Below are 113,567 nucleotides of genomic sequence, written 5' to 3'. Positions count from 1 at the left end.
CTGAGGCAGTGATGACGACGCTCTCCCCGGCCAGCTGCTGGCCCAATCCGTTCGATCTCTCTTTCGTTCATGGCGAGGTACGTACCGATGGCCGCACGCTTGAGCGCCTCACGGTGCGTGCCGTGGTGCCCCGTGGCGACGAGCTGCTGCTGGTCCACTCCCGGGTCAACGGCGATCTGATGTTCCCTGGCGGCGGCGTTGAAGCGGGGGAGAGCCACCATGTGGCGCTCGCTCGCGAGCTGCTGGAGGAGTGCGGTGCCGAGCTGCGGGAAGTGGGGGGCCTGCTTGGCGAGACCCGTGAATATCGCGCCGCCCGCGAGCCGGGGTTTGATGCCTACTGCATCCGCTCGCTCTACTACTTGTGCCGGATTGGCGATCAGCTGGTGGCCCCGCAGCCGCAGCCCTACGAGATCCGCCTTGGCTTCGTGCCCGGCTGGTTTGCCCTCGACGAGGCGCTGCAGACCAACAAGACCCAGCTGGCGGGGCCCTGTCCCCAGTGGACGGCGCGAGAGACCCGGGTGCTGGCCCAGCTGCAACGCTGGCATCAGCAGGGGATCTTCGACCATGGCTGATGAGTACATCAAGCCGCAACGGTCAGTGATACCAACAAAAAGAGCGCCAATGGGCGCTCTTTTTAATTGAGATGGAGGCGGTTATTTGGCCACTCTGTCGTGCGAGATCATTTGACCTCTTCGCCCTTGGCTTGCAGATCAGCATGGTAGGAGGAGCGCACGAAAGGACCGCAGGCGGCGTGGGTAAAGCCCAGCTCCATGGCGACGTCTTTCAGCTCGTCAAACTCTGCTGGCGGCACGTAGCGCTTGACCGGCAGGTGGTGGCGGCTCGGCTGCAGATACTGACCCAAGGTCAGCATGTTGACGCCGTGGGCGCGCAGATCCTTGAGTACCTCGACGATCTCTTCGTTGGTCTCGCCAAGGCCCATCATCAGGCCGGATTTGGTCGGCACGTGGGGGTGCATCTCCTTGATGCGGCGCAGCAGCTCCAGCGACCACTTGTAGTCGGCACCCGGGCGGGCGACGCGATACATGCGCGGTGCGGTTTCCAGGTTGTGGTTGAAGACGTCCGGCGGGGTCTCGCGGAACACCTCAAGGGCCTGCTCCATCCGGCCACGGAAGTCCGGGGTCAGGATCTCGATGCGGGTCTGCGGGCTGTGCTCGCGGATCTCGCGGATGCAGTCGGCGAAGTGCTGGGCACCGCCGTCGCGCAGATCGTCGCGGTCCACCGAGGTGATCACCACATACTTGAGGTTCATCTCCTTGATGGTCAGCGCCAGCTTCTTCGGCTCTTCCGGATCGAGTGCCAGCGGTCGGCCGTGGGCCACGTCGCAGAAGGGGCAGCGACGGGTGCAGATGGCGCCCATTATCATAAAGGTGGCGGTGCCGTGGTTGAAGCACTCCGCCAGGTTGGGGCAGGAGGCCTCTTCACAGACCGAGTGCAGCTTGTTCTTGCGCAAGGTGCTCTTGATGTGTTCGATCTTCTGGCTGGAGGGGGGCAGCTTGATCCGCATCCAGTCCGGCTTGCGAAGGAGTTCTTCGTTGGGATCCGGCATGAATTTCACCGGGATCAGGGCCATCTTGTCGCCATCGCGCAGCTTGACGCCCGGCTCCATACGAACGGGTTTGCTCATGATTCACTCTCGGTGTTTGTTATTGTTTGGTAGCCAATCAGGCGGGCCAGTTCGGCCACCAGAATGGATTGCGCCTCGGCCACGCTTTGCGGGCCGCCCAGGGCGCTGGTCTGGGTCATGGCCATGCCCGCATAGCCGCACGGATTGATGTGCAGGAAGGGGGTCATGTCCATGTTGATGTTGAGGGCCAGCCCGTGGAATGAGCACCCCTTGCGGATGCGCAGACCCAGCGAGGCCAGTTTTGCCTCCATGCCAAGGTCATTTTTCACATAGACCCCGGGGGCATCGGCCTTGGCATAAGCCTGGATATCGCTTTTGGCGAGGGTATTGATGATGGCTGTCTCCAGCGCGGTCACCAGCTCGCGAACCGAGAATTTGCAGCGGCGGACATCCACCAGTACGTAGAGCACCAGCTGGCCCGGGCCGTGATAGGTCACCTGACCGCCGCGATCGCTCTGCACCACCGGGATATTGCCCGGATTGAGCAGGTGTTCGGCCTTGCCGGCCTGACCCTGGGTGTAGACGGGATCGTGCTCGACCACCCAGAACTCGTCCGGGGTATCGCTGGTGCGGTTGTCGGTGAAGGCTTTCATGGCGTCCCATACCGGCTGGTAGGGGCGGCGACCCAGCTGCCTGACAATCAGGCTGGACTGGGCGGGGATCTGGGATGACATGGCGTCCTCGCGGCGTGCTGCGGCCAAAAACAGTCGCCCCGCAGAACGGGGCGAGAGAGAAATTACAGTACGTATTTCACCAGCTCGATCTTGCCAAGGGCGTGGTACATCGCTTCGATGTGCTCCTTGCTCTGGGCAGTCACGGTCACGCGGACCGAGTGGTAGTTGCCCTTGGAGCTGGGCTGGACTGTCGGGCTGTAGGTGCCGGGGGCGTGCTGCTGCAGCACTTCAACCACCATCTCCGGCAGTGCCGGGTCGGCAACGCCGAGTACCTTGAACGGGAATTTGCAGGGAAACTCCAGCAGTTCATCAAACTTGGTATTCATTTACTCACCTTTTGCGTCATCACCGGGATGACTTCATCTTGGATGGCTAGTGGCCGATGGCCCATGGAGGCCGCCATTTCAAGTCTATATGGGCACGGCTCATAACTATATGGGCGCAGCCCGGACCGGGATCAAGGCCAGGATCGGTCAGACAAGGATGGAAGTGCTGCTTTTTACCACAAATCAGGGTAAGGCGGAACCTGCAGTTTACAGGGTTATTCACTGCCTTTGTCCGTCACAGACAGCAGCGGCGCCTGTTGGCGCCGCTGTTTGGTGAGGATTGTGCGTTGGATTACTTGAACCAGCTGGTGACCAGCAGTACCAGGTAGTCCCACAGACGGCTCATCAAGCCACCTTCCTGCACCTCTTCCAGGGCGACCAGCGGCACCTGCTTGATCTCTTTGTCGCCCTGCTTCAGGAACACGGTACCGACGCGCTGACCCTTGGCCAGCGGCGCTTTCAGCTCGCTGTCGAGCTGGAAGTCAGCCTTCAGGTTGTTGCCCTGGCCGCGGGTGACCAGCACGGAGACATCTTTGTCGACGCCCAGTTTCACTTCCGGTTTGTCGCCCATCCAGATCTTCTGGGTGACCAGCTCGGTGCCCGCCTTGTACGGGGTCAGGCTCTGGAAGAAGCGGAAGCCATAGGTGAGCAGTTTTTTGCTCTCGGCGGCGCGGGAGGCTTCGCTGCTGGCGCCCAGTACCACGGCGATCAGGCGCATGCCTTCGTTGTTGGTGGCAGAGGAGACCAGGTTATAGCCGACCTGGCTGACGTGGCCGGTCTTGATGCCATCCACCTGCAGGGATTGATCCCACAGCAGGCGGTTGCGGTTGTGCTGGGTGATGCCGTTGAAGACGAAGGATTTCTGGGAGTAGATCTTGTACTCCTCCGGCAGGTCGCGGATCAGCGCCTGACCCAGACGGGCCATGTCGTGAGCGGTACTGTAGTGACCTTCCGCATCCAGGCCGTGCGGGTTCATGAAGTGGCTGTCGTTCATGCCAAGCTTGGCGGCCCAGCTGTTCATCAGGCTGGCGAAGGAGTCGGTGCTGCCCGCCAGGAACTCGGCCATGGCGACGCAGGCGTCGTTGCCGGACTGGATGATGATGCCCTTGTTGAGATCATCGACGGAGACCTGCTTGCCCACCTCGATAAACATCTTGGAAGAGTCGGAGTAGTTCTTGGACCAGGCGTTCTGGCTGATGGTCACCATGTCGGTGCGCTTGATGTTCCCCTTCAGCAGCTCCTGGCCGATGATGTAGGAGGTCATCATCTTGGTCAGACTGGCGGGCGGCAGACGCTCTTCGGCGTTCTGCTCGGCCAGCACCTGACCTGAGTAGTAGTCGATCAGAATATGGGCCTTGGCGGAGATCTCCGGCGCGGCGGGAACCACCATGGGCATGGCATTCGGGGTCGGTGTCGGCACCGGCGTATTGGCCTGGGCGGTTACGCTGATCAGTGAGGCCAGAAGAACTGAACGGGCAAATTTGGACATCTTGAAATTCCTGCGAGCCAGATGGGGATAAAATGCGGGCCTAACTATACCAGATGCGCCCGCAGGTTATAGCCCGAGATGGCGATCAGAACTGGTTTTTTATCCATCACTCCCTGTCATCACGCCATAAAACGACGTGATGACAGTGAGTAAGCGGTTAGTCACATCCGCGGCAAAGTGGGGCGATCAGGGCACGATAAAGGCCTGTTCCAGCCCGCCCTGACGTACTTTTTCCAGCACACTTGCCTGCTGGTCGGCGGCGACCGGGCCAATCAGCACCCGGAAAATGGCGCCATGGGCATCGATCCGGTAGGGCACGCCGTAACGCTGGGTCATCACCTTGCCCATCGCCTCGGCCCGATCCCGGGAGCCGCTGGCCAGTACCTGGATCATCTTGCCATCACCACTGCTGGCGGGCGCTGCGGCCTTGGCAGGCGCTGGCTTGACAGGTGCCGCTTTGGCGGCCTTGGCGGCGGGTGCCTTGACAGGAGCTGGTTCGGCGGCGGGAGTGGCCATCGCCAGCGCGGTCGGTTCACCCAGGAAGCCATCTTGCGACAGCGTGTTGGAGGCCGCAGCCGGAGTGGTCGGAGTCATTTCGATGGGCTTCATCGGCTCCATGATCACCATCTGATCCGGGGTGTCGCTGATCAGTTCCAGCCGTACTCGGGCCTCACCGCTATCGACCATCTCCAGCTGCTTGGCCGCTGCGTAGGAGAGGTCGATCAGGCGCGGGCTGTTGAAGGGACCGCGATCGTTGACCCGCACTATGGTCTCCAGCCCGTTGTCCAGATTGGTGACCCGCACATAGCTCGGGATGGGCAGGTTGCGGTGGGCGGCACTGAACAGCTTGCTGTCCAGCACATCGCCGTTGGCGGTCTTCTGGCCGTCCAGATCCGGCGACAACCAGCTGGCGGTGCCCTCTTCGCTGTAGTGTTTGATGTCGCGCCACACCTCGTGCTTCTGCTTGCCGATCCAGTAGTCCCGGTTGCCGCTGGCACTCAGGGGCTCGGGGCGCGGAATGGCGCCGGTGGCTTGCGGGATCTCGATAACGGGTGGCTTGCTGACCGGTGCTTGCGGCTCGACGGGGGCGCTCTGTTCCGGCTGGCTGCTACAGGCGGCCAGCAACAAGCTCAGGCTGAGCGGGAGGAGTTTGTGACGAAGATGCATACGCTTCCTGAATGGCTTGGCTAAGTTGATACACCGCCATCGCATAGAGTGGGCTGCGATTGTAACGGGTGATCACATAAAAGTTATGCCGTGCGACCCAGTATTCCGGTCCATCGGCTTGGGCAAACGCCAGCAACTTGACCGGCGTCTGTGGGGCCAGCGGCGTGGCGAGCTCAATCCCTGCCGCCGCCAGTTCTGACCACTGTTGTGTTAACTCGGGCTCAGGCCTGAGTAGAGGTTCGACTGCCATCAACCCGATCTGGGCCGGTTCCACCACGGATTCGCCCCAGCGCCACTGGTGGCTGGCAAAATAGTTGGCCACGCTGCCGATGGCATCGACCGGGTTGGCAAACAGATCCCGCTTGCCATCCCCGTCAAAGTCGACGGCGTAGTGGCGGTAGCTGGAGGGCATGAACTGCCCCATCCCCATGGCGCCGGCATAGGAGCCCTTGAGGGCATCGAGTTGCCACCCTTCCTCTTTGGCCAGCACCACCAGCTGAGCAAACTCCTTGGCAAAGAAGTCCGCCCGCTCCGGGTAGTGAAATCCCAGGGTGTAGAGGCTATCGAGCACCGGATGACGGCCCATCTGGCGACCGTAGAAGGTCTCGACTCCTATGATGGCCACGATGAGCGAGGCGGGCACCCGATAGGTCTGCTCCGCGCGGGCCAGCGTCTCGGCATGTTGTTGCCAGAACTGCTGGCCATCACGGATGCGATCCGGGGTAACAAACAGCGGCCGGTAGCGATGCCAGGGCTTGGCCTCCCACGGCTTGCTGATGGTGTCGAGCACCTCCTGCCGTAACTGGGCGCGGGCGACCGCCGCCTGCAGCTCCGCCAGCGGCACCTGCTGCTGTTCGGCGAGCAGGGCCAACCGATCCGGCGCCACGGCGGCGGTCGCCATCGTGGTGGCGAGCGAGAGCAGCAATCCGACCCGTCTCATCAGGCGAGTAGTCTTCTATGAGTCTGGATGGACATCAGTATGCCAAAGCCAGCCATCAGGGTCACCATGGAGGTACCGCCATAGCTCACCAGCGGCAGGGGCACCCCCACCACCGGCAGGATGCCGCTCACCATGCCCATGTTGACGAACACATAGACGAAGAAGGTGAGGGTGATGGCGCCGCCCAGCAGTCGCTCGAAGCTGTTCTGGGCCTGCATCGAGATAAACAGGCAACGGCTGATGACGTAGAGGTAGAGCACCAGCAGCAGGGCAACCCCTACCAGACCGAACTCCTCGCTGAATACCGCGAAGATAAAGTCGGTATGCCGTTCTGGTAAAAACTCCAGCTGGGACTGGGTCCCTTGCAGCCACCCCTTGCCAAAGACGCCGCCGGAGCCGATGGCAATTTTGGACTGGATGATGTGATAACCGCGGCCGAGCGGGTCTTTCTCCGGGTCGAGCAGCATCAGCACCCGCTGACGCTGGTAGTCGTGCATCAGGAAGAACCAGAGCACCGGCATAAAGGCCAGCATCAGCAGGACCGCCAAGCCGATCAGCCACCAGCTGAGCCCCGCCAGGAAGATGACGAAGAAGCCGGAGGCGGCCACCAGAATGGAGGTGCCAAGGTCAGGCTGGGCGGCGATCAGCAGGGTGGGCAGCAGCACCATGATGAGGGCGATCACCACATGGCTGAACTTGGGGGGCAGCGAGTGGCGACTGAGCCAGGCGGCCACCATGATCGGCATGGAGAGCTTCATCACCTCGGAGGGCTGGAACTTCATAAAGCCCAGATCGAGCCAGCGCTGGGCCCCCTTGCCGATGTGGCCGAACACGTCCACCGCAATCAGCATCAGCACCACCACGGCGAACAGCGGCACCGACCAGCGGGCGTAGAGGGAGGGGGGCAGCTGGGCCAGGCCGATCATCAGGGCAAAGGCGAGACCGCCGCGCACCAGCTGGCGCACGATGGAGTCCATATCCTGACCGGAGGCGGAGTAGAGCACCACCATGGAGAGGGTCATCACGGCCAGCAGACCGAGCAGCAGGGGCAAGTCGATATGCAGCTTGTACCAGATGCTCTGCTGGCGGGCAGAATTACTCATTGGGAGCGACCTCACTCGGTTGGGACGGCTTTTCCGGTGCCGGTGGCAGTTGCGGATCAGGGGGCAGCAGATAGGCATCCAGCATCTGGCGAGCAACGGGGGCCGCATTGGTACTGCCACCACCGGCGTTCTCCAGCACCAGTGCCACGACTGCCTTGGGTGTTTCATAGGGGGCAAAGGCGACAAACAGGGCATTGTCGCGGTGCTCCACTTTCATGGTTTTGGCGTTGTAGACCTGATTCTCTTTCATGTTGACCACCTGGGCGGTGCCGGACTTGCCTGCCGCCACATAGGGGGTGTTGGCAAAAGCGCGACGGCCGGTACCTTCGTGGCCGTTGATCACTCGCCACATCCCCTCCCGAGCCACCTGCCAGTAGCTGTCGCTCTTGGTTTTGAGTGCCATGTTCGGGTTGATCGGTGCATCGACCACTCCCGCCTGGGAGGCGGTGCTCTTGAGCAGGTGCGGGGTCACATCGTGGCCATTCTGGGTCAGGATGCTGATCGCCTTGGCCAGCTGGATTGGCGTGGCGCTCCAGTAACCCTGACCGATACCGATGGAGATGGTGTCCCCCTGATACCAGGGCTGGCGCCAACGGGCCATTTTCCAGTCACGGGACGGCATGACCCCCTTGGTCTCTTCATAGAGGTCGACGCCACTGTACTGACCGAAGCCGAACTTGGTCATGTAGCTGTGGATCTTGTCGATGCCGACCCGATAGGCGAGATCGTAGAAGTAGGTATCTGCCGAGACCTCGATGGCGCGATAGACATCGAGCCAGCCGTGTCCCCAGCGACGCCAGTCGCGAAACTTCTTGGTGGTGCCGGGAATGGAGAAGCTCGGGCCGCCGAAATAGCGGTAGCCCGGGGTAATGGCTCCCTCGTTGAGCCCCATCACCGACATCATGGGTTTGACGGTGGAGGCGGGGGCATAGATGCCCTGAGTGGTGCGGTTCACCAGAGGCCGCGCCGGATCATTGAGCAGCGCCGAGTAGTTGGCGCTGGAGATGCCGGTCACGAACAGGTTGGGGTCGTAGCTCGGGCTCGACTCCATGGCGATGATGGCGCCGGTTCTCGGATCCATCATCACGATGGCGCCGCGCTGGCCGGCCAGCAGTTGCTGGGCCTTGAGCTGCATCCGGACGTCGATATTGAGGTAGATATCCTTGCCCGGAATAGGCGGCTGGAACTTGAGGGTGCGGACAATCCGGCCGCGGTTGTTCACCTCGACCTCCTGATAGCCCGCCACACCGTGCAGCTCATCCTCGTAATACTTCTCCACCCCCTGCTTGCCGATATCCTTGGTGGCCGCATAGTTGGCGAGTTTTTCTTCCTTCTCGAGGCGCTCCACGTCACGGGTATTGATCTTGGCCACATAGCCCAAAGCGTGGGTGAGAGTGTCACCAAACGGGTAGTAGCGCTTGAGGTAGGCCTCGATGCTGGCGCCCGGGTAGTTATGCTGATTGACCGAGAAGAGGGCTACCTGATATTCGGTCAGTTTCTCGTAGAGGGGGACCGGCTTGAAGCGGCGCTGGCGCTTCACTTCGGCGAGGAACTTCTCCTTGGTGCCCTCCGGCAGACCCAGCAGGGTGATCAGCTGGTCGGCGGTTTTTTCGAGATCTTTTGTCTCTTCCGGCACAATTTCCAGACTGTAGACCGGGCGGTTTTCCGCCAGCAGCACGCCGTTGGCGTCATAGATGAGGCCCCGTGGCGGCGCCACCGGCACCACGCGGATGCGGTTGGAGTTGGAGCGAGTCTGGTAGGTGTCGTAGGACTCGACCTGCAGATAATAGAGATTGCCCAGCAGCACCAGCATCAGCACGACGATGCCGATGTAGGCTACCAGGGTGCGCCGGAAGAACAGATTGCCCTCGGCACTGTGATCGCGCATTTCGATGCGTTGTTTCAGCATGCCTTTACCTCAAGACCCTTGGGGGCAATAAGAGCAGGAACTGCATTGTTCACTCTCTGTGATAGGGGTGAATATGAGAGGTGAGACTCCAGAGACGCATGGCTCACTCTCTATGATACGGATGATTGGTGGTGATGCTCCAGGCCCGATAGAGGCTCTCGGCCACCAGTACCCGCACCAGCGGATGGGGCAGGGTGAGCGGTGACAGTGACCAGCTCTGTTCGGCGGCAGCCTTGCACTCGGGGGACAAGCCTTCCGGCCCGCCTACCAGCAGGGCTACATCGCGGCCATCGAGTTTCCACGCCTCCAGCTGGGTAGCCAGCTGCTCCGTGGTCCAGGGCTTGCCCGGAATGTCGAGGGTGACGATGCGCGAGCGCCCCGCAGCCGTCAGCATGGCTTCCCCTTCCTTCTGCAGGATGCGGGGAATGTCGGCATTTTTGCCCCGCTTGCCTGCGCCAATCTCGACGAGTTCAAACGGCATGTCTTTGGGGAAGCGGCGACGATACTCTTCGAAGCCATGCTCTACCCAGGCGGGCATCTTGGTGCCCACCGCAATCAACTGGATCTTCATGGTCGTTACACTTGTGCTCTTATTGCGTATTCATTTGAGCGGCACCGCTCCACAGCTTTTCCAGTTGGTAGAAGTCACGATGTTCATCCTGCATCACATGCACGATCACCGAGCCCATATCTACCAGCACCCATTCACCGCTCAGTTGTCCTTCCACGCTCAGCAGATCCAGACCCGCGTGGCGGGCCTCGCTGGCCAGATGGTGGGCAATGGCGCTGACGTGACGACTGGAGTTGCCGGAACAGATGATCATGGTGTCAGTAATGCTGGATTTGCCGCGTACATCGAGGGTGATGATGTCGCGGCCTTTCATGTCATCGATCTTGTCGATGATAAAGGCATGCAATTCTTGGCCTTGCAATGAGTCTCTCCTGTATTCCGGCGCGCAGCGTTTGCGTCAGGGCGGCGGATTATATCATGGTCACTCCCGTTTCCCATCGGGCGGGGCGGGATTACGACAGGGGCTAGCGGCGGTTGGCTCGGTAGAGCCCCTGTTGATCAATATAGTGCGCAACCGACTCGGGCAAGAGGTAGCGGGTGTCTTGCCCCTCATCCAGCAAGGCTCGCAGTCGGGTGGCTGACAGCTCGATGGGCTGGTTGTCCGCCAGCCAGATATGACCGGCCAGACGCAGATGCAGCGCGTTGGCATCCGTGGTGTGATGGCGCGCCAGCAGCTGCGCTACTTCGGCCGGATACTCCGGTTGCCAGCCCGGCCGCACGCTCACTACCAGATGGGCATGGTCGAGCAGCTCCTGCCAGCGGTGCCAGCTTGGCAGGCTCAGCAGGGAATCCATCCCCATCAGAAAACAGAGCGGCGTATCGGGCAGTTCACGACGCAGCGCGATCAGGGTATCGATGGTGTAAGAGGGCTTGTCCCGTTGCAGCTCCCGCTCATCCACCACAAAGTCCCGGTTCTCTGCCGCCGCCAGCCTGACCATGGCCAGACGCTGCTCGCTGGAGCAGTGCGGGTTGGCGCGGTGGGGCGGGATATGGTTCGGGATCAGCCGCATCTCGGCCAGCCCGAGGGCATCGCGCGCCTCGATGGCCGGGCGCAGATGGCCGATATGGATAGGATCGAACGTGCCTCCCAGCAGGCCAATGGGCGCCTTCAGCACGGGCTGCTCTCCATCACCAGCGGCAGCGGGGTGCCATCACGAAAGCCGAGGGCAATGGTCTGCAGCATCAGCCACGCCTGTTCGGTATCGAAGCGGCGCTGGGCGTCGTCCAGCTGGGCCATCAGTTGCCACAGTTGCTGCAACTTGGCAAATGGCAGTCGGGTCAGTGCTTGCTGAATGAGCTGCTGGCGGCTCTGCCAGATGCGCAGGCGGCTGAAGTGCTCACCCAGCGGCTGGCCGTTGCGCATCGCCAACGACAGCTCGGTCAGCAGCTCCAGCTCGCGGCAGAGGGTCCAGGCCAGCATCCCCGGCTCGGTGCCTTCGGCCCGCAGGGCGGCCAGAATGCGCTGGGCCCGGTTCACCTTGCCTTCCAGCAGGGTATCGACCAGCTGGAACGGGGTGAAGTGGGCGTGGCGGATAATGGTCTCTTGCAGATAGGTGACGCTGATGGGCTGGGGCGGCGAGAGCAGGGTCAGCTTCTCGATCTCCTGGCTGGCGGCCAGCAGGTTGCCCTCGTAGGAGTGGCACATGAAGTTGATGGCATCCGGCAGCGCCTTGAGGCCAAAACGCGCAAAACGTGCGCTCATCCAGCGCGGGAAGAACTTGGGCTCAGGATGGTTGACCGGCACATAGGTGCCAATCTGGTAGAGCTTGTCGAACCAGGCTGCCTTCATCTGGGTCTGGTTGAGGCGACCGCCACTCAGCACCAGCAGCAGGTCGGGATGAAGCTGCTTGCCGATTTCGCTGATGCGGGCAGCGAGATCCTTGTCCACCTTGGCGGGCAGCTCCAGCTCGATGATCTGACGGGCGGAGAAGAGGCTCATGGCCTGACAGGCATCGTAGACCTGATTCCAGTCCAGTCCCTGCTCCACCACGAAGGTGTGGCGCTCATCGAAACCCTGCTTGCGGGCGATCTGACGGATGGCATCGATGGCCTCCAGTCGCAACAGGGGCTCGTCGCCAAAAACGAGATAGCAGGGCCGAAGCCCTGCTTTGAGGTGGTCACCAAATTGTTCCGGGTAGATCCGCATCAGAAGCTGACCTGACTCAACTGCCGGATCACCTGATTGGCCGCCTGCTCCTGCATTTCGCGGTTAAGCTGCTCCTGCTCACGGGAGGAGGCGAGCGCTGCATCCGGCTTGTTGAGGAAGCTGCGGTTGAAGTTGATCGGGAAGACCTGAGTCGGCTTGCCCGGTACCGAGATGGTGAACTGGGTACCAAAGCCCAGCACATATTCGGTGTCCGTCCCCAGCGCGTTGACCGAGGCGACCTGACTGGTGCTGCCTACGCCGCCCAGAGTGAGCACCGGAATGCCCTCCTTGTCGGCCAGGGTCACGCCAGAGGCCTTCAGACGGGTGGTAACCATCCGGTAGAAGTCGCTCTTGTTGTCGCCCACGACCTTCATGGTCATCAGCTCGCTCGGAATGCCGTTGCCGCGCATGTGAAAGCCGCAGCCTTGCAACAGCAGACCAGCCAGCACGATGGCCATCCAGCGGGTGAAGATGGTGCCCATAGAAAATCCTCTTTGCATTAAGGGAAAGCGGCGGGCGCAGGGCCCGCCGTTATCATCCGTTTGCTGTCACAGATTGGCAATGATCAGTTGGCAACCGATCAGTTAGCAACGATGTTGAGCAGCTTGCCCGGTACATAGATCACCTTGCGCACGGTCAGGCCGTCGGTGAACTTCTGCACGGAGGCATCGGCCATCGCCAGCTTCTCGACATCGGCCTGGCTGATCTCGGCCGGCACGGTCAGTTTGCCGCGCATCTTGCCGTTGATCTGCACCACCACCAGCTTCTCGGTCTCGACCATGGCCGCTTCATCGGCCACCGGCCAGGCTGCGTGATCGATGTCGTCGCCCTTGCCCAGCATCTTCCACAGCTCGAAGCCGATGTGAGGGGTGATGGGGTAGAGCATGACCACCACGGCTTCCAGCGCTTCCTGCATCAGGGCGCGGTCCTGCTCGTCGTTGCCCAGCTTGGAGAGATTGTTCATCAGCTCCATGATGGCGGCGATGGCGGTGTTGAAGGTCTGACGGCGACCCACGTCATCACTCACCTTGGCGATGGTCTTGTGCAGTTCACGGCGTACCGCTTTCTGCTCGTTGGTGAGAGCCGCTACATCCAGTGCGGCAACGGCGCCACCGGAGACGTGTTCGAAGGTGACGCGCCACAGGCGACGCAGGAAGCGCTGGGCACCCTCTACGCCGGAGTCGGACCACTCCAGGGTCATCTCGGCCGGAGAGGCGAACATCATGAACAGACGGACGGTATCGGCGCCGTAACGCTCGACCATCAGCTGCGGGTCGATGCCGTTGTTCTTGGACTTGGACATCTTGGTCATGCCGGAGTGCATTACCTCACGGCCTTCGTTGTCGATGGCCTTGGTGATGCGACCCTTCTCGTCACGCTCTACCTTGACGTCAGTCGGGCTGACCCAGACGTTGCCGCCCTTCTCGTCTTTGTAGTAGAAGGCGTCGGCCAGCACCATGCCCTGGCAGAGCAGGCGCTTGAACGGCTCATCGCTGTTGACCAGACCGGCGTCACGCAGCAGCTTGTGGAAGAAGCGGGCATAGAGCAGGTGCATACAGGCGTGCTCGATACCGCCGATGTACTGATCCACCGGCAGCCAGTGGTTGGCAGCAGCCGGATCCAGCATGCCCTTGTCGTAGTCCGGGGAGCAGTAGCGCGCGTAGTACCAGGAGGACTCCATAAAGGTGTCGAAGGTATCGGTCTCGCGGAACGCTTCCTGACCGTTGTAGGTGGTCTTGGCCCACTCGGCGTCGGCCTTGATCGGGCTCTGGATACCGTCCATCACCACATCTTCCGGCAGCAGCACCGGCAGCTGGTCTTCCGGCGTCGGCACCACGGAGCCGTCAGCCAGGGTCAGCATCGGGATGGGGGCACCCCAGTAGCGCTGACGGGAGACACCCCAGTCGCGCAGACGGAAGTTGACGGTGCGCTTGCCTTTGCCCAGCCCTTCCAGCTTGCTGGCGATGGCATCGAAGGCGCCCTGGAAGTCGAGACCGTCGAACTCGCCGGAGTTGAACAGAACGCCCTTATCGGTGTAAGCCGCTTCGCTCACGTTGACGTCGCCATCAACCGGCTTGATCACCGCCTTGATGTCGAGGCCATATTTGGTGGCGAACTCGAAGTCACGCTGGTCGTGAGCCGGAACTGCCATCACGGCGCCGGTGCCGTAGTTCATCAGCACGAAGTTGGCGACCCAGACCGGTACCTTGCGGCCATCCAGCGGGTGAATGGCATAGAGGCCGGTGGCCATGCCCTTCTTCTCCATGGTGGCCAGTTCCGCTTCGGCTACCTTGGTGTTCTTGCACTCTTCGATGAAGGCAGCCAGCTCAGGATTGTTCTGGGCTGCTTGCAGCGCCAGCGGGTGACCGGCAGCGATACCGACATAGGTGACGCCCATGAAGGTGTCCGGACGGGTGGTATAGACCTCCAGCTGCTCAGCCTGACCCTCGATGGCGAAGCTGATGTTGACCCCTTCGGAGCGGCCAATCCAGTTGCGCTGCATGGTCTTGACCATCTCCGGCCAGCCTTCCAGATTGTCGATGTCGTTGAGCAGCTCTTCGGCGTAGTCGGTGATCTTGATGAACCACTGGGGGATCTCTTTCTGCTCCACCGGGGTGTCACAGCGCCAGCAGCAGTTGTCGACCACCTGCTCGTTGGCCAGTACGGTCATGTCGTTCGGGCACCAGTTGACGGAGGAGGTCTTCTTGTAGACCAGACCCTTCTCGTAGAGCTTGGTGAAGAACCACTGCTCCCAACGGTAGTAATCCGGTTTGCAGGTGGCGATTTCACGATCCCAGTCATAACCCAGACCCAGCATCTTCAGCTGGTTCTTCATGTATTCGATGTTTTCGTAGGTCCAGGGCGCCGGCGCGGTATTGTTTTTGATCGCGGCGTTCTCGGCCGGCAGACCGAATGCATCCCAACCTATGGGTTGCAGCACGTTCTTGCCATTGAGGCGTTGATAACGGGAGATCACATCACCTATGGTGTAGTTACGAACGTGCCCCATGTGTAGTCGACCAGACGGATAGGGGAACATGGACAGGCAGTAGAACTTCTCCTTGTCTACCTTCTCCACGGCCTTGAAGGTTTTCTTGGCATCCCAGTGCTTTTGCACTGCTGGTTCGATTGATTGGGGAACGTATTGCTCTTGCATTGGTGACATCCGGATCTGTGAAATGAATAGATAAATCAGCTGGGAAATCGCAATAGAATACCCATATCCTGCGGCGGCAACAACCGCCAGCGTCCCTTGGGCCTTAAGCCGGGCCAGATCAGGGTTTAGTAGAGGAGTTAGAGCCATGGACAAACGTCAAAAAGGGTACGAAGCCTTCATTGCCGAGCTGCAAAAACAGTGGCAAGAGACTGAAGAGTTCCAGGGGGAGCGCCTCAACCGGATGATTGCCAAGGTGCAGGCCTATCTGGAGGCTGCCAGCGACCTGACCCAGGACGAACTGGCGCTCATTGCCGAGTACGTGAAGCGGGATCTGGGCAACTATGACGAGGGGCGCCATGACGATAGTGCACAGGTGGAAGAGTCTGCCTTTATGCTGGCCCTCAAAGACACCGCCTGGTCCTGGCTGGCGGATGTGACCGACCGCGCCCAAGTGGAGTGGCGCGAGCTGGCCGACGAGCTGGAGCACAAGGGTGTTTACGAAGCGGGTGATTGGGTAGGGCTCGGGGTCATGGTGTGCGACCAGTGTGGCTGGCGCCATACCGTGCTGCATCCCCAGCAGCTCGATACTTGCCCCGAGTGCGGCTGCGCCGAGTATCATCGCGAGCCGCTCTCGCCCTGAGTCATGCCATCAATGTGGACGAGATAACGAGCAAATAGGCGCCATCAGGCGCCTTTTTCTTACTTGCAGGTTTCGTCGGGGCGTTTACTTGCCCGCGACGGAGAGGCCGCCAAAACGGATCTGCGGGGCGTAGAAGCCCTTGCCGTCGTTGTGGTGCAGGGTATCGCCGACCGCTTCCAGCTCGCCCAGCAGGCGGTAGAAGTTGCCTGCTACCGTGATGCCGCGCACCGGCCGCAGGCGAACTCCATCGCGACAGAGGAACCCTGACGCGCCAAAGGAAAAGTCACCGCTCACCGCATCGGCACCGGAATGCAGGCCGTCCAGCTTGACCAGCTCCAGATAGTCACCGCTCTGCACTTCCGCTTCGCAGTGGGGGCCCGCGCCAAACACCAGATGGCGAGCGGTCACATCGAGGGCGCTGCGGGCACCGCGAGCGGCAGAGCCGTTGCTGGCGACGCCAAAGTGGCGGGCGGTGGCGCTGTTGTGGAGCAGGGTTTTCAGCTCCCCTTCGCCAATCAGCAGCAGATCCGAGCTGGCCGCCCCCTCGCCATCAAACGCCTTGATGTTCATGCCGCCCGGCATATAGACCCGGCTCTCCAGAGTAAGCCAGCGTGACGCTACGCTCTGGCCGACCTTGCTGCGCCAGGGGTTGATCCCCTGCTGGGCCCACTTGCCCGACAGCACACCCTGAAAGCAGCCAAACAGGCTGGCGAAGCAGTTGGTGCTAAAGATGACGCTGTAGTGACCGCTCGGCACCGCTTCACCGGGCAGCAGACCATCGGCGATGGCGTAGATCTGCTCGATCAGGGCCTGACTGTCCAGCTCGTCGAAGCGGCGGCCATACTGCCCCTGCGAGTGCATCGACTGGCGGCCATCCCGTTCCACCAGCGCCGAGGTGTAGCAGCCGACGCTGAACTCGCCGTGCTGGCAGAGGGTGCCCTGACTGTTGGCGAGCCAGAGCTGGCTCTCCCCTTCGAAGAAGCTGTTGTAGGGGGCGCCGCTCACATCGGGCATGGCCAGCATGTCAGATTCCAGACGCAGGGCCAGAGCGATCTTCTCCTCAACCGGCGTGGTATCGGGCTGGTTGATCTCGGCGCAATCTGTGGTGATCCGGCTATTGGCCACCGAGATGCGCTGATCTGCATCCACCTTGGCAAAGCGGCTGGCATCGAGCGCATCCTGCAGCATGGCATCCAGCGCCAGCTCATCGAGGGATTCCGAGTAGGCGATGCCGACCCGACCCTCTTTTATCAGGCGAATACCGAGTTGCTGGCTGCTGGTGACCTTGTATTCACCCAGCTCGCCCTTGTCTGCCTTGAGGGAGAAGGCCTTCTCCTGATTGGCGATGATGTCTGCCTCGGCGCCGAGGTCGGCCACTTTATCCAGCAGGCGGGTGAGCAGTTGGTTCATGTCGATGGTGCTCATCAGGCGTTTCCTCCCACCAGAATATTGTCCACTTTTAGCGCCGGCTGGCCCACCGAGGTGGGGACCGAGCCCGAGACCGAGCCGCACATACCGGCGGCCAGTGCCAGGTTGCGGCCCACCATGGAGATCTCTTTGAGCACCTGCGGGCCGGTGCCGATCAGGGTGGCCGACTTGAGCGGCTTGGTGATTTTGCCGTGCTCGATGAGGTAGGCCTCCTGCACATTGAAGTTGAATTCACCGGTGCCGGGCTGTACCGAGCCGCCCCCCATCTTCTTGGCGTAGATGCCGTGCTCTACCGTGGCCAGCATATCGTCGAGGCTGTGGTTGCCCGGCTCGATATAGGTGTTGCGCATGCGCGAGGTGGGGGCGTACTTGTAGGATTCGCGCCGACCCGATCCGGTGCGGGAATAACCGGTCTTGAGGGCGCCCATTCTGTCCACCAGAAAACCGGTCAGGATGCCGTCCTTGATGAGCTGGGTATGCTGGGTCGCCATCCCCTCGTCATCGACGTTGATGGAGCCCCAGGCGTTGCCTTGCAGTCCCTCGTCCACCGCATTGACTACCGGATTGGCGATAAGCTGGCCCATCTTGTCGTGGAACACCGACGCCTTCTTGGCCACCGAGGTGGTCTCCAGCAGATGACCACACGCCTCGTGGAAGATGACGCCGCCAAAGCCGTTCTCCATGATGACCGGCAGGGCGCCGCTCGGGCAGGGAGCCGCGCCCAGCTTCACCAGTGCCTGACGGGTGGCGGTGAGGGCCAGCTCGCACGGATCGATGCGATCGGCATGCTCCCACCCCATCAGGGCGCCGGGGGCCTCGTAACCGACGCTCTGCTCGCTCCCTTCCATGGCGATGGTCTGGGCCATGATGCGGTTGTAGTGGCGGCGATCGGCGACTTGCACTCCTTCGCTGTTGAAGATTTCCACTTCCTGCTCCCAGCCCAGCACGTTGCCGGAGAACTGGCTCACCTTGTCGCTCTCGGCGCGGGCCGCCGCATCCATGGCGTGCAGATAGGCGATCTTCTGCTCCAGCAGCTTGTCTGCCGAGAGCGGCAGCGCGACCGGGTTGCGATCGCTCAGGCGGGTGAAATCGAAGGCGGTGGCGGTCACCACAGGGTCGCGGCGGTCTTTGGCCGCCAGCAGGGTGACGATGCGCAGCAGCTCGTCGCGGCTGGCTTGGTTGGTGTAGCCGTAGAGCACCTTGTGGCCGTAACAGAGGCGCACACCGATGCCGAAATCGAGGCCACCGCTGATGTTCTCTATCTGGCTGGAGAGCAGGCTGAGCTGGCTGCGGCGCTTGCGCTCGACAAACAGCTCGGCGAAATCGGCACCCAGTGCCAGCGCGTGATCGAGCACGTCACGGGCGATGGCGGGGGCCAACAGGGAGAATGGAGTCATAGAATATCCTTTTCTGGTCTGTCCGTTTGCTTCCGACATCCGGCTCTGATTGTTATGGGATGTCGAGTCCATTGTTGCAGACCAGCACAAAAAAGTCGCTATAGCGTCATGCGATGATACCGATTGAGAAAATCGGTACGATAACTGCGCCCGGGCGGCCACATCCACAGGGAGTGGCCGCCTTGAGATGAGTGAAAAAGATCAGAGCAGGGCGTGGATTTCGCTCAGGATCTGCTCGACCCACTGCTCGATGCGCGGATCGGTCTGGTCATATTGGTTGGCATCATCGAGGGCCAGCCCGACGAAGTGACGGCCATCGTCGATCAGTGCCTTGGAGGCATCGAACTCATACCCTTCGTTGGGCCAGTAGCCCACCAGCTTGACCCCTTTTGGCACCAGCTGATCGTGCAGCATGCCGAGGGCGTCCTGGAACCATTCGCCATAACCGAGCTGATCGCCGAGGCCAAACAGGGCCACGATGCGTCCCTCCAGATGGAGATCAACGATATCTTCCCAACGGGACTCCCAGTCCTCCTGCAGCTCGCCGAAATCCCAGGTGGAGATGCCGAGGATCAGGATCTCGTAATCCTCCATCCGGCGCAGGGAGACATCCTTGATATTGTGAATATCCACCAGCTCGGGGCCGATGAGGGCGCGGATCTTCTCGGCAGCCATCTCGGTGTAGCAGGTGGTGGAACCGTAAAACAGACCAATCTTCATCGCTCTACTCTCTGTTGGCGCTTTCTCGCTTGCTTTTGGCGCGTTCTCGCATGCTCGTGTGGGCTGCGCCATGTTGGCAACACGATGGGTAACGTAAGGGGAGGGCGCCAGTCTAGCAGATTGCCATTCGACCTTCACCGCCCGGCAAGGGGCGTGGCAAACGTGCCTTATCTTTCCAATGAAAGTGCCTTGTCTTTCCAAGGAGTTGGCGCGTTACAATGGGCCATCGATCCCCTGATTGCAGCGCACCATGAGCAAACCCGCCCCCCATCCCCTGATTGAACCCTTCCTCGACGCCCTCTGGCTGGAGCGGGGATTGTCTGACAACACGGTCAGTTCCTATCGCAGCGATCTGGAGAAGTTCTCCATCTGGCTCGACGAGCAGGGGAGCTCGCTGCTGCTGGCGGGGATGGACGAGATCCAGCACTACCTCGCCTGGCGGGTCGATCACCAGTTTGCGGCGAGCAGCACCGCCCGCTTCCTGTCGGCCCTGCGCCGTTTTTACCAGTATCTCAACCGTGAGAAGCTGCGCATCGACGATCCGACCGTGCTGCTGGAGGGGCCCAAGCTGCCGAAAAAACTCCCCTCCGATTTAAGCGAAACGGAGGTGGAGGCACTCTTGAGTGCGCCGCTGGTGGATGACCCGCTGGAGTTGCGGGACAAGGCGATGCTGGAGCTGCTCTACGCCACCGGCTTGCGGGTTTCCGAGCTGGTGGGGCTCACCGCCGAGCATGTCAGTTTGCGTCAGGGCTTGGTGCGCGTAGTGGGCAAGGGTAACAAGGAGCGGCTGGTGCCGATGGGCGAGGAGGCGATGCACTGGCTGGAGCGTTACTACCGGGAGGCCCGCACCCTGCTGCTGGGGGGCTCCAGCTCGGATGTGGTATTTCCCTCCAAGCAGGCCCGTATGATGACCCGCCAGACCTTCTGGCATCGCATCAAGCTCTATGCCCTGCGGGCCGGGATTAACGGCGAGCTATCCCCCCATACCTTGCGCCACGCCTTCGCCACCCATCTGCTCAACCACGGCGCCGATCTGCGGGTGGTACAGATGCTGCTGGGCCATGCGGATCTCTCCACTACTCAGATCTACACCCATGTGGCCAACGAGCGACTCAAGGCGCTGCACGGGGAGCACCACCCCAGAGCTTGAGTGGCTGGCCTCCCAAAAACAAAAAACCGCCAGCAGGCGGTTTTTTTATCTCTACACGACAGGAGATGGCGCTTATTTCCCTTGCTGGGATTTCAGCAGATCACGGATCTCGGTCAGCAGCTCCTGATCCTTGGTCGGGCCTGCCGGGGCGGCGGCTTCTTCTTCCTGCTTCTTCTTCAGGGTGTTGATGGCCTTCAGTCCCATGAAGATGGCGAAGGAGATGATCAGAAAGTCGATGATGGTCTGGATGAACTTGCCATAGGCGATGACCACGGCGGGTGTTGCACCTTCTGCGGCCTTCAGGGTGACCGCCAGGTCGCTGAAGTCCACGCCGCCCAGGATCAGGCCGATGGGCGGCATGATCACGTCACCGACAAAAGAGGAGACAATTTTGCCGAAGGCGGCACCAATGATGATACCGACCGCCATATCGATGACGTTGCCGCGAGCGGCAAAGGCTTTGAACTCTTGAATCAGACTCATTATTTCCTCCGAAATTAAACAAGATAGCGCGTTGATTACCCTTGCCAAAGGGCGAACTCTTGTCAGGAAAAACAGAGGCTAAGCCGCGTTGTTCCTGTCGTCCTGACTAGCTTGCGGGCGTTATGAGTCCTTGGCAATCGGGGGGAACCATTTTTTTGGTACAAAGTGATATTAATTTTTTGGTAAGTAGCTGGTTGAATGATGAGCTGTGCTGCTGTAGTTTGCTGGGTCGATTCATTCATACCACGTGAGTAAACAAGTGAAGTATTTACTACTGGGAATGATGCTTTTGTGCACATTTGCTGCCGGAGCGGGGATGGATACCCAAGCCTTGAAACAGACCATCACGGCCCGGCTGGGGGTCCCCGTCTATCTGGTTGAACCGACCCCGATCGCAGGGTTGTATATGCTGGGCACCTCGCAGGGGGTGCTCTACAGCGATGCCAAAGGGGATTATGTGGTGCAGGGGGTCATGCTGGATATGACCCGCGACATGAAGAACCTGACCATCTCGGGTATGCGCGAGCAGCGCCGACTTGGCTTGGCACAGGTGGCCCATGCCCCCATCGTGCTCAAGGCCCGGAATGAGCGTCACCGGGTCGCACTGTTTCTCGGCGAGCAGGACGCCAAGCGCCGTCAGCTCTCCGGCACCTTGCAACACCTGCAGGCATCCGGGGTGAGCGTGGCACTATATCCGGTGATTGATCACGCCGAACGGGCTACAGACTGGTGCAGCGATCCCCTGCTGCAAAATGATCCGTTAAAAGCCTATTTGCCTCAAACAGCATGTAGTGAGACCCTTATCCAAAATATTGGCCTGAGCCAATGGTTGGGGGTCAAGGTACTGCCGGCCTGGGTCTCCTCCGACGGGGATCTGGTGCGCGGGTATCAGAGCCCCGAACAGCTGCTCAAGATACTGGATAATTTTGATGCCTCTGCACATTCGTCGTCGTCCGCGAGTTGATGATTCCCATCTGCCTGCCACCCTGCACCCCCTGCTTCGCCAAATCTTCGCCAGCCGTGGCGTAGAGGATCCCGCCCTGCTGGAGCGCAGCGCCAGCCAGCTGTTGCCGCCCCAGCGCCTCTATGGCATGGAGCAGGCGGTGCCGCTGCTGGCGGATGCCCTGACCGCCCAGAAACGGATCCTGATTGTCGGTGACTTCGACTGCGATGGTGCCACCAGTTCGGCCCTGTGTGTGCTGGCCCTGCGCGCCATGGGCGGTCGCCACATCGATTTTCTGGTGCCCAACCGCTTCGAGTTTGGCTACGGCCTCACCCCCGAAATTGTCGAGCTGGCGGTGGCGCGCGGCGCCGAGTTCCTGATCACGGTGGATAACGGCATCTCCAGCATCGCCGGGGTGGCGGCTGCCAAGGCGGCCGGCATGCAGGTACTGGTTACCGATCACCATTTACCGGGTCAGGAGCTGCCTGACGCCGATGCCATCGTCAACCCGAACCAGCATGGTTGCGATTTCCCCTCCAAGTCGCTGGCCGGGGTGGGGGTAGCCTTCTACCTGATGGCGGCCCTCAACACCCATCTGCGTCAGCTCGGCTGGTACGAACGGCAAGGGTTGCGAGCCCCCAATGTGGCGGATTACCTCGATCTGGTGGCCCTCGGCACGGTCGCCGACGTGGTGGCGCTCGATGGCAACAACCGCATTTTGGTCCATCAGGGCTTGCAGCGGATCCGGGCCGGCCGCTGCCGCCCCGGCATTCAGGCGCTGGTGGATGTGTCGGGCCGCGATGGTCGCCGTCTCACCGCCGCCGATCTCGGTTTCGCGCTGGGGCCGCGCCTCAATGCGGTGGGCCGTCTCGATGACATGTCCCTCGGGGTTGCCTGTCTGCTCTGCGATGATCTCAATCTGGCGCGCCAGCTTGCGGCCGAGATGGACAGCCTCAATCAGGAGCGCAAGGAGATCGAGCAGGGGATGCAGCAGGAGGCCCTCACTACCCTGGAGCAGATCCGTTTTCGCGATGGCGAGGTGCCGTCGGGCATAGTGCTGCACCGCAACGAGTGGCATCAGGGGGTGGTGGGGCTGGTGGCTTCCAAGGTGAAGGAGAAGTACTACCGCCCGGTCATTGCCTTTGCCGAGAGCAGCGAGAGCGAGCTCAAGGGCTCCGGCCGCTCCATCCCCGGCGTGCACTTGCGCGATGCGCTGGAACTGCTCGATACCCGCCACCCGGGCCTGATGGGCAAGTTTGGTGGCCATGCCATGGCGGCGGGGTTGACCCTGCCCAAGGCCAACATTGAGGCGTTTGGTCGGGCCTTTGAGGCGGTCATCAGCGAGCTGGTGACGCCGGAGCTCTTGACCGGGGTGCTGCTCACCGATGGCGAGTTGTTGCCGGATGAGCTCAATATCGAACTGGCGGAGCTGATTCGCGCCTCCGGCCCCTGGGGTCAGGCCTTCCCCGAGCCGCTGTTTGACGGCGAGTTCGTGCTGGTGCAGCAGCGGCTGGTGGGGGAGAAACACCTCAAAATGATGCTGACCACCGATTCCGGTCACGCGGTGGATGCCATCGCCTTTGGCGTCGATCTCAAGCGCTGGCCCGATGCCACGGTCAAGCGGGTGCGGCTGGTCTACCGGCTTGACGTCAACGAGTGGCGCGGCAACCGCAGCGTGCAGCTGCTGGTGGAGCATCTGGAGGCAGCCGGTCTCTGAGTCAAGAGCATCGCAGCCCTATCGCTGACAACGGCCACCCTCGGGTGGCCGTTTTTGTTGGCGGATCTCTGGAAAAGGGCGTTGACCTGTCTATAGCTTTACAGTTTAAGCTCGTCTCTATCGGGTCACCTGAGGGCCCGCACCGTGAGTGATTGCCATGAAAATATCCGAACTGGCCCGCCGCTGCGGCCTCGCCCGCTCCACCCTGCTCTATTACGAGAAGCTGGGGGTGATTGCCGGCACCCGGGCCGCCAACGGCTATCGCCACTATGACGAGGGGGATCTGCAGCGACTGCAGATGGTGCAGGCTCTGCAGGCAGGTGGCCTCAGCCTCAAGCAGTGCCTCGCCTGTCTGGCTGGCGAGATAGATCAGGCGGCATTGCAGGCCCGGGTCAGGGAGCTGGATGAGGAGCTGGCGCGGATGCAGCGCGCCCGGGATCTGTTGGCGGATCTGGCAGGGCTGCGCCCGCGCTCCGGTGAGGAGTTCAAGGCCTGGCAGCTGCAACTGCAGCGCGAGGCACCGGAGGCCTACTTCGCTTGGGTGATGAAACAGGGTTTTAGCGAGAAAGATCGCTACCACTTGCAATGGTTGAGCAAAGACATGAATGAACATGAGCGTTACATCAAAGACTTTATCCAGCTGCTGGATGGCATGAGTTACTGGGGGCCGGGGGATCGCGCCTTCACTCAGCTGCAGTTTGCCGCCTTGCCCATCCGGCCGCGCCGGATCCTCGACATGGGCTGCGGGCGCGGTGCCTCGACCATGGCGCTGGCTCAGGTGACCGATGCCGCCATTGTGGCCATCGATCTGGAAGAGGAGGCACTGGCCGCCGTGGCGCACTCCGCCCGTGCTGCGGGCTTTGAGCATGTCTCCACCCTCTGCGCCAACATGGCGGCACTGCCGGACGATCTGGCCCCGGCCGACCTCATCTGGGCAGAGGGGAGCGCTTACGTGATGGGGGTTGCCAATGCGCTGAAGGCGTGGCGCCCGCTGCTCGCGAGCCCGCAGGCTTGCATCGTGCTGAGTGATGCGGTCTGGCTGACCGATAACCCGCCCGAGGAGGCATTGGCATTCTGGCAGCAGGATTATCCCGCCATGCAGACGCTGGCGGGCCTGCTTGAGACGATACAAGCGGCAGGCTACCGCTGCCTGTCACATACTCCCTTGCCGATGAGCGCCTGGAACAACTATCTGGATCCCATCGAGGTCAATCTGGTGCGCTATCGTGACGAGCTGGGGGAGAGTTCCGCATGGCAGGACTTGAGCCGGGAAGTAGCCATCCACCGCCAATATCTGGGCAGTTACGGCTATGTGATCTGCTGCCTGCAAAAAGATGCGTGATTAGCTGTCGTAAAAAAACGAGGCGCCTGCGGGCGCCTCGTTGTTTATCGGGGATTGCGGATGGCCATTACAGCTCGCGGGCCCAGGGGTGAGCCTTGGGGCGCAGCGCCAGCGCCAGACCCAGCAGCAGCACGGTCAGACCGTAGAGGGGCCAGCTGCCAAAGCGCATGTAGGGGGTCTCGCCGTGGGCGGGACGCACTTCGCTGCGCAGCACGCCCGCTTCAAACTGCGGGATCTGGCCGATGATGCTGCCGTCGATTTCGGTAACGATAGTGATGCCGGTGTTGGTGTCCCGCAGCAGCGGACGAGCCAGCTCCAGCGCGCGCATCCGGGCGATCTCCATATGCTGCCAGGGGCCGATACTGGTGCCGAACCAGGCATCGTTGGAGACGGTCAGCAGGAAGTCGGTATCGGCATTGACGTTACGGCGCACCTCTTCCGGGAAGATGATCTCGTAGCAGATGGCGGCGGCGAACTTGAGCCCCTTGGCGATCAGATTTGGCTGCACTGCGTCGCCTCGGCTGAAGGAGGACATCGGCAGGTTGAAGAAGGGGGCGATGGGGCGCAGCAGATCTTCAAACGGCACGAACTCGCCGATGGGCAGCAGGTGGTACTTGTTGTAGCGGTTGGAGTGGTTGTAGAAGTAGGACTCCTTGCCATCCGCATCCTGCACCCCCATGCCGAGCACGGTATTGTAGAAGCGCTGTTGCTGCTCGTCGTAGTGGATGATCCCCGCCAGCAGGCCGGTATCGTTCACCTTCATCGCCTTGTCCAGATTCTCCAGATAGGGGCCCATCGCCTTCTCTATGGCCGGGATCGCCGACTCCGGCCAGACGATGATGTCGGCATCCTGATTCTCGCGGCTCAAGTCCTGATAGGTGCGTACCGTGGGGGCCAGCGCCTCCGGATCCCACTTGAGGGACTGGGCAATATTACCCTGCACCAGTGCCACCTTGACCGGCTCGCCACGGGTCACCCAGTTGAGTTGCATCAGGCCGTGAGCACCGGCAACCAGCAGGGCAGGCACCGCCAGCCAGAGCGGGGAGCGGGATTTCCACACCAGCCAGATAGCGGAAGCGGAGAACAGCAGAGCAAGGGTGATGCCTTGCACCCCGAGAATGGGGGCAAAGCCCTTGAGGGGACCGTCGATCTGGCTGTAGCCAAACCAGAGCCAGGGGAAGCCGGTCATCACCCAGCCGCGCAGCCAGTCAGCCACCAACCAGAGGGCCGGGAAGGCGAGCTGCCAGCGGCTCCAGTGACGGCCGCCAAAGAAGCGGGCAAAGACCCAGCAGGCGAGCGTCGGGTAGAGTGCCAGATAGGCGGAGAGCCCGGCCAGCAGCACAAAGGCGACCGGCAGCGGGATGCCGCCAAACTCGGTCATGCTGACGTGGATCCACCACAGCCCCGGCAAAAAGAGTCCCATGGCGTAGCCAAAACCGCGCCAGGCGGCCTGTTTCGGCGTTGCTTTGTCCAGCAGGGCGTAGAGGCCAAGCAGGGAGGGGATCACCAGCGGCCAGTAGCCGAAGGGGGAGAAGGCCAGCACGGCGATGGCACCAGAGGCCAATGCACTTAGGCTTAACAGAATTTTGGAAGTAACAGGGGATAATCTCACGGGCGATGGTGCTCGTCTTGGTGTGCAACTGGGGTCGAATGGCCGGTATCTTAACCTGTAAGCGGGGCAACGGCGAGCCTCGATGCCGGTGGCAGAGAGCACAACGCCCCGAGGTCGGGGCGTTGTTTCACACATCGAGCGGATCTGCCTATTGCGGCTCGGATTGCGCCGCCGCGTGGTGCTCGGGGATCTTCACCTGCAACTGCTGCAGACGACGCCGGTCGGCATGCATCACCTTGAACAGGTAGCCATCCAGCTCGATCTCCTCGCCCTTCTTGGGCAGGTGGCTGAATGCGTGCATCACCAGACCGCCTACCGTATCCACCTCTTCATCGCTGAATTTGGTGCCGAAGAAGTCGTTGAAATCCTCGATCTCGGTCAGGGCACTGATGGAGAAGACCCGCTTGCTGAGGCGGCGGATTTCGTCCGGCTCATCCTCGATGTCGTCAAACTCGTCGTCGATCTCACCAACGATCAGTTCCAGTATGTCTTCGATGGTCACCAGACCGGAGACGCCACCAAATTCGTCGACCACGATGGCCATGTGGTAGCGCTCTTCACGGAACTCCTTGAGCAGACGGTCAACCCGTTTGCTTTCCGGCACGATCACCGTGGGGCGCAAGATTTTCTCGAGATGCAGCGGCTCGCTGGCGTGATGGCCGCCAAACCCGAAGGGGAGCAGGTCCTTGGCGAGCAGAATGCCCTCCACATGATCCTTGTCCTCGTTGATCACCGGGAAGCGGGAGTGGCCGGACTCGATGATCACCGGCAGGATTGCATCCACCGGCTGGGACTTCTCGATGGTCACCATCTGGGAGCGGGGGATCATGATATCGCGCACGCGAAGATCAGCGATCTCCAGCACCCCCTCGATCATGTCCTTGGTGTCCTGATCGATGAGGTCGCGCTCTTCGGCATCGGCTATCACGTCTACCAAATCATTGCGGTCTTTTGGCTCGCCCTGGAAGAGTTGGCTGAGTTTGTCGAGCCAGGTTTTCTTCGGCGAGCCGGTACTAGGGTGATCGTCGGTCATTTTCTCTCTTGGTTACTCGTATGAACACACTTGAAATAGTTCGGGTTATATAAGGATGGCCATCTGCTGTTTCAAGACGATGACCATCCGGTTCTTTACTCTTCGTCGTTCAGATAAGGATCGGCAAAACCGAGCTCCTGCATGATGTCGCGCTCAAGCGCTTCCATCTCTTCGGCTTCCTCATCCTCGATATGGTCATAACCTAGCAGATGCAGACTGCCGTGCACAACCATGTGGGCCCAGTGGGCCATCAGGGGCTTGTTCTGCTCCTCGGCCTCGCGCTCTACCACCTGACGGCAGATCACCAGATCGCCGAGCAGCGGCAGCTCCAGACCGGGCGGCGCCTCGAACGGGAAGGAGAGCACGTTGGTGGGCTTGTCCTTGCCGCGATAGGTGAGGTTGAGCTCGTTGCTCTCCGCCTCATCGACGATACGCACCGTCACTTCAGCCTCCTGCTGGAAGCCGAGAATGGTGCCGTCGAGCCAGCCTTGCAACTGGGCTTCGGTGGGCAGGCCATCAGTGCTGGCACTGGCCAGCTGCAGATCCAGGGTTACGCTCATTGCTCGCTCTCTTTGCTGGAGTTTGTTTGGCCGGCCACCTTCTCGGCTGCCTGTTTGGCGTCGAACGCCTCATAGGCCTGCACGATACGGGCCACCACCGGGTGGCGAACCACGTCTTTGGACTCGAAGAAGTTGAATGACAGACCATCGACCCCTTGCAGCACTTCCAGCGCGTGGCGCAGGCCGGATTTGGCGTTGCGCGGCAGGTCTACCTGGGTGATGTCGCCGGTGACCACTGCCTTGGAGTTGAAGCCGATCCGGGTCAGGAACATCTTCATCTGCTCTGTGGTGGTGTTCTGGGCCTCATCGAGAATGATAAAGGCGTCATTGAGGGTTCTTCCGCGCATATAGGCGAGCGGCGCCACTTCGATGATGTTGCGCTCCATCAGCTTCTCGACCCGCTCAAAGCCCAGCATCTCGAACAGGGCGTCGTAGAGCGGGCGCAGGTACGGATCCACCTTCTGGGAGAGATCGCCGGGCAGGAAGCCCAGCTTCTCCCCCGCTTCCACCGCCGGACGGGTCAGCAGAATGCGGCGAATTTCCTGACGCTCCAGCGCATCCACTGCCGCTGCGACCGCCAGATAGGTCTTGCCGGTACCGGCTGGGCCTATGCCGAAGCAGATATCGTGGCGCACGATATTGGCGATGTACTGGGCCTGATTTGGGCTGCGTGGTTTGATGAGACCGCGCTTGGTCTTGACCGTCACCTCCTTGCCATAGGGGATGCTCGGCGCGGGTTCATCATCCTGCTCCAGCACCCGTGACTCCTGAATGGCCAGATGGACCATGTCGGGGGTGATGTCGGTCACCTTGCCACCCTTGAGGGGCTGGGTTTCCACATAGAGGTGTTTGAGGATGACGGCGGCGGCATCCAGCTGGGCCGGTTTGCCCACCAACTGGAAGTGGCTGTCACGGTAGCTGATCTCGACGCCGAGGCGGCGCTCCAGCTGCTTGATGTTGTCATCGAAGGGGCCGCACAGGCTGGCAAGGCGCTGGTTGTCGGCGGGCTCCAGATGCAGATTCAGGGTCGAGATGTGTCGGCTCAAAATATCCTCGTCTCAAGGCGCTCCCCATCCGCCGGGCGAATGGGGAGGAGGGGATTAATGGGGAGTGAAGGCGGCAACGCCCAGCTCGTCCGGTACGTTATCCGGGCGACGGGCCAGGATTTCGCTCGGGGCGGTGGCGATCCGCAGGTTCATCTCGCTCTCGCCGCGGATGAACTTGCCGCGCAGGGAGTTGGGACGCACCTCGGTGATCTCCACGTCGGCAAAGCCGCCGATCAGGGTGTGCTGGCCTTCGAAGTTGACCACCCGGTTGTTCTCGGTGCGGCCACACAGCTGCATCGGGTCGAGCTTGGAGGGCCCTTCCACCAGGATGCGCTGGGTGGTGCCCAGCATGGCACGGCCAATCTGCATCGCCTGGTTGTTGATGACGTGCTGCAGGCGGGCCAGACGGGCTTTTTTCACTTCCATGTCGACATCGTCGGGCATGTCGGCGGCCGGGGTGCCCGGGCGCGGGCTGAAGATGAAGCTGAAGCTCATGTCGAAACCCACATCCTCGATCAGCTTCATGGTCGCTTCAAAGTCTTCGTCCGTCTCGTTCGGGAAGCCAACGATGAAGTCGGAGCTGATGGTGATGTCGGGACGGGCGGCACGCAGGCGACGGATCTTGGATTTGTACTCCAGGATGGTGTGCGGGCGCTTCATCATGGTCAGGATGCGATCAGAGCCGCTCTGCACCGGCAGGTGCAGGAAGCTGACCACTTCCGGGGTGTCTTTGTAGACTTCGATGATGTCGTCGGTGAACTCGATCGGGTGGCTGGTGGTGTAGCGAATGCGATCGATACCGTCGATAGCGGCCACCAGACGCAGCAACTCGGCGAAGGTGCAGATGCCGCCATCAAAGGTCGGACCGCGGTAGGCGTTGACGTTCTGGCCGAGCAGGTTCACTTCGCGCACGCCCTGCTGGGCGAGTTGGGCGATTTCGTAAAGCACGTCGTCCAGCGGACGGCTCACCTCTTCACCGCGGGTGTAGGGCACCACGCAGTAAGTACAGTATTTGGAGCAGCCTTCCATGATGGAGACGAACGCGGTGGCCCCTTCGGCGCGCGGTTCGGGCAGGCTGTCGAATTTTTCGATCTCGGGGAAGGCGATATCAACCTGGGCACCACGGCCCTCCTGCACTTCCTTGATCATGGCGGGCAGGCGATGCAGGGTCTGCGGGCCGAACACGATATCCACATAGGGAGCGCGCTGGCGGATGGCATCGCCCTCCTGAGAGGCAACGCAGCCACCCACGCCGATCACCAGACCGGGCTTGTTGGCCTTGAGCTTTTTCCAGCGTCCCAGCTGGTGGAACACCTTCTCCTGCGCCTTTTCGCGGATGGAGCAGGTATTCAGCAGCAAGACATCTGCCTCTTCGGGCTCTTCGGTAAGGGTGTAGCCATTGCTGGCATCCAACAGGTCGGCCATTTTGGACGAGTCATACTCGTTCATCTGGCAACCCCATGTTTTAATGTGAAGTTTCTTGCTCATTGCTTCTCTTGACTTGTTTTGAAATCGGCATGGTCAAAGGACCGCGCATTTTACTCCGCAATCTGGATACTGCCTAGCTAATATCCAGCTGGCAATGGTGCTCACCCGATACCTGTTGCCAGCAAGCTCAATAGGCTTTCTCCTTGATTTGACCCAGCAATTCCCCGTTTGTCTCACTGTTTATCAGCCGCCCTTGCGCTATCATGCAGCCATCCGGTTCACGTCCGGGCGCTGTCGCCGGACGCACCCTTTCAGGAATAAATGTATGGAACAGTGTGATATCGCCGTCGTCGGCGCCGGCATGGTGGGCGCCGCCACCGCCTGCCTGCTGGCAGCTCAGGGCCTCTCGGTGCGGGTCATCGAGACCCAACTGCCGGAGCATTACGCGCCGGAGCAGCCGCTGGATCTGCGGGTCTCCGCCATCAGTCAGGCCTCGGTGGCGCTGCTGGAGCAGGCCGGTGCCTGGCACCATCTGCAGCAGATGCGGCTCTGCCCCTACCGCCGACTGGAGACCTGGGAGCTGGACGGTTTTGCCACCCGCTTCAATTCCGCCGATCTCGGTCTGCCCCAGCTCGGCTACATCATCGAAAACCGGCTGGTGCAGCTCGCCCTGCTCAAACGGATGGAGGATTTCCCCACCATCCAGACCCACACCCCGGCGGCGGTGACCAGCCTGCGCCAGAGTGCAGATGAAGCTGTGCTGACTCTGGACGACGGCACCGAGCTGGCGGCCCGCTGGGTGCTGGCTTGCGATGGTGCCGAATCCCACACCCGCAAGCTGGCGGGTATCGGCGTATCGCGCTTCGAGTACCGCCAGCACTGCATGTTGATCAATATCGACACCGACTTTGCGCAGGAAGATATCACCTGGCAGCAGTTCACCCCGAGCGGCCCGCGCGCCTTCCTGCCACTACCAGGCCAGCACGGCTCTCTGGTGTGGTATGACAGCCCGGCTCGGATCCGGGCGCTGGCAGCCATGAGCAACGAGGCGCTCGCCGCCGAAGTGCGCCGCCACTTCCCGAGTCGGCTCGGCGGGTTCACCGTCACCGGCAAGGGGAGCTTCCCGCTGGTGCGCCGCCACGCCAACGACTATCACGTCGGTCGGGTGGTGCTGCTTGGCGATGCTGCCCACACCATCAACCCGCTGGCGGGGCAGGGGGTCAACCTCGGCTTCAAGGATGTGGCCTGCTGGACTGATCTGCTGCAAGGAGCTGGCGCTGACTGGCATCAACTGGCGTTGGCCGAGCGTTACGAGCGGCGCCGTCGTCCCGACAACCTGCTGATGCAGTCGGGGATGGATCTCTTCTACGGGGTATTCAGCAACGAGATTGGCCCCCTCAAGCTGGCCCGCAATCTTGCTCTCAATCTGGCGGACAAGGCGGGCCCGCTCAAGGAGATGGCGCTGCGCTATGCACTGGGGCTGGTTTGACAGGTAGAAACCAGGTAATACGGGCTGAATGCGCGAAGGAGCAAAGGTGATGAACAAGGCACTGCTGGTGATCGATTTTATCAACGATATTGCCCATCCCGACGGGCGCATTGCCGCCTCCGCAGCCCACGTGGTGGAGCAGGATGCCATTGCGCATGCCAATCAGGCGCTGGCCCATGCCCGCGCCAACGGCTGGCTGGTAGTGCTGATCAAGGTGGGCTTTGACGGCGGCTATCAGCTGCAACCCAAGGGGTCTCCCATGTTTGGTCGCGCTCACCAGTTGGGGGCGCTCTCTTTGGCTGACAGCGGCACCGACTTTCATCCTGATCTGGATGTGCAACTCGGTGATCTGGTGCTGACCAAGCCCAGAGTGAGCCCCTTCTATGGCACGGCGCTGGAGCCTGCGCTGCGGGCCAACCACATCGACCACCTCTATCTGTGCGGGGTGAGCACTAGCTGGGCCATTCAGGCGGCAGCGCGGGATGGTCACGATCGCGACTACGCCATCACCATTCTGGAGGATGCCTGCGCCGCCGCAGATGCCACCGAGCATCACACCTCGCTGCGGATGCTGGGTCGCATCGCCGAGATCATCAAGGTGTCCCAGCTGGCTTGATCCTTAACGCAGGCAGCACCCGAGCACCGTGTTGAGATTGATTCTGCGGCCCCCTGTCGGGCCGCTGCGCTTTTGGGCAACATGATTGTCGGGCAATATAGTGCTCACATGGATAACAACAAGGATGGACAGATGCGTTATCAGGGACGGATCGCGAGCTGGAACGAGGCGCGCGGCTTTGGATTTATTACGCCGGAGCAAGATGGCGCCGAGCAGGCAGCCAATGGATCACGCAGTGCAGGGCTGTTTGTGCATGTTACGGCGCTGCAATCAGATGGCCGGGTGCCAGAGCCGGGGGAGCGTGTTACCTATCTGATCGGCAGTGGCCAGGATGGCAAGCCAAGGGCGTTACAGGTCTTTTTCCCCGATCGCCCGCTCACGTTGGCGGATGCCGTGCCGTCGGCCGCATCATCGGCGGCGCCATCGTTTCGGGCGGCAAGTCAGCCGCCACGACCCATCTCGACCAGAGAGCGAAGTAACCCCTATCGACGTCGCAAGAGCAGCTGGAGTGGCAAACTGATCCCCCTGCTGGTGCTCGTCGGCCTCTTTTCCATCTATTCCCGTTTCTCGGCCGAGTCGATGGCGCCATTGCCGGTCTCCTCTTTCAATCAGGAGGAGGTCAGCACGCCACAGGCAACGACCTTTATTCGCCAGTGTGATGGTCGGCAGCATTGTTCCCAGATGACTTCCTGCGAGGAGGCAACCTGGTTTTTGCAACATTGCCCGAACACCAAAATGGACGGAGAGGGCGATGGCATCCCCTGCGAAAATCAGTGGTGTGGTCATTAAATGTGACTTATCAGATACATATGCTCATGATGTGCTCTTGTTATCCGGAACAGGGAAACTGGCCTGAAACCTTGCCGGATAGTGTTCGATGGTGAAATTTGGTCTCAGTTGGCTAAGTGGGAATGGGGTGCTTTACTCTATCTGATGACTTAATTGTTAATAGATGGCGGTATGCCACTTTTGCCACAGGATGGCCACCATGGCGGATGATATACAGAAGCGGCAGAGTCGCTTTGCCGAGCGAGCCCATCATCTGGCTGCGCTGCTGGATTCGCTGGAAGACCAGATATCGGTGATAGATCGGGATGGCGTGATCCATTACACCAATCTCGCCTGGGATCTGTTTGCCGAGCAAAACGGCATGCCCAAGGGATATAACTGGATTGGGGTCAATTACATGGGGGCTTGTGACGCTGAATCCGAGCCCTCTGGATTGGCTGCCGTGGAGGGGATCCTCCGGGTTATCCGTCATCAGCAGGAGAAGTTCTATCTGGAATACCCCTGCCACAGCCCCGACACCCAGCGCTGGTTTATGATGCGAGTCGCGCCGGTCCCCGGTCTTGATGCCGAATATTTTTCCATCGCCCATATCAATATCACCGAGCGCAAGCTGCTGGAGCTGGAAGTGGAAAGCCTCTCCCTCCACGATCCTTTGACCGGACTGGCTAATCGGCGGCTGTTCAACAGTTTTTTGCATAACGAGTGGCGGCGCAGCATGCGGGAACATACCCCGCTCTCCCTCATCATGCTGGATCTGGATAACTTCAAGGCGTGCAATGACCATCTTGGTCATCAGATGGGAGATGGCTCCCTCCAGCTGGTGGGCCATCTTCTGCAATCCTTCTGCCAGCGTCCGGCGGATCTGCCCTGCCGTTTTGGTGGTGATGAGTTTGCCCTGATCCTCGGCAATACCGATCGAGATGCGGCCCAGCGGATTGGAGAGGAGATCCGCCAGGCCATCAACGATCTCGACATCGTGGTGGCAAATAATATTCAGCTTAGCGCCAGCATTGGCATTGCAACCTACACGGCAGAGCAACCGCTGGAGGGGGAAGGGGCGTTGCTGGCTGCGGCCGATGCGGCACTTTATTGCGCCAAGGGAGCGGGTAAAAACCGTAGCCACTGCGCCAGCTGTTGAGCCGCATTGCCGCTTTTGTCCTGCATGCGCCCCCTTGATGGGGCGCACTGTTTTTTGGCTGGTCACGGTGTTAGCCACCAGCGAGCGTTGGTTTCAGCGCTCGGGTGTGGCCGACACCGGCAGGGGATGGCTGGCGATCACCTGCCTGACGAAGTGATCCCGGATGGGGTCGGCAAAGTCCGGATTCCATACCATGCTGACCTCCCACTCGGAGCTGGGGCCTGAGAGGGGATAGAGGGTGACATCGGGGCCTGCGATAAAGCTGACGCTGCGTGGCAGGATGGCATTGCCGATGCCCGCCGCAACCAGTGCCACCAGTGTCTGGATATCTTCGGCCTCCTGGACCATGCCGGTTAGCCGATTGGCGCCGAGAAAACCGGCGATCTGCTGGCTGAGACCGGGGCAGCGGTGGCCCACCATCTGCAACAGGGGTTGACTGGTCAGTGCCTGCTGGACGTCGAATACGGCCGGGTCTGGTTCGGTCATTCGTGTCGGCACCGCCAGCACCAGCCGGTCGATCAGCAGTCTGTGCTCCTGTAACTGCGGCACCTGAGGTCTGCGCATAAAGCCAAGCTGCAACTGGCCGGAGAGCAACTGCTCCTGCTGGATGGCGGAGGGCATATCCTGCAGATGGACCATCACGTCCGTGACCTGCTGTTTGAAGCGGGCTACCAGCGCAGGGGCCAGTGCGAAACTCGACAGACCGAAGCCAATCTTGAGCCGACCGGCTACCCCGCTCGCCACCGCCAGCGCATGGCTTTCGAACTCCCGACCGTGCTCGACCAGCGCACTCGCCTGAGTGAGCAGCTGGGCACCGAGCGCTGTCAGCTCTGCGCCGTGGCGGCCCCGTTTGAACAGGGTGCAGCCCAGCGCCTGCTCCAGCCCCTGGATCTGCTTGGTGAGGGCCGGTTGGGTGATAAAGAGGCGGCTGGCCGCTTCCCGGTAGTTGGCGGTGTCGGCCAGCGTCACAAACGCCTGCAGTTGCCTCAAGTCGAATTTCATTCCAATTGGTTATCCAAAGTGGTGATTTATTGATTATAAATTATCTAATCGCCTTGTTCTAATGGCTCGGCAAGGGGGGGATCGCCCTCCTCTGAATCGGAACAAGGAGCCATATCATGTCCACTCAACGTTATCTTTTTTTGATCAAGGGCAAGCTGGTGCTGGCCCAGCCATTGGTGGCCCCGGAGACGGGGGAGCTGCTCGCCAGCCTGTTGCAACAGGGGTTTGTGGTCGGCCCCTTGCAAGTGTGGGCTGGCAGTGCCGAGCAGGCGCTGGCCTGTTATGAGCGTGCCGCCCAGCAGCAGGCCTTTGCCGATGCGCTCTCTGGCTCTCTGCCCGAGCTGGCCGGGGTGTCTGTATGAATGCCTGTATGAGTGGTGGCATGAACACGATCACCCTGTCGATATCTGCCCTGCTGCTCGATATGGATGGCACTCTGGTCTGCTCGACCGGCGATGTGGAGAAAGTGTGGCGGCTCTGGTGCCAGTATCATCAGCTTGCCCCAGAGCCGGTACTGGCTATGTGCCACGGTATGCGCTCACGTGAGGTGATCCGGGCGTTGGCCCCGCAGCTGGATGTAGAGCGGGAAGCGGCGCGGCTCGACGAGCTGGAGATGCTGTATACCGGCGGCAATGCCATCGCCGGGGCTGGCGAGTTGCTGGGCCGCTTGCCGCAAGAGCGCTGGGCCATCGTGACTTCCGCCAGTGAGCGGGTTGCCCGTCACCGCCTGCATTGTGCCGGTCTGCCGCTGCCCAACCTGCTGGTGGGGGCCGAAGCTGTGGTCAATGGCAAACCCGATCCCGAGCCCTATCTGCTGGGAGCTGAACGGCTTGGCGTGTCGCCCGATTGTTGTCTGGTATTTGAGGATGCCCCGGCCGGTATTGAGAGCGCCCTGCGTGCAGGTTGCGCCGTGGTACAGGTGGGGGGCGAGGCACCGCTCAACCCTGCGGTGGTGGCGGTGATCCATGACTGGTGCGAGGTGAGAGTGGTGTCAGGGAAAGGCGAGCCCTTGCAGGTGACGCTGCCCGCCTTAGCGGTGGTGCGAGTGCGTGACGACCGCAGATTGCGGTATGGGCCATCGCCATCAACACTGTATGCCGCAATAAAAACGCCCCCGAGATGTGGGGGCGTTTTGCCATCTGACCGTTATTTGAAAACGCGGAAACGGGTGGCGTCGTCGATAAAGGTCTTGTCGCCGGCCGGTTGCTTGATACTGCCAAAGGGCATCTGGGCACGCAGCAGCCAGCTGGCGGGCAAGTTCCACTCCTTGCGTACCGCCTCGTCGATCAGCGGATTGTAGTGCTGCAGTGATGCTCCGACTTTTTCCTGCGCCAGCGTTGTCCAGACCGCAAACTGGGCGATGCCGGTGGCATGTTCCGACCAGATGGGGAAGTTGTCGGCATAGAGGGCGAATTTTTGCTGCAGATCCTTGATGACGTCGGTGTCCTCAAAGAACAGCACTGTGCCGAAGCCTGCGCGGAAGCTGCCATCCACCTTGGCCTCACTCTGGGCGTAGGCATCCGGCGGCACGATCTTTTTCAGCTCGGCTTTGACGATATCCCACAGCTTGTGGTGCTGGGCGCCAAACAGGATGACGGCACGGGAGCTCTGGGAGTTGAAGGAGGAGGGGCTGTGCCTGATGGCATCCTGGATCAGGGCCGTCAGTTGTTCCGGTGTATGGGATACCTGGTCACCCAGGGCATAGATGGTACGACGTGCTTTGATCTGTTCGATAAACGGACTGCTCATAACATCTCCTTTGCTTGATAGTCACCGGGCGCCAGCCTTGTGGCCAGCCATCCCCTGTAGTTCAAGCTATAGACTATACCACCCGATTATCTTCCGGGCGTTTACATGCAGTGGTGACACTTTCAACTGAGGGTTAACACCCCGCACATAGGCGATCCTGTTGCTCCCCAGTGAACGGGGTTGAGGTGCGCTGAACTGCCAGCCCAGCTGAGATTGCGCCACCCAACCCTGCGCAGGTGACAGGAGCTGTCCGATCGCCAGTAGTTGTGGTGGGGCTGCGACAGCCTCCCGCCCCTGCCGAGGGACACGCCATACCTGTGAAATAAAAATTTTCTTGTGGTTATTCAAGAGATTGAATTCGGGCTTGCTGGTCACGCCTATTGTCGGGTTTCAAGTGAGGATCTGCTTGCCGCTAGTCACCCACTGGTTTGCTGCCTGCCGGTTTGTATAGTGCAGAGGAAATTAATCAGATTGGACAGGAGTACCCATGGAGATGAATTCGCGTGCTCTTCGCGCACTGGCACTGCTGGGCGCCTTGCTGGCTGGCAGCACGACCGTACACGCCTCCGAGACCCTCAATACCATTTTGGGTGGCGGTGCAGGCGGGGTGGCGGGCACCATGATCGGCAAGGAGTTGGGGGGCGATACCGGTGCGCTGGTTGGTGCGGCCATTGGCGGCGCAGCTGGTGGTGCGGCGACGGCCAACAAGGGCAACAAGAATGAAGCGGCCCTTGGCGGCGCGGTGGGGGCGCTGGGTGGTGCCGCCATCGGCAAGAGTGTCGGTGGCGATACCGGCCAGCTGATCGGCGCCGGCGTTGGCGGGGCGAGCGGCTCAGCCATCGGTGCCAAGACCGGCGATGGCCACCAGAGTCAGGATCGCTATTACGATGATGATGACCACCATCACAAGCACCACAAAAAGCACAAGAAGCATAAAAAACACAGATGGCATGACGACGATTGATCGCCATCTGTCGTGAATGGTGGGAATGAAACAACGGGGCCAGTGGGCCCCGTTTTGCATGTTTGATCAGACCAGCCGGTGCTGGCGGCGACCGGCGGCAAAGGCGTTGATGTTGTCGATCAGCTGGTCGGCCAGCCGCTGCATCGACTCCTCGCTGGCCCACGCTACATGCGGGGTGAGGATGAAGTGGGGGTATTGCAGCGCCTTCATCAGGGGATGGTCGGGGGGCGGGGGTTCGACGCTCGCCACATCGAAACCGGCGCCGCCGAGACTGCCGTTGGCCAGCGCCCGCAGCAGCGCCTCCTCATCCACCAGACCGCCACGGCCGACGTTGATCAGCAGGGCGCCCGGTTTCATCAAGCCCAGCTCCCGCTCGCCAATCAGGTTGCGGGTATAGGGGGTGAGCGGGCAGTGCAGGCTGATCACATCCGAGCTTTGCAGCAGCTCGTCGAGGGGCAGGCGATCCTCGTCGTGGCTGCCACCGATCTGGCTCTGGGCGTAACGCACTGTCATCCCCATCCCCTTGGCCCGTTCGCCGAGCGCCTGACCCAGAGTTCCCTTGCCGATGATGCCAAGCTGCTTGCCGTGCAGATCCATGATGTTGTGATCGAAGAAGCAGAACTGGCCGCTCTGTTGCCAGCGCCCCTCCAGCAGCGACTGGCGCCAGCAGAAGAGGTTGCGCGACAGGGCCAGCATCAGTGCCATGGCATGTTCCGGCACCGAGGGGCCCGAGTAGTTGCGGATGTTGCATACCCCGACGTTGGCCGCGCGGCACGCCTCCAGATCCACGTTATCGCTGCCGGTGGCGGCGAGCGCGATGAGTTTGAGCTCCGGCAACTGGGCCAGCTCGGCGGCGCCGATGCGCACCTTGTTGATGATGGCGATGCTGGCATCTTTCAGCCGCTCGACCACCTGTTCCGGGGCCGTGCTGGGATAACTCTGCCAGTGGTGGGGAAAGTCGGGATGATGCAGGGTGATGCCCGCATCCAGGGTATCGCTGTCGAGAAACACAATCTGCTGCATGGGCCTTCCTGCCATTGTTCAGGTTCGAGAGGCCATGATGCCAAAGAGGATGCAGTCAGGGCCAGCCTGCCGCTGTGTCATGGCTGGGCTTTATCCGGCAGATGTGAGCTGGCGCGTGCTTTATTGCGCCACGGTGGCGGCCGGTTTAGAGCCAGCCCAGATGGTTGAGCCAGCCCTGAATGCGGGTGGGGGTCTCCTCCAGCTCCATCAGGGCGTAGGGGCGATAGTTGAGCTTGTTGCTGCGCCGGCTCTCGCTTTTGCGGGCCTCGGCGGCCAGCAGGGGCCAGCGACCGCCATCCTCCTGATAGAGATCGAGTGTGGGGATGGCTCCTTGAGCCACCTGTTTGGCCAGTGTCTGGTTGCTCTGCTGATTGGGGAAGAAACCATCGAGCAGCACCAGTGCATCGGGGGCGGGCAACTGTTCGCTGGCGATGAGGTTGGTGGTCCAGGCGGCGCCGGTACCTTGCGCCAGGATCAGCTTGAAGCCCCCCTCCTGCAGCTTGGCATCGGCCAGCTTGCTGATCCGCTCGGCAAACTGCTTGCGAAACTCATCGCTGTTTTTCGCTTTTTTCTCGGCGGCTGGGTCCAGTTCGGTCTGTTGGGGGGAGGGCAGCAGCAGCAGGGTATCAAAGCCCAGTCGGCCGAGGGCGCGAGTCAGTTGCCACAGCTGGCCGCTGCGCTGCCAGTCGGGTAGTAAAATGGCGAGCCCCAGATAGTTTTCACTGTCGTGTTTGGCGAACAGCACCGTCTGCTTGTCGATCCGGGTGGCTTCGGGTTGCCCTTTCCAGTCGCTTGCTTGCCAGTGATCGAGGGGGAGTGGCTCCGCGATGGGCGGTGCAACGTCGCTCGCCTGCGCGACATGGCCAGCCAGCATGGTCAATAACAGCAGTGATAAGGATAATCTGGCCATAGTGTGCTCCCCCGGTTAATCGGGTTAGCGGCGGCGGTGGGATTTTCTGAAGGGGGAGGCGGTGTTGTGGCCGTGAACAGGCAATAAAAAAGCGAGCCGGAGGCTCGCTTTTTTGCAATCAATTCAAAGCGGTCAATTAGTTGACGCGACGCTTGAATTCACCGGTGCGGGTATCGATTTCGATCTTGTCACCGATCTCTACGAAAGCGGCAACAGCCAGCTCGTAGGTAGTGCCTTTCAGACGGGCAGGCTTGGTCACTTTACCGGAGGTGTCGCCACGGGCAGCCGGTTCGGTGTACTCAACTTCGCGCACGATGGTGGTCGGCAGTTCTACGGAGATGGCTTTCTCGTTGTAGAAAGTCACTTCACACAGATCTTCCATGCCGTCTACCAGGTAGTTCAGCACGTCACCCAGGTTGTCTTTCTCTACGTCGTACTGGTTGTACTCGGTGTCCATAAAGACATACAGGGGGTCGGAGAAGTAGGAGTAGGTGCACTCTTTACGCTCCAGCTGAACAACGTCCAGCTTGTCGTCGGCTTTGAAGACAGTCTCGGTGGCGCTGCCGTTCAGCAGGCCTTTCAGCTTCATTTTGACCACGGCGGAGTTACGGCCGGATTTGTTGAATTCAGCCTTCTGGACCACCATCGGCTCGGTGCCGATCATGACTACGTTACCAGCGCGGATTTCCTGAGCGGTTTTCATGTAAAAAATTCCTGTTCGTGAAACGGACGGATAAAAACTGCCAGATTATATACGGCTTTCCAGAAATTTCACCAACCTCGTGACGAGATCCCCATCCCGGAGCAACTTCTGTGACCAGCTTCGCCCATGTTGCTGCCAAATGGCGCTATATCGGGGCCATTGGGCCCAAAGTTCGCCGCAATCTTCGCCACGGTTGAGAGCCAGATTAAAGCGGCGCAGCCATTGAGCGCACTCGGCGGGCAGACCGGATAAGTAGTGGTCAAGGAACTGCTCCAGCTTGACCAGATGGGCCTCCTCCTCCTGCTGGTAGATGTGCCAGAGGAAAGGACGAGCCGCCCACTGGGCCCGCACGAAGGAGTCCTCCCCACGCACCAGATTGAGATCGCAGCTCCACAGCAGCCGATCGTAACCGGCCTGATCGGTCATCGGCAGCAGCTTGATGGTGAGGTTACCCGAGTGGAGCAGATCCCCCGCTTTGGCTGCAGGGATGGCATCTTCAAGGCTCGCGCCGCGCAGCACATCTTGCAGCGAGCGCCCCAGCGGTAGCAGCAGGGTGACGGGCGTAGCGCTCTGGCACCAGCTCTCGACCAGACTCTTCAGCGCATTGCTCTCGTAGGTAAAGAGGCTGACCCGCAGCTCGTGCTCTTGTCTGGGCGGCAAACCGAGACTGGCCCAGTAGGCGGTAAGTCCCGCATCATCTTGCTGCCACTGCTCCCGTTCGGCGATGAGGTCGCGTTCGCACAAAAGGCCGCCGGTTTTAGCGGTAAAGCCTGGGAAGAAGAAGTATTTGTTGAGGCTTTTATTGCCAACCCGCTGGGGCGAGGCGAGGCCGTGGCAATCCTCTACCCAGCTCTCCGCCGAGAGGTACTCCAGATTGATCCAGCATGGGGGGCTGGGTTGGCTCGCCATCAGCTCTATGAAGGGGGCGGGCAGCTCGCAGGCAAAGGCCTCGATCACTACCCTGGCCGGGGTCATGTCGGTCGGCAGGGTCTCATGCCAGTGTTGGATATAGATCCCATCGACCCACTGGCCATCCTGTGCCGGGTCGAGCCCCGGACAGATGCGGGCAAAGCTTGCCAAATCGTCCACCCAGAGGCGCACCTGAACCTCATTGCTAGGTTCCGCAATATTCCCCTCCCGTTTTAGCTGGCGGGCGAGTCGCCAGGTGACGCCGATGTCACCGAAGTTGTCGACGACGCAGCAGAAGATGTCCCAGTCAAACGGGGGTAGGGGAGTAGTCATGGCTCAGGATCCCAGATGCAAAAAAACCGGTGCGCAGGGTAGCACACCGGTTGACAGGCTTCTAACCGTCAGCGCGTGACGGCGGTCTGTGGCAGGTTACTCCTTGCCGTAGACGTTGTTCTCTTGTTCGCGTACCCGGATAAAGGTGGTGCGCTTGGTGAGTTCTTTCAGCTGGCTGGCACCGACGTAGGTACAGGTGGAGCGCACGCCGCCAAGAATGTCGCGCACTGCGTTCTCGACCGGGCCGCGGTAGGGCAGCAGTACGGTTTTTCCCTCGGAGGCGCGGTATTCCGCGACGCCGCCGGCATGTTTGTCCATGGCGCTGGAGGAGCTCATGCCGTAGAACTTCATGAAGGGTTCACCGTCTACATCGACGATCTCGCCACCGCACTCCTCGTGGGCTGCCAGCATGCCGCCCAGCATCACGAAGTCGGCGCCGCCGCCGAATGCTTTGGCGACGTCGCCCGGGCAGGTGCAGCCGCCGTCACCGACGATCTGGCCGCCGAGGCCGTGAGCCGCATCGGCACACTCGATGATGGCGGAGAGTTGCGGATAACCGACACCGGTCTTGACGCGAGTGGTGCAGACCGAGCCCGGGCCGATGCCGACCTTGACGATGTCGGCGCCGGAGAGGATCAGTTCTTCGACCATCTCGCCGGTCACCACGTTGCCCGCCAGAATGACGTGGTTGGGGCAGGCTTCACGAATTTTGCGCACGAACTCGACGAAGTGTTCGGAGTAGCCGTTGGCCACGTCGACACAGATGAAACGCAGCGCTTCGGACATGGCGAGGATTTGGCGGGTCTTGGCGAAATCTTCAGCCGAGGTGCCGGTGGAGACCATCACATGGCCCAGCAGCGCCGGGTCGGTCTCGTTGACGAAAGCTTGCCACTGCTCAAGGCTGTAGTGTTTGTGTACCGCGGTCATCATCTCGAAACCGGCCAGCGTGCGTGCCATGGCGAAGCTGCCGACGGTATCCATGTTGGCGGCGATAACGGGTACGCCTTGCCATTGGGTCTGAGTGTGTTTGAAGGTGAACTGACGGGTCAGGCTTACTTGGGAACGGCTCTTGAGAGTAGAGCGCTTGGGGCGGAACAGGACATCCTTGAAACCGAGCTTCAAGTCTTCTTCGATACGCATTACAAATTCCTTATTGAGCCTTGTTGAAAGTCACTTTTGCAGTGGCAAATTTTCGGCAGGCGCAAAAAAACCGGTGGTTTTCAGGCCCTCCGGTTTACAACAGTGTAGGCAAAAATCCCTTCAGAACAAGACTGATAATTTGTAAATCCTTGTGGTAGCCTTTGGCGTCACAACCTGAGGTTAACCACCAGTTTCATCCAGCACCGTTCGGTGCCTTGCTCTCCTACGATATTCCTGCCCGCTTGGGCCGCCGTTCGGCCACTCTTTGTCCTCTCTCTCCTGACCCGCCAGATATTATCCAAGTAGCTGAAATAAATCGGATTGACCCACAATGGGACTGTGGTAGATCTGGGCGCAGGATTGACAAGGCAGGGCAGTAAAATGGGCAAGATGATGGTGGGGATCACCCTGATGCTGGCACTGTGTGGCAGTGCGCTGGCTGAGACCCCGGCCAGCTATGGCTGGATCGAGAAGGGGCTTATTTTGCCTACCGGCGTGGCGGTGAAGATGAAACTCGACACCGGGGCGCTCACCTCTTCCCTCGATGCACGCTCCATCACCAGATTCAAACGGGATGGCAAGCCCTGGGTGCGCTTCATGCTGGTGGTAACTGATGCCGACAGCGGCAAGCTGGTCAAACAGCAGTTCGAGCGGCGGGTCGAGCGCAGCGTGACGGTGCGCGGGGCGGGCGGCATGGAGCAGCGGCCAACGGTGACCATGTCCATCTGTCTGGGGGACAAGGTGTATGAGGAGTGGTTTACCCTGCGGGATCGCAGCAAGATGATCTATCCGGTGCTGCTGGGCCGACGTCTGCTGGCGGAGCTGGGCCCGGTGGATGCCAGTCGAACCTTTACCGTGCAGCCAGATTGTCATTGAAAGTAAAGAGCCCGCATCGCGGGCTCTTTACTTATCGCTTATCTTGCCGGCGGGAGCGGGAGTAACACGCTCACCTCCAGCCCCCCTTCCGGCCGGTTGTGGACATCGAGGTCGGCGCCGTGCAGTTGGGCGATGCGTGAGACGATGGCCATGCCGAGCCCCACGCCATCCCCCTGCTGGGGATTGACCCGAAAGAAGCGTTCATACAGCCGGGGCAAGGCACTGGCGGGAATGCCGGGGCCGTTGTCGCTCACATCCACCCTCACCCGGTTGCCCTCTCGCTGAACCCGCACCCTGATCTCGCCCTCCGGCTGGGTGTAGCGCAGCGCATTGTCGATGAGATTGCTGAACAGCAGTTCGAGCAGGGTGGCCTGCCCCATCACCAGTTGCGGCACTTCACACTCCAGCGACAGCTGCTGATCCTTCTTGAGGGCAATGGGAGCCAGGGTCGCGAGGGTGCCTTGCAGCAGGTGGCCTATCTCCAGCTCGGTCAGCACCAGTCCCTGCTGGTTGTCGATACGGGCCTGGGTCAGCAGTTGGCGGATCAGCCGATCGCTGCGGTCGAGGGCCTGCAGCATCTTGTGCAGGGATTGCTGGCGGCTGGCGTCATCATCGGCAGCCAGGGCATTTTCACTGTGGATCCGCAGCACCGCCAGCGGGGTGCGTAGCTCGTGGGCCGCCTCGTTGGTAAACTGTTTCTCCCGCTCTATGGTCTCCGCCAGCGCCTGCATCAGCCGGTTGATCTCGTTGGTGAGGGGCGTCAGCTCCTGCGCGCTTATCTTGAGGCTGAGCGGGCTCAGGTTGGCGGGGTGACGTTCACTGATGGCCTGGGCCAGCTGACGCAGGGGGGCCAGCCCGCGGGTGATGAGCCACCAGAGCAGGGCCAGCAGGAAGGGCAGGGTGATCAGCAGCGGCAGCATGGTGAGGGTGGCCATCTTGCTGGCCAGTTCGCTGCGCTCGTCGTCCCGCTCCGCCACCACCAGCCAGGTCTGCTCCTGCTGGTTGTAGAGGGTGAAGGTGCGCCACTGGTGATTATCTTTTTCGACCGTGTCAAAGCCGATGGCCAGGGTGACCAGCGGCTGCTCCGGAGCGCTGGGGGCGCGAAGCAGCAAGCCGCCCTTTTCATCGAGCAGCTGGAAGTAGAGATTGCGTTCGAACTCGTGGCCGTAGGGGGTGATCTCCCGATCCTCGCCAGTCAGGTTGAGGCTGGGGTCTTTTTGCCACTCATCGGGATTTTGCGCCTCCCACTCCTGATAGACGGTACCGTTGGCGGGCAGTTGCCCCTGCTGGGCCATGTAGCGGGCCAGCAGTTGGTTGGTGATGCGGGCCGACTGGGCTAGGCGGGCATCAAACAGCTCCTCCATTTCGTGGCTCGCCTCCATGTAGCCGATAAAGGCGCTGATGGTGAGACTCAGGCTCACCAGCGTCAGGATACCGGTGAGCAGAAAGCGGCGAATGGAGCGGGGGCGTTTCATCGTGCGGGTGTCCGGCTTGGCTGTTCGAGCTGGGGAATGATGTAACCGACCCCGCGAATATTGCGGATGAGGTCGCTGTAGAACTTCTTGCGCAGATGGTGGATATGCACCTCTACCGCGTTGCTCTCGGCCCCTTCATCCCAGCCGTAGAGGCTCTGTTGCAGCTGATCCTTGCTCAGCACCCGGCCGCTCTGGCTGATCAGCTCCTGCAGCAACTTGTATTCGTGGGGGGTGAGTTTGACCGCCTCCCCCTGATAGGTGACCTGCTGGGATTCGGGATAGATAAGGATATCGCCATACTCCAGCACCGCCTGAGCCTGCCCCTTGCTGCGGCGAACGAGGGCGCGCAGACGGGCGTTGAGCTCCTGCAGGGCGAAGGGCTTGACCATGTAGTCGTCGGAGCCGGCATCGAGACCGACCACCCGATCGTCCAGCGCATCGCGGGCGGTGAGGATCAGCACCGGCAGCTGGTGGCCCTCTCGCCGCAACTTGCGCAGCAGGCTGAGGCCATCGATGTCGGGCAGGTTGAGATCGAGGATCAGGGCGGCAAACTCGTCGCTCTTGAGGGCTGCCAGAGCGGGCAACCCCTGTTGCAGCCAGTCCACCGTGTAGCCGCTATGGCGCAGGGCATCCTGCATACCATCCCCCAGCATCACATCATCTTCTACCAGCAGGATCCGCATTCTTTTCTCCCTGTTTGTTGGGTGTGGCGATCTGGCTTAGCGCCAGGGTGTGCCGTGGCATAAACAACTCTGCCCACCAGTATGCAAGCTGGTGGGCAGAGTTTAAATAGTTCTTTGATCCATCAGGGTTTTATAGCTTGGCCAGCCGATCGCGGATCTCCATTCTGCGCCCTTCGTCGGCCACTTCGCGACCCGGGCGGGCCGGGGCAGCCAGCGCCTTGTCGAGGTAGGTTTTGGCCTCGGCCTTGCGACCCTGATCCAGCAGGAAGTCGCCATAGAAGAAGTTGGGGTCGATGCCATCCGGATTGATGGCCAGCGCCTGCTTGAGCAGTTGCTCTGCCTTTTCGTCATCGCCAAAGCCGACCGGCCACCCGGGCACCTGATAGTAGAGGGAGCCCAGACTGGTGTAGGCGGAGCCGTCCAGCGCCTTGGGATCCTGCTTGAGTGCCAGCTCCAGCTTGGCCTTGGCCTCTTTCACCAGACCCAGTGCCCCCAGCCCCCCTTTGGCCCCCGCCCAGGTGCTCTTGACGATGGCCGACCAGATCAGCAGATCGGCGCGAAAGGGCTCCTTGGCGCTGGCCGCTTCGGCCCGGGTGCTCAGGGTTTCGAGGCAGCTCTCTTTCGCCTTGCCGGTCTGTTGATACTGGCAGACGGCCCACTGTTGCTGGATGGGGACGAGGGCATCACCCGCGGCCATGACCGAGGAGGACCCCAGCAGGATGGCGATGGCACAAGAGGTCACTGATTGACGGAAAAAGTTCATATTAATGCTCCTTCTTGGTCGGGATCGGGCGGGACAAGTCTGGTTGTGGCGCACTGTTGGCGCCGGCATCAGTCGTCCCTGGCTGAAGATGACGGGCATAACGTTTGATGATCGGTAGCTGTCTGGCCAGCGCCTTGTCGACGATGCCGGGCAGCAGGGCATTGAGCCGCACGAACAGTTTTTCCGGCCAGCCGAGCCAGCTGCGGCGGGTTTCGTTGCACAGGGCGATGACCGCCTCTTCGGCCACCTCCTGCGGGCTGTCGGTCTGGGTGCCGAGCGCTGCATTCATCTCGTAAGCCGCTTCGGAATTGAGTTTGGTGCGGGTGGCGCGGGGGGCAAAATGCAGCACCTTGATGCCACTCCCCTCCAGCTCTCGTCCCAGCGCTTCGCTAAAGCCGCGCAGGGCAAATTTGCTGGCGCAGTAGACGCTGTAACCGGGGTAGCCGATGCTGCCCAGGCTCGACCCCATGTTCATGATGATCCCCGGCTTGCGCATGGTTGGCAGCAGGGCACGGGTGAGCTGGATGGGCGCCTCGATATTGAGCAGCAGTTGGCGCTCCACCTGCTCGAAGCTCTGATCTTCCAGCCAGGCAAACTGGTTGCAGCCAGCGTTGTTGATCAGGATGTCGATCCCGTCCTCCAGCGCAGGGTGTTGCAACAGCTTGGCCCGTTCCTGCGCAGAGCCGAGGTCGGCGAGCACCACCTGATGGCGCTCGGGATGGGGCAGTGACTTGCACAGCCGCTCCAGTGCCGGGCCGCGACGTCCGTGCAGTAGCAGGTGTGCCCCCTGGGCCGCCAGCTCCTGTGCCAGCTCCTCACCTATGCCACCGCTGGCGCCAGTGAGCAGCACGAGTTTCCCTTCAAGGTTCATGGTGTGGGCTCCCTTTTTGCTGTCTGCTTATCCGCTGCCAACTTACGGTGTGGCGGTGAGGTTGTAGAGCATCTCGCCGTAGAGGCGATAGACCACCTTGGTGGCGTGGATGATGGCGGCCTGATCCGCCGGACTTTCGACCCGATCCATCAAGGATTCAAAGAACTTGAGGTGCTCCTGATCCAGGGCGCCGTGGGAACTCAGGTAGCTCATCGCCTGGGGGGGCAGGCCGAGGCCCTTTTTCAGTTGGTCGGCGACGGTGAGGGCGATGGCCACGCTGGTGCCTTCCAGTACCTGCACCATGCCGAAGAAGCCCATGGGGTTGCCGCGCTGGATCTGGTCGTAGAGGAAGGCCACCATCAGCTCGATGGGCAGCCCGGGCTGGCCGTGGCGCACCGCCTCGGCATCACCGCCACAAGCGCGGATATCGTTGAGAATCCACTCCTGATGGCCATACTCCTCGTCGATGTACTCGGCAATGGCGCCGCGCACCCACTCGTACTCCTGACCCAGCTTGCCGCCGGTGGCCATCAGGAGTGGAACTGTGTGGCGCACGTGGTAGTAAGCCTGCGCCAGAAAGGCGAGATAGGTGTCACGGCTGATATCGCCACGGCGGCAGGCTTCGATAATGGGGGCGTTGAACAGATGCTCACGCTCACTGGCAGTGGCTTGTTGCAGAGTCTGGTAGAAGCTCATGACGATTCTCCTGTAAGGCATTGGCTGATTTGCCGGGAAAAGTGTTGGTAAATCTCGTTGCGACGGGGACGCCCGTTGGCGGTCAGCAGGCCGGGATGCTGGTCGAGTGCCACCGGCAACCAGTGGTGCAGCCGGGCATAATCGGGCAGCCGCTGGTTCAGACCGGCGATCTGGTGGGGCAGATCCGCCTCTTTGCCCGGCAGGGGCTGGATCAGCGCCACGTTGGCAGGCTGACCATCGCCAAACACCACGATGCGGGCGATGGCGGGGCAGAGCTGGGCCTCGGCTTCCACCCACTCGGGGGAGAAATTGCGGCCAAAGGCGGTGATCTGGACATTCTTCTTGCGCCCTGTGATATGGAGGTAGCCTTCTTCATCGAGGTGGCCCAGATCGCCGGTGGCGATCTGCATGGCAGAAGGTTCGCCGGTGGCGATCTGTTCGGGAGTCGGTTCGTTGCTGCCGAGATACCCCAGCATGGCGCTGCCGCTCACCATAATTTCGCCGTCGCTGGCGATGGTGACCTGACAGTGGGGCAGGGGGCGGCCGACGCTGCCGGGCTTGTCAGCATCCGGGCTGTTGAGCGCCACCACGGAGCCGCACTCCGAGAGGCCATACCCTTCGTATACCGGCAGGCCGAGCTGGCGGGCATGTTTGATCAGGTCGGGTGCTACCTTGCCGCCACCGACGGCAATAAAGCGCAGGCTCTTGAGCTGCTGGGCCAGCGTCGGGGTGCTGGTGCAGAGCGCCAGCAGCAGGCGCAGCAGTTCGGGCACCAGCACCAGACTGTGGGTCGGCCAGCGCAGCAGGGCTTCCCTCAGCATGGCTGGATTGAGCGAACTGGATCCGGTGAAACCGAGCTCCCCGAGGGACGGAATGCGGCTGCAGGCGCCGGTCAGCAGCGGCACATAGAGGCCGGTGATGTTCTCAAGCAGGGTGGCCAGCGGTAGCAGGGTGAGGTGTTTTTCCACCTTGGCTGGCGCGACCCGCTCGGCCAGCGCATGGCTCACTGCCATCATCTGGGTCAGTGACAGGCTGACGCCCTTGGGCTGGCCCGTGGTGCCGGAGGTGTAGGTGATCTTGGCAGTGCCCTTGGGCAGCGCCGGTCGATTGGCCGGGATATAGCGCCAGAGCGGCAGCTCGCCGGTGATCAGCGAGAGCGGCTCGGCGGCATGCCACCCCTGATGATATGGGCCCACCAGCGCATCGGCGCCGCTGCTCTCCAGCAACCAGGCCTGCTGGGCCTGACTGAAGAAGTGGGGCACAGGGATCACCACGATACCGGCGCGGGTGCAGGCGAGATCCAGCAGCGCCCAGGGCAGGCCGTTGTCCAGTTGCAGCGCCAGACGGCTGATGTCGAGCTGTTGCAGCTGGCTGGCCAGACGCTGGATCTGTTGCCACAGGGTCTGGTAATCGAGACGCTGCTGGCTGCTCAGCAGCGCAGGGGATTGCGGATCCTCGTGGGCATGTTTGGCGATGGCGTCGAACAGGCTCATTGGGCGCACCTTTTTTGATGGGTCTGGTTATCACTGCTCTCGCCGGCATCGTCAAACAGGGTCGGCATGGGGGCCAGCAGATTGAGCAGCAGGCTGCGCTGGGCCAGCACCTCGCGCCCCTGATTGATGTCGCCCACCATCACCTTGGGTTGGCAACGGTAGTACTCACCCCAGGCGTCGGCGTCGGCCCCCACCTGATGGGCCTGTGCGGGGGCCAGCTCCACCGGATTGAGTTGCAGGCGGGCAAAGCTGTTGCGCAGCTTGGCGGTGCCGGTAAAGACCACGTAGTCGAGGGCGTTTTCACACAGCAGACGACACAGGGCCGCGAACATCAGGCGGGCATTGCCCGGTTCGCTGCAGGCCAGATTGCCCACTTCGATAATGCGGTTGCGTACCGGATAGACCCCGAGGCGGGTATTGATGGCGGCCTCGATGGGTTGCTCCAGATACTGTTCCAGATAGAGAGGCCCCTCACTGGCATGATTGAGACCACAGGCACCGACCAGCGTCCCGTCCGCCCGATATAGCCCCAGCAGGCAGGGGAGAAAATGGGGGATGCGGGCGTTGAACTCGAGGGTGTAGGCGGCCTGGATATAGGCTTGCAGCGCCATGACCTGCTGCGGGGACTTGGCTAGCAGCAATCGGTAGGGGGCCTGGATCTCGATGGTCATGGGTGACTCCTTCTCTTGCGATGGTTTGAGAGTAAAAGGGCAAACTTAAGAAACCCTTAAGGAGCAAAAAAAGTTGTCAGCGAGGCAGCGGGCAGGCAATCTGCGCCGCTGTTATCCAACAGGAAGCCCCCAAGAGGAACCGCCATGTCATCCACCGTCCGCTGCCCCCTGTGTGCCAGCCATCGCAGTTATCCCCTGCCGGTGGCGGGCAAGCGCTATCATCGCTGCTTCGCGTGCGAGCTAGTCTGGCTGGATGAGGCGGATCATCTGGATGAGGCGGCGGAGAAGGCGGTCTATGACGGTCACGACAATCGGGTGGATGATCCCCGTTATCGCACTTTTTTGATGCGGGCTTTTGGCGAAGTGCTGGCGCGGGTGCCGCTACCTGCCAGTGGTCTCGATTTTGGCTGTGGCCCGGGCCCGGCGCTGGTGGCGATGGGGCGTGAGGCGGGTTACCAGATGGTGGGGTATGACAAGTTCTACGCCGATTTTCCAGAGTTGCTGATGTGTCAGTATGACTTCATCACCAGTACCGAGGTGATCGAGCATATCGCCGAGCCGCGCGCGGTGCTGGCCCAGTTGTGGGATTGCCTCAAGCCAGGCGGCCTGCTGGTGCTGCAGACCCAGCGGGTGCTCAGTGACGAGCGGTTTAAAAACTGGCGCTATCGCCACGACCCGACCCACATCGTCTTCTTTGCCGAGGCATCGTTTCAGGTGTTGGCCGCCAGCTGGCAGGCCGAGCTCAGCTTCCCCCACGCCGATGTGGCGGTATTGCAAAAAGGCACGCCCTGAGGCGTGCCTTCGTCTGTTACTCGTCGGGTTCGCCCGGCGCTACTCCTTGTAGCCCTTGTCCTGCCACTGGTAGTACATCAGGGCAGATTTGACGCCGATTGACTTGAACGGCTCTGGTGGCAGCCACATCGGCAGACTCTGCTCCGCGTGGTTGAACCAGGGGTGCTCCTTGCCTTGATAGAGGCTGGCCACGATGTCGCCAAACAGGAAGGAGAGGTTGATGCCGTGGCCGTTGTAGCCGAGGGCGTAGTAGATGTTCTTGTGATCCCCCATTACCCCCACTGCTTCGGTGCTGTCACCGGTCATGCCGAGTACCCCGTCCCACACCTGCTCAAATTTGATCCCCTTGAGGGCCGGATAGAGGGTCACCAGCTCGGTCATCATCATCTCGCTGACCCGGTTAAGATCGCCTTTGTAGTTGAGGCCGTCGTTGAAGACGTACTCGGCATTGCCGCCACCGATGACGATGCGGTTATCCGGGGTCAACACCAGATGGAACAGGATGTTGCGGGTGTCGTAGTAGGGCACCCGGCTCTGCCACTGGATGGCGTTAAGCTGATCCCGTGTGAGCGGCTCGGTAACTGCGCTCTGGGCGTGTACCGGGAAAACCCGCCCGCTGAAGTAGCCAAGCTTGGAGGTGTAGCCGTTGGTCGCCAGCACTATGCTGTCGGCGATCACCTTGTACTTGTCGGCTACATTGAGCTCGATCTGCTTGCCCTCCTTGATCCCCATTACCGGGCTCTGCTCGTAGATGGTGACGCCCGCCTGCTCCACCGCCTTGCGCAGGGCATTGACCAGCTTCATGGCGTGTACCTGACCGCCATTGGGGTCGTAGACCGCCCCCACATAGCGGTCGGTGCCCAGTTTCTCTTCGGTGGTATCGGCGTTCCAGTACTGGAGCGGGATGCCGAGGCGATTGGCGGTTTTCACATAGTCGCGGTACTCGGCGATATCCTCCTCATCGAGGATCGCCTCCACATAGCCATCGAGCTTGAGGTCGGCCTCGACGCCGGTTGAGGCCACCAGCGCCTGCAGCTTGTGCATGCTGGCGACCGTCAGATCATAGTGGCGCTTGCTCGCTTCCCCCTCTTCATAGAGGTCCATCACCTCGGAGCCCGGCAGCACCATGCCGCCGTTGCGGCCCGAGGCGCCGCTGCCGACCTGTTTGGCCTCGAAGATGGCAATCTTGAGCGACGGATTGGCCTTGGCCAGATGCCAGGCGCTGGAAAGACCGCTGTAGCCGCCACCTATGACGGCGATATCTACCTTCAGGTCTTGTGCCAGCGGGGCACTCTCCTCTGCCGGTTTCTCCTTGAACCAGTAGCTGGTGTTGGGCTCAAAGTCGCTCATTTTGGGGCCGCAGGCGGCGAGGAAAAAACAGCTGATACACATGGGCAACGCTCGTAGGCAGAGGGTGGTCGGGTTCATGGTTTGCTCCAGGTTCAGATTGCTTGTTCGGTGTTGCTGGCTGGTTGCACCGTATTGACACGGCGTCCGATATCCCGCAGCCGGGCAAGCTGGTCGGCAAGACCGGGCCCTTCATCCAGGCTGGTGACAAAATTCCAGAGGTAGGTCATCACAGCATAGACATGGCCTGCCGAGACCTGGGGCTGGACCATCAGCATGGTGATGGCCAGCAGAAACAGCAGGGAGGCGCTGATGCCGACCGCCAGAAAAGCGAGTGCCTCCCGATCCGAAATCCGGATGCGGATCCAGGCCAGCGCGCGGTAGTGGCGGGCGAGGTTGGCTGACTGGGCATGGGTGACCAGCTTGACCTCGTGTTCCAGTCGATCGTTGAGCCGCTCGTGCAGCAGCTGGTTCTTGCGCGAAAAGCCGGGCAGCAGCAGGCCGAACAGCAGCAATACCCCCATGCAAGCGATGCCGACCCAGAACTCGATCACCATCAGCATCACGGCCGCCCCGACGATGGAGATCAGGCTGGTGGCCAGGATCGGGATATGTTTCTCGAAGAAGTCGACAAACTCCCGCGCCAGAGTGACCCGAGCCACTATGGTAGATTGCCCCTCCTGCTGCTGGCGTTGGGTCAGGATCACCGGCACCGCCAGTGCCGCATAGATATGGGTAAAGGTGCGGGTATCGACCGCCCGGCGCAGGGCGCCGATGAGCCAGAACAGCAGCACGATGAGGGCGTAGCTTGAAGCCTGCCACCACTGGCCCTTGACGATGGCGTCGATGGCAAAGCCGGCGAACAGGGGATAGACCACCAGCAGGATATTTTCGAGGGCCACCAGCGAGAAGGTACCCGCCAGCTTGAGGGGATTGGCCCGTGCAATCGCCCCCAGCGAACGACCGGCCGAGTGTGGCAACGGCGTGGCCTGCTCGTCGCAACTGGCTGCCGAAGTGGTTGGTGTTGTCATGGGTTATCTCCTAAGATGTCGGAAACGCTAAGTTTGAGCGAGTGCTCAAAGTTTGTTTGAGCGACTGCTCAAAGTCAAGCAGAACGATGGATATCGCAGGAGGTCAGATGGCACGCCCATCAGCAGAACAGCGCAAAGAGATGATCATCGAGGCCGTACTGGCCCTGTTTCGAGAGAAGGGGATGGCGGCATCGTCAACCCGTGATATTGCCGAGCGCACCGGTCTGGCGCGCAGCCACGTCTACCACTACTTCAAGGATTGGAAGGAGCTCTGCCTCTGCGCCGTGGAGCGTTTCACCTATCAGGAGATCGCCGAGCAGCGGGAGTGGCTATTGCCGCTGCCGGCCCGCGAAGCGTTGCCGCTCTTTGTGCGGGACAACCTGCCGACCAGTCAGGATGCCTCCTGGGCCATCTATCTGGATGCCTGGAACGAGTCACTGCGCGACCCTGTGTTTGCCGAGAGCTACCGCAAAATCATTCTGGCGTGGCGCGAGGTGCTGGAGCTGATCCTGCAAAAGGGGATCGACAGTGGCGAGTTTGTGGCGGGCGATGCCCGGCGACTGGCGCGCCAGATCACCTCCCTCATCAACGGCTATGCCGATGACCTTATTCTGGAGCCGACCCCCGAGACGGTCGAGGCCACGTACCAAGAGATCATGCTGGTGGTCAATCAGCTGGTCTTGCCCCCGACTCACTCATAGCGGCGCAGGCACACAAGGGCGGGGAGGCATGCCAGCGTGGTGCCTCCTCCGGTTTTGTTGGCCATCCGCCGGGCGCGCGATGGTCAGATACCAGGGAGCGGTTGTTGATGTCGATTACCCATTTATCACTGCAAGATGCCCGTCATCTGCAACTGGCGGCGCAGGGGCTGCTGGCCCCCCGTCGCAGCAAGGCGACCCCGGCCGATCTGCTGGCCACCATTCGCCGCATGGCGCTGCTGCAGATCGATACCATCTCGGTGGTAGCGCGCAGCCCCTATCTGGTGTTGTTCAGCCGGCTTGGCCAGTATGAACCGCGTTGGTTGGAGCAGCTGCTGGCCGACGGCGAGATCTTCGAGTATTGGGCCCACGAGGCCTGCTTTGTGCCCAGCGAGGATTACCGGCTGCTGCGCCACCGGATGCTCGACCCCGTCGCCATGGGCTGGAAGTTTTCAGCCAACTGGCTCGCTACCCATCAGCAGGAGATTGGCCAGCTTATCGAGCGTATTCGCCAGCATGGCCCGGTACGGGCGGCTGACTTTGAACGCACAACCGGCAAGGGGAACGGCTGGTGGGACTGGAAGCCGGAGAAACGTCATCTGGAGGTGCTCTTTACCACAGGTCAGCTGATGGTGCGGGAGCGGCGCAACTTTCAGCGGGTCTATGATCTTGCCGAGCGGGTCATCCCCGAGTGGAACGACCAGCGGGATCTGCCGAGCGTCGAGCTGGCGCAGCGGGATATGGTGCGCGCCAGCTGTCGGGCGTTGGGGCTGGTCAAAACAGGCTGGGTTGCGGACTACTACCGGCTGCGGCGCGGCAAATATGACGCCTTGCTCCATCAACTGGCGGACGAGGGGGAGCTGTTGCCGGTACGGGTGGAGGGATGGCGGCACGGCGCTTTTGTGCACGCCTCGCTGGCCGATGAGCTGGTGCAAGCCAAGGAGGGCCGTCTCAAGGCAACCCATACCACCGTCTTGTCGCCGTTCGATCCGCTGGTGTGGGATCGCAAACGGGCCAGTGAACTGTTCAACTTCGACTATCGCATCGAATGCTATACCCCGGCCCCCAAGCGCCAGTATGGCTACTTCGTGTTGCCCTTGCTCCATCGTGGCAAGCTGGTGGGCAGGATGGATGCCAAGGCCCATCGCCAGCAGGGGATCTTCGAGATCAAGAGCCTCTATCTGGAAGCTGGTGTGAGAGTGACCCGCACGCTTGCACAGGATCTGGCGAAAGCCCTGCAAAAGCTGGCTGACTGGCACCAGACGCCGCAGCTTCGTTATGGTGCCATTCCGGCCAATTTGCTGACGTTGTGGCATGAAAGCGCCCCTGCAAAGTGAGCACTATCTCTTCTGGGCTAAGCTGCAAGAGGGATAAACAGTTCGGGAGCGGGAGATGAGACGAGCGGCAACATGGTGGGCGGGATTGGCGATGGCTATCTTGTCCCCCGCGCTATGGGGGCAAGAGCCACCAGTGAAGATCTGTCTGGGGGAGGGCAACGAGTGGGCCCCCTTTACCTACTGGGAGCGCAAGGACGGTGTGCCCGATACCAGCCGCCTGACCGGTTCGGCGACGACGCTGGTGCTCGATGCATTGCAACAGAGCGGGCTCTCGCACCAGATCCGCTATCTGCCCTGGGCGCGGGTGCAGCAGGAGCTGGCGGATTATCGCCAGAATGGTCTGTGCGAGCTGACCTGGGATGCCAGCTACAAGCCGGAGCGGGCCGAGTTTGCCTTCTACAGCGTTCCCCTCTATTACACCCACCTCGGTTTCTTCTATCTCAAGCGCCGCTACCCCGAACCGCCGGATCTGCAGACGGTCAATCGTTCCCGGGTGTGCGGGGTGATTGGCTACAACTACACACCCTACGGGCTTGCGCAGGAGCCACGCCGGGTCAAGCAGTTGCAGCAGGCGCTCGATATGCTGGAGCGGGATCGCTGCGACTTTCTGCCGAGCGAAATCGAACCTCTGGTGGCAGGCATCAGCCTTGGCATTTACCGCAGCGAGAGTGGGTTGCTCAATCTCGCCCTGCCCAGCCGCAAGGGCTTCTATCTGCTGGTGAGCAAGGGCTCCCCCCGCGGTCACCAGCTGGTGAACATCCTCAATCAGTCGCTGGTGGCATTTCAGGAAGGGGGGCATACGGATGAGGTGATGCGCCGCTTCTTGCCACCGATGGAGTAATAGCGAAGGGTTGCTGTCATTCAGGGGGAGCAGATAAACAGAGGGCCAGCCGGTGCAAACCGGCTGGCCCTTTTTTACGTGAGAGCTTGTCAGTCTGCCAGGCGGGTCAGTACCTTCACCAGCAGCTCGATGCGCGGGGCAATGCTGGCCAGATCCAGATACTCCTCGTCACTGTGGAAACCGGCACCGATGGGGCCCAGACCATCCAGAGTGGGAATGCCGAGGGCGGCGGTCAGGTTGGCATCGGAGCCGCCCCCCACCTCTTGCCAGCTGATTGGCAGTCCCAGTTCGACGCCACACTCCTCCACCAGCTGCATCAGTGCCTGGGTGCCCTCTGACGGCACCATGGCCGGTTTGTGGGCCTCGCGGGTCAGCTGGATGGTGACGCCGTTCAGATGCGGCCGCTCGGCCAGGGTCAGCAGATGATCGTTGATCTGGTGGTACTCCTGATTGTCCCAGAAACGGACATCCACCACGGCGCTGGCATGGGCTGGCACTATGTTGGCGCCGTTGCCCCCCTCGACAATGCCGATGTTGAGGGTGGTGCCGCTATCGAAGTTGGTCAGGGCGTTGATGGACAGGATCCAGTGGCCCAGCTCGGTGATGGCGCTGCGCCCCTTCTGCGGTTCGTTGCCTGCGTGAGCCGCCTTGCCGGTGAAATCGATCCGATAACGGGCCATCCCCTTGCGCGCCTTGACCAGCGAGCCATCTGCGCGGGCCGCTTCGGCCACCAGCACCTGTTTTGCCTGTTTGGCCATCGTTGCCAGCCAGTCGCTGGAGTGCAGGGAGCCGATCTCCTCATCCGGGTTCATGCAGACGCAGATGCTCAGGCGATCGCGCACCTCGCGGGGCAGTTCACGCAGGGCATAGACGATGTTGAGCAGGCCGGATTTCATGTCGGAGACACCGGGACCGTAAGCGCGCTCGCCATCGATGCTCATCGGGCGGGCGGCGGCGGTGCCGAGGGGGAAGACGGTATCCATGTGGCCGATCAGCATTACATCGATCTGCGCCGCATCAGGCTGGTTGCGGATCTCCAGTCCCACCCCGGCTGCGCCGCAGTCGACCCGCTTGATCTGCCAGCCGCCCATCGCCTCATATTTGGCGGCCATCAGGTCGGCCACTGCCGCAATGCCCGGCTGGTGCAGGGATCCGCAATCCAGATTGATCAGCGGGGCCAGTTCGGTCAGGTATTGATCCAGAGAAAAAGTCATTGCTTGCTCCACTATCAGGTTCGGGTCAGAGAAGGATGTTCATCACCAACATGGCGCCGAAGGCGTTGAGTACCGAGATGGCGACCATGATGGGGATATAACGCCCTTCGGTGCCGATACAGCCGAGGATGCGGCCCATGTACTGCACCTGGGAGCCCATCAGGTAGATGGCTGGCGCCAGAATGGCGATGTGAGTGCCGTTGAGGATCCCCTGATCGAACAGGGTGATGACCACACCGACTGCACCGCCCATCGACATCCAGGCGCCGATCAGCACGGCTGCCGCCTCACCGGGCAACCCGAAGATGGCCATGACAGGGGAGAAGATGGCGCCCATGGCATCCAGCGCGCCGGTGATCTGCAGCGCCTTGATGATGACGAAGGCCATCAGTACGTTGGGTACGGTGGAGGTGGTGGCGATGACCCAGCCCTTCTTGGCCCCTTCGACGAAGATATCGGTGACGATGGGTTTCTTGATGTTGGCCTGGCTCATTTGGCTTGCTCCTGAGTGTTGAGGGTCTGCTGGGTGTTGTTATCGGTCTGCTTGCCTTCGCTCATATTGAGGTAGACCCGGAACAGGTTGGCCCCGACAAATTTGAAGGCGAACATCACGATGACAGCCAGACCGATGGAGGAGCTGACCGCCGGGCTGCCATCCGCCAGCGTCAGGGTGAACAGCACGGCGCCGGAGGAGAAGAAGTTGACGATGGTGGCACCAGCGGAGAACTGGAACATGGTGAACACGTCGGTTTCACGCTTGGTGATGAGCCCTTCATCCTTGAGCTGACGAGTCATGGCGGCACCGGCATCGGTACTCTGCAGGGAGGCGATCAGCGCCAGACCTGTGTTTCCCGGGATCCCCATCAGTGGGCGCAGCAGCGGGGTCAGCAACTTGCGGGCCGCTTCCAGCGCGCCGTAGTGTTCCAGCACATTGATCATGCCGAGGGCAAACATCACGGTGGGGATCAGGGTCAGGGCAAACAAAAAGCCATCGCGAGCGCCGTTGCCCCCCTTGCCGCGCATGTCGGTCATGGCGGTCTTGATGCCGTCACCATTCTCGCTGACGCTCTGGACCATGGTACCGAACGAACCGTTCAGCGTGGTGAAATCGAATACCCCGTACCACTCGCCGGATTGCAACAGTCCGGAGAAGAAGACCACGGCGAAGGCCAGTGCCAGGTAACTGCCTATGCTCACCGAGCGTGTTTTGTCTGTCATTAGCTAGCTCCATATGAATAATTATTTAATCTGAATAATTATAATTGATATAGATGTCACTAAATTGATGGTGGTCAAAATGGTTTGCTACAAATGACGAATGTATTGGGGTTATGTGACTATGATCGCCATATGCTTGGACGATAATCTGGTTTTTATCGAATTGTTTGAGTGAATAAAAAGCAGGGGCGGGATAGCGGGGCAATAAAAAACCGGGCACGAGGCCCGGTTTGGTCAATCAGTCAGATGTGATTACTGGAGTACCAGTACCATCAGCAGGCCGACACTAATGGCAGATACCAGGAAGGCAAAGCCATAGAACACATAGTGGTGCAGCTTGGTGGTGTGGATCCCCAGATCGTGCAGACCGTGGTAGATACGGTGCATGCCGTGCCAGACTGGCAGGGCGATGATCACCAGCAGGATGCAGGCACCCCACCAGGAGCTGGCGAACGCGTGCACGCGGTCATAGCTCATGGTTTCCACGTCCATGATGCCCATGGGCACCAGCAGACCGGTGATGAGGACAATGACCGGCAGCAGCATGGCAACGACCATGCCACCCGCACCAAACAGACCCCAGTAAATTGGTTCGTCAGAACGTCTCATTGTTTTCTCCTCAGGCCACGATGATCAGGACAAGCAGGGACACCACCGCCAGCGCCACATACTGGGCGAGAACGATCGGCTTCTCCGGTACCAGGTCTTCACCACGGAAGATACGCATGGCTTTCGGCGCCAGGGCGAACCAGGTTTTGGCATGGAACAGGCACGCCGCCAGAGCGACGACATGGAACAGGATGGCGATCGGGCTTTGCAGAGATTCCAGCCAGCCGTTGAACGCTTCCTGACCCTGAACCAGGCGCATCAGGCCCCACATCAGCACAACGGCGTAGATGGAGACGAAGATACTGGTGCCTTCACGGATCATGTAACCGGTGTAGAAGGCGTTCTTCAGCCACCAGTCTTTCTTCATTTCGCGGACGTAAGGTTTACGTTTGCTATCAGTGTTGTTCATGGTCTCAATCCTGCTCTCAATCTGGCTTGAACATGGCGATCATGTAGTCCTTGGCGCTTTCGACCTTGCCAAGCTGGATGGCCGCCGCCGGATCGACGCCCTTCGGGCACACTTCGGAGCAGTAGCCCACGAAGGTACAGCCCCAGACGCCTTCGTCCTGGCTGATGATGCGCATACGCTCTTTGGCGCCGGCATCACGGTTGTCGACGTTGTAGCGATAGGCCAGAGCCAGTGCCGCCGGACCGGTGAACTTCTTGTTGATGCCGTACTGCGGGCAGGCCGCGTAGCAGAGACCACAGTTGATGCACTGGGAGAACTGCTTGTACTGCGCCATCTGGGCCGGAGTCTGGATGTACTCGCCATCACACAGGCTGCGCGGCTCGCTCGGGATGATGTAGGGCTTGATGCTCTCCAGCTTCTCGATGAAGTCGGACATGTCGACCACCAGATCGCGCTCGATCGGGAAGTTGTTGAGCGGCTCGACGGTCATCTTGCCCGGCAGATAGTCGCGCAGGAACGCCTTGCAACCCAGCTTGGGCACACCGTTGACCATCATGCCGCAAGAGCCGCAGATCGCCATCCGGCAGGACCAGCGGAAGCTCAGGGTAGAGTCCAGGTGATCCTTGATGTACTGCAGGGCGTCCAGCAGAGACATCTCTCTCTGGTATGGCACCTGGAAGGTTTGCATCCAGGGCTCGTTATCCTGTTCCGGACGGTAGCGCAGGATCTCAATTTCAATCATCTCAGCCATTCTTCTTAGCCTCGTCTTGTTTCTCACCCTCGGAGCCGTACACGCGTTTTGCCGGCTGGGACTTAGTGATCTTCACATCGGAGTAATCGATGGAGGGCGTTTCGCCATTTTTGTAGAACGAGAGCGTGTGCTTGAGGAAGTTCACGTCATCGCGCTCTTCGTAACCATCCAGACGCTGGTGGGAACCGCGGGACTCTTTACGATTGATGGCGGAGTGCGCCATGGCTTCAGCCACGTCCAGCATGTAACCCAGTTCGATGGCGTACAGCAGATCGGTGTTGAAGACAGAGGACTTGTCGTTGATCTTGACCTTTTTGTAACGGGCTTTCAGCTCGTTGATCTTGTCGATGGTGCCCTGCATCAGCTCTTCGGTACGGTAGATACCGACGCCGGCTTCCATGGACATGCCCAGCTCGTTGCGGATATCGGCCGGGTTTTCGGTACCGTCTACGTCCATCAGGGAGAGGTGCTGCTTGATGAGCGCCTCGGCCTTGGCGGCCAGGGCTTCGGTATTGCCATGCTTCTGAGTCTTGGCAAATTCACCGGCCTGTTCACCAGCCAGCTTGCCGAATACCACGATCTCGGACAGGGAGTTGGAACCCAGACGGTTGGCACCGTGCAGACCGACGGAGGCACATTCGCCCGCGGCGTAGAGGCCGGGCAGACGGGTGGCACACTTGTTGTCTGTCTCGATACCACCCATGGTGTAGTGGGCAGTTGGACGTACCGGGATAGGCTCTTTGGCCGGATCCACGTTGACGTAGGCTTTGGCCAGTTCGCAGATGAACGGCAGACGCTCTTTCAGGTACTTCTCGCCAAGGTGACGCAGGTCGAGGTGAACCACATCGCCCATCGGGCCCTGAATGACGCGGCCTTTCTGCTGCTCTTGCCAGAATGCCTGGGAAACGCGGTCGCGCGGACCCAGCTCCATGTATTTGCTCTTCGGCTGGCCGATCGGCGTTTCCGGGCCCAAGCCGTAGTCTTGCAGGTAGCGGTAGCCATCCTTGTTCAGCAGGACGCCACCCTCACCACGACAACCTTCGGTCATCAGGATGCCGGTGCCCGGCAGACCGGTCGGGTGATACTGGACGAACTCCATATCACGCAGCGGTACGCCGTGACGGTAGGCCAGTGCCATGCCGTCGCCGGTGACGATGCCACCGTTGGTGTTGTAGCGATAGACACGGCCAGCGCCGCCGGTTGCCACGATCACGGATTTGGCCTGGATGAAGCGGGTGATACCGTTCTGGATGTCGAAGGTCAGTACGCCCTGGACACGGCCGTCGTCCACGATCAGATCAAGGCAGAAATGCTCGTCGAAGCGCTTGATGCTCGGGTATTTGACGGAGGTCTGGAACAGGGTGTGCAGAATATGGAAACCGGACTTGTCTGCGGCGAACCAGGTACGCGGAACCTTCATGCCACCAAACGGACGCACGTTGGCTTTACCATCCGGCTTGCGGCTCCATGGGCAACCCCAGTGCTCCAGCTGGATCATCTCTTTGGTTGCGTTGTTGACGAAGTATTCCACTACGTCCTGCTCGCACAGCCAGTCACCACCGGAGACGGTGTCGTTGAAGTGGTTTTCGAGGGAGTCGTCATCACGGACGACACCGGCGGCGCCGCCTTCGGCAGCAACCGTGTGGCTGCGCATCGGGTAAACCTTGGAAATCAGGGCGATGTCCAGGTCTGGCTGTGATTCGGCTATAGCGATAGCGGCGCGTAAGCCGGTACCGCCAGCACCGATGATGGCCACATCGGTCTTGATAATATCCACATCTGCCTCCTTAGGGATAGATTTGCTGGGCACGATTTTGCTCTATGAAAAAAATTCAGGCTTGATGCAAGTCAAACTGCTAGGTTTTATTCCCTTTTTATTGGTTATTTTTCTATAAAACACCCAAATCCCTGGATGAAAATGTCGTTATTATCGTCATTTTTTGGTGTTACTGAGCAGTTGAACACCTAGCTACGAGTACTTTAACTTCTGGATTGTACGTAGTTTTCTTTCAATAAAATGCGAATCACCTCTCTTTTTAGGTACTCGCGAAAAAAATTTTAAGTTTTTTATTGTAATTTTTTAATGAGAATTATTGGCATTCATTCATTCGGATAGAAATAAGTAATCCGAAGTGCGGAGGTGACCACGGCGGTGATCTGATGATTCCAGACGAATTACAAGGATTTCAAGGCGGGGTATTTGGCGGGTAATGTGAGATTACTCACTGAAAATTAAGCGCTATTTAGAAAAATAAAAGGGGCCTGTACGGCCCCTTTTGCTCATGCTCAAATGCGGAACATGCCGACCTGATTGCTCAGTTCACCCGAAATATTTTTAAGTTGTTCAGAGAGATGGCGTGAGCTGTCTGCATCCACTGCCAGTTCGTCCGAGACATCTTTCACTGCCTGAATGTTGCGACTTACTTCGTCGGTGACGGCCCGCTGCTCTTCAGCCGCGCTGGAGATCTGGGTCGCCATGTCGGAGATCTGGTTGATCGAGGTGGTGATCTGCTCCAGCGCATGGGTGGCGTTGTTGGCGTCATCCACGCTGTTCTGGGCCAGCAGCTGGCCTTCGTGCATGGTGCTTACTGCCCCCTGGGTATTGCGTTGCAGGGTTTCGATCATATTGCGGATCTCGACGGTGGAGCTGTGGGTACGCTGTGACAGGACGCGCACCTCGTCGGCTACCACTGCAAAGCCGCGGCCCTGTTCACCGGCACGTGCCGCTTCGATGGCGGCGTTGAGTGCCAGCAGGTTGGTCTGCTCGGCGATGCCCTGAATGGTGGAGAGGATGGTGTTGATCTCCTGAGCGTTTTTCTCCAGTTCCTGAATGATGTTGGAGGCCTGTTCCACCTGGGTGGCCAGATCGGTGATGGAGCGCTGGTTGCGGGCGATCACCTGCTTGCCATGCTCGCAGCTGCTGGAGGAGCTGCGGGCCGCCTCGGCGGTCTGCTCGGCGTTGCTGGCGACCTCGACTGCGGTGGCCGACATCTCGTGTACCGCAGTGGCGATCTGGGAGATCTCGTTTTGCTGGCGTGCCAGCCCCTGATTGGCCTTCTCCGCCATGCTGTGGGAGGACTTGGCCTGCTGATTGAGTTGGCCGGAGGAGTTGGAGATATCCTGCACCATCACATGTATCCGCTCGATAAAGGTGTTGACGTGTTTGGCAACCGCGCCTACTTCATCCTCACGTTCAATCTTGATGCGGCGAGTCAGATCGCCGTTGCCACGGGAGAGATCGGCAATCGCTTCGCCCAGGGTTTTCAGAGGGGCCAGCGAGCCGTTGATGGCGACATAGGAGAAGCCTGCCACGATCAGTATGGTGATAAGCCCCTGAATGAGGGAGGAGGTAACCATGCGGCGTACCGACTGGTAGGCGATCTCTTCATCCACCATCATGCCGTAATACCAGTTGGTATTGGGAATGGCATTAAAGTCGTAGACCTCTTTCTTGCCGCTGATCACCAGCTCGTTGATCATGCCGTCATGGGCGACCTGATTGATGTAGGCGGCAGTCAGTTCCGGTGCCAGAGCGGTAGCGGATTTCAGGCTCAGGGAGGCATCGGGGTGCGCGATGATGGTGCCATTGCTGTCCACCAGCATGGCGTAGGTGCCCTCGGTGGTGACCGCCAGAATATCCGAAATCAGTGAGCTGATGGAGACGTCACCGGCGATGACCCCCTGGGTATTGCCGCGCTGGAACGGCTCGGCAATGGTGACAATCAGCTGGCCGGTGGAGATGTCGGCATAGGGGGCTGTAATGACCAGCTTGCCTGCGGCGGCCGCGTCCTTGTACCAGGGGCGTTGACGTGGGTCATAACCGGCGGGCAAATCGGTTGGTTTGCTCTGGATCATCTTGCCGTCTGCGGTACCGGCATAGACCAGGTCGAAGCCACCGGCATTCATGGACTGGGCCAGATGACTGATGGGCTCATCTTCTTTGGCGAATGCTTCCTTGGTGGTGCTAACCATGCTGATCCGGGAGTCGACCCAGCGGGAGATCCCCTTGACGTTGGCCATGGAGCTTTCGTCGATGATGTTCCAGACCAGTCGCTGGGTCTCGCTGCGCAGTTGCGAGGTGTTGTACCAGACCTGCAGGCAGGTGATCACCAGGATGATGACCCCGATAGCCAGGACAAGCTTGTTTTTAATGGATAAGTTCATAGTTACATCCTTGTGAGCGTCAGTCTGAAGTGTGTGTGGAATCTAGTTATTGTTATGAGCCTCTGTTTATCGGCTGAAGTTGAACTCTTTGTATCCCGGTCAGCTATTTAAAGTTAGTGCCTAAATCAGTGGTTATCCATGCGCGTATCCCCCCCTTACTGCGTCAGAAAACGATCTGGTCGATTGGTGAAGATTCCATCGACCCCCATGCTAGAAAGCGTTTGATAATCTTCTGGATAATCAACGGTATAAACCAGAACTTTGAGCCCCCTGCGATGTGCATCATCGACCAGCGCGGCGTCGATGAAATCAACATCGCAATTGATGGACCAGGCCCCCAGCTCGTCGGCAAACTGCGCCAGGTTGAGCGGCAGGTTGGCGATCAGGGCTCCGAGCCGGATATCGGGCCGCGAGGCGGCAAATCGGGCCAGCTCCGGGTGATGGAAGGAAGAAACCACCCACTGGCCGGGAGTAAAGCCCAGCTCGGCCTCTGCCCGTCGGGTCAGGGCTGCCACCGCATCGGCGGTATGGGTGCCTTTGAGCTCGATGTGCAGCTCGCAGCGTCCGGCGATGATCTCCATCACCTGCCACAGGGTCGGGAGCACCTCTCCCTCACCGGCATCGAGCTGCTCCAGATAGGAGCGGGATTGCTCGGTCAGCACCCCCTTGCCATTGGTGCAGCGCTCCAGCCGCCGGTCGTGGAAGACCCACAACTCGCCATCGGCCGCCTGCACGTCGATCTCGATGGCTGATGCCCCCAGCTCCAGCGCTTTGGCCATCGCCTTGAGAGTGTTTTCGGGGGCCAGGCCGCTGGCGCCACGGTGGGCAATAATTTGCATGTTCTGCTCCTTTTACCTCGCGGATCAGCCGCGGCTCAGGTGAATGTCGATCTGTTGATGGGGCAGGGTAAGTCCCTGCTGCTGCATCTTCTCCAGCACCAGCGAGTGAACCTCGTGGGTGATGGGCATCCGGTGATCCATGTTGTTGACGTAGAGGCGGATCTCGTAGATCAGTGCCGAGTCGGTGAATTCGATCAGGAAGACCTCGGGCGTCGGCGTCTCCAATACCAGGGTCGATGCCTGGATGGACTCCTCCAGAATGCGCTGCACCAGTTTCGGATCCCGGGTCAGGCCGATCCGGATCCGCAGTTTGACCCGGGTGATGGCATCGGAGAGCGACCAGTTGATGAACTGCTCGGTGATGAAGGCCTTGTTGGGCACGATGATCTCCTTGCGATCCCAATCCACTATGGTGGTGGCCCGGGTCTTGATCTTGGTGACGGTGCCGGTGAGATCGCGGATGGTGACGGTGTCACCGAGCCGGATCGGCTTCTCAAACAGGATGATGAGGCCGGAGACAAAGTTGGCGAAGATCTCCTGCAGACCGAAACCCAACCCCACCGAGAGGGCGGCGACCAGCCACTGGGTCTTCGACCAGTCGATGCCGAGCATGGAGAAGCCGGTGAGGGCGCCGATCAGGATCACCAGATACTTGCTGGTGGTCGTGAGGGCAAAGCCGGTACCCGGGGAGAGGCTGAGGTGTTGCAGAAGGGTCAGCTCCATCAGCCCCGGCAGGTTGCGTGCTGTCACCACGGTCAGAATGAAGACGAAGGCGGTCAGCATCAGATCCTGCAAGGTGATGGCCGAGAGCTGCTCGATGCCGCCAATCTTGCTGCTCACCTGCCACACCTCGATATTGCTGAGGAAGCTGAAGGCGGAGTTGAGATCCGACCATTGCACCACCACCAGCATGGTAAAGCCCAGCATCAGCAGGGTGCGCACCAGTCCCAGCGACTGGGCGCTGATGGTATCGAGATCCAGCTCAGTCTCTTCCACCACGTCCGGGGTCTCGGAGCTGAGCTCGTCATGCCCCTCTTCCCGGCCGCGCTGGGCCAGGATCTCGGCCCGCTTGCTCTTGGCACGCTCGAAGGCGAGGCGGCGGCGCTGGATCAGCATCCAGCGTCTGGCCAGATAGTAGACCAGCAGGCAACCCAGCCCCATCAGCAGGCTAAGCTCCAGCTGGCGCAGCAGGGTGCGCGAGGTATAGAAGTAGCCAAACAGGGCGCCAATCACCGCCAGCAGCGGCGCCAGCATCAGGCTGTTCCAGATGAAGTGGTGCAGCAGATGGGGCTTGGTCATGTCGGTCTGGCCCCAGGTGAGTGGCAGCCGCTCCCGGTTGAGGCGGGCAAAGAATAGCAGCAGCCAGAGTGCACCGATCATGAAGGCCATCCGGCCGAGGGAGTCGTAGAAGGCGTGCTCCTGATAGCTGTTGGCCATCCCCTGCACAAAGAAACTCGGGATCAGCACCAGCAGCAGGGTGCGAAACTGCCCCCACACCTTTTGCACCTGTTCCCGGGGCCAGCGGAAGTGGTGGATCAAAATCCCCCGCTCCAGTGTCAGATGGCGGGCCATCACCAGCGCCAGCAGCAGGAACCAGATCTCGCCAAGACCGCGCGCCACCGCCACCGCAAACGGGTATTGCCAGGCCCCTTCGAGCAGGCCGCGCACCATCAGCACCATGGCGGGCAAGGGGAGGGCGGCAAGCAGGGAGCGCAGCAGCAAGCGGCTGGTGAGGCTGAATTTGTCCTGAGTTACCTTGCCGATCCGCGGCGCAATACGGTCGCAATAGAGGCTCAGGTGACGGGCCAGCTTGAACCAGCTCCAGGCCAGCACCAGCAGCCCAATACCGGCCAGCGTGAGGCTCAGCGGGCTATTTTCGGCGATGGCGTAGGGCAGTTGCAGCCAGTTATCCGGGTTGAAGGCCAGGGTTAGCGCGGCGGGAATGCCGAGCATCACCTGTGGGGTAAAGGGGCGCACATCGGGCATCCAGAATAGGTGGCTGGCGCTTATTTCGCGGATCTCGTCGATCTTGCTGTTCTGGCGGCTGTAGAGCAGTTTGAGGCGGGTCTGCTCCTGAATGAGGGTGTCTGAGGCGTCGTTGAGCCGGGTCAGCAGTTGGCGCCGGGCCTTGAGCAGGTTGTCGAGCACCGCTTGCTGCGGCCGATCCAGCGTCACCTCCTCTTCGGCCATCAGCTTGTCGCGCAGCTGGCGGGTATCCTTGAGCCCATCCTGCTCGCTCTCGTACTGGTACTTGGCCATGCGGGCGCTGACGATGGCGGATTCCAGCTTGTCGAGGGGGAACTGGGGAGGCAGATCGGAGAGTTTGCTGCGCAGGTTCTCGCCGTAGGCATTACTGATCTGCAACCACTCCAGCTGTTCGCGTACCGAGTTGACCAGCTCATTCAGTTCAAACAGATTCTTGTCGACAGTGCGCTGCTCATCCTGCACCCGCTCAATCTGATCTTCCAGTGTGCCGAGCTGGATGGAGAGCGCCTGATTCTGCTGTTGCTGCTCCAGCAGCAGCGGCATGTCGGTGGTGAGTTGTTTGCGCAGCCGTTCGCTCTCCTCCAGCGCCTGCTCGGTCTTCTCCCTACGCAGCTGGTTCTGCTGGGTCAGCAGGCTGGCTTGCCACTCATCCTCGTCGGCGATGGCCAGATTGAGCTCCTGCAGCTTCAGCTTGCCGAGATCGTTGCGCTGCTGGGCCGAGAGTTGCTCCAGCTCCAGCATCTGGATCCGGTCGGAGAGGCTCTGCTCCTTCATTCTGGTCAGCAGCAGTTGTGCCTCCTGCTGGCGATCCGATTCGCTGCTGAAGCTCAGTCGCTCCAGCTGGCTGCGGGTCAGTTGCAGCTGTTTGCGCAGCTCGTCCACCCGCAGGTGATACTCCTGACCGGTGCTCTCCAGCTGGTTGAGGCTGTCCATCACCCCCTGCCGCTCCTTGCGCAGGTTGAGCTGGCGGTTGCTGCTAAGGCCAATGGCCTGGCGCAGCGCCTCCTCCTTGAGGCTCGCCAGCGGCGGGCGAGCAGCGGGCTGATAGTTGTGCAGACTCTCCTTGAGGCGCGCCGACTCCTTGGGGTAATCGATGAGGATCTGCTGATAGGCTTTGCTCTGCTCCCGGTAGCGCTCGGCCTCTCTGGCAAATTGCAGCGCCTGCTGGTAGCTCTCCCGCAGCTTCTGGTTTTCCGGGGTATCGCTCTTGGGCACGCTCTGCAACAGGGATTCGGCCTGGGCAATGGCATCGTCGGCGCGCACGGCTGGCGGCAACAAGATAAGGGAGAGCAGCAAGAGGGTGAGCAGGCGTTGCAACATGAGGCTCGTTTCCGTTCAGAAGAGGTGGCCCTAGCCTAAAACAGGGCAGGGAGGCGGGTAAAGCAGTCTATATTAATGATTCATAACACAAATAACAGGAAGTCGTGCTGCCGTTTCGCTATGATCCCGGCCGCTTTCTCTCCACCGAGTCGAATATGTCAGCTGTTGATCTGGGCACAGCCCCGCTATCTCGCCTTTTCTGGCGTTACGTAACCCCGACCGTGGCGGCCATGCTGATCACTGGCATCTATGTCACCATCGATGGCATCTTCGTTGGCCATGTGCTGGGTCAGGATGGCATGGCCGGTTTGATGCTGGCTTATCCCATCTGCGCCGTGCTCTATGCGGTGGGGGCGCTGATCGGCATGGGGGCCTCATCGCTGGTCTCCTTCTATCTGGGGCAGGGCAACCCGGCCAAAGCCCGCCATATCGTCGGCAATGCCCTGGTGATGGTGTTGTTAGCCTCGGCACTGCTCAGTTTTATCGGGATCCGTTATGGCGAGCCCATGCTGGCCTGGATGGGGGCGGAGGGGGAGATCTTCACCGCCGGGCTCTCCTACCTGCAGGCCTACGCCTGGCTCGGCGTCTTTGCGGTGCTGTCGATGGCGTTCAGCTCGCTGCTGCGCAACGATGGCCGCCCTGGCTTTGTCACCCTCATCATGGTAGTCGGGGGGCTGCTCAACGTGCTGCTCGACTATCTGCTGATGGTGGTGTTTCCGTTCGGACTGGCCGGGGTGGCGACGGCCACCATGCTCTCCCAGGCAGTGACGGGCCTTGCCTGCCTGTGGCACTTCTTCACGCCGCGCAGCCAGCTGCGGATAAGCTGGGACACCTTGCGCCCCGATCTGCGGCTGATGGGCGAAACGGTGCGCCTCGGGGTCTCCAGTTTTCTGATGTACCTCTATCTCTCGGTAGTGCTGGCGCTGCACAACAAGGCGTTGCTGGCGGTCGGCACTTCGCTGCATGTGGCGGCCTACGGGGTGATCAGTTACACCGAGGCCTTCTTCTATCTGGTGTTTGAGGGGATCGCCATGGGTATCCAGCCCATCGCCAGCTTTAATGCGGGTGCCGGTCACTGGCGGAGGGTGCTGCGGATCCGCAATCTGGCACTCGGAGTGACGCTGGGGATCGCCCTGTGCGCCATGTTCCCGCTCTATCTGTGGCCGGAGGCGGCGGTCTATCTGTTTGCCGGCGACAACGCCACCTTGCTGCCGGTGGCGAGTCTCGGGATCTGGCTCTACTTCTGGGGGCTGCCGATGGAGGGCTTGCTGCTGGTGGGGGCCACCTACTTCCAGGCCATCAATCGGGCTCGCATCGCCTCCCTGCTCACCGGCGGCAAGCTGGTGCTGATCGGCGGTTTCTTGTGGGGATTCTCGACCCTGTGGGGCGTGCCCGGCGTCTGGCTGGCATTGCCAACGTGCAGCTCATTGCTGGTGTTGGTGATGTGGCGGGCGATGCGTCGGGAGTCTGGCGCCCACGCGCTGGCCGGATAGGTAATCAGGTTCGACGTGCAGATAGCAGACAGGCAGCCATGGGCTGCCTGTCTTGTTAGAGGATGTTTTGTTAACGGGCTCTGCCGATTCAGGGCTTGAAGGCGCCGATAAAGATGGCGGGATCGACCCGGGTGTCGTTGAGGCTGACGTTCCAGTGCATATGGGGGCCGGTAGCGCGGCCGGTCGAACCGACTCGCCCGACGATGCCGCCACGCGGCAGGCTCTGACCGAGCTTCACATCGATCTTCGACATATGGCAGAACATGCTGATGAGCCCCTGACCGTGGTCGACAAAGACGGTATTGCCATTGAAGAAGTAGTTGCCGATCAGGATCACCTTGCCGGCGGCGGGGGACTTGATCGGGGTGCCGGCGCCGACGGCGAAGTCGAGGCCGGAGTGGGGATTGCGCTCCTCGCCATTGAAGAAACGACGCAGGCCAAACGGGCTGGAGAGGGGGCCGTTGACCGGCTTGTCGAACATCAGGTTGCTCGGCTGGTTGGGGCTGAAGGTCTGCTAAGCCCGGGTCTGCTCCGCCAGCTCGCGGTTGATGCGGGTCATATCCTCGGCGAGCGGATTGACCTGACGGCTGTTCTTAAGCTTGATGTGCTGCTCGCGGTAGTGCTTGGGGGTCACGGTGAAGCCGAGAGTACGGCCATCACCTGTGCTCAGTTGCTGGGCGCCGGGCGTGCTTTTCAGAGAGATGCCGACGATGGCGATCCACTGGTTGTCTTCGCGCACTACCAGCACGGGTTTGTCATGATAGCGTGCCGTGGGGGCAGTGGGTGACGCGCCAAGAGGGATCACCGCAACGCCACCCGGCACCGGATGGTTGAGCAGGCGACTGATAAAACCCTCGGCCAGGGCTGACTGGCTGGCCAGTAACAACAACAGACAACAAACAACTCTCATGACGATACCACTCGATGTTAAAGCGCCCGGGATGGCGGGATGACAACCTCCTGTCCGGCATTCGTCGATCACTAAAGGGTGACCACGGCACGCTGGCCACGACAGGTGCGGCTGGGGGAGGGAGCAGATTGTGCCTCGTTATGGTCGAGGCAGCCAGAGGCGGGGCGTGGCTGACGCCCATTTTGTGCATAGCTGCGTCAGGTTTTATGTCGTGGTCGGGCCGCTTCGCCATTGAGTCGCCCCCGCCCTGGCTCTAGAATCGGCTTCCGGCACTGATGCCACCGACACTCCGAGGAGACGATATGAACGGATTACCCCCTTTGCGCACCACTCCGGCCCGGTACACGACAGGTCGTGGCTGGCTCTGGGTTCGCAGCGGGTTCGATATCTTCAACAAGGGGATGGGGATCAGCGTGGCCATGGTGCTGGTCTGGTTTATGGTGGGTATGCTGCTGGAGCAACTGCCGGCGGGTGGCCTTATCTCCCAGCTGCTCTACATGGTGTGGGGCGCGGGTTGGGTGGCGGTCGCCGCTCGGGGTTATCGGGGGGAGCCGCTGCAGTTTGCCGATCTCTTCGCCGGTTTTCGCCACAAGCTGACCCCGCTGATGCTAGGCGGTCTGCTGGTGTTGCTGCTGTTCAGCCTGGTGGGCCTCGTCTGTCTCGGTCTGCTCTCCATGTGGGGGCTGCTCCCGCTGCTGACGCAGGATCCCGAGAGCATGGTGGTCTCAGCCAGCCAGTTGCAACAACTGCTGCTGGTATTGCTGGTGGGGATGCTGCTCATCATTCCCGTGCTGATGGGGGTCACCTTTGCTCCGGCGCTGATCTACCACCACGATATCGGCATCATCCAGGCGGTACGGCTGAGCTTCTTCGGCTGCTGGCGCAATATGTGGCCCTTCTTCTGGTGGGGACTGCTCTCAGCCATGTTGTTGCTGTTTGGCGCTGTGCTGTTACTGGTAGGTCTGCTGGTGGTGATCCCGGCGCTCAACTACTCCATCTATGTGGCTTATCGGGATATTTTCCTGGACGAGAGTGCGCAGCCGGAAGCGCCGCACTCAGAACCATTCGGATTTGAAGCCTGATCAACTGATGAAGATGAAGAAGGGGCCCACAGCGGCCCCTTCGTTATGTTTGGGTGTGCGGAGTGCTTACTCCTGCCAGATGGGATCCGCCGCCATGCGGGCCAGCAGAAAATCGAGGAAGCTGCGCAGCAGTGGCGACATCTGCTTGCGGGTGGCATACACCCCGTAGACGCCGAGGCGCTTGGGCTGCCAGTCGGTCAGCAGGGGCACCAGTTCCCCGCGCTCCAGATAGGGTTGTGCCGAGTAGCGGGGTTGCAGGCTGATCCCGGCACCTTCAAGCGTTGCTTCCAGCAGCAGGTTGGAGATATTGGCGCTCAGGTTACCGCTGACCGGCACTGACTCGGGACCGTCCGGTCCATTGAACTCCCACAGGCTCTTGCCAAAGTAGGTGTAGGTGAGGCAGTTGTGCAGCGCCAAATCCTGCACCTTGTGTGGCATTGGATGACGGGCCAGATAGGCCGGGCTGGCACAGACTACCGAGTGGCAGGTGCCGAGACGACGCGCCACCAGATTGGGGTCGAGGTCGTTGGTGATGCGCACCGCCAGATCGATCCGCTCCTCCACCAGATTGACGGTTCTGTCGAGCAGCAGAATGTCGATGGCCGTCCCCGGGTATTGCGCCAGATAGTCGTTAGCAGCCCCGACCAGCAAGGCTTCCGACAGGGAGTAGCTGCTGGTGATCCGCAGTTGTCCCTTGGGGGCGTCATCCCCCTTCACGGCGATCTGCTCCATCTCTTCGCCGAGCGCCAGCATGGCGCGGGCCCGGTTCAGCGCCTCCTCTCCCGGTCCGGTCAGACTCAGACGACGGGTGGTGCGGTGCAGCAGGCGGGCGCCCATCCAGCTCTCCAGCTCGGCCAGATAGCGCGACACCATGGCGCGCGACATATCCAGTTTCTCTCCGGCGCCGCTCAGGCTCCCTTGTTCGACTACGCTGACAAAGACCCGCAAGGCGGTCAGTCGATCCATGTATGGCTCTCTATATGTTCGATATGTGCAACAGTGATGCGCTTTTTATGCTGTATTTGCACCTTAAGTGATCCAATACACTGTGTCCATCAAATGAACCCCCGAATACTTAATGAGGAATAGATGATGAACAACACCCTGATCCGCAACCTGACTCTGGCTACCACCCTGTTGAGTGGCGCCGTACTGGCCGCCCCCCTGAGTGTGACCGTCTACAACCCTGGCGAGAAGGCGATCTTCCCGGTCTCCTCCTCACTGGTGACCGGTGACAAAGAGGCCATCCTGATCGATGCCCAATTCGATGTGCAAAATGGTCAGGCGCTGGTCGACATGATCAAGAAGAGCGGCAAGAAGCTGACCACTGTCTATATCAGTGCCGGTGACCCCGACTTCTACTTCGGTCTGGAGCCAGTCATGGCGGCGTTCCCGGATGTCAAAGTGCTGGCCGATCAGCATGTGGTTGACCATATCAACCAGACCAAGGATGCCAAGCTGAGCTACTGGAGCCCGATCCTCGGCAAGGGCGCACCGAAGAGCCTGACCGTGCCGCAAGTGATGACCGCCAGTCACCTGACGCTGGATGGTGAGAAGATTGAAATCAAAGAGATGAACACCCCGAATGCCTACCTCTGGGCCCCTTCCATCAAGACTGCTTTTGGCGGTGTGCCGGTTTACCACGGGGTGCATGTCTGGATGGCCGACAGCCAGACCAAGGCGGCTCGCAGCAACTGGGTCAAGGCGCTGGATAATCTGCTGGCCCTGAAACCCGAGCGTGTGGTACCGGGCCACTTCTTGGGCACGGCTCCCAAAGGCACTGCTGCTGTGAGCTTTACCCGTGACTATGTAGAGCGTTTCGAACAGGAGCTGGCCAAGGCGAAAAACTCCGGTGAGCTGATTGAGGCTCTGAAGAAGGCCTATCCGGCACTGCCGGTTGACGATGGTCTGTCCATCGGTGCCAAGGTCAATACCGGCGAGATGAAGTGGTAAGCCACTGAGCCTGCTTTCCCTGTGTTTTTTACCGGGCCTAAGGGCCCGGTTTTTTATCCGAGATTGAAGTGAGAATGAAGATGAGCGAACAACAAACCACCCTCCATTATGTCTATGACCCGCTCTGTGGCTGGTGCTACGGTGCCGCCCCCCTGTTGCAGGCGGCAGCCACCATTGCCGGACTCAAGATCGAGCTGCATGCGGGCGGTCTCTGGATGGGTAGTCGCCGTCAGCCTATGGGCGAGGCATTGCGTGATTATGTGCGCCCCCATGATCAGCGGATCGAAGCGCTGACCGGCCAGCATTTTGGCGAACGCTACTTTAACGAACTGCTGCTGCGCGAAGGGTGTCTGCTGGACTCCGAGCCGCCGATCCGTGCGGTTTTGGCCGTCACGGCGTTGGGGGGCGATGGGCTGGTCATGTTGCACCGGATCCAGCAATCCCACTATCGGGACGGTATCTGGATTGGTGAGCCAGCGTTTCTTGCCACGCTGGCGGCAGAGCAGGGGATTGCAGCCGAGGCGTTCCAGCAAGCTTATCTGCAGGCGCCCTTGCTGCAACATCTGGCAGATAGCCAGGGCTGGATGAAACGGCTGGGCGGTCAGGGTTATCCCACCCTTGGGTTGATGCACAACGGTAAGGTGAGTGCTGTTCGAGTGGCTGACTTTTTGGGCGATCCTGCCGGGTTGCGTCAGCATCTTCTTGAGTTGATGGAATAGTTATTAGAATGTGAACGGACAAGGTCTCTTTAGAAGTGGAGTGAACGGGCCGATATTCCTGTATGCAGAAGCGATATGAAAGCCTTCGACTTTCTGCTTGCAGACTATGCTCTATGTGACCATTCCCGGCGGATGTTGCGGGAGTGCAGACCCATTTAAAGGAAGCCCCCATATGTTCAAAAACATGTCTATCGGCCAGAAACTGAGTGCCGGATTCGCCATCCTGGCGCTGCTGGTGCTGGGCTTGGCCTGGTTTTCAAGTAGCCAGCTGGCACGCCTTTTCCATGATTCAGAGACCATTACCGACAACCTGCTGCCGTCAACCCGCTATGCTAGCCAGATGCATGTCGCCATTCTGGATGCGCGCCGCTCAGAGTTGGCCCAGGTGATCGGAGGCCTGAACAAAGATGCCCAAGAAGTAAGCGAGCGTACGCAGACTTTTAACAAGGCCAAGCAGGAATTCGAGCAAGCTGCACAGAAATATGGTGCATTGGAATTTAGTACTGCCGAGGACAAGCAGGTTTATGAGCAGGTAGTTGCGGCGGGGGCCAAGTATTTTGCGGTACATGAAGAGCTGCTGAGCGCCTTGGCTGCTGGCGATCTGGAACGTGTCAAAAGTCTGCGCAAAAACGAAACTAGGGCTGCACTGGAGGAGGTGGGAGCAAAATCCTACCGCTTGCGGGAAATCAATAACGAGGTTGCGGCCCAGATGACCAAGGATGTCGAGGCTCTTTATAACAACGCCAGAACCATGAGCATCATCGTCAGTCTGGTGACGCTGGGTTTTGTTGTGGCCATTGCCTGGCTGCTGACCGGTCAGATCCGCAATCCGGTGATGGCGTTGCTGGAACAGACCCGTCGGGTCTCCTCTGGTGATCTCACCTCCCGTATCGATATGCAGCAGTTCAACAATGATGAACTGGGGACTCTTGCCAAAGGGTTTGGTGAAATGCAGACCAATCTGCGCACTCTGGTGAGTGAAGTCTCGGGCTCTGTGGTGCAACTGAGTTCCGCCGCAGAGGAGATAAGCTCGGTGGCTCGCCAGTCAGCCAACAATATGAATGCGCAGCAACATGAGCTGAACCAGCTGGCAACGGCGATGAACGAGATGCAGGCTACGGTGCAGGAGGTCTCGCGCAATACCAGCGATGCGGCCAGTGCCGCTACCTCGGCCAGTGAAACGGCAGAAATTGGGGCCAAGACAGTAAACGATTCCATCCAGCGTATCGAGCGGGTTGCCGGTGCTATCGAGAGCACCGCCGAGGTGATCCGCCAACTGGGCGATGACAGCCGCAATATCGGCATGGTGCTGGAGGTGATCCGCGGCATTGCCGAACAGACCAACCTGCTGGCATTGAACGCGGCGATTGAAGCGGCCCGTGCCGGTGAGCAGGGGCGGGGGTTTGCGGTGGTGGCCGATGAGGTGCGCACTCTGGCCAAGCGCACCCAGGACTCCACTTCCCAGATCAACACCATCATTGCCGAGTTGCAGCAGCGTGCCGAGCAGGCGGGCACGACCATGCAACAGAGTCAGGAGCTGATGAACACCACAGTTGCTACCGCGCGGGAAGCGGGCGAGTCTATCTCCCAGATCAGTGGCTCGGTCAGCAGCATCTCCCACATGAACATTCAGATTGCGACCGCCACCGAAGAGCAGGGGGCGGTGAGCGAGGAGCTCAACCGTAACGTGGTCAATATCAGCCATGCTTCCGAAGAGGTCGCTTCTGGTGCCACCCAGATGGCTCAGGCGTGCAACGAGCTGAACCATCTGGCTACCCAGCTGCAGGATATGGTGCGCCGTTTCAGGGTGTAATCCATCAACGAGTCAAACAGCCCGATTACCGCAAGGTGATCGGGCTTTTCTGTTTTGGAGGGGCAGCCGGAGAGGTTCACTGCGAGCGGATGACTTGTCCCGCCGGACGATATTGTGCATGCTGATGGCCCATTTTCCAGGCAGGACTCTTGCTGTATGAATCTTCGCGATCTCGAATATCTGGTGGCGCTGGATGAGGAAAAACATTTTCGCAAAGCCGCTGAACGCTGCTTTGTCAGTCAACCCACCCTGAGCGGCCAGCTGCGCAAGCTGGAGGATGAACTCGGGGTCATTCTGATCGAACGTACCTCGCGCAAGGTGCTGTTTACTCCTGCTGGCGATGCCATGGCCCATCAGGCGCGTCGGGTGCTCAAGGAGGTGCGCGAGCTCAAGAGCATCGGTCAGCACTTCTCCGAACCGATGTCCGGGGAGATCCATATCGGTTTTATTCCGACCGTAGGCCCCTACCTGTTGCCCCGCATTATCCAGACCCTGCGTGAGCGTTTTCCCCAGCTGGAGTTCTACCTCTATGAGGAGCAGACCCAGACCCTGCTCAAGCGGCTGGAAGAGGGGGAGCTGGATTGCGTCATTCTGGCCGAGATGCCGGGGATGGAGGGGTTTGGTTCAATCCAGCTCTACCACGAGCCGATGTGGTTGGCGGTGCCTTGCCATCACCCCGAAGCACAGGCCAGACAGGTGCCGCTTGGCAATCTCAAGGGCAAGAAATTACTGATGCTGGCCGATGGTCACTGTTTGCGGGATCAGGCGATGGGCTTCTGTTTCGCCGGCGGGATAGGTGAGGATCAACGCTTCAAGGGGACCAGTCTGGAGACCCTGCGCAACATGGTGGCCGCCGGTAGCGGCATGACTTTGGTGCCAAAGTTGGCCGTACCTGCCGATCATGATGAGGGCGGGGTGAGCTATCGGCCGGTGGTTGACCCTGTGCCGGGGCGTACCATCTCGCTGCTCTATCGCCACTACTCGGTGCGTCGCCCCTGCTTCAATGAGTTAGCCGCCTCGATCGCCACACTGATGAGCAAGCAGTTGGCCCAATAAAAAAACCGGCAGCCAAGGCTGCCGGTTTTGCTTCTGCCGCAAGAGCAGCTTAGAAGATATCGTCGGTTGAGACAGGCCCTTCCACATCGGGGTTGTCACCGCCGTAGACCTGATTGCCATCCGAGCTCGGTGCTGCGTAGCGGGTCGGTTCGGTCCCTTCCTTGAAGTATTCGTCGGTGCCGCCACTGGTCGCCAGCAGGCCGGTTTCGCTATCAATCTTCACCGTCATGATCCCCTCGGGAACCGGCATCTTGTGCTCAGGCAGCTTTTTGAGGGCGACTTTCATGAAGTCGATCCAGATAGGCTGCGCGGCGCCGCCACCAAACTCGGCACGGCCAAGGCCACGCTGGTGGTTGTCAAAACCGATCCATGAGGTAGCAACGATCTCCGGGGTGTAGCCGGAGAACCAGGCATCTCGCGATTCGTTGGTGGTACCGGTTTTACCGGAGATGTCGTGACGTTTCAGGTCGCGGGCTGCACGCCAGCCGGTACCACGCCAGCCGTTGCCACCCCAGATGGCTGTGCTCAGGGTGTCGGTGATCAGGAACGCACTCTGGGCACTGATGGTATGCGGGGCGATGGTTGGCGCGAGAGGGGTCTGCGTGCCATCTTGTGCGGCTCCATCAACAGTTGGCTCCGGCAGTGTGCTCTGCTCGGGTGCAGCCTGCTGTTCGCAGGTGGTGCAAGCAATAGCAGGGTTGGCCTGATAGAGTGTGTTCTCCAGACTGTCGGTCACTTTGTCGATGAAGTATGGGGTCACCAGGAAGCCACCGTTGGCCAGAACCGAGTAACCACGCACTACCTCGAGGGGGGTGAATTCGGCAGCACCCAGCGCCAGCGACTCATGGGGAGAGATGAAGTCGCGGGGGAAGCCAAAGCGGGTCAGACCGTCGATATAGGTATCCAGACCGATGGCGCGCATCAGTCGAACCGACATCACGTTCTTGGACTTGGCCAGTCCCAGACGCAGCGGGGTGGGGCCATCATAAACGGCCGGGGAGTTCTTGGGTTGCCACATGGGCCCTTTTGACGGATCCCACTGGTTGATCGGCGCATCGTTGATGAGCGATGCCAGGGTATAGCCATGCTCCAGCGCGGTCGCATAGAGGAAAGGCTTGATATTGGAACCGATCTGGCGACGCGCCTGATCGACCCGGTTGAATTTGGAGAGTTCGAAGCTGAAACCACCGACCAGCGCTTCCAGTGCCCCATTTTTCGGGTTCATGGCAACCAGCGCGGCGTTGACGTCCGGGATTTGGGCCAGCAGCAACTCTTCGCCCTCTTCCCGTACCCAGATCTGGGCGCCGACTTTCAGCACATCGCGCGCCGATTTCGGGGCATAGCTCTGACGGTCGTCGGTAATAAAGGAGCGGGCCCATTTAATGCCGTTCCAGCCGAGCTCTGCTTCCTTGCCATTTTTCAGTACCAGCGTGGCGCTGCGATCACCGAGCTTGGTCACGACCGCCGCCATTAGCGGATCGTAAGTGGGCTGTTTGCCAAGGTGAGCGACAATCTGCTCGTAATCCCAGGCTGGCTCGCCAGCCTTCCACAACTGAGCCGTCGGGCCGCGATAGCCATGGCGCATGTCATAGGCAAAAACGCCATCCAGCAGCGCCTGTCTGGCTGCCCGTTGACGTTCGGCAGAGACGGTAGTGTAGACGTGCAGGCCCATGGTGTAAGCATCTTCACCGAACTGCTCGACCATCTTCTGGCGCACCATCTCACCGAGATAAGGGGCGTGCAGAGTCACTTCGGCGCCGTGAAAACGGGCCTTGATCGGCATTTTGGACGCTTCGTCAAACTGGGCCTGGGTGATCTTGCCGGTTTCCAGCATCCGGCCCAGCACAACGTTGCGGCGCGCAAAGGCCCGCTCGGGGGAGCGGATGGGGTTGAGCATGGAGGGAGCTTTCGGCAGACCGGCAATGATGGCGATCTCGTCCAGTCCCAGATCCTTGACCTCTTTACCAAAGTAAACCTGTGCCGCAGCACCGATCCCGAAGGAGCGATAACCGAGGGGGATCTTGTTGAGGTAGAGTTCGAGGATCTCGTCTTTTGAGAGATTCTGCTCGATCCGCCAGGCCAGGAAGACCTCCTTGATCTTGCGGATGATGGTCTTCTCATTGCTCAGGAAGAAGTTGCGGGCAACCTGCTGGGTGATGGTACTGGCCCCCTGACGGGCATGGCCGGAAACAGCCCAGACGGATGCGGCTCGAATGATACCTATCGGGTCAATGCCCGGGTGCTCATAGAAACGTGCATCTTCGGTCGCCAGTACGGCATCGATCATGGGTTGCGGAATTTCGTCCAGACGCAGCGGAATGCGACGAATTTCGCCATATTGGGCGATCAACTCCCCATCCCGGCTGTAAACCCGCATCGGGGTTGCCAGCTTGACGTCACGCAGTGCGGTGACATCGGGCAGTTGGGGTTTGATATAGAAGTAGATACCGATGAGGCTGGCAACACCCAGCACAGCACCCAGCATCATGACAATAAACAGGCGAACGAGCCATTTCAGCATGGAAGAACTACCAATCGTCTTAAAATTAGCCAACGGGCGCAGAGTATAGCCCTTTTGCCATCGGGAATTCGAGGTTTTCCTGTGGCGAGCCACCCACCTCAAAAGGATGCGAGAGGTTAGCACTACAGGGAGCAATAACCAAGGAGGGCCACTTGCCATGAAGAAAGCGAGATGGGTCACTTTTCGGCATAAACTTTATGACATTGATAGTTAGAGCATTTAGGATGAGTGAAGCACTCCTCTGATCGGGTGTCCTACACTCTGTTCAGGAATAAAACCAAATAACGCATGGATGTGTATATGTTTGGGCTTTTTAACAAGGGATCCCTCCTCCCTCTGGTGGGCATTGATTTTGGCAGCCAGACCATCAAGGCCGTTACCCTCAGTGGCCGACCTGGCAAGCTTCATCTCGAATCTGTCGCCGATATTGCCACCCCGAAAGGGACGCTGGTTGACTATCAATTGCAGGATATCGAGCGCGTCAGCCAATCTCTCAAGACTCTCAAGCGCCTGATCCCAGCTCACAGCGACTATGCCGCCACTGCGGTGACCGGCTCCAACGTGATAACCAAGGTGATCCAGATTGATGCCCGCCTCAGCGACAAGGAGCTGGAGAATCAGGTGCAACTGGAGGCCGAGCAGATCATTCCCTTCCCCCTCGATGAAGTGAGTCTCGATTTTGAGGTACTGAGCACCAACAATAGCGAAGATCGTCAAGATGTGCTGCTGAGCGCAGCCCGCACCGAGAGTGTCAACGGCCGGGTCAGCGCCCTTGCCGAAGCCGGTATTGCCGTCAAGGTGGTGGATGTGGGCTCCCATGCGCTGGGCCGTGCCGTGGTGGCTTGTCTGCCCGAATTGCAGGAGAGTGAACGGCCGATCGGGGTGATCGACATTGGCGCCAGTGCCATGACCTTTGCGGCGCTGGTCAAGGGGGAGGTGATCTACTCCCGCTTGCAGAACTTCGGTGGCGATCAATACAGCCAGGCGCTCTCCTCCTTTTATGGCATGACGCTGGATGAAGCTGAGCAGGCTAAAACCAAAGGTACCTTGCCTGTTGACCATGAGCTGGATGTGCTGATGCCCCACATCAACTCGCTGTTGCAGCAAGTGCGGCGCAATATCCAGCTGTTTTGCAGTTCATCCGGTTATCGCGACATCGCAAAACTGGTGCTGACGGGGGGAGGCAGTCTGCTACCCGGTTTGTTGGTGCAGGTAAAAGAAGAGGTCAATTGCGAGGTGTTGCACCCGGATCTGTTCGCCCTGTTTGGCAAACCGAAAGGGGAGGCCGAGCTGGTACATGGTGCTAAATATATGACGGCATTCGGGTTGGCTCTGAGGAGTTTCACACCATGTCAAATATAAACCTTCTACCCTGGCGTGAAGCCCGGGCCCAGCGCCAAAAGAAACAGTTCGGGGCCTTGCTGGGGATTTTTGTGCTGGCCACGGTCGCGTTGGGATTTTTTGCCAACTGGCTGGTTGATCGCCAGATCGTCGCCCAGCAGCAGCGCAACCAGAGGCTGGTTCAGGAGATGACTATTCTGGATGCCCAGCTGGGGGAGATCCGTCTGCTCAAAGAGCGTCGCAAGGAACTGATCGATCGGATGCAGCTCATCGAGCAGTTGCAGATGCGCCGCAATGTGCCCGTCCGCCTCTTCAATCAGCTGCCTTCATTGGTGCCCAACGGGGTTTACCTCAACACCCTCTCGATGCAGAACAATATTATTGATGTAAATGGCAAGACCGAAGCCTATGGTCGGGTGGCCAGCATGATGCGGCGGATTGATGGTTCCGGCTGGCTGGGTCAGGCAAAGATAAGCACTATTTTTGCGGCTGATGTTGCGCCAGTGTCATTGAGCCAGTTTTCCATGATGTTCCTGATCGCCAACAATGCTGCGGCTGCAGGGAATGTGGCCAAGGAGCAACAATGAACCTTCAGCAACTCAACGAGTTGGATATCAATGACATAGCAAGCTGGCCAAAATGGGCAAAAGGGGTCTTCATCTTTTTCTGCTGCGTGTTGACCGGCGGCGCCATCTACTACTACGTGATTGCCAACTCACTGACCAGTTTGACTCAGGAAGCGGGGAAAGAGACCGAACTGAAAGCCCAGTTTGAAAGCAAGGCGATGCTGGCTGCCAACCTGGGGGCATACAAGGCACAAATGGTTCAACTTGAACAACTGGTCGATACCCAGCTCAAGCAGTTGCCCAATACCCATGAGGTCGCCGGTCTGCTGGACGATATCAGCTTTATTGCTACCGACAACGGCTTGAAATTGAACCGGATCAACTGGGAGCCAGAGGTAAAGCACGAGTTTTCAACCGAGCTACCAATGCGTATCGACGTCGTGGGCACTTACCATGAAATTGGAAAGTTCACCGCTGACATGGCCGCCTTGCCCCGTATCGTCATCCTTGACTCCTTCACTCTGGGTCAGAGCAAGGATGAAGGGGAGCTGATTTCGATGTCGATGTTGGCCAAGACCTACAAGTACAACGGTAAAACAGTGGAGCCGAAACAATGAGACGCATCTGCTGGTTGTTACCTGCCCTCTTACTGGCGGCCTGTGGTGGTCAGGAGGACATGGATAGCTATGTCGCCCAGACCAAAGCAAGGCCACCCATACCTATCGAGCCCTTGCCCGAGCTGAAGCCTTTTGCCCCTATGCACTACCAGCAACTCGAGTTGCGCAGCCCCTTCATGGTTCCCCAGCCTGAGGCGACGGTCGGAAGTACAAGCACTGCCAAGGCCCAGCCGGATTGTGCTCAGACCCTGATGGATCGTGAGAAAGAGGTGCTGGAAAATTATTCGCTGGCCAGTCTGTCGATGCATGGTTCTTTGGGTAAGGCAGGCCAGTTGTGGGCCTTGATCAGCACCCCGGATGGCAAATCGATGCGCGTCGGACTCAACCAGTATATGGGGCTTGATCAGGGCCGGGTCATCAAGATCACTGACACTGCCGTGGATTTGCTGGAAACCATTCCGGACGGGAAGGGGTGCTGGGTAACAAGAGAAACCCAGTTGGCGATGGCCAATGTGCAAGAAAAACAATAATCAGGGACGAACAGCAATGAGAACAACAATAGAGAGTTTATCCAAAGTGGCTTTGCTGTTTTGCGCCAGCGCCCTCAGTCAGGCGTGGGCAGTGGCAACCCTGCAGGAGATCAAGGTCAATCCGCTGCTTGCCGATCAATTGCTGGTGGAGCTCAGTTTCAGTGAGCCGGTCACGGGCTTTACCGATCGTCTCTCTTACCAGCCCAATCAGTTGTTATTGCATGTTCCCGGTGCGGTAGGGGCGCTGAAAGTGAACCCGCTGCCGATCCAGCGCCTGGGGGTAGATAACATCAAGGTTGAGGGTAAGGGCGCAGGTCTGGATATCAAGATCGCACTCGATCAGCTGGCCCCCTATCAGGTGCAGCAACAGGGGAACAAATTGCTGGTGTCATTGGGCGAGGGGGCCTCTTCCGGGCTCATCAATGGTGAGAGCGCCCTGATTGCACCCGTAACCTCGGCTACTCCTGTGCCAGCGCCCTCTGCGATGGTGGCCACACCCTCTCCTTCGGCACTGCTCAATCCTCAGATCGTCGCCCGGTCGATGCCTGTTGCGCCCGTGACTACGCCGGTAGCAACACAGCCTGCCAGCAAGCCGGTGCTCAACAACTATCAAAGCAGTGGGGGGGGCGCCTATTTCAACTCGGTTACCGGTGTGGATTTTCGTCGTGGCAAGGATGGTCAGGGGGAGTTTCTGGTCACGCTGGATAACAGCTCGGCCGCCGTCGATGTGAGCAGCCGAGGCCAGACCGTACTGGCCAAGTTTCATGGCACTCGGGTACCGGATGGCTTGCTTAATCTGATCAACGTGCAGGATTTTGCAACGCCGGTCTCTCAGGTTGAAGTCTCCCGGCAGGGCAGTGATACCCTGTTTGAACTGTCGATCAATGGTCAGTTTGATTACCGTTACGATCAGGCGGACAAGCTCTTCATTATCGAGGTAAAAAAGCGGACGACGGCCACGGCATCCAAGCAGTATCAGGGCAAGCCGATCTCATTGAACTTCCAGGATATTCCAGTCCGTACCGTGTTGCAGCTGATCGCCGATTTCAACAACCTTAACCTGGTAACCACAGATTCGGTAGCAGGCAATATTACCTTGCGTCTGGATGGGGTGCCGTGGGAGCAGGCGCTCGACATTATTTTGAAGGTGCGGGGTCTGGATAAGCGGTTGGATAACAACATCTTGCTGGTAGCGCCTGCAGAAGAGATCGCAACACGCGAGAAGCAGCAACTTGAGAGCCGCAATCAGGTCGCTGATTTGGCGCAGCTCTATACCGAATATCTGCAGATAAACTATGCCAAGGCCTCGGAAGTGGCGGCCCTGCTCTCTTCCGAAAGTACCAAGTTGCTGTCACCCCGTGGTGCGGTGAGCGTGGACGAGCGAACCAACGTGCTGGTGGTCAAGGATACCGCCGATGTCATCAGCAGCATCAAACGGATGCTCGATATTCTCGATATTCCGGTCAAGCAGGTGGTTATCGAGGCGCGGATGGTGACCATTGATGACGGCTTTGATGAAGCGCTCGGGGTGCGGTGGGGAGTGACCAAAAACGATGGTCATGGCAACAGTACGTCCGGTTCCATAGCGGGGAATGATGGCTCTGGTAACAACAATGGTGGCTCGACAATTACCAGACCGACAGCAGACGATCGGTTGAACGTCAACCTGCCGGTGACCAATGCGGCCGGTACTTTGGCCTTCCAGGTTGCCCGTTTGGCTGATGGCACCTTGCTGGATCTCGAGTTGTCGGCGCTGGAAAAAGAGAGCAAGGCCGAGATTATCGCCAGTCCGCGGGTGACCACGGCGAACCAGAAACCGGCATTGATCGAGCAGGGTACCGAGATCCCCTATGTGGAGTCCTCTTCCAGTGGTGCTACCTCGGTTACCTTCAAGAAGGCGGTATTGAGCCTGAAGGTGACCCCGCAGATCACCCCTGACAATCGGGTGATTCTCGACCTGACCGTGACCCAGGATACCAAGGGTGAAACGGTACCGACCGGTACCGGTGATGCGGTTTCCATCAACGCCCAGTCCATCACCACTCAGGTGTTGGTGAACAATGGCGAGACCTTGGTGTTGGGCGGCATTTATCAGCAGACCATCAAGAGCGATGTGACCAAGGTGCCGCTGCTGGGTGATATTCCCGGATTGGGGGCCTTGTTCCGCAAGACCACCAGCGAGAACAAAAAGCGGGAGTTGCTGATTTTCGTGACGCCCAAGATAGTCACCGACGCCTTCTGAATGCTTTACATGTGAGGGTAAAACACATATAACCTTACGCCCCAATGAGGCTGGGGCGTAAGGGCTGCGGTTGCCAGTCCCGATATCTATTGAGATAATCCCCCTCCTGATCCATCGCAAGATAAGGTTCATAGGTACCCCGATCCAGTATTCATCGGGGTCGTACAGTTTGTAATTACTAACGAAAAGACATGGCTGAGAAACGCAATATTTTCCTGATAGGTCCCATGGGTGCGGGCAAGAGCACCATAGGTAGACATCTGGCAGAACAACTGCATATGGAGTTTTTCGACTCAGATCATGAGATTGAGCGCCGCAGTGGTGCTGATATCGGCTGGGTGTTCGATGTTGAAGGCGAAGAAGGTTTCCGGATTCGCGAAGAGAAGGTGATCGGCGAATTGTCAGAGCAGCAGGGTATCGTGCTGGCGACGGGTGGCGGTGCCATCAAGAGTCGCGAAACCCGCAACAAGTTGTCTGCTCGTGGCATCGTGGTCTACCTCGAAACCACTATCGAAAAGCAGCTGGCGCGCACACAGCGAGACAAACGCCGCCCTCTGCTACAGACCGAAGAACCGGCACGCGAAGTGCTGGAACGTCTGGCACAAGAGCGCAATGCCCTGTATGAAGAGGTTGCCGACTTTGTTGTGCACACCGATGACCAGAGCGCAAAAATCGTTGCCAATCAAATTGTAAAGCTGATCGGTATGTAATCTAGAGGACGTCCATGGAACGGTTGAAGGTCGAACTGGGTGAACGCAGCTATCCCATCGAGATAGCTGCCGGGTTGTTGCAGCGCCCCGAGGCGCTGGTATCGACCATCAAGGGCAAGCGGGTGATGATAGTGACCAACACGGTTGTTGCTCCGCTTTATCTTGAACGGGTAACCGCTCTGCTGTCGGGTTTTCAGGTTGAACACCTGATCCTGCCTGACGGTGAGGCATACAAGAACCTGGCGACCTTTGAGCAGATCATGTCTGCTCTGCTTGAAACCAACCATGGGCGCGATACGACACTGATCGCTCTGGGGGGCGGCGTGATCGGGGATCTGGTGGGCTTTGCGGCAGCAAGCTATCAACGTGGCATTCCTTTTATCCAGATCCCGACCACTCTGCTCTCCCAGGTTGACTCCTCTGTCGGCGGTAAAACCGCTGTCAACCACCCCCTCGGCAAGAACATGATTGGGGCTTTTTATCAGCCCAAACAAGTTGTTATCGATACCGAATGTCTGAGTACCTTGCCAGCCCGCGAATTTGCCGCAGGGATGGCCGAGGTGATCAAGTACGGCATCATTTGGGATGCTGATTTCTTCAGCTGGCTGGAGCAGAACATGGTGCGTCTGCAACAGCTGGAACCTGCCGCGCTGGCCTACGCCATCAAACGCTGCTGCGAGATCAAAGCCGATGTGGTCGGTCAAGATGAGACCGAGCACGGCGTCCGTGCGCTGCTCAATCTGGGTCACACCTTTGGTCATGCCATCGAGGCCGAGCAGGGGTATGGCAACTGGCTGCACGGTGAAGCAGTATCCGCCGGCACCATGCTGGCAGCCTGGACTGCGCAGGCCCGTGGCGATATGAGCGAAGCGGACGTTGCGCGTGTGCGCGCTCTGCTGCTGGCCGCCAATCTGCCCATTCATGCGCCTGCCGAGATGGATTTCGCCGCCTTTATTCGCCATATGCGCCGTGACAAGAAGGTGCTGGAAGGCAAGCTGCGTCTGGTGTTGCCGGTTGGCATCGGCCATGCACAGGTGGTGGGGGATGTGTCCGATGCCGAGTTGCTGGCGGTGATCGAGTCTGGTCGTGACGAATAAACTGCTAAAACTTCCTTCCCAGCGGCAGCTGGTTGACCGGCTGCTGCATCTGATTGAATTCAATCACCCTTTCATTTTTCTCTCCGGTAAACCCGGTTGTGGTCGCGGTACCCTGTGCGAATCCCTGCTCGGCGTGTTGCCGGAAAAAGTGCGGGTGGTAAGCCTGATTGGTACGCCTGCCATGAAGATGGTGGATGTACGCCAGCTGTTGCTGCCACAGGTGGTGGCGCGCCCGCTGTTCAATCCACAGGATGCGCTGGCGGAGAGCTTCTTTCGCATGCTGGAGGGGAGCAAGCCTGCCACCCTGCTGCTGCTGATAGAGCGGGCCGATCAGTTGCCAGCCGAATTGCTGGGAGAGTTGTGGGCGATCATCCGTCATAACGATACCCTGGCGGCGCCCCATCAGCTGGCCATTATCGTCTCGGGCAGTGACGTCTGGTGTCGTACCCAACGACCGCAGCTCAAAGGGCGTGCCATGCCAGCCCTTGAGCTGGAGGTGCCGCCACTGAGCCCGCCCGAGCAGCGCATCTTCTTGTATGAGAAAGCCAAAGAGCTCAAGATCCCGGCGACCCTCTTGCCCAAGCCGCAAGTGGAGGAGATCCTGAAAACGGCGAACGGACATCCGTCCACCATCATGCAGTTACTGGAGGATATCATGACCGACAGAAGGCCCAAGAAGCGTCAGGCGGAGTTGCCTGTCAAGAAGATTGCCACCGCTATCGCGCTGGTCGCTGGCGGCCTGCTGGCGCTGAGTTACCTGCTGCCTGCGCTGTTTGACAATGAAAGCAAACCGGCGCTGCAGGATCCGGCGCAGAACACGGCATTGCCGATCCCGGTAGCGGGAGGCGATCCCCTCACTGCTGGCGGTTCGAATACAGATTCCGCTGCACAAGGCGCGCAAAACAGCGATGCAGCCAGCAATCCCAACGGAGTCGTGAAGGATTGGCAGCCGGAGGCGAAAGTGCTGCCCAAATCGGTGGAGAGCGAAACCGTGACCACCGAATCAACCAATTACGAAGGGCGTCGGGTGGTGATCTCCGACGAGGTAGTGCAAAAGCTGATGACCGAACCCAAGGTGAGCGGCGCTCTGCCTACTGACGTGGTGGACGAGCTGACCGGCAAGGCCCAGAACGGCGCAACCCCCAGTGGTGCAATCGCAACCACGGCGCCAGCCAGTACCGCCAAGGCACTGAATCCGGTGACAACCGCAACGCCTGCTGCCACCACCAAAACAGCCAGCAACGAGCCGGTTGCCGCGCCAGCACCCAAAGTGGCCCTTACACCGGTCGCCACCTTGAACAAGAAGCCGCGCAACCACTACAGCGTTCAGCTGATGGGGGCGAGCAACACCAAGGCGGTGGATCAGTTTGTCGCCGAGCATGGTTTGGCGGGCAAGGTATGGGTCTATCAGACCAAATTCCGTGGCAGCCCCTGGTATGTGGTGCTGCAAGGGGATTATGCCGGTCTGACCCAGGCCAAGAGTGCCATTCGCAAGCTTCCGCCAGCTTTGCTGAAAGGTCAGCCCTGGCCCAAGTCGTTTGCACAGGTACAAAAAGAGCTGAAGCAATAGCCTTGATACCGGATAAGGGGGTAGAATCGTCCCCCTTTTTGGGTCTTGCCTTCTTACACACCGGATTTCCATGAAAAAAACACGCGCTTTTTTAAAATGGGCCGGGGGAAAATACTCCCTGGTTGAAGAGATTGCCGAGCGCCTGCCGGCCGGGCGTGTGTTGCTGGAGCCCTTCGTCGGGGCCGGGTCTGTGTTTCTCAACACTGACTACGACGCGTATGTGCTCAACGACATCAATCCGGATCTGATCTGCCTGTACAACCACCTCAAGCTGACGCCGGACAGTTTCATTGCCGAGGCGCGCAAGCTGTTTGTGGCAGAGCACAACCATAAGGCGGCCTATTACCGGCTGCGTACCCAGTTCAATCAGACCGAGACCACCTTCGAGCGGGCACTCTTGTTCCTGTTTCTCAACCGTCACGGTTTCAACGGACTGTGCCGCTACAACAAGAAGGGCGGCTTCAACGTGCCGTTCGGTTCCTACAAGAAACCCTATTTCCCGGAAAAAGAGCTGTGGGCCTTTGCCGAAAAGGCGCAGAAGGCGACCTTTATCTGCGAGAGCTACGCCGACGCCATCAAGCGTGCCGAAGAGGATTGGGTTATCTACTGTGATCCACCCTATGCGCCGCTCTCCACTACGGCGAGCTTCACCACCTATGCCTCCGGTGGGTTTACCCTGGATGATCAGGCGATCCTGGCTCGACTGGCCCGCCACACAGCGGCTCACAAAGGGGTGCCGGTGCTGATCAGCAACCACGATATCGAGCTGACTCGTGAGCTTTATCGCGGTGCCCGCCTCGACGAAATCCTGGTCAAGCGCACCATCAGTCGCAACGGCGGCACCCGCAACAAGGTGGCCGAGTTGTTGGCGCTCTATCCGCCCGGAATCGAACCGGAGCAGGGCTACTATCCCAGCGACAGTGAACTGCTGCCACTGACGTAACAGACCATGCGGCGCCCGGGGCGCCGTTTTTTATGGGCGAGTCCGCGCCCGTGCCGATGTCCCAAAACCCGGGTGGCTGGGGGAGGGGAGACGATTGCCCCATTTACCCCGCATTCGAGTCGTTTTCGCCCGCCTTTTACGTTAAAATTGCGCCGCTTTTTCTCCCTGGCTGCCAATGGATGATGCTGATGAAAGACTTTCTGATTGCCCCCTCGATCCTCTCTGCCGATTTTGCCCGTCTGGGTGACGATGTAGCCAAGGTACTGGCTGCCGGTGCCGACGTGGTTCACTTCGACGTGATGGACAACCACTATGTCCCCAACCTGACCATTGGCCCCATGGTCTGTCAGGCGCTGCGTGACTACGGTATCGAGGCCCCCATCGACGTGCACCTGATGGTCAAGCCGGTGGATCGCATCATTCCTGATTTTGCCAAGGCCGGTGCTTCCCTCATTACCTTCCATCCGGAAGCGTCCGATCACGTTGATCGCTCTTTGGGCCTCATCAAGGAGATGGGCTGCCAGGCCGGTCTGGTGCTGAATCCTGCTACCTCGCTCTCCTGCCTCGAGTATGTGATGGACAAGTTGGACGTGATCCTGCTGATGTCGGTCAACCCGGGCTTCGGTGGCCAGAGCTTTATCCCCGGTACCCTAGACAAGCTGCGTCAGGTGCGTCGTCTGATCGACGAGAGCGGCCGCGATATTCGCCTCGAGATCGATGGCGGGGTGAAGGTCGACAACATTCGCGAGATCGCCGAAGCGGGCGCCGACATGTTTGTCGCCGGCTCTGCCATTTTCAGCCAGCCTGACTATAAAGCGGTGATCGACAAGATGCGTGCGGAGCTGGCTCATGTCACACGCTGAGCGCGCATTTGATTTGGTGCTGTTCGATCTGGACGGCACCCTGATTGACAGCGCCGCCCAGTTGGCGCTGGCGGTCAATCTGACTCTGGCAGACCTCGGTCTGGCGCAGGCTGATGAAGCGGTGATCCGTACCTGGGTCGGCAACGGGGCTGACAAGCTGATCCAGCGGGCGCTCGCCTATCGCGAGGCCGATCCCGAGCTGTTTGCCAAGGCCAGACCGATTTTTTTCCAGCACTACAACGCCTGCCTGCTGCAAGGGCTGGCGATGTATGACGGGGTGGCCCAGAGTCTGCGTCGCCTGCAAACCCTGGGTTACAAGCAGGCGATCGTCACCAACAAGCCGAGCGATTTCGTGGCCCCCATCCTCGATGCCCTCGGCATCAGCGATTGTTTCGAACTCTGGCTTGGCGGCAACTGCGTGCCGGTCAAGAAGCCGAGCCCGGAGCCCTTGCTGCACGCCTGCCAGGAGTTGGGGGTGAGCCCGGCTCGCACCCTGATGGTGGGCGACTCAGAAAATGACGTGCTGGCGGCCAAGGCGGCTGGCATGAAGGTGGTGGGTCTTACCTACGGCTACAACTATGGCCGCCCCATCGCCGACTCCCATCCAGACTGGGTATTCGAGCAGTTTGCCCAGCTCGATGCACTTTTGGTCTAATAGCGCAGCTGGGCTGGCTGAATAACAAGGATTAACACTCTCATGACTAAACCAATCGTATTGAGCGGAGCGCAACCCTCCGGTCAACTGACCATCGGCAACTACATGGGGGCCCTGCGTCAGTGGGTCAACATGCAGGATGAGTTCGACTGCCTCTACTGCATCGTCGACCTGCACGCCATCACCACTCGTCAGGACCCGGCTGCCCTGCGCAAAGCTTGTCTGGACGCGGCTGCCCTCTATCTGGCGGTCGGTATTGATCCCAAGAAGAGCACCGTCTTCATCCAGTCTCACGTGCCGCAGCACGCCGAGCTGGGCTGGATCCTCAACTGCTATACCCAGATGGGTGAGCTGTCGCGCATGACCCAGTTCAAGGACAAGTCCGCCCGTTTCGAGAACAACGTCAACGTCGGCCTGTTCGGTTATCCGGTGCTGATGGCCGCTGATATTCTGCTCTATCAGGCCAATCAGGTGCCGGTCGGCAACGACCAGAAGCAGCATCTGGAGCTGACCCGCGACATCTGCACCCGTTTCAACAACCTCTATGGTGAGGTATTCACCATGCCGGAGCCCTTCATTCCGACAGAAGGGGCACGGGTGATGAGTCTGCAGGATCCGACCAAGAAGATGTCCAAGTCGGATGACAACGAAGCCAACTTCATCGGCCTGCTGGAAGATCCCAAGCAGATCGTCAAGAAGATCAAGCGTGCGGTGACTGACTCCGACGAGCCGGCGGTGGTGCGTTTCGACCCGGAAAACAAACCGGGTGTCTCCAACCTGCTGACCCTGATGTCCGGCGTGACCGGCCGCTCCATCCCCGAGCTGGAGCAGCACTTCGAAGGCAAGATGTACGGTCACCTCAAGACCGAAACCGCCGAAGCCGTGGTTGCGCTGTTGGAACCAATCCAGGCCCGTTTCCACGAGTTGCGTCAGGATGAGGCCCATCTGATCGCGATTCTGGCAGAAGGCGCACAAAAGGCGCGCGAAAGAGCTGAAAAAACCCTGACCAGCGTATATGATGTAGTCGGCTTCGTTCCTCGAGCCTGACATACTGGGAAGGTGTAGTTGAAGAGAGCTGGGTATTTGCCTGGCTTTCTTTATTTTCTGCCCGGCTATTTTGTTTAATTTCTTTATTTCAACCTGGGTAATATCCCCAAGAGAAAGCATGCCTGTTCAACCAACTATTTCTGCTGAAGAGCTGAGTGACAAAGGTCACTGGCTACGTAAATTTCGCAAGGCGAAAAACCTCAATACCCTGCAGTTGATGGTCTCCAATGCCATCGACAAGCACCATAAAACCCCTGCCGTTGCTGCCGCCATCTATCTGGCCGAGTGTCAGCGTGAACGGGAAATGGAACAGGGTCGTTATCTCGATCGTTAATTCTCCGCTGTTGGTTATCTCATGTTGTTGTTGATCGATAACTACGACTCTTTTACCTGGAACCTGGTGCAATATTTCGGCGCCCTGGGACAAGAGGTTGTGGTCAAGCGCAATGATGAACTGACGCTTGATACCATAGCGCAGCTCTCCCCCCGTTTTCTGGTGATCTCTCCCGGTCCCTGTACGCCCAATGAGGCGGGGATCTCTCTCGATGCCATCAGCCACTTCGCTGGCAAGCTGCCCATTCTCGGCGTCTGTCTCGGTCATCAGTCGCTGGCGCAGGCCTTCGGCGCCCGCGTAGTGCGTGCCCGTCAGGTAATGCACGGCAAAACCTCGCTCATCCGCCATCGCAATGAGGGGGTGTTCAAGGGGCTCAACAACCCGCTGCGGGTGACCCGTTACCACTCGCTTGTGGTGGAGCGTGACACGCTGCCCGACTGCTTCGACATCACCGCCTGGAGCGAGCATGCCGATGGCTCGTTTGACGAGATCATGGGGCTGCGCCACAAGACGCTCCCTGTCGAGGGTGTTCAGTTCCATCCGGAGAGCATTTTGAGCGAGCAGGGCCATCAGTTGCTGGCCAACTTTCTGGCGCGTTCATAAAAAGTTGTGATCGCCTTCTCAAGTTCGAGAGAAGGCAAAAAAAATTTCCCTGACACTTTATTCACCCCCTCTCCTGCCCAAATTATCTCTTGCCAAGCCCCCCTGAGTCGTTATGCAATGCGGTTGCCTAAAATCTCAAGAGCAATCGAACATTGTTCCTTATAGGCCGTCTTGTTACAGACTTTTTACTTTATTTCTGTGATAATCCCGTCACGTTTACACGGATTTAACTTTTGGGTGGTGGATTATTCTGTCGCCGAATCGAAGGAGAGCTATATGTCAGAGTTGTTGGCAGTGACACGTGAAGTGTTTGATGAAGTGATGGTTCCCAACTATGCGCCCGCCAAGATCATCCCGGTGCGTGGTGAAGGGTCACGTGTCTGGGATCAGGAAGGGCGCGAGTATGTCGACTTCGCCGGTGGCATCGCCGTCAACGGTTTGGGTCACTGTCATCCCAAGCTGGTCGAGGCCCTGAAAACCCAGGGCGAGAAGCTGTGGCACCTCTCCAACGTCATGACCAACGAGCCGGCCCTGCGTCTGGCCAAGAAGCTGGTTGCCGCTACCTTTGCCGACAAGGTCTACTTCTGCAACTCCGGCGCCGAGGCAAATGAAGCGGCCCTCAAGCTGGCTCGCCGCTACGCCATCGAGAAGTTTGGCGAGCAGAAGACCCAGATCATCGCCTTCAATCAGGGCTTCCACGGTCGTACCTTCTTTACCGTCAGCGTCGGTGGCCAGGCAGCCTACTCCGATGGCTTCGGTCCCAAGCCCGGTGACATTACCCATGTTCCCTACAACGATCTGGCGGCGCTGGCCGAGGTGATCTCCGACAACACCTGCGCCGTGGTGATGGAGCCGCTGCAAGGGGAGGGGGGCATCATTCGTCCTACCGACGAGTTTGCCAAAGGGGTGCGCGAGCTGTGCGACAAACACAATGCCCTGCTGGTGTATGACGAAGTGCAGTCCGGCGTCGGCCGGACCGGTGATCTCTATGCCTATATGGGTCTGGGCGTCACGCCGGACATCCTCACCAGCGCCAAGGCTCTGGGGGGCGGTTTCCCCATCGGCGCCATGCTGACCACCAACGAAATCGCTTCTTACCTGAAAGTGGGCACTCACGGCTCTACCTACGGCGGCAACCCGCTTGCCTGTGCGGTCGCCGAGGCGGTGATCGACGTGATCAATACTCCGGAGGTGCTGGCGGGCATCAAGCAACGCGAACAGCTGTTCCGCGAGGGGCTCGAGGCAATCAACGCCAAATACCACTGCTTTAGCGAGATCCGCGGCAAGGGTCTGCTGCTGGGCGCGGCCCTGAGCGATGCCTACAAGGGGCGTTCCCGCGACTTCCTGCTGGCCTCCATCGATCAGGGGCTGATGGCACTGGTGGCTGGTACCAACGTGGTTCGTTTTGCCCCTTCACTGGTGATCCCGGAAGCGGACATCAAGGAAGGGTTGGCCCGCTTCGAGAAGGCGGTTGCCCAGGTGGTTAACGCCTGATTCCAAATTGAGGTGGGGAGCTCTCCCGGCAGGAGCCGGGACCCCACCTGTCGTCAATGAAAGGGAGTTGTCATTTATGTTGGTTATCCGTCCCATCGAGCAAAAAGATTTTGCCGGGCTCAAGACCTGCGCCATCGAGTCCGGCACCGGCATGACCTCGTTGCCCGTCAACGATGAGCTGCTGCAGCGCAAGATTGATGCCTCTACCCAGACTTTTTCCGACAAGCCCGCCGGCAAGGGGGACTGCCTCTACTTCTTCGTGGCCGAGGATCTGGAGACCGGCGAGATGGTGGGCACCTGTGCCATTGATGCCGCGGTTGGCCTCTCCCAGCCGTTTTACAACTATCACATCGGCAAGGTGGTGCACTCTTCTCCCAAGCTCGGCATCTACAACGTCGTTGAAACCCTGACCCTCTCCAACGACTACACCGGCAACTCCGAGCTCTGCACCCTGTTCTTGCGCGAATGTGCCCGCGAGGGGCTCAACGGCCGCCTGCTCTCCAAGCACCGCTTTCTGTTTATGGCCGAGCACCCCGAGTTGTTTGACGAGACCGTCTTCGCCGAGATGCGCGGCGTCTCCGATGCCAACGGCCACAGTCCCTTCTATGAGTGGCTGCAGACTCACTTCTTCTCGATGGATTTTCCTACCGTCGACTATCTGACCGGCATCGGCAAGAAGCGCTTTATCGCCGAGTTGATGCCCAAGTACCCCATCTATGTCAATTTGCTGAGCAAAGAGGCGCGGGCCGTCATTGGCCAGACCCACGAGAAGACCCGTCCGGCCATCAAGATGCTGCAGGACGAGGGCTTCGTGAACCGTGGCTACGTCGATATTTTCGATGCGGGCCCCACCGTCGAGTGCGACGTGAAGAATATCCGCAGCGTGCGCCGCAGCAAGAAGCTGCGGGTGCTGGTGGGCGAGCCTATCGGTGGCAAGACCCACCTTATCTGCAACAGCCGTTTCGAACATTACCGCGCCTGCTACGGCAATATCCGGGTCGATCTCGACAAGCACGAAGCCATCATCCCGCCCAAGATGGCGGCGGCACTCAAGGTGCAGGATGGCGACATGGTGCGGGTGGTCGACCTCGACTGAGGCAAACAGGACAAGCAAACCGATTATCAGACAGGCAGCCGAGGCTGCCTGCCAGCGACAGGGAGTGAATGGATGAGCCAGTTAGTGCAATTTATCGACGGTCAGTGGCTTGCCGGTGAAGGCAAGCCGTTCGAGTCAAAGGATCCAGCCAAGAACGAGGTGATCTGGCAGGGGGCTGCCGCCAGTGCGGCGCAGGTGGATGCCGCCGTCAAGGCCGCCCGTGCCGCCTTCTACCACTGGGCGGACATGAGCCTTGAGGATCGTCTGGCCATAGTGCGTCGTTATGCCGACCTGCTTGGCGAGCAGAAAGAGGCGCTGGCGCTGACCATTGCCCGCGAAACAGGCAAACCGCTGTGGGAGACCCGCACCGAAGTAGCCGCCATGCAGGGCAAGATTGCCATCTCCATCCGTGCGCATGACGAGCGTACCGGCACCGTTGAAAATGCCATGCCGGGCGCCAAGGCGTTTGTCCGTCACAAGCCCCACGGTGTGGTGGCGGTGTTCGGCCCCTACAACTTCCCGGGCCATCTGCCCAACGGCCATATAGTCCCGGCGCTGATTGCGGGTAACGCCGTGGTGTTCAAACCCTCCGAGCTGACCCCCATGGTCGCGGAAGCCATGGTCAAGGTGTGGCAGCAGGCCGGATTGCCCAAGGGGGTGCTCAATCTGGTGCAAGGGGAGGTCGAGACTGGCAAGGCGCTGGCTGGCAACCTCGATATCGATGGCCTCTTCTTCACCGGCTCCTCCCGCACCGGCCATTTCCTTCATCAGCAGTTTGCCGGTCAGCCGGGCAAAATTCTGGCTCTCGAGATGGGCGGCAACAACCCGCTGATCGTGAAAGATGTGAGCGACATCGACGGCGCCGTCCATGCCATCGTCCAGTCGGCGTTCATCACTTCCGGTCAGCGCTGTACTTGCTCCCGCCGCCTGTTTGTCGAGCGCGGCGAGCGGGGCGATGCGCTGGTCAATCGACTGGTCGAGGTGGTTAGCCAGATCAAGGTCGGCCTCTATGACGCAGCCGAGCAGCCGTTCATGGGCTCGATGATAAGCGAGAAGGCTGCGATTGGCATGGTCGAGGCGCAAGCCAACCTGCAGCGCCTCGGTGGCGAGAGCCTGCTTACCCTCAAGCACCTGGAAGTGGGCACAGGCTTTGTCTCCCCGGGCATTATCGACGTGACCTCAGTGAGCGCGCTGCCTGACGAAGAGTACTTCGGCCCGCTGCTGCAACTCATTCGTTATGATGATTTCGATGCCGCCATCGATCAGGGCAACGCCACCCGCTACGGTCTCTCGGCCGGTCTGCTGGGGGATAAGGAGGCGGACTGGCACCACTTCTTCAAGCGGATCCGCGCTGGCATCGTCAACTGGAACAAGCCTATTACCGGTGCCTCCAGTGCCGCGCCGTTTGGTGGCGTGGGTGCCTCCGGCAACCACAGAGCGAGCGCCTACTATGCCGCTGATTACTGTGCGTATCCGGTTGCCTCCGTCGAAGACAGCAAAGCCGCCATGCCGGAGCAGCTGTCGCCCGGCCTGCGTTTCTAATAACGACACGGGGCATCCAGCGGTGCCCCCATCTGTACCCGCAATCAAAGGAAAGAGAGATGCAAAAGGATATCGACACCCTGTTCAGCCATCTGTGGGACAACTACATCAAGGTGACCCCGAGCGCCCTCAAGGTGCACACCCTGCTGGGTGGCGGCGAGCCCATCGTCAACGATCACGTGGCGTTTCGTACCTACAACCTGCCCAAGCTGGGGCTGGAGAAGCTGGCGGCCCACTTTCTGGCGCTCGGTTACGAGCAGAAGGGCGAGTACGTTTTCAAGGCCAAGAAGCTCTATGCCAAGCACTTCGAGCATCAGGATCCGGACGCTCCCAAGGTGTTTATCAGCGAGCTGAAGGTGGAAGAGCTCTCCCCAGCGGCGCAGGCCATCATCCACAAGCTGGCCGATCAGGTGCCCGATCATCTGACAGATACCTCGGCATTTCTCTACACCGGCGCCCCCTGGCAGGTCTCCTATGCCGATTATCAGACTCTGCTGGCGGAGAGCGAGTATGCGGCCTGGATGGCAGCCTGGGGCTATCGTGCCAACCACTTCACGGTCAATATCAACAAGTTGAAGGATTTCGACACCATCCATCAGGTCAATGCGGCGCTCAAGGCGGCGGGTTTTGTCCTCAACAGTGTGGGTGGCGAGGTGAAGGGGGATCCGCAGGTGATGCTGGAGCAATCCTCCACCATGGCCGACAAAGCAGAGGTGCCGTTCAGCGATGGGGTGCGTACCATCCCGAGCTGCTTCTACGAGTTTGCCCTGCGCTATCCGCAAGCCGATGGCGTGCTCTATCCGGGCTTCGTCGAGGCCTCGGCGGACAAGATCTTCGAATCGACGAATGCCATGTAACGGGAGCCACCCTGTTTCAGTCGCAACGCCTCCTTTGTGGAGGCGTTTTGTTTGGCGCAGAGTGACGGTATCGGGTGTTGTCTGACGCCGCGTGAAGAGGGGATTTGGACGGCGCCTAACAGGTGAAAATTTGTTGATAAAAATGTGAACTAGATCACTTTAGACGACACAGATTGACGCGGGCGGCGGAGCAAAAAGGAGTAGAATGGCGCTTTATTTTTGCGGGGCCAATCGATGCCTAACTATCACTTTTTCAAGCAGGGTCAGGCGCTTACCTATCTAGATGCCAATGCACCCAGCTATAGCGATGAGCGTCGTCAACTGGTCGAACAGGGATTTGCCGCCATCGCCGCCCCCACCTTTGCAGATACTCCGGCCGAAGCCCTTGAGCTGCTTCGCACTCATCAGGCACTACAGGATGAGGCGCAGGCCAACGCCCTTTGTCTGACGGTTGCCAGCATTCCGGCGGTGATTGCAACTCTGTCCGGGCACTGACGCTGCCGCTATGCTCACCTGAATAAAAAATGGTGCCACTGTGATGGCACCATCTTATCGGTTTGCCTGCTTGCCCCTGAGCCGTTTAGCGCTGGTGCAGGTCACCTTCGATAACCAGCACGGTATCCATCCCTGCCGCCTTGCCAGCCTCAAGCCCGATCCGGGTATCTTCAAACACCAGACAGTTGGCTGGATTGGCGCCGAGCAGCTCGGCCACCCGCAAAAAGGTGTCGGGATGCGGCTTGTGGTTGGTGACATCATCGGCGCTCACTACCACAGAGATATAGGCGTCGAGTCCGGTGCTTTTGAGGATGGAGTCCGCCTGATTGCGCGGTGAGCCGGTGCCAATCCCCATCTTGACCTTGCCGTGATAGTGCCTGACCAGCTCCCACATCTTGGGAAAGACGCTGACCTTGTCGATATGTTCCATATAGAGGGCAATCTTGCGACGGGTAAAAGCCTCGACATCCACCGTCAGCCCCTGCTGCTCGGCCAGCATGGCGATGATCTTGCGGGTGGGAATGCCGCCGTACTGATAGAGCTGATCCCGCTCGAAGGGGATGCCGAATTCGGCGCAGGTGAGCTCCCAGGCATCCAGATGAAGGGGCATGGAATCTACCAAAGTGCCATCCATATCGAAAATCAGGGCATCGTAGTGATCAAACCCGTACTGCTCACGCTCGCTCATGGGGGCTCCTCGAATCAAATAGAGCAGGCTAGCAGAAACGGTCGGCGTTTTGTGGGATCGGCCTCATGGTTGGGCAGATTGTGGCCGCCGTTTTTTCTATCTCTTGCTGATTTGTGAGACAATAATCCGTTCATTGCCGGATACTTTGGCATATCAGATCAGCGAGTCCGCTTATGACCTCGAAAATATCCCCCAAAACCATTTTCTCTAGCGTGGCGCTGGTGATCGCGCTCGGTTCACTGGAAAAGAGCATAGTCACCACCCCGCTGCCCATGATTGGCGCCGAGCTGCATGCCGGTGCCGCCCTCACCTGGGTGGTCACCGCCTACCTGCTGGCCGCCACCGCCGTGCTGCCCCTCTATGGCAAGCTGAGCGATCTCTTTGGTCGGGTGCGGATGCTCAATATCGGCATCGGCCTGTTTCTGGCGGGCTCGGTGGCCTGCGCGCTCTCTCAGGATTTGCCGACCCTGTTGGCGGCGCGGGTGCTGCAAGGGCTGGGGGGCGGAGGTCTGATTGCCCTCGCGTTTACCGTGATTGCCGACACCATTCCGCCGCGGGAGGTGGGCAAGTATCAGGGCTACATCTCGGCGGTCTATGCGGTCTCCAGCATCGCTGGCCCCTTGCTTGGCGGCTATTTCACCGAGCAGCTCAGCTGGCGCTGGATCTTCTGGATCAATCTGCCGCTCGGGGCGCTGGCGGTCTTTCTCATCAACCGCAACCTCAAGCAGCTCAACGTGCGTCGCCACAGTCGCTTCGACTGGAAGGGGGCGGGTCTGCTGATTACCGTCACCACGCTCACCCTGTTGCTGCTCTCGCCGGAAGCGGCGCTGCCTGCAGTCTGGCTCTCGGCGGCGCTGGGTGTTGCGCTGCTGCTGCTCATTCTGATTGAGCGGCGTGCCCACGACCCCATATTGCCCGCCCATCTGGCCCGGTTGCCCGGCTATCTGGTGAGCGTGCTGCTGGTGATGCTCTCCCAGTTGCTGATGTTTGCCGTGCTGGTCTATCTGCCGTTGCAGATGCAGTGGCAGAAGGGGATGAGCGCCAGCGAGAGCGGCGCCATCATGGTCATCTTCATGATTTGCATCACTGCCGGGGCCTTTGTCGGCGGCAAGCTGATTGGCCGTACCGGTCACTACAAGAGTTTTGTCTCGGTGGGCTTTGGCCTCGCGGCGGTGGCGCTCTGGCAGATCCACTTCGATGCCTGGGTCAGGCTGGCGCTCGGGTTTGCCGGTATCGGTCTAGGTCTGGTGCTGCCTGCCCTCTCGGTGGTGGTACAGAATGCACTGCCGCGGCAGGATCGCGGTATCGGCATGTCGCTGTTCAACTTCGGACGGGAGCTTGGCGGTGCCGTCGGCGTGGCCATCTGCTCCATGCTGTTTCACTTGCGCCTGCCAGCCGGCAGCGGTGGCGATCTGAGCCGGCTCGCCCCCGATCTGCTGGCCCCGGGCTTCAGCGCGACCTATATCGGCATGGCATTGATCGCCACGCTGGCGCTGCTCATCACCCTGCTGGCGTTGAAGCGCCATGAGCTGGCCTCCATCAGCGCCTGATTTGGCCTGCGCCGATATTGGCTCACCATAGCTAGCATCAGGGCTCCCCGCGGGGAGCCCTGATTGTTATTTGGCGAATAGCGTGGCTGTTGCCATCAAGCCATGCGCGAGTTACTCCTGCGCCGGACTCTCCTTGCCTGCCAGCTGGCTCAGCCAGGCGAAGCGGCGATTAGCCTCCTGTTCTGCCTCTTCATAGAGCTGGCTGGCCACCTCCGGCAGCTGGCGTTCCAGCCGCTGGAAGCGGGGCTCATGGCGCAAGGTCTCGGCCAGCGAGGCGTTGGGGGCTCGCGAGTCGAGCGCCAGCGGCAGTGTGCCCTCGTCAGCGCGGCGCGGATCGAAGCGGTAGAGGGGCCAGAAGCCGGAGGCGGTCAGCTGCTTCATCTGCTCATGGCTCTCGGCCATGTCGTAGCCATGCTCCTCGCAGGGGCTGTAGGCGATGATGAGCGACGGTCCCGGGTAGGCTTCCGCCTCCTGAATCGCCTTCACTGTCTGGTTCATCTGGGCGCCGAGGGAGATCTGCGCCACATAGACGTGGCCATACATCATCACGCTGGCGCCGAGATCCTTGCGTGCCTTGCGTTTGCCCTGCTCGCCAAACTTGGTGATGGCACCGAGTGGCGTCGCCTTCGATTGCTGGCCGCCGGTGTTGGAGTAGCACTGGGTATCGAGCACCAGCACATTGATGTTCTCCCCCAGACTCAGCACATGGTCGAGCCCGCCAAAGCCGATGTCGTAGGCCCAGCCATCGCCGCCGATGAGCCAGACCGATTTTTCCACCAGATAGTCCGCATCGCGAGTCAGCTCTTGGGCTGCCGGGGTCTGGCTCCCCTGCAGCAGCGCTCGCAACTGCTGGATATGGGCCCGCTGCTCGGAAACCGGCAGGGTGGCATCGCCGAACGCCTCGCGCAGCGCTGCTGGTATGGTGTCGCCCAGGCTCGCCAGCAGACGGCGCACCCGCTCCCTGTGCTGATCGACGGTAAGACGGAAGCCCAGTCCGAACTCGGCGTTGTCTTCAAACAGCGAGTTGGCCCAGGCCGGCCCGCGCCCGTCGGCGTTGGTGGTGTAAGGGGTGGTAGGCAGGTTGCCGCCATAAATGGACGAGCAGCCGGTGGCGTTGGCAATCAGCAGCCGATCGCCATAGAGCTGGGTCAGCAGTTTGATGTAGGGAGTTTCGCCACAGCCGGAGCAGGCGCCCGAGTATTCAAACAGCGGCGAGATGAGCTGGGAGGTGCGGATGTCGATGCGCTCCAGCTGCTCGGCGCTGCGCTCTGGCAGGTCGAGGAAGAAGTCGTAGTTGGCCTTCTGCCCATCGAGATGATCGAGCCGTGAAGCCATATTGATCGCCTTGCGATCCGGGTTGCTGCGATCCTTGGCCGGGCACACCTCGACGCAGAGGTTGCAGCCGGTGCAATCCTCCGGCGCCACCTGCAGCACGTACTGCTGGCCGCGCATGTCGCGGGATTTCACATCCAGCGCATCGAGAGTGGCGGGAGCTGCGGCCAGCGCATCCGGTTCTACCACCTTGACGCGAATGGCCGAGTGGGGACAGGCGGCGACGCAGTAGTTGCACTGGGTACAGAGCTCCGCCTCCCAGATAGGGATCTCCTTGGCGATGTTGCGCTTCTCCCAGCGGGTGGTGCCGACCGGCCAGGTGCCATCCGGCGGGAAAGCGGAGACCGGCAGGCTGTCACCCAGTCCCGCCAGCATGGCGGCGGTAACGGTCTGGACAAAGTCGGGGGCCATGGCCGAAACCACCGGCGGGCGCGGGCGGCTGGCGGGATCCAGCTCACCAAGTTGCACCCGGGTCAGGGCGGCGCAGGTTGCCTCCAGTGCCTGCCAGTTGCGTTCGACCAGCGCTTGTCCCTTGCTACCATAGCTGGTGGCGATGGCCTGCTTCAGCAGGCTGGTCGCCTCTGCGGGGGGAATGATGGCGCTGAGCTGGAAGAAGGCCATCTGCATCACGGTATTGATGCGGTTGCCGAGCTGGCAGTCGCGGGCAATTTTGGCGGCGTTGATGATGTAGAAGCGTGCCTCTTTCTCGCGCAGGGCATGCTGCACCTCGCTGGGTAGCCGTTGCCAGATATCCGCTTCGCTGTAGGGGGTGTTGAGCAGGAAGATGCCGCCTGTTTTCAAGCGCTCCGCCATCCGGTACTTGTCGACAAACTGCCACTGATGGCAGCCGATAAAGTCTGCCTCTTCCACCAGATAGGCCGATTGCAGCGGCCGCTCGCCCACCCGCAGGTGAGAGACGGTGAGTCCGCCCGCCTTCTTGGAGTCGTAGACGAAATAGCCCTGCGGATAGAGGTCGGTGTGGTTGCCGAGGATCTTGATGCTGTTCTTGGCCGCCGAGACGGTGCCATCGCTGCCAAGGCCGTAGAAGAGCGCCTCCAGCTTGTGCTGCTGGCCGTGGATCGGGCTTTGCGAATTCAGCGCGGGCAGCGGTAGCGAGAGACCTGTGATGTCATCGAAGATGCCGACGGTAAAGCGCGGGCGCGGGTTCTCCTGCGCCAGTTCGGTAAACACCGCCAGCGCGCAGGTGGGGCCGAACTCCTTGGAGGAGAGACCATAGCGACCGCCGATGACCCGCGGCAGGCTTGCCCGCTCGCCCCGGCTGACCGCTTCGGCCAGCGCCGTCATCACGTCGAGATAGAGGGGCTCGGCCTGTGCGCCCGGCTCCTTGGTACGATCCAGAACGGCGATGGTGTGGGCACTCTCGGGAATCGCGGCCAGCAGGTGCTTGGCCGAGAAGGGGCGGTAGAGGCGCACCTTTACCAACCCCACCTTCTCCCCTTGGGCCAGCAGGCGCTCGATCACCTCTTCACAGGTGCCAATCGCCGAGCCCATCAGCACCACAATCCGCTCCGCCTGCGGGTGGCCGACGTATTCAAACGGCCGGTAGTGGCGGCCGGTCTGCTCGCCAAAAGCCTGCATCGCCTCACTCACATGGCCATAGGCGGCGTCATACCAGGGGTTGCTCGCCTCCCGGCACTGGAAGTAGGTGTCTGGGTTGGCAGCGGTGCCGCGAATGACCGGTTTGTCGGGGGTGAGCGCCCGGTCGCGATGGGCACGGATGGCATCTGCGGGTAGCAGGGCGCGCAGGGTGTCGTCAGCGAGCGGCGCTATCTTGGCGATCTCGTGAGAGGTACGAAAGCCGTCGAAGAAGTGGATAAAGGGGAGGCGGCTGTTGAGGCTCGCTATCTGGGAGATCAGGGCAAAGTCCTGCGCCTCCTGCACATTGCTGGCACAGAGCATGGCACAGCCGGTCTGGCGCACCGCCATCACGTCCGAATGATCACCAAAAATCGATAGCGCGTGGGTCGCCACGGTGCGCGCCGCCACATGCAGCACGAAGGGGATAAGCTGACCCGCCAGCTTGTAGAGGTTGGGGATCATCAGCAGCAACCCCTGCGACGAGGTAAACGAGGTCGCCAGCGCGCCGGTCTGCAGGGCGCCGTGGACGGCGGCGATGGCGCCCCCTTCCGACTGCATCTCGACAACCCGGGGCACATCCCCCCACAGGTTCTTGCCCCGCTTGCTCGACCAGGCCGACGACTGCTCAGCCATGGCCGAGCTGGGGGTGATGGGGTAGATGGCGATGACTTCGCTGGTGCGGTACGCCACCGAGGCGACTGCGTTATTCCCGTCTGTGGTGATCATCTGTTTTCCACTTTGCTATGCCAGTTTGAAGGCCGATAGTTGCATCGGCAATGGATAGGTCGCAGGCATAGTAAGAGGGGCAATGAGAGCGTATCAAACGAGATAAATAATCAATTAATAAGTCAGTAATAGTGGTTAATTTAATCCCGTTGCGTGGGAGCGTGATTTTCTGCTGGTAGCCAACGTGGGGCGATTGACGGGCCATTGGTATGGCCCGTCAGCACGGGGTTAACCCTGATCCACTTGCAGCCAGATGGCGCACTGATAAGGGGCGAAGAGTGGCAGTGGTTCGCTTGGGTAATTGGCCAGCAGCAACCGCATCTTGTGTGTCACCTTGTCGAAGTGGGGCATCGGCAAGGGGTTCGCCGTGAGATTGGCGAGCAGCAGCAGGGTGTGCCGCTCTCCGCTGGCCGGATCCTGCCAGTGGCGGCGATAGCTGATGCGCTCGGGATCATCCCCATCCAGCAGCTCGAAATTGCCGTGGCGAACGACAGGGTGAGCCTTGCGCAGGGCGATGAGCTGGCGATAGCAGTGAAACGGCGAGTCGGGGCGGGTCAGCTGCTCGTCAGCATTTATCTCGACGTGGTTGGCATTGATGGCAATCCAGGGCGTGGTGGTGCTGAAACCGGCGTGGGGGCCAGCGTCCCACTGCATCGGGGTGCGGGCATTGTCGCGGCCGATGGCATCGAGCCGCCGACTCAGCTCGGCAGGATCCAGCCCTGACTGGCTGGCGCGGTAGTTGATGGCCTCCACATCGCGCAGCTCGCCCGGCTGCCAGTGGCGGTTGGTCATGGCGAGCTCCTCCCCCTGATAGATGAAGGGAGTGCCCTGCATCAGGTGCAGCACCATGGCCCATAGCTTGGCGCTGGTTTCCCGCCACTTTGGCCTGTCATCGCCAAAGCGGGAGACGGCGCGAGGCAGGTCGTGGTTGCCGAGAAACAGGCTGTTCCAGCCACGCCCGTGCAGCCCTTGCTGGTGGCGGGCCATGGCTCGCTTGAAGGCGAGGGGATCAAAGCGGGATGACCACTTGTCACTGCCGAGCCCCAGATGCTCGAAGTTGAACACCATGCTGAACTCGCTGCCATCGTGGTTCGAATAGTTCTGCATATGGGCGAGATCGGCCCCCCAGGTCTCCCCCACCGTGATGATCCCCTTGCCGCCGAAGCTCGCGGCATTGAGCTCGCGGATATAGTCGTGCAGGCGCGGGCCATTGCTCATGGCCAGTCGGTCCCACTCCTTGCTCACCATGTCGATAACATCGAAGCGAAATCCCTTGATCCCTTTGCCCAGCCAGAAGTTGATCACCGCCGCCATCTCGGCGCGTACCGCCGGGTTATCCCAGTCCAGATCGGCCTGACTGGGATCGAAGTTGTGCAGGTAGTAGCGATCAAGCGCTGGCACATACTGCCAGCCGCTACCGCCAAAAATCGAGGTGATGGGGTGAGCATCAACGAAGGCCTGGTCGCGAAACACGTAATAGTCCTGATAATGGTGATCGCCGGCCAGCGCCTGCACAAACCACTCGTGCTCGGTGGAGGTGTGGTTGGCGACGATATCCATCATGATGCCGATGCCGTGGGCGGCCGCTTCGGCTATCAGCAGCTCCATCTCGGTCAGGGTGCCGAAGGCGGGGTCGATGGCACGGTAGTCCGCCACATCGTAGCCGTTGTCCCGTTTGGGGGAGCGATAGATGGGGGTGAGCCAGAGCATATCGACCCCGAGGGTGGCCAGATAGTCGAGGCGCTGACGGATGCCGTTGATATCGCCCATGCCGTCGCCATCGCTGTCCTGAAAACTCATGGGGTAGATCTGGTAGATGACGCAGCTATCGAGGTCGATATCGGGCGTGTGAAGGGAGTGCGTATTCATCAGCGTGGCCGGTTAGGGGAGAAGATTTTCTATCTTACGCAGATGAACGGGTACTCGACAGGGCAGGGGAAACCTTGAAAAGGGTTCCATAGTTGGCTGATTGCCAAAAGTGCGGGAAGGGTCACAAAGGTGCCATCCCGGGCCACGGCTGTGGTCGGGATGGCACGGCACTTAGCGTTGATGCTATGCAGGAATACAGGTTATTGAGCAGCCTTGGCCTGCTCGCTGCGCTGCTCCTGCTGGCGTTCTGCCTTCTCTTGTTGGCGCTCCGCTTGTGCTTCCAGCTCCTTGCCGAGGAAGTAGTTCAGGAAGGTGCGGATCACCGCAATGATGGCGAGGCGGATCAGCTCCTCCTTGCTCGGCGCGATCGTGGTGGCCAGGATGTCGGCGGCCAGCTGGAACTCCAGCGCCAGAATAAGCCAGCTGCCAAAACAGAGGCGAATGCGCGGAAAGCCGGGTTGGTGATCCCGCACTCTTGCCGCCAGCCAGAGGGTCTTGCCAAGGCCAATGACCACACAGGCGATGGAGATGGTCTCCAGCAGCAGCTGGAACAGCTCGACCCCGTGCATCATCCCCTCTTTCAGGCTCGCTATCTCAAACACTCGGGTCACCTCCCTGATTCAAAAGAGGACACTATTAACACATCGCTCGGCAAAGGCCAAATCCGGCTCAGGCAATCAGTTTGAATTCAATAACATAGAGCGGCGGCAGATCGGGGTAGATGTCGCGGATCACCTGTTTGAGCTCGGGGAGGGTCATGTTCTCCTGACGGGCGTGCTCGTCATTCAATTCATCGAAGGCTACAGCATTGACGGAGAGCACCTCGATGGTGCCGAAGGGCTGGTGCTCCGGGTTGGTGAAGAGGGCCAGCCGCTGGCCGGGCTGCCAGTTGGCCTCGCTCTCGTCGCGGATGGTGATGGTCTTGCGGCCCGCCTGAATGTCGGCAACGAAGCGGCTGAAGAAGGTGAACTCTGGATAGGTGTGAGTAGACATGGTGACTCCTGACAGGGTGAATCGAAATGGGATGAATGGAAATCAAAGGTCGAGATAGGCGCGCAGTTTGGCCAGATCGGCGATAACGGGGCCGTCGCTGCCGTCGGCAACTATGCCCTGTTCGACCAGCTCCTTGAGGGCGCGGCGGTAAACCCGCTCGGTGGTGCCGAAGCGCGCCGCTTCATGGGCCCGTTTGCGTGACCCCAGCATGGGGGTGCGCTGGCGTTCTCGCCACAACTCGTAGGCGATGTTGTAGGCGATGGGGTGGAGCAGCCGGCTGGTGGTGATCTCCAGCGTATCGAGATAGTCGCTGGCCAGCGCCGCGGCGAAGAAGAGGGTCAGCTCGGGCTCGGTCAGCAGGCGCTGGGCCAGTTTGTGAGCACAGATGACCCGGGCATCCAGCTCGGTCTCGGCCACCACGTTCCACTGCACCGGGGTTGCGCTGAAGAACTCCATCTCACCGAAGATCTGGCTGTGACACTCAATCTCGCCGAGCTGGAAGATGCGGCCCGAGTGCACCGTACTGTTGAGGGAGACCCGGCCATGTTCGACCAGATAGAGCTGCTCGCTCTGCTCCCCCTGGCGCATGATCAATTCGTCCGGCAGGTAGCGGCGCAGAAACAGGGTGCAGGCGTCGAGCGCCGCGGCAAAGCGGGGTTCAAGCTGCTGGAGTTCGGCGTGAAAACGGCCGAGGGGGTAGGGCTGTTGCTGCATGACTTGCCTGTCGCACCGGATGACGAGGGCCATGAGGCTAGCAAGAGTGCGGGCCGGATACCAGCCCGCACGGTAGCGGATGTGCCGCAGTTAACGGTTTGCGGTTTATTGCACCAGGGCGTGGAGGGCGGCGGCGATGGCTTGCTGCTCACCGACCATCATCGCCTGTTCGGCGCTGGCGTAATCCGCCACCCCTTGTTGCACATCCTGCTCGAACAGCACCACGTTGCAGAGCACGGCGGCGACCCGCACCTTGCGCAGGCGACCCACCGTCAGCAGGGAGGCAGTCTCCATGTCAGCGCCGAGCACGCCACGGGCATGCCAGTAGCGGCACACCTCCTGCTCGTCATCTCGATAGAAGCTGTCGTGGGAGCGCACCAGCCCGTGCCAATGAGGCTGGCTGCCGGTCGCTACATGGTTGAGCAGGGCCGCTTGCAGCCAGATATCGGCGCAGGCGGGGTACTCAGGGGGCAGATAGGCCTGCGAGGCCCCCTCATTGCGCACAGCGCCTTCTACCACGATAAGGTCGCCCAGCCCGATGTCGTGTTGCAGGGCACCAGCGGAGCCGACCCGAATAAGCGAGCGGGCACCGGCTTGCACCAGCTCCTCTAGCGCTATGATGGCCGAGGCGCCGCCGATGCCGGTGCTGCAGACCGTGATGGGCAGCCCCTGATAGCGGCCGTTGATGAGGCGAAACTCCCGGTTTTGCCCCAGCACTTCACACTGTTCGAGCTGGCTGGCGATGCGATCGACTCGGGCCGGGTCGCCGCACAGTACCACCCGCTCGGCAATCTGCTCGGGGCGGCACTGAAGATGGGGTAACAGAGTCATGGCTTATAGACCTTGTGGCTTGCGCTTGGCGGCAATCACCCAGAGGCGGGTGCCGTTGGCGGCGATAAACAGCAGGATCAGGTATTCGAGCGACATGGCGTAAACACCCTGCGCGGCATAGACACCGATGCTGATGATGTTGATGACGACCCAGAGGATCCAGTTCTCCACGTATTTGCGGGTCATCAGGATCTGGGCGACCACTGAGAGCACCGTCATGCTGGCATCCCAGAAGGGGAAGGCATCAGGGGAGGGCTCGGGGATGGCAAGGTTGGCACCAAACAGGTTGAGCAGGGAGACCGAGGTGCGCGCCAGGGTGGCGAAGACCGGGTCGATATAACGGGTCAGCAGGGCGATGGCCAGCACGCTCACGGCGGCGGTCACCATCAGTTTGGATCTGCTGAGCCAGCGGATCTGCAGGGTATCTCCCTGATCGTTGGCCGGGCGGGTCCAGGCGTACCAGCCGTAGACGTTGGCGCAGAAGAAGAACAGCTGCAGCATCAACAGTCCGTAGAGCTGGATCTGGAAGAAGATGATGGCAAACAGGCTGACGTTGATCAGGCCAAACAGGTAGTTGATGGTCTTCTCCTGACTGGCGAACCAGATACAGGCCAGCCCGAACAGAGTGCCGATGGCTTCAATCCATGACATGGCATAGCCGCCACCCAGCGGTATGGTCACTAGCGTGTTATTGATGCTGAACAGCTCGAATATGCTCATTTTCTGATCCTTGGACATGAGGGTTAGTATGCGAGGGCGCCATTCTAAGGGGTGAGGGGGAGGAGGGGCAGGACTTTTGTCCGTCCCGTACTTGGCCCATATCAAAGAAATTGCCACTGGTGCCCGGTTATTCCAGCAGTGATGGGTTATGGGGCCCCGGCGGGCCGGACTTTATTGATATGTAGCAAGATGATAGCTCCGTGGCTGTGGTCTGATAGAGTCCACTCTCCGGGAGGAGAATCACGTGATAAAAGGAGGTTGTATTGAATTCCGAGCTTGTCTGGGTGCTCTGTCTGCTGGCTGGCGCCATCTATCTCTTCATGACCAACAAGGTGCGGATGGATGTGGTCGCCCTGTTGATCATTATCCTCTTTGTGCTGAGCGGCACCCTCACCCTGCCGGAGGCGCTGGCGGGCTTTAGCGATCCCAACGTTATCCTGATTGCCGCCCTGTTTGTGGTGGGTGAGGGGCTGGTGCGCACCGGCATCGCCTATCAGGTGGGGGATGCATTGGTGAAGGTGGCGGGTAGCAGCGAGACCAAGCTGCTGGTGTTGCTGATGGTAGCGGTGGCGAGTCTGGGGGCTGTGATGAGCAGCACCGGAGTGGTGGCCATCTTTATCCCGGTGGTGCTGAGCGTGGCGAACCGGATGGGGATCCCGGCCGGTCGCCTGATGATGCCCCTCGGTTTTGCCGGCCTTATCAGCGGCATGATGACGCTGGTGGCTACGCCCCCCAACATGGTGGTCAACAGCGAGCTGATGCGCCATGGCATTCACGGTTTCGGGTTTTTCGATTTCACCCCCATGGGCGTGCTGATCCTGGGGCTGGGCATCCTCTACATGCTGCTGGTGCGCGGCTCCCTGGTGGGCGAGGGGGAAGAGGGCAAAGGCAAGCCGGCCGGGCGCCGCACTCTGCGCGATCTGATCCGAGACTACCGACTGGCCGGTCGGGCCCGTCGTCTGGCGCTGCGGCCTGACTCCCCGCTGATTGGTCACACCCTGGACGAGCTGCAACTGCGTGCCCGCTATGGTGCCCACGTCATCGGGGTGGAGCGCTGGCGCAAGTTTCGCCGGGTGATGGTGCCGGTGTCGGGGATCAGTGAGTTCCAGGCCAGGGATGTGCTGCTGATCGACATGTCAGATCCCGAGGTGGATGTGCGGGCGTTTTGCAGCGAAGCGCGGCTCGAACCCATGATCCTGCGCGGGGAGTACTTCTCCGATCAGGCGCGGGAGGTGGGGATGGCCGAGGTGTCGCTGATCCCCGAGTCCAAGCTGCTGGGTAAAAGCGTGCGTGAGGTGACCTTCCGCTCCAGCTATGGTCTGAGCGTGGTGGGGCTGCGCCGCGACGGTGAAGCGCTGGCAGGCAAGCTGGTGGACGAGCCGCTGCAGATGGGGGACACCCTGCTGGTGGTAGGGAACTGGAGCCACATCAGACAGTTGCAGACCCATAGCCGCGACTTTCTGCTGATGGGGTTGCCCGCTGAAGTGGACGAGATGGCCCCCGCCCGCAGCCAAGCTATTCACGCCCTATTCTGTCTTGGAGTAATGATCCTGCTGATGGTGACCGATCCTGTGCCCAACGTGATTGCGGCGCTGATCGCCTGTCTGCTGATGGGCAAGTTTCGCTGCATCGATATGGAGAGTGCCTACAAGTCGATCCACTGGCCGACCCTGATCCTCATCGTCGGCATGCTCCCCTTTGCGCTGGCGCTGCAAAAAACCGGCGGGGTGGATCTGATCGTCGGTGGTCTGATCAATGCGGTAGGGGAGATGGGGCCGCGGGTCATGCTGGCCAGCCTGTTTGCCCTCTGCGCGGTGATCGGGCTCTTTATCTCCAACACCGCGACTGCTGTGCTGATGGCGCCCATTGCGCTGGGCACGGCCCAGCAGATGGGGGTATCGCCCTATCCGTTTGCCATGACCATTGCCATCGCCGCCTCGGCTGCTTTTATGACGCCGGTCTCGTCACCGGTCAATACCCTGGTACTGGGGCCGGGCAACTACAAGTTTGCCGATTTTATCCGTATCGGGGTGCCCTTCACCTTGTTGGTGATGGCGGTGAGCGTGGTAGCGATCCCCTGGTTCTTCCCGTTCTGATAACCGGGATGATGAATGTGTGCACCAGCGGCCTGCGGGCCGCTTTTTTATGGCCGGGAGACAAGAGTGGCAAGGCGTGATCGGAATCAGTGAAGAGTGACGTGAACGGGAATTAACGTGGAGCTGGGTTAATAGAGGAGCGAGAGAAAAACTGGGGAGAGGCAAATTTCAGATACAAAAAAACCAGCGTGAGCTGGTCTGTTTGGTACTGCTATTAATGGTGCGGAAGGAGAGACTCGAACTCTCACGCCTAGGGCGCCAGAACCTAAATCTGGTGCGTCTACCAATTTCGCCACTTCCGCAATATTAATGGTGGCTATGACGGGATTCGAACCTGTGACCCCCGCATTATGAGTGCGATGCTCTAACCAACTGAGCTACATAGCCGTTTGTTATCGACCACTGATGTGGAAGAGAACAGAAAAATGGCTGGGGTACTAGGATTCGAACCTAGGGATGGCGAGATCAAAACCCGCTGCCTTACCGCTTGGCGATACCCCAACAGAAATAATGGTGGCTATGACGGGATTCGAACCTGTGACCCCCGCATTATGAGTGCGATGCTCTAACCAACTGAGCTACATAGCCGTTTGTTATCGACCACTGATGTGGAAGAGAACAGAAAAATGGCTGGGGTACTAGGATTCGAACCTAGGGATGGCGAGATCAAAACCCGCTGCCTTACCGCTTGGCGATACCCCAACAGCGCTCCTCAACAGTCATGAGACTGGCAAAGAACTTTTAAAAATGGCTGGGGTACTAGGATTCGAACCTAGGGATGGCGAGATCAAAACCCGCTGCCTTACCGCTTGGCGATACCCCAAC

At 60.1% G+C, this 113,567-nt stretch carries 104 protein-coding genes, 6 tRNA genes and 2 pseudogenes (1 of these 112 cut by a window edge); 46 read left to right on the top strand and 66 right to left on the bottom strand.

The features are described from left to right. On the top strand, positions 1-4 hold the end of the coding sequence (locus OKB77_RS11865) for a DUF2989 domain-containing protein (RefSeq protein WP_005335192.1). It extends 797 nt beyond the left edge of the window; the window shows 4 of its 801 coding nt (coding positions 798-801); the start codon falls outside the window, past its left edge; its stop codon occupies positions 2-4. Positions 5-11: 7 nt separating this feature from the next. Continuing rightward, the gene (locus tag OKB77_RS11860) at positions 12-572 is read left to right on the top strand and encodes an NUDIX domain-containing protein (RefSeq protein ID WP_270656470.1); all 561 of its coding nucleotides are present in this window, start codon (positions 12-14) and stop codon (positions 570-572) included. A 107-nt stretch (positions 573-679) separates the two neighbouring features. Here OKB77_RS11860 and lipA read toward each other — a convergent pair whose 3' ends face one another. From lipA to leuS, 14 genes are all read right to left on the bottom strand, one after another. After that, complete coding sequence (gene lipA / locus OKB77_RS11855) at positions 680-1,645, bottom strand: lipoyl synthase (protein WP_005335190.1); 966 nt, start codon at positions 1,643-1,645, stop codon at positions 680-682. Next, positions 1,642-2,319 (bottom strand): lipoyl(octanoyl) transferase LipB, encoded by a 678-nt coding sequence (gene lipB / locus OKB77_RS11850; RefSeq protein WP_040066806.1) that lies wholly within the window; start codon positions 2,317-2,319, stop codon positions 1,642-1,644. The genes lipA and lipB overlap by 4 nt, the downstream gene beginning before the upstream one ends. Positions 2,320-2,381: 62 nt before the next feature. Then, positions 2,382-2,645: a DUF493 family protein YbeD gene (gene ybeD, locus OKB77_RS11845; RefSeq protein WP_005335178.1), complete on the bottom strand. Its 264-nt coding sequence runs from the start codon at positions 2,643-2,645 to the stop codon at positions 2,382-2,384. A gap of 292 nt (positions 2,646-2,937) precedes the next feature. After that, complete coding sequence (locus OKB77_RS11840) at positions 2,938-4,134, bottom strand: D-alanyl-D-alanine carboxypeptidase family protein (protein WP_005335176.1); 1,197 nt, start codon at positions 4,132-4,134, stop codon at positions 2,938-2,940. A gap of 186 nt (positions 4,135-4,320) precedes the next feature. Next, positions 4,321-5,301, bottom strand: coding sequence for a septal ring lytic transglycosylase RlpA family protein (locus OKB77_RS11835; protein ID WP_270817706.1), 981 nt, complete (start codon positions 5,299-5,301; stop codon positions 4,321-4,323). Then, positions 5,243-6,241 (bottom strand): lytic murein transglycosylase B, encoded by a 999-nt coding sequence (gene mltB, locus OKB77_RS11830; RefSeq protein ID WP_201958837.1) that lies wholly within the window; start codon positions 6,239-6,241, stop codon positions 5,243-5,245. The genes OKB77_RS11835 and mltB overlap by 59 nt, the downstream gene beginning before the upstream one ends. Next, on the bottom strand, positions 6,241-7,344 hold the full coding sequence (gene rodA / locus OKB77_RS11825) for a rod shape-determining protein RodA (protein WP_005335170.1): 1,104 nt from the start codon (positions 7,342-7,344) through the stop codon (positions 6,241-6,243). Before rodA ends, mltB begins: the two co-directional genes overlap by 1 nt. Beyond that, complete coding sequence (gene mrdA / locus OKB77_RS11820) at positions 7,337-9,253, bottom strand: penicillin-binding protein 2 (RefSeq protein WP_040066816.1); 1,917 nt, start codon at positions 9,251-9,253, stop codon at positions 7,337-7,339. Before mrdA ends, rodA begins: the two co-directional genes overlap by 8 nt. Before the next feature lie 103 nt (positions 9,254-9,356). After that, on the bottom strand, positions 9,357-9,824 hold the full coding sequence (gene rlmH, locus OKB77_RS11815; RefSeq protein ID WP_076493650.1) for a 23S rRNA (pseudouridine(1915)-N(3))-methyltransferase RlmH: 468 nt from the start codon (positions 9,822-9,824) through the stop codon (positions 9,357-9,359). 19 nt (positions 9,825-9,843) lie between these two features. Beyond that, positions 9,844-10,185 (bottom strand): ribosome silencing factor, encoded by a 342-nt coding sequence (rsfS, locus tag OKB77_RS11810; RefSeq protein WP_005335165.1) that lies wholly within the window; start codon positions 10,183-10,185, stop codon positions 9,844-9,846. Between the two features lie 103 nt (positions 10,186-10,288). Then, positions 10,289-10,939 carry a nicotinate-nucleotide adenylyltransferase gene (gene nadD / locus OKB77_RS11805; protein ID WP_270817705.1) on the bottom strand — a complete coding sequence of 217 codons (651 nt, stop codon included), beginning with the start codon at positions 10,937-10,939 and terminating at the stop codon, positions 10,289-10,291. After that, a complete protein-coding gene (gene holA / locus OKB77_RS11800) occupies positions 10,933-11,970 on the bottom strand; it encodes a DNA polymerase III subunit delta (RefSeq protein ID WP_270817704.1) in 1,038 nt (345 codons plus the stop codon). The genes nadD and holA overlap by 7 nt, the downstream gene beginning before the upstream one ends. After that, positions 11,970-12,452, bottom strand: a complete 483-nt coding sequence (locus OKB77_RS11795) for an LPS-assembly lipoprotein LptE (protein WP_005335160.1) — start codon at positions 12,450-12,452, stop codon at positions 11,970-11,972. The genes holA and OKB77_RS11795 overlap by 1 nt, the downstream gene beginning before the upstream one ends. 98 nt (positions 12,453-12,550) lie before the next feature. Continuing rightward, positions 12,551-15,127, bottom strand: a complete 2,577-nt coding sequence (leuS, locus tag OKB77_RS11790) for a leucine--tRNA ligase (RefSeq protein WP_270817703.1) — start codon at positions 15,125-15,127, stop codon at positions 12,551-12,553. A gap of 145 nt (positions 15,128-15,272) precedes the next feature. On the opposite strand from leuS, the gene OKB77_RS11785 reads away from it, so the two are divergent. Then, positions 15,273-15,767, top strand: coding sequence for a zinc ribbon-containing protein (locus tag OKB77_RS11785; RefSeq protein ID WP_005335155.1), 495 nt, complete (start codon positions 15,273-15,275; stop codon positions 15,765-15,767). Between the two features lie 84 nt (positions 15,768-15,851). Here OKB77_RS11785 and OKB77_RS11780 read toward each other — a convergent pair whose 3' ends face one another. The 3 genes from OKB77_RS11780 to fldB form a co-directional block, all read right to left on the bottom strand. Next, positions 15,852-17,192, bottom strand: a complete 1,341-nt coding sequence (locus OKB77_RS11780; RefSeq protein ID WP_139439943.1) for a TldD/PmbA family protein — start codon at positions 17,190-17,192, stop codon at positions 15,852-15,854. Further along, a complete protein-coding gene (locus OKB77_RS11775) occupies positions 17,192-18,592 on the bottom strand; it encodes a TldD/PmbA family protein (protein ID WP_270817702.1) in 1,401 nt (466 codons plus the stop codon). The genes OKB77_RS11780 and OKB77_RS11775 overlap by 1 nt, the downstream gene beginning before the upstream one ends. Before the next feature lie 201 nt (positions 18,593-18,793). Beyond that, positions 18,794-19,312 (bottom strand): flavodoxin FldB, encoded by a 519-nt coding sequence (gene fldB / locus OKB77_RS11770; protein WP_199427340.1) that lies wholly within the window; start codon positions 19,310-19,312, stop codon positions 18,794-18,796. A gap of 250 nt (positions 19,313-19,562) precedes the next feature. Here fldB and xerD point away from each other — a divergent pair, with 250 nt between their 5' ends. After that, on the top strand, positions 19,563-20,462 hold the full coding sequence (gene xerD, locus OKB77_RS11765) for a site-specific tyrosine recombinase XerD (protein ID WP_167565030.1): 900 nt from the start codon (positions 19,563-19,565) through the stop codon (positions 20,460-20,462). Between the two features lie 72 nt (positions 20,463-20,534). Here the strand turns inward: xerD and mscL are convergent, their stop codons facing one another. Continuing rightward, positions 20,535-20,945, bottom strand: coding sequence for a large-conductance mechanosensitive channel protein MscL (gene mscL, locus OKB77_RS11760; protein ID WP_047438040.1), 411 nt, complete (start codon positions 20,943-20,945; stop codon positions 20,535-20,537). A gap of 316 nt (positions 20,946-21,261) precedes the next feature. On the opposite strand from mscL, the gene OKB77_RS11755 reads away from it, so the two are divergent. From OKB77_RS11755 to OKB77_RS11745, 3 genes are all read left to right on the top strand, one after another. Then, entirely contained in the window at positions 21,262-21,909 is a 648-nt protein-coding gene (locus OKB77_RS11755) for a disulfide isomerase DsbC N-terminal domain-containing protein (RefSeq protein WP_108542155.1), read from the top strand. Beyond that, positions 21,875-23,605: a single-stranded-DNA-specific exonuclease RecJ gene (gene recJ / locus OKB77_RS11750; protein ID WP_270817700.1), complete on the top strand. Its 1,731-nt coding sequence runs from the start codon at positions 21,875-21,877 to the stop codon at positions 23,603-23,605. Before OKB77_RS11755 ends, recJ begins: the two co-directional genes overlap by 35 nt. A 157-nt stretch (positions 23,606-23,762) precedes the next feature. Beyond that, entirely contained in the window at positions 23,763-24,947 is a 1,185-nt protein-coding gene (locus tag OKB77_RS11745) for a MerR family transcriptional regulator (protein ID WP_270817699.1), read from the top strand. A gap of 67 nt (positions 24,948-25,014) precedes the next feature. On the opposite strand, the gene lnt is transcribed toward OKB77_RS11745, so the two are convergent. From lnt to miaB, 5 genes are all read right to left on the bottom strand, one after another. After that, positions 25,015-26,559, bottom strand: coding sequence for an apolipoprotein N-acyltransferase (lnt, locus tag OKB77_RS11740; protein ID WP_270817698.1), 1,545 nt, complete (start codon positions 26,557-26,559; stop codon positions 25,015-25,017). Positions 26,560-26,707: 148 nt separating this feature from the next. Then, positions 26,708-27,592: a CNNM family magnesium/cobalt transport protein CorC gene (gene corC / locus OKB77_RS11735; RefSeq protein ID WP_005335139.1), complete on the bottom strand. Its 885-nt coding sequence runs from the start codon at positions 27,590-27,592 to the stop codon at positions 26,708-26,710. Between the two features lie 95 nt (positions 27,593-27,687). Beyond that, positions 27,688-28,152, bottom strand: coding sequence for an rRNA maturation RNase YbeY (gene ybeY / locus OKB77_RS11730; protein WP_101529543.1), 465 nt, complete (start codon positions 28,150-28,152; stop codon positions 27,688-27,690). Beyond that, positions 28,149-29,198 carry a PhoH family protein gene (locus OKB77_RS11725; RefSeq protein ID WP_128814851.1) on the bottom strand — a complete coding sequence of 350 codons (1,050 nt, stop codon included), beginning with the start codon at positions 29,196-29,198 and terminating at the stop codon, positions 28,149-28,151. Before OKB77_RS11725 ends, ybeY begins: the two co-directional genes overlap by 4 nt. Positions 29,199-29,252: 54 nt before the next feature. Next, positions 29,253-30,686, bottom strand: a complete 1,434-nt coding sequence (miaB, locus tag OKB77_RS11720; RefSeq protein ID WP_005335132.1) for a tRNA (N6-isopentenyl adenosine(37)-C2)-methylthiotransferase MiaB — start codon at positions 30,684-30,686, stop codon at positions 29,253-29,255. A 265-nt stretch (positions 30,687-30,951) separates the two neighbouring features. On the opposite strand from miaB, the gene OKB77_RS11715 reads away from it, so the two are divergent. From OKB77_RS11715 to OKB77_RS11700, 4 genes are all read left to right on the top strand, one after another. Further along, a complete protein-coding gene (locus OKB77_RS11715; RefSeq protein ID WP_270817697.1) occupies positions 30,952-32,115 on the top strand; it encodes an FAD-dependent oxidoreductase in 1,164 nt (387 codons plus the stop codon). Positions 32,116-32,164: 49 nt separating this feature from the next. Continuing rightward, positions 32,165-32,731: a cysteine hydrolase family protein gene (locus OKB77_RS11710; protein WP_270658924.1), complete on the top strand. Its 567-nt coding sequence runs from the start codon at positions 32,165-32,167 to the stop codon at positions 32,729-32,731. A 132-nt stretch (positions 32,732-32,863) separates the two neighbouring features. After that, entirely contained in the window at positions 32,864-33,520 is a 657-nt protein-coding gene (locus OKB77_RS11705) for an excalibur calcium-binding domain-containing protein (RefSeq protein WP_270658987.1), read from the top strand. 199 nt (positions 33,521-33,719) lie between these two features. Next, entirely contained in the window at positions 33,720-34,658 is a 939-nt protein-coding gene (locus tag OKB77_RS11700) for a sensor domain-containing diguanylate cyclase (RefSeq protein WP_247823303.1), read from the top strand. Between the two features lie 93 nt (positions 34,659-34,751). Here OKB77_RS11700 and OKB77_RS11695 read toward each other — a convergent pair whose 3' ends face one another. After that, positions 34,752-35,660, bottom strand: coding sequence for a LysR family transcriptional regulator (locus OKB77_RS11695; protein WP_247823302.1), 909 nt, complete (start codon positions 35,658-35,660; stop codon positions 34,752-34,754). 116 nt (positions 35,661-35,776) lie between these two features. On the opposite strand from OKB77_RS11695, the gene OKB77_RS11690 reads away from it, so the two are divergent. Beyond that, positions 35,777-36,022 (top strand): hypothetical protein, encoded by a 246-nt coding sequence (locus OKB77_RS11690; RefSeq protein WP_247823301.1) that lies wholly within the window; start codon positions 35,777-35,779, stop codon positions 36,020-36,022. A gap of 20 nt (positions 36,023-36,042) precedes the next feature. Further along, positions 36,043-36,684: pseudogene (locus OKB77_RS11685) on the top strand (HAD-IA family hydrolase); the annotation flags it as partial. Between the two features lie 122 nt (positions 36,685-36,806). On the opposite strand, the gene OKB77_RS11680 reads toward OKB77_RS11685, so the two are convergent. Next, positions 36,807-37,409 carry a nitroreductase family protein gene (locus tag OKB77_RS11680; RefSeq protein WP_245096341.1) on the bottom strand — a complete coding sequence of 201 codons (603 nt, stop codon included), beginning with the start codon at positions 37,407-37,409 and terminating at the stop codon, positions 36,807-36,809. A 487-nt stretch (positions 37,410-37,896) separates the two neighbouring features. Here OKB77_RS11680 and OKB77_RS11675 point away from each other — a divergent pair, with 487 nt between their 5' ends. Beyond that, on the top strand, positions 37,897-38,373 hold the full coding sequence (locus tag OKB77_RS11675; protein WP_071913044.1) for a YMGG-like glycine zipper-containing protein: 477 nt from the start codon (positions 37,897-37,899) through the stop codon (positions 38,371-38,373). 66 nt (positions 38,374-38,439) lie between these two features. Here the strand turns inward: OKB77_RS11675 and OKB77_RS11670 are convergent, their stop codons facing one another. From OKB77_RS11670 to OKB77_RS11650, 5 genes are all read right to left on the bottom strand, one after another. Beyond that, positions 38,440-39,396 carry a D-2-hydroxyacid dehydrogenase gene (locus OKB77_RS11670; protein WP_204479982.1) on the bottom strand — a complete coding sequence of 319 codons (957 nt, stop codon included), beginning with the start codon at positions 39,394-39,396 and terminating at the stop codon, positions 38,440-38,442. Positions 39,397-39,541: 145 nt separating this feature from the next. Next, on the bottom strand, positions 39,542-40,306 hold the full coding sequence (locus tag OKB77_RS11665; RefSeq protein ID WP_270817694.1) for a DUF3530 family protein: 765 nt from the start codon (positions 40,304-40,306) through the stop codon (positions 39,542-39,544). Positions 40,307-40,442: 136 nt separating this feature from the next. After that, on the bottom strand, positions 40,443-41,009 hold the full coding sequence (gene efp, locus OKB77_RS11660) for an elongation factor P (protein WP_005335100.1): 567 nt from the start codon (positions 41,007-41,009) through the stop codon (positions 40,443-40,445). Between the two features lie 45 nt (positions 41,010-41,054). Further along, positions 41,055-42,251 carry an elongation factor P maturation arginine rhamnosyltransferase EarP gene (earP, locus tag OKB77_RS11655; protein ID WP_270817693.1) on the bottom strand — a complete coding sequence of 399 codons (1,197 nt, stop codon included), beginning with the start codon at positions 42,249-42,251 and terminating at the stop codon, positions 41,055-41,057. 96 nt (positions 42,252-42,347) lie between these two features. Next, positions 42,348-43,391, bottom strand: coding sequence for a GMP reductase (locus OKB77_RS11650; protein WP_005348017.1), 1,044 nt, complete (start codon positions 43,389-43,391; stop codon positions 42,348-42,350). Between the two features lie 381 nt (positions 43,392-43,772). Between OKB77_RS11650 and rloA3 the strand changes: the two genes are divergently transcribed. Beyond that, on the top strand, positions 43,773-44,267 hold the full coding sequence (gene rloA3 / locus OKB77_RS11645) for a retropepsin-like aspartic peptidase RloA3 (protein WP_202001782.1): 495 nt from the start codon (positions 43,773-43,775) through the stop codon (positions 44,265-44,267). A gap of 38 nt (positions 44,268-44,305) precedes the next feature. On the opposite strand, the gene OKB77_RS11640 is transcribed toward rloA3, so the two are convergent. The 7 genes from OKB77_RS11640 to OKB77_RS11610 all read right to left on the bottom strand — a co-directional run bounded on the left by OKB77_RS11640 (position 44,306) and on the right by OKB77_RS11610 (position 50,919). Next, complete coding sequence (locus OKB77_RS11640; protein ID WP_270817692.1) at positions 44,306-45,742, bottom strand: ATP-binding protein; 1,437 nt, start codon at positions 45,740-45,742, stop codon at positions 44,306-44,308. Further along, positions 45,739-46,425, bottom strand: coding sequence for a response regulator (locus OKB77_RS11635; RefSeq protein WP_005335091.1), 687 nt, complete (start codon positions 46,423-46,425; stop codon positions 45,739-45,741). Before OKB77_RS11635 ends, OKB77_RS11640 begins: the two co-directional genes overlap by 4 nt. Before the next feature lie 130 nt (positions 46,426-46,555). Then, positions 46,556-47,188: a tetratricopeptide repeat protein gene (locus OKB77_RS11630; protein ID WP_203118643.1), complete on the bottom strand. Its 633-nt coding sequence runs from the start codon at positions 47,186-47,188 to the stop codon at positions 46,556-46,558. A 1-nt stretch (position 47,189) separates the two neighbouring features. Continuing rightward, positions 47,190-48,059 carry an SDR family oxidoreductase gene (locus tag OKB77_RS11625; protein ID WP_270817691.1) on the bottom strand — a complete coding sequence of 290 codons (870 nt, stop codon included), beginning with the start codon at positions 48,057-48,059 and terminating at the stop codon, positions 47,190-47,192. Positions 48,060-48,101: 42 nt separating this feature from the next. Continuing rightward, positions 48,102-48,755, bottom strand: coding sequence for a TenA family transcriptional regulator (locus OKB77_RS11620; protein WP_159144231.1), 654 nt, complete (start codon positions 48,753-48,755; stop codon positions 48,102-48,104). Beyond that, positions 48,752-50,248, bottom strand: coding sequence for an AMP-dependent synthetase/ligase (locus tag OKB77_RS11615; RefSeq protein WP_159144230.1), 1,497 nt, complete (start codon positions 50,246-50,248; stop codon positions 48,752-48,754). Before OKB77_RS11615 ends, OKB77_RS11620 begins: the two co-directional genes overlap by 4 nt. Then, the gene (locus tag OKB77_RS11610; RefSeq protein ID WP_270817690.1) at positions 50,245-50,919 is read right to left on the bottom strand and encodes a thermostable hemolysin; all 675 of its coding nucleotides are present in this window, start codon (positions 50,917-50,919) and stop codon (positions 50,245-50,247) included. Before OKB77_RS11610 ends, OKB77_RS11615 begins: the two co-directional genes overlap by 4 nt. A gap of 144 nt (positions 50,920-51,063) precedes the next feature. On the opposite strand from OKB77_RS11610, the gene OKB77_RS11605 reads away from it, so the two are divergent. Then, complete coding sequence (locus OKB77_RS11605; RefSeq protein WP_236376116.1) at positions 51,064-51,711, top strand: class I SAM-dependent methyltransferase; 648 nt, start codon at positions 51,064-51,066, stop codon at positions 51,709-51,711. A gap of 39 nt (positions 51,712-51,750) precedes the next feature. On the opposite strand, the gene OKB77_RS11600 is transcribed toward OKB77_RS11605, so the two are convergent. Both OKB77_RS11600 and OKB77_RS11595 read right to left on the bottom strand, forming a co-directional pair. After that, positions 51,751-53,139 carry an NAD(P)/FAD-dependent oxidoreductase gene (locus OKB77_RS11600; protein WP_270817689.1) on the bottom strand — a complete coding sequence of 463 codons (1,389 nt, stop codon included), beginning with the start codon at positions 53,137-53,139 and terminating at the stop codon, positions 51,751-51,753. Positions 53,140-53,153: 14 nt separating this feature from the next. Beyond that, positions 53,154-54,089 (bottom strand): ABC transporter six-transmembrane domain-containing protein, encoded by a 936-nt coding sequence (locus tag OKB77_RS11595; protein ID WP_270817688.1) that lies wholly within the window; start codon positions 54,087-54,089, stop codon positions 53,154-53,156. Between the two features lie 107 nt (positions 54,090-54,196). On the opposite strand from OKB77_RS11595, the gene OKB77_RS11590 reads away from it, so the two are divergent. From OKB77_RS11590 to OKB77_RS11580, 3 genes are all read left to right on the top strand, one after another. Further along, positions 54,197-54,790: a TetR/AcrR family transcriptional regulator gene (locus OKB77_RS11590; protein ID WP_139494128.1), complete on the top strand. Its 594-nt coding sequence runs from the start codon at positions 54,197-54,199 to the stop codon at positions 54,788-54,790. A 107-nt stretch (positions 54,791-54,897) separates the two neighbouring features. Then, positions 54,898-56,124, top strand: coding sequence for a winged helix-turn-helix domain-containing protein (locus OKB77_RS11585; protein WP_270817685.1), 1,227 nt, complete (start codon positions 54,898-54,900; stop codon positions 56,122-56,124). 91 nt (positions 56,125-56,215) lie between these two features. Further along, on the top strand, positions 56,216-56,965 hold the full coding sequence (locus OKB77_RS11580; protein ID WP_103250772.1) for a substrate-binding periplasmic protein: 750 nt from the start codon (positions 56,216-56,218) through the stop codon (positions 56,963-56,965). 89 nt (positions 56,966-57,054) lie between these two features. Here the strand turns inward: OKB77_RS11580 and OKB77_RS11575 are convergent, their stop codons facing one another. The 10 genes from OKB77_RS11575 to mscM form a co-directional block, all read right to left on the bottom strand. Then, positions 57,055-58,179: a M20 family metallopeptidase gene (locus OKB77_RS11575; protein ID WP_270817683.1), complete on the bottom strand. Its 1,125-nt coding sequence runs from the start codon at positions 58,177-58,179 to the stop codon at positions 57,055-57,057. Between the two features lie 25 nt (positions 58,180-58,204). Beyond that, entirely contained in the window at positions 58,205-58,672 is a 468-nt protein-coding gene (locus OKB77_RS11570; protein ID WP_005335063.1) for a YjiG family protein, read from the bottom strand. Further along, a complete protein-coding gene (locus tag OKB77_RS11565) occupies positions 58,669-59,397 on the bottom strand; it encodes a nucleoside recognition domain-containing protein (protein ID WP_005335061.1) in 729 nt (242 codons plus the stop codon). Before OKB77_RS11565 ends, OKB77_RS11570 begins: the two co-directional genes overlap by 4 nt. 252 nt (positions 59,398-59,649) lie before the next feature. Next, positions 59,650-60,006 (bottom strand): fumarate reductase subunit FrdD, encoded by a 357-nt coding sequence (gene frdD / locus OKB77_RS11560; RefSeq protein WP_005335059.1) that lies wholly within the window; start codon positions 60,004-60,006, stop codon positions 59,650-59,652. A gap of 10 nt (positions 60,007-60,016) precedes the next feature. Continuing rightward, positions 60,017-60,415 carry a hypothetical protein gene (locus OKB77_RS11555; RefSeq protein ID WP_005335058.1) on the bottom strand — a complete coding sequence of 133 codons (399 nt, stop codon included), beginning with the start codon at positions 60,413-60,415 and terminating at the stop codon, positions 60,017-60,019. Between the two features lie 16 nt (positions 60,416-60,431). Further along, positions 60,432-61,166 (bottom strand): succinate dehydrogenase/fumarate reductase iron-sulfur subunit, encoded by a 735-nt coding sequence (locus OKB77_RS11550; protein ID WP_005335057.1) that lies wholly within the window; start codon positions 61,164-61,166, stop codon positions 60,432-60,434. After that, positions 61,159-62,943 (bottom strand): fumarate reductase (quinol) flavoprotein subunit, encoded by a 1,785-nt coding sequence (frdA, locus tag OKB77_RS11545; RefSeq protein ID WP_005335056.1) that lies wholly within the window; start codon positions 62,941-62,943, stop codon positions 61,159-61,161. The genes OKB77_RS11550 and frdA overlap by 8 nt, the downstream gene beginning before the upstream one ends. A gap of 509 nt (positions 62,944-63,452) precedes the next feature. Beyond that, a complete protein-coding gene (locus tag OKB77_RS11540; protein ID WP_021229777.1) occupies positions 63,453-65,330 on the bottom strand; it encodes a methyl-accepting chemotaxis protein in 1,878 nt (625 codons plus the stop codon). A gap of 155 nt (positions 65,331-65,485) precedes the next feature. Beyond that, positions 65,486-66,169, bottom strand: coding sequence for a glycerophosphodiester phosphodiesterase (locus OKB77_RS11535; RefSeq protein WP_270817681.1), 684 nt, complete (start codon positions 66,167-66,169; stop codon positions 65,486-65,488). Positions 66,170-66,193: 24 nt separating this feature from the next. After that, on the bottom strand, positions 66,194-69,475 hold the full coding sequence (mscM, locus tag OKB77_RS11530; RefSeq protein WP_270817680.1) for a miniconductance mechanosensitive channel MscM: 3,282 nt from the start codon (positions 69,473-69,475) through the stop codon (positions 66,194-66,196). Positions 69,476-69,630: 155 nt separating this feature from the next. On the opposite strand from mscM, the gene OKB77_RS11525 reads away from it, so the two are divergent. Then, positions 69,631-70,968 (top strand): MATE family efflux transporter, encoded by a 1,338-nt coding sequence (locus OKB77_RS11525; protein ID WP_106842912.1) that lies wholly within the window; start codon positions 69,631-69,633, stop codon positions 70,966-70,968. Positions 70,969-71,056: 88 nt separating this feature from the next. Here OKB77_RS11525 and OKB77_RS11520 read toward each other — a convergent pair. Further along, positions 71,057-71,878: pseudogene (locus OKB77_RS11520) on the bottom strand (peptidoglycan DD-metalloendopeptidase family protein). 302 nt (positions 71,879-72,180) lie between these two features. Here OKB77_RS11520 and OKB77_RS11515 point away from each other — a divergent pair. Next, a complete protein-coding gene (locus tag OKB77_RS11515; protein ID WP_005362278.1) occupies positions 72,181-72,960 on the top strand; it encodes a BPSS1780 family membrane protein in 780 nt (259 codons plus the stop codon). A 66-nt stretch (positions 72,961-73,026) separates the two neighbouring features. Here the strand turns inward: OKB77_RS11515 and OKB77_RS11510 are convergent, their stop codons facing one another. Next, positions 73,027-73,926, bottom strand: a complete 900-nt coding sequence (locus OKB77_RS11510; protein WP_005362277.1) for a LysR family transcriptional regulator — start codon at positions 73,924-73,926, stop codon at positions 73,027-73,029. Between the two features lie 126 nt (positions 73,927-74,052). Between OKB77_RS11510 and OKB77_RS11505 the strand changes: the two genes are divergently transcribed. From OKB77_RS11505 to oxyR, 4 genes are all read left to right on the top strand, one after another. Then, entirely contained in the window at positions 74,053-74,913 is an 861-nt protein-coding gene (locus OKB77_RS11505) for a Vmh family MBL fold metallo-hydrolase (RefSeq protein ID WP_270817716.1), read from the top strand. 74 nt (positions 74,914-74,987) lie between these two features. Next, positions 74,988-75,632, top strand: a complete 645-nt coding sequence (locus OKB77_RS11500; RefSeq protein WP_224969612.1) for a DsbA family protein — start codon at positions 74,988-74,990, stop codon at positions 75,630-75,632. Between the two features lie 172 nt (positions 75,633-75,804). After that, positions 75,805-77,445, top strand: a complete 1,641-nt coding sequence (locus tag OKB77_RS11495; RefSeq protein ID WP_270817676.1) for a methyl-accepting chemotaxis protein — start codon at positions 75,805-75,807, stop codon at positions 77,443-77,445. 156 nt (positions 77,446-77,601) lie between these two features. Then, the gene (oxyR, locus tag OKB77_RS11490) at positions 77,602-78,501 is read left to right on the top strand and encodes a DNA-binding transcriptional regulator OxyR (protein WP_005354003.1); all 900 of its coding nucleotides are present in this window, start codon (positions 77,602-77,604) and stop codon (positions 78,499-78,501) included. A 49-nt stretch (positions 78,502-78,550) separates the two neighbouring features. Here the strand turns inward: oxyR and OKB77_RS11485 are convergent, their stop codons facing one another. After that, positions 78,551-81,022, bottom strand: a complete 2,472-nt coding sequence (locus OKB77_RS11485) for a penicillin-binding protein 1A (RefSeq protein WP_270817670.1) — start codon at positions 81,020-81,022, stop codon at positions 78,551-78,553. A 300-nt stretch (positions 81,023-81,322) separates the two neighbouring features. Between OKB77_RS11485 and tapM the strand changes: the two genes are divergently transcribed. From tapM to OKB77_RS11390, 19 genes are all read left to right on the top strand, one after another. Next, positions 81,323-82,384, top strand: a complete 1,062-nt coding sequence (gene tapM / locus OKB77_RS11480) for a PilM family type IVa pilus assembly protein TapM (protein WP_270817668.1) — start codon at positions 81,323-81,325, stop codon at positions 82,382-82,384. Continuing rightward, a complete protein-coding gene (tapN, locus tag OKB77_RS11475) occupies positions 82,372-82,950 on the top strand; it encodes a PilN family type IV pilus biogenesis protein TapN (protein WP_005353997.1) in 579 nt (192 codons plus the stop codon). The genes tapM and tapN overlap by 13 nt, the downstream gene beginning before the upstream one ends. Next, entirely contained in the window at positions 82,947-83,546 is a 600-nt protein-coding gene (gene tapO / locus OKB77_RS11470) for a PilO family type IV pilus biogenesis protein TapO (RefSeq protein ID WP_270817666.1), read from the top strand. Before tapN ends, tapO begins: the two co-directional genes overlap by 4 nt. Continuing rightward, the gene (locus OKB77_RS11465) at positions 83,543-84,076 is read left to right on the top strand and encodes a pilus assembly protein PilP (RefSeq protein WP_270817664.1); all 534 of its coding nucleotides are present in this window, start codon (positions 83,543-83,545) and stop codon (positions 84,074-84,076) included. Before tapO ends, OKB77_RS11465 begins: the two co-directional genes overlap by 4 nt. A 16-nt stretch (positions 84,077-84,092) precedes the next feature. Next, complete coding sequence (locus OKB77_RS11460; protein WP_270817662.1) at positions 84,093-86,318, top strand: type IV pilus secretin PilQ; 2,226 nt, start codon at positions 84,093-84,095, stop codon at positions 86,316-86,318. A gap of 191 nt (positions 86,319-86,509) precedes the next feature. Next, complete coding sequence (gene aroK, locus OKB77_RS11455) at positions 86,510-87,028, top strand: shikimate kinase AroK (RefSeq protein WP_005335014.1); 519 nt, start codon at positions 86,510-86,512, stop codon at positions 87,026-87,028. Positions 87,029-87,042: 14 nt separating this feature from the next. Next, positions 87,043-88,125 carry a 3-dehydroquinate synthase gene (gene aroB, locus OKB77_RS11450; protein ID WP_064335701.1) on the top strand — a complete coding sequence of 361 codons (1,083 nt, stop codon included), beginning with the start codon at positions 87,043-87,045 and terminating at the stop codon, positions 88,123-88,125. Then, complete coding sequence (locus tag OKB77_RS11445) at positions 88,115-89,695, top strand: SPOR domain-containing protein (protein WP_270817661.1); 1,581 nt, start codon at positions 88,115-88,117, stop codon at positions 89,693-89,695. Before aroB ends, OKB77_RS11445 begins: the two co-directional genes overlap by 11 nt. Positions 89,696-89,765: 70 nt before the next feature. Further along, positions 89,766-90,638 (top strand): Dam family site-specific DNA-(adenine-N6)-methyltransferase, encoded by an 873-nt coding sequence (locus OKB77_RS11440; protein WP_005335008.1) that lies wholly within the window; start codon positions 89,766-89,768, stop codon positions 90,636-90,638. 188 nt (positions 90,639-90,826) lie between these two features. After that, positions 90,827-91,501 carry a ribulose-phosphate 3-epimerase gene (gene rpe / locus OKB77_RS11435; protein WP_005335006.1) on the top strand — a complete coding sequence of 225 codons (675 nt, stop codon included), beginning with the start codon at positions 90,827-90,829 and terminating at the stop codon, positions 91,499-91,501. Beyond that, the gene (locus tag OKB77_RS11430) at positions 91,488-92,156 is read left to right on the top strand and encodes a phosphoglycolate phosphatase (protein WP_139494141.1); all 669 of its coding nucleotides are present in this window, start codon (positions 91,488-91,490) and stop codon (positions 92,154-92,156) included. The genes rpe and OKB77_RS11430 overlap by 14 nt, the downstream gene beginning before the upstream one ends. Before the next feature lie 42 nt (positions 92,157-92,198). Continuing rightward, positions 92,199-93,203 (top strand): tryptophan--tRNA ligase, encoded by a 1,005-nt coding sequence (gene trpS / locus OKB77_RS11425; RefSeq protein WP_005362251.1) that lies wholly within the window; start codon positions 92,199-92,201, stop codon positions 93,201-93,203. A gap of 118 nt (positions 93,204-93,321) precedes the next feature. Beyond that, positions 93,322-93,537 carry a hypothetical protein gene (locus OKB77_RS11420; RefSeq protein ID WP_005334997.1) on the top strand — a complete coding sequence of 72 codons (216 nt, stop codon included), beginning with the start codon at positions 93,322-93,324 and terminating at the stop codon, positions 93,535-93,537. Between the two features lie 21 nt (positions 93,538-93,558). Next, on the top strand, positions 93,559-94,140 hold the full coding sequence (locus tag OKB77_RS11415; RefSeq protein WP_139463500.1) for an aminodeoxychorismate synthase component II: 582 nt from the start codon (positions 93,559-93,561) through the stop codon (positions 94,138-94,140). Positions 94,141-94,416: 276 nt separating this feature from the next. Continuing rightward, complete coding sequence (locus tag OKB77_RS11410) at positions 94,417-95,634, top strand: aspartate aminotransferase family protein (RefSeq protein WP_005334995.1); 1,218 nt, start codon at positions 94,417-94,419, stop codon at positions 95,632-95,634. 76 nt (positions 95,635-95,710) lie between these two features. Next, positions 95,711-96,730 (top strand): arginine N-succinyltransferase, encoded by a 1,020-nt coding sequence (gene astA, locus OKB77_RS11405; protein ID WP_005334994.1) that lies wholly within the window; start codon positions 95,711-95,713, stop codon positions 96,728-96,730. A gap of 72 nt (positions 96,731-96,802) precedes the next feature. Further along, complete coding sequence (gene astD, locus OKB77_RS11400) at positions 96,803-98,272, top strand: succinylglutamate-semialdehyde dehydrogenase (RefSeq protein WP_270817653.1); 1,470 nt, start codon at positions 96,803-96,805, stop codon at positions 98,270-98,272. 59 nt (positions 98,273-98,331) lie between these two features. Beyond that, on the top strand, positions 98,332-99,129 hold the full coding sequence (locus OKB77_RS11395; protein ID WP_219264315.1) for a DUF1338 domain-containing protein: 798 nt from the start codon (positions 98,332-98,334) through the stop codon (positions 99,127-99,129). A 234-nt stretch (positions 99,130-99,363) separates the two neighbouring features. Then, positions 99,364-99,624: a hypothetical protein gene (locus OKB77_RS11390; protein ID WP_042082617.1), complete on the top strand. Its 261-nt coding sequence runs from the start codon at positions 99,364-99,366 to the stop codon at positions 99,622-99,624. Positions 99,625-99,709: 85 nt separating this feature from the next. Here the strand turns inward: OKB77_RS11390 and OKB77_RS11385 are convergent, their stop codons facing one another. Further along, a complete protein-coding gene (locus OKB77_RS11385) occupies positions 99,710-100,312 on the bottom strand; it encodes an HAD family hydrolase (protein WP_005334990.1) in 603 nt (200 codons plus the stop codon). A 173-nt stretch (positions 100,313-100,485) separates the two neighbouring features. On the opposite strand from OKB77_RS11385, the gene OKB77_RS11380 reads away from it, so the two are divergent. Continuing rightward, positions 100,486-101,862 carry an MDR family MFS transporter gene (locus tag OKB77_RS11380; RefSeq protein WP_270817651.1) on the top strand — a complete coding sequence of 459 codons (1,377 nt, stop codon included), beginning with the start codon at positions 100,486-100,488 and terminating at the stop codon, positions 101,860-101,862. 111 nt (positions 101,863-101,973) lie between these two features. Here OKB77_RS11380 and nifJ read toward each other — a convergent pair whose 3' ends face one another. From nifJ to pnuC, 7 genes are all read right to left on the bottom strand, one after another. Beyond that, the gene (gene nifJ / locus OKB77_RS11375) at positions 101,974-105,519 is read right to left on the bottom strand and encodes a pyruvate:ferredoxin (flavodoxin) oxidoreductase (RefSeq protein ID WP_270817649.1); all 3,546 of its coding nucleotides are present in this window, start codon (positions 105,517-105,519) and stop codon (positions 101,974-101,976) included. A gap of 228 nt (positions 105,520-105,747) precedes the next feature. Next, complete coding sequence (locus tag OKB77_RS11370) at positions 105,748-107,388, bottom strand: alpha-glucosidase (RefSeq protein ID WP_270817647.1); 1,641 nt, start codon at positions 107,386-107,388, stop codon at positions 105,748-105,750. A 200-nt stretch (positions 107,389-107,588) separates the two neighbouring features. Beyond that, a complete protein-coding gene (locus OKB77_RS11365) occupies positions 107,589-107,990 on the bottom strand; it encodes a DUF1622 domain-containing protein (protein ID WP_042054549.1) in 402 nt (133 codons plus the stop codon). Positions 107,991-108,057: 67 nt separating this feature from the next. After that, the gene (gene yqfB / locus OKB77_RS11360; RefSeq protein ID WP_159164136.1) at positions 108,058-108,381 is read right to left on the bottom strand and encodes a N(4)-acetylcytidine aminohydrolase; all 324 of its coding nucleotides are present in this window, start codon (positions 108,379-108,381) and stop codon (positions 108,058-108,060) included. 42 nt (positions 108,382-108,423) lie between these two features. Further along, entirely contained in the window at positions 108,424-109,095 is a 672-nt protein-coding gene (locus tag OKB77_RS11355; RefSeq protein WP_201932433.1) for a Crp/Fnr family transcriptional regulator, read from the bottom strand. A 105-nt stretch (positions 109,096-109,200) separates the two neighbouring features. Further along, positions 109,201-109,926, bottom strand: a complete 726-nt coding sequence (locus tag OKB77_RS11350; RefSeq protein WP_158109813.1) for a nucleoside phosphorylase — start codon at positions 109,924-109,926, stop codon at positions 109,201-109,203. Positions 109,927-109,929: 3 nt separating this feature from the next. Beyond that, positions 109,930-110,646, bottom strand: a complete 717-nt coding sequence (gene pnuC / locus OKB77_RS11345) for a nicotinamide riboside transporter PnuC (RefSeq protein ID WP_021229812.1) — start codon at positions 110,644-110,646, stop codon at positions 109,930-109,932. 263 nt (positions 110,647-110,909) lie between these two features. Between pnuC and OKB77_RS11340 the strand changes: the two genes are divergently transcribed. Next, positions 110,910-112,742, top strand: a complete 1,833-nt coding sequence (locus tag OKB77_RS11340) for an SLC13 family permease (RefSeq protein ID WP_270817645.1) — start codon at positions 110,910-110,912, stop codon at positions 112,740-112,742. Positions 112,743-112,960: 218 nt separating this feature from the next. Here OKB77_RS11340 and OKB77_RS11335 read toward each other — a convergent pair. The 6 genes from OKB77_RS11335 to OKB77_RS11310 form a co-directional block, all read right to left on the bottom strand. Then, a tRNA-Leu gene (locus OKB77_RS11335) sits at positions 112,961-113,044 on the bottom strand. A gap of 8 nt (positions 113,045-113,052) precedes the next feature. Further along, positions 113,053-113,129 (bottom strand) — tRNA-Met (locus tag OKB77_RS11330). Positions 113,130-113,168: 39 nt separating this feature from the next. After that, positions 113,169-113,243: transfer RNA gene (locus OKB77_RS11325), tRNA-Gln, on the bottom strand. A gap of 10 nt (positions 113,244-113,253) precedes the next feature. Continuing rightward, positions 113,254-113,330 (bottom strand) — tRNA-Met (locus OKB77_RS11320). 39 nt (positions 113,331-113,369) lie between these two features. After that, a tRNA-Gln gene (locus tag OKB77_RS11315) sits at positions 113,370-113,444 on the bottom strand. A gap of 46 nt (positions 113,445-113,490) precedes the next feature. Beyond that, positions 113,491-113,565: transfer RNA gene (locus OKB77_RS11310), tRNA-Gln, on the bottom strand. Positions 113,566-113,567: the final 2 nt, after the last annotated feature.

This window comes from Aeromonas sp. Y318-3 (assembly GCF_027706185.1).
Taxonomy (GTDB): domain Bacteria; phylum Pseudomonadota; class Gammaproteobacteria; order Enterobacterales; family Aeromonadaceae; genus Aeromonas; species Aeromonas veronii.
This window is presented reverse-complemented; position numbering and strand designations above follow the sequence as displayed.

Excerpts from the sequence above, each read along its gene's own strand:
- OKB77_RS11860 (WP_270656470.1), top strand. The coding sequence starts at position 12 with ATGACGACGCTCTCCCCGGCCAGCTGCTGGCCCAATCCGTTCGATCTC.
- lipA (WP_005335190.1), bottom strand. The coding sequence starts at position 1,645 with ATGAGCAAACCCGTTCGTATGGAGCCGGGCGTCAAGCTGCGCGATGGC.
- lipB (WP_040066806.1), bottom strand. The coding sequence starts at position 2,319 with ATGTCATCCCAGATCCCCGCCCAGTCCAGCCTGATTGTCAGGCAGCTG.
- ybeD (WP_005335178.1), bottom strand. The coding sequence starts at position 2,645 with ATGAATACCAAGTTTGATGAACTGCTGGAGTTTCCCTGCAAATTCCCG.
- OKB77_RS11840 (WP_005335176.1), bottom strand. The coding sequence starts at position 4,134 with ATGTCCAAATTTGCCCGTTCAGTTCTTCTGGCCTCACTGATCAGCGTA.
- OKB77_RS11835 (WP_270817706.1), bottom strand. The coding sequence starts at position 5,301 with ATGCATCTTCGTCACAAACTCCTCCCGCTCAGCCTGAGCTTGTTGCTG.
- mltB (WP_201958837.1), bottom strand. The coding sequence starts at position 6,241 with ATGAGACGGGTCGGATTGCTGCTCTCGCTCGCCACCACGATGGCGACC.
- rodA (WP_005335170.1), bottom strand. The coding sequence starts at position 7,344 with ATGAGTAATTCTGCCCGCCAGCAGAGCATCTGGTACAAGCTGCATATC.
- mrdA (WP_040066816.1), bottom strand. The coding sequence starts at position 9,253 with ATGCTGAAACAACGCATCGAAATGCGCGATCACAGTGCCGAGGGCAAT.
- rlmH (WP_076493650.1), bottom strand. The coding sequence starts at position 9,824 with ATGAAGATCCAGTTGATTGCGGTGGGCACCAAGATGCCCGCCTGGGTA.
- holA (WP_270817704.1), bottom strand. The coding sequence starts at position 11,970 with ATGCGGATCTACCCGGAACAATTTGGTGACCACCTCAAAGCAGGGCTT.
- OKB77_RS11795 (WP_005335160.1), bottom strand. The coding sequence starts at position 12,452 with ATGGGCACCATCTTCACCCGCTGGATGGCCATCGTGCTGGCTGGTCTG.
- leuS (WP_270817703.1), bottom strand. The coding sequence starts at position 15,127 with ATGCAAGAGCAATACGTTCCCCAATCAATCGAACCAGCAGTGCAAAAG.
- OKB77_RS11785 (WP_005335155.1), top strand. The coding sequence starts at position 15,273 with ATGGACAAACGTCAAAAAGGGTACGAAGCCTTCATTGCCGAGCTGCAA.
- OKB77_RS11780 (WP_139439943.1), bottom strand. The coding sequence starts at position 17,192 with ATGAGCACCATCGACATGAACCAACTGCTCACCCGCCTGCTGGATAAA.
- OKB77_RS11775 (WP_270817702.1), bottom strand. The coding sequence starts at position 18,592 with ATGACTCCATTCTCCCTGTTGGCCCCCGCCATCGCCCGTGACGTGCTC.
- fldB (WP_199427340.1), bottom strand. The coding sequence starts at position 19,312 with ATGAAGATTGGTCTGTTTTACGGTTCCACCACCTGCTACACCGAGATG.
- xerD (WP_167565030.1), top strand. The coding sequence starts at position 19,563 with ATGAGCAAACCCGCCCCCCATCCCCTGATTGAACCCTTCCTCGACGCC.
- mscL (WP_047438040.1), bottom strand. The coding sequence starts at position 20,945 with ATGAGTCTGATTCAAGAGTTCAAAGCCTTTGCCGCTCGCGGCAACGTC.
- OKB77_RS11755 (WP_108542155.1), top strand. The coding sequence starts at position 21,262 with ATGGATACCCAAGCCTTGAAACAGACCATCACGGCCCGGCTGGGGGTC.
- recJ (WP_270817700.1), top strand. The coding sequence starts at position 21,875 with ATGCCTCTGCACATTCGTCGTCGTCCGCGAGTTGATGATTCCCATCTG.
- OKB77_RS11745 (WP_270817699.1), top strand. The coding sequence starts at position 23,763 with ATGAAAATATCCGAACTGGCCCGCCGCTGCGGCCTCGCCCGCTCCACC.
- corC (WP_005335139.1), bottom strand. The coding sequence starts at position 27,592 with ATGACCGACGATCACCCTAGTACCGGCTCGCCGAAGAAAACCTGGCTC.
- ybeY (WP_101529543.1), bottom strand. The coding sequence starts at position 28,152 with ATGAGCGTAACCCTGGATCTGCAGCTGGCCAGTGCCAGCACTGATGGC.
- miaB (WP_005335132.1), bottom strand. The coding sequence starts at position 30,686 with ATGAGCAAGAAACTTCACATTAAAACATGGGGTTGCCAGATGAACGAG.
- OKB77_RS11715 (WP_270817697.1), top strand. The coding sequence starts at position 30,952 with ATGGAACAGTGTGATATCGCCGTCGTCGGCGCCGGCATGGTGGGCGCC.
- OKB77_RS11710 (WP_270658924.1), top strand. The coding sequence starts at position 32,165 with ATGAACAAGGCACTGCTGGTGATCGATTTTATCAACGATATTGCCCAT.
- OKB77_RS11705 (WP_270658987.1), top strand. The coding sequence starts at position 32,864 with ATGCGTTATCAGGGACGGATCGCGAGCTGGAACGAGGCGCGCGGCTTT.
- OKB77_RS11700 (WP_247823303.1), top strand. The coding sequence starts at position 33,720 with ATGGCGGATGATATACAGAAGCGGCAGAGTCGCTTTGCCGAGCGAGCC.
- OKB77_RS11695 (WP_247823302.1), bottom strand. The coding sequence starts at position 35,660 with ATGAAATTCGACTTGAGGCAACTGCAGGCGTTTGTGACGCTGGCCGAC.
- OKB77_RS11690 (WP_247823301.1), top strand. The coding sequence starts at position 35,777 with ATGTCCACTCAACGTTATCTTTTTTTGATCAAGGGCAAGCTGGTGCTG.
- OKB77_RS11680 (WP_245096341.1), bottom strand. The coding sequence starts at position 37,409 with ATGAGCAGTCCGTTTATCGAACAGATCAAAGCACGTCGTACCATCTAT.
- OKB77_RS11675 (WP_071913044.1), top strand. The coding sequence starts at position 37,897 with ATGGAGATGAATTCGCGTGCTCTTCGCGCACTGGCACTGCTGGGCGCC.
- OKB77_RS11670 (WP_204479982.1), bottom strand. The coding sequence starts at position 39,396 with ATGCAGCAGATTGTGTTTCTCGACAGCGATACCCTGGATGCGGGCATC.
- OKB77_RS11665 (WP_270817694.1), bottom strand. The coding sequence starts at position 40,306 with ATGGCCAGATTATCCTTATCACTGCTGTTATTGACCATGCTGGCTGGC.
- efp (WP_005335100.1), bottom strand. The coding sequence starts at position 41,009 with ATGAAAACCGCTCAGGAAATCCGCGCTGGTAACGTAGTCATGATCGGC.
- earP (WP_270817693.1), bottom strand. The coding sequence starts at position 42,251 with ATGACTACTCCCCTACCCCCGTTTGACTGGGACATCTTCTGCTGCGTC.
- OKB77_RS11650 (WP_005348017.1), bottom strand. The coding sequence starts at position 43,391 with ATGCGTATCGAAGAAGACTTGAAGCTCGGTTTCAAGGATGTCCTGTTC.
- rloA3 (WP_202001782.1), top strand. The coding sequence starts at position 43,773 with ATGGGCAAGATGATGGTGGGGATCACCCTGATGCTGGCACTGTGTGGC.
- OKB77_RS11640 (WP_270817692.1), bottom strand. The coding sequence starts at position 45,742 with ATGAAACGCCCCCGCTCCATTCGCCGCTTTCTGCTCACCGGTATCCTG.
- OKB77_RS11635 (WP_005335091.1), bottom strand. The coding sequence starts at position 46,425 with ATGCGGATCCTGCTGGTAGAAGATGATGTGATGCTGGGGGATGGTATG.
- OKB77_RS11630 (WP_203118643.1), bottom strand. The coding sequence starts at position 47,188 with ATGAACTTTTTCCGTCAATCAGTGACCTCTTGTGCCATCGCCATCCTG.
- OKB77_RS11625 (WP_270817691.1), bottom strand. The coding sequence starts at position 48,059 with ATGAACCTTGAAGGGAAACTCGTGCTGCTCACTGGCGCCAGCGGTGGC.
- OKB77_RS11620 (WP_159144231.1), bottom strand. The coding sequence starts at position 48,755 with ATGAGCTTCTACCAGACTCTGCAACAAGCCACTGCCAGTGAGCGTGAG.
- OKB77_RS11615 (WP_159144230.1), bottom strand. The coding sequence starts at position 50,248 with ATGAGCCTGTTCGACGCCATCGCCAAACATGCCCACGAGGATCCGCAA.
- OKB77_RS11610 (WP_270817690.1), bottom strand. The coding sequence starts at position 50,919 with ATGACCATCGAGATCCAGGCCCCCTACCGATTGCTGCTAGCCAAGTCC.
- OKB77_RS11605 (WP_236376116.1), top strand. The coding sequence starts at position 51,064 with ATGTCATCCACCGTCCGCTGCCCCCTGTGTGCCAGCCATCGCAGTTAT.
- OKB77_RS11600 (WP_270817689.1), bottom strand. The coding sequence starts at position 53,139 with ATGAACCCGACCACCCTCTGCCTACGAGCGTTGCCCATGTGTATCAGC.
- OKB77_RS11595 (WP_270817688.1), bottom strand. The coding sequence starts at position 54,089 with ATGACAACACCAACCACTTCGGCAGCCAGTTGCGACGAGCAGGCCACG.
- OKB77_RS11590 (WP_139494128.1), top strand. The coding sequence starts at position 54,197 with ATGGCACGCCCATCAGCAGAACAGCGCAAAGAGATGATCATCGAGGCC.
- OKB77_RS11585 (WP_270817685.1), top strand. The coding sequence starts at position 54,898 with ATGTCGATTACCCATTTATCACTGCAAGATGCCCGTCATCTGCAACTG.
- OKB77_RS11580 (WP_103250772.1), top strand. The coding sequence starts at position 56,216 with ATGGCTATCTTGTCCCCCGCGCTATGGGGGCAAGAGCCACCAGTGAAG.
- OKB77_RS11575 (WP_270817683.1), bottom strand. The coding sequence starts at position 58,179 with ATGACTTTTTCTCTGGATCAATACCTGACCGAACTGGCCCCGCTGATC.
- OKB77_RS11570 (WP_005335063.1), bottom strand. The coding sequence starts at position 58,672 with ATGAGCCAGGCCAACATCAAGAAACCCATCGTCACCGATATCTTCGTC.
- OKB77_RS11565 (WP_005335061.1), bottom strand. The coding sequence starts at position 59,397 with ATGACAGACAAAACACGCTCGGTGAGCATAGGCAGTTACCTGGCACTG.
- frdD (WP_005335059.1), bottom strand. The coding sequence starts at position 60,006 with ATGAGACGTTCTGACGAACCAATTTACTGGGGTCTGTTTGGTGCGGGT.
- OKB77_RS11555 (WP_005335058.1), bottom strand. The coding sequence starts at position 60,415 with ATGAACAACACTGATAGCAAACGTAAACCTTACGTCCGCGAAATGAAG.
- OKB77_RS11550 (WP_005335057.1), bottom strand. The coding sequence starts at position 61,166 with ATGGCTGAGATGATTGAAATTGAGATCCTGCGCTACCGTCCGGAACAG.
- OKB77_RS11540 (WP_021229777.1), bottom strand. The coding sequence starts at position 65,330 with ATGAACTTATCCATTAAAAACAAGCTTGTCCTGGCTATCGGGGTCATC.
- OKB77_RS11535 (WP_270817681.1), bottom strand. The coding sequence starts at position 66,169 with ATGCAAATTATTGCCCACCGTGGCGCCAGCGGCCTGGCCCCCGAAAAC.
- mscM (WP_270817680.1), bottom strand. The coding sequence starts at position 69,475 with ATGTTGCAACGCCTGCTCACCCTCTTGCTGCTCTCCCTTATCTTGTTG.
- OKB77_RS11525 (WP_106842912.1), top strand. The coding sequence starts at position 69,631 with ATGTCAGCTGTTGATCTGGGCACAGCCCCGCTATCTCGCCTTTTCTGG.
- OKB77_RS11515 (WP_005362278.1), top strand. The coding sequence starts at position 72,181 with ATGAACGGATTACCCCCTTTGCGCACCACTCCGGCCCGGTACACGACA.
- OKB77_RS11510 (WP_005362277.1), bottom strand. The coding sequence starts at position 73,926 with ATGGATCGACTGACCGCCTTGCGGGTCTTTGTCAGCGTAGTCGAACAA.
- OKB77_RS11505 (WP_270817716.1), top strand. The coding sequence starts at position 74,053 with ATGAACAACACCCTGATCCGCAACCTGACTCTGGCTACCACCCTGTTG.
- OKB77_RS11500 (WP_224969612.1), top strand. The coding sequence starts at position 74,988 with ATGAAGATGAGCGAACAACAAACCACCCTCCATTATGTCTATGACCCG.
- OKB77_RS11495 (WP_270817676.1), top strand. The coding sequence starts at position 75,805 with ATGTTCAAAAACATGTCTATCGGCCAGAAACTGAGTGCCGGATTCGCC.
- oxyR (WP_005354003.1), top strand. The coding sequence starts at position 77,602 with ATGAATCTTCGCGATCTCGAATATCTGGTGGCGCTGGATGAGGAAAAA.
- OKB77_RS11485 (WP_270817670.1), bottom strand. The coding sequence starts at position 81,022 with ATGCTGAAATGGCTCGTTCGCCTGTTTATTGTCATGATGCTGGGTGCT.
- tapM (WP_270817668.1), top strand. The coding sequence starts at position 81,323 with ATGTTTGGGCTTTTTAACAAGGGATCCCTCCTCCCTCTGGTGGGCATT.
- tapN (WP_005353997.1), top strand. The coding sequence starts at position 82,372 with ATGTCAAATATAAACCTTCTACCCTGGCGTGAAGCCCGGGCCCAGCGC.
- tapO (WP_270817666.1), top strand. The coding sequence starts at position 82,947 with ATGAACCTTCAGCAACTCAACGAGTTGGATATCAATGACATAGCAAGC.
- OKB77_RS11465 (WP_270817664.1), top strand. The coding sequence starts at position 83,543 with ATGAGACGCATCTGCTGGTTGTTACCTGCCCTCTTACTGGCGGCCTGT.
- OKB77_RS11460 (WP_270817662.1), top strand. The coding sequence starts at position 84,093 with ATGAGAACAACAATAGAGAGTTTATCCAAAGTGGCTTTGCTGTTTTGC.
- aroK (WP_005335014.1), top strand. The coding sequence starts at position 86,510 with ATGGCTGAGAAACGCAATATTTTCCTGATAGGTCCCATGGGTGCGGGC.
- aroB (WP_064335701.1), top strand. The coding sequence starts at position 87,043 with ATGGAACGGTTGAAGGTCGAACTGGGTGAACGCAGCTATCCCATCGAG.
- OKB77_RS11440 (WP_005335008.1), top strand. The coding sequence starts at position 89,766 with ATGAAAAAAACACGCGCTTTTTTAAAATGGGCCGGGGGAAAATACTCC.
- rpe (WP_005335006.1), top strand. The coding sequence starts at position 90,827 with ATGAAAGACTTTCTGATTGCCCCCTCGATCCTCTCTGCCGATTTTGCC.
- OKB77_RS11430 (WP_139494141.1), top strand. The coding sequence starts at position 91,488 with ATGTCACACGCTGAGCGCGCATTTGATTTGGTGCTGTTCGATCTGGAC.
- trpS (WP_005362251.1), top strand. The coding sequence starts at position 92,199 with ATGACTAAACCAATCGTATTGAGCGGAGCGCAACCCTCCGGTCAACTG.
- OKB77_RS11420 (WP_005334997.1), top strand. The coding sequence starts at position 93,322 with ATGCCTGTTCAACCAACTATTTCTGCTGAAGAGCTGAGTGACAAAGGT.
- OKB77_RS11415 (WP_139463500.1), top strand. The coding sequence starts at position 93,559 with ATGTTGTTGTTGATCGATAACTACGACTCTTTTACCTGGAACCTGGTG.
- OKB77_RS11410 (WP_005334995.1), top strand. The coding sequence starts at position 94,417 with ATGTCAGAGTTGTTGGCAGTGACACGTGAAGTGTTTGATGAAGTGATG.
- astA (WP_005334994.1), top strand. The coding sequence starts at position 95,711 with ATGTTGGTTATCCGTCCCATCGAGCAAAAAGATTTTGCCGGGCTCAAG.
- astD (WP_270817653.1), top strand. The coding sequence starts at position 96,803 with ATGAGCCAGTTAGTGCAATTTATCGACGGTCAGTGGCTTGCCGGTGAA.
- OKB77_RS11395 (WP_219264315.1), top strand. The coding sequence starts at position 98,332 with ATGCAAAAGGATATCGACACCCTGTTCAGCCATCTGTGGGACAACTAC.
- OKB77_RS11390 (WP_042082617.1), top strand. The coding sequence starts at position 99,364 with ATGCCTAACTATCACTTTTTCAAGCAGGGTCAGGCGCTTACCTATCTA.
- OKB77_RS11385 (WP_005334990.1), bottom strand. The coding sequence starts at position 100,312 with ATGAGCGAGCGTGAGCAGTACGGGTTTGATCACTACGATGCCCTGATT.
- OKB77_RS11380 (WP_270817651.1), top strand. The coding sequence starts at position 100,486 with ATGACCTCGAAAATATCCCCCAAAACCATTTTCTCTAGCGTGGCGCTG.
- nifJ (WP_270817649.1), bottom strand. The coding sequence starts at position 105,519 with ATGATCACCACAGACGGGAATAACGCAGTCGCCTCGGTGGCGTACCGC.
- OKB77_RS11370 (WP_270817647.1), bottom strand. The coding sequence starts at position 107,388 with ATGAATACGCACTCCCTTCACACGCCCGATATCGACCTCGATAGCTGC.
- yqfB (WP_159164136.1), bottom strand. The coding sequence starts at position 108,381 with ATGTCTACTCACACCTATCCAGAGTTCACCTTCTTCAGCCGCTTCGTT.
- OKB77_RS11355 (WP_201932433.1), bottom strand. The coding sequence starts at position 109,095 with ATGCAGCAACAGCCCTACCCCCTCGGCCGTTTTCACGCCGAACTCCAG.
- OKB77_RS11350 (WP_158109813.1), bottom strand. The coding sequence starts at position 109,926 with ATGACTCTGTTACCCCATCTTCAGTGCCGCCCCGAGCAGATTGCCGAG.
- pnuC (WP_021229812.1), bottom strand. The coding sequence starts at position 110,646 with ATGAGCATATTCGAGCTGTTCAGCATCAATAACACGCTAGTGACCATA.